Raw genomic sequence first — 115,343 nt, 5'->3', positions numbered from 1 at the left:
GCATTACTGCTCTTTCGTTAGGTACAACGAGTGCAACATTAGCACACCCTCTGTGGATGCTCATGCGAAAATTGCTATTCCGGCTCGTTTTCGGCATAATTGGGAAGGCTACAGTTATGAGTCAAAGTACATGTTAAAGGTACACAAATATTATGCTAATTTTGATCAAGAACATGCTGGTAAAAATGTTTGGAAACGTGTTTGCTATAAGCCCTCTTCTAAAAATACCTACAAAGAATGGATCAAGAATGGTCAACCATTTAGTATAACGTACACTAGCAGCCATAAGATGTACTTAACACCATACTGCCTGGGAAGAATGGCAGAGTTCATATGACACGGTTCTAGTAAAATAATTGTAACTAGGATTCTTATTTAACACTATAGAGTAACAGCCCTAACGCCTGCAATCTTGGGAGATATTTCAAATGAAATTACGAAATTATGTATTATTCAGCACCACCATTCTGTCACTTGGTATCGGAATGAAAGCTAGTGAAGTACAAGCGAGCGCAGCAGTCTACCGCGCACCAGTTTCATGGCGAGGAACATACTATCAAAGCAATGGAACAAAGATAAAAATTACACGATATTCATTTATTCAAGATAATGAAACACTTTATAAAACTTCATGGGGCGGTTGGCATCAGCTCTCTTTCAAAAAAATAGATCCTGGTGATTCGATGAATCATAAACACGCTTATTATACCTTTAATTCAAAGGCCAAGTATGGATACCAAATGAGCGGTCAATGGCGTAAAAGCTATAATGGCGGTGAAAAGAAACTATATGAATATCAAAATATGGGCGCCGTTTTTGTTTGGCACACTGCTTATAAAGCATTTCATGGCTACAAAGTTGAAACTGTCAGCGCGGAAGACAAATATAATACCTTTTATGACAAAAAGTCACACTGCATACTTTCAGATTATCGGCCAACACAAAAATCAAAAGTTATTTTTGAAGCACATTCAGCCGTTCTGCCAACCCACCTTGAATGGGATAAATTTTTTGATAACAATCGGTATTACACACCTTATAAATACAAACACGGAGCATGGCACAAATATGCAACCGTTGATACTGACGCATAAACTAAACAGCCCTAGCAACTGCAATTTAAGGAGAAATTTCAAATGAAGTTAAAGAAATATGTATTAGGTGGTATTGCAATATTATCACTTGGAGTTAGCTTCCAATTTAATCAAACAAACGCTCAAGCCTCTTCATGGCACAGCTCATCTATCCCAGCACATTTAAGGGGCTACTGGCGCGCTAAGCAGAATCAGTCAACTGGGGTACACATTTATCGACACACAATTCACTATCTGGGTTCTGGCACTCTGAGACATGTTCAATGGAAATATGCGGGCAATCACTACTATAAATTTAGAGATGCTTATGATACTTCTGAAGATTTTAGTTATACCCTGCACTACTACGATCACCATCGCATGACGATGAATTCATTCTGGCACTATTACATTAGATAATTACAAAAAAATAAGTCCAGATACTGATGACTATAAAAGCTGAATGACGCAATGGGAGAAAACTCAATTGAAGTTAAAAAAGTGTACCTTATTAGGCATTACTGCTTTATCCTTGGTTGCTGGCCTATCAACCGCTCAAACTAATGCAGATGCACATGTTACTTATCAGTCAGTTCCACGTACTATTCGCGGTTACTATATCTCACGCCCTGGCAATAGTGCACTAACAATTACCAAACACCAAATAGTGACATCTATACCACAGGCTGACTGGTACAATTGGCATGTCAGATTTGTTACCTATAGTAATCATTATTACCATGTTCATACTTACCAAGACATGGGTCAACGCTATTATTCTACATTTAAACTTCACCGTTACGCCAAAAACAAATTCACAACTCGTGGCTTTGCTTACCATAAAGTTAGTGCTTCCACCATCAGCTATTTTGTGAATCATTCTAACCCATTCAGTGTCGTTGATAATTAATAGATTTACTTCAACAAATTAGCAATCAATCTAAATTTAAATCATAAAATATTATCATGCCAAATCAAATGTTAGCCCTGTGACGTGTACCCCCAAAGTTGTTCTCAACTTTGGGGGTACACGTCACTATTAGGATTAAACCAAATAAAAAAGCCCATAACAGCAACCGTTTAGGTAGCTATCATGAGCTAAGCGAATTTATTTAAGGAGAGTACAGGATTTGAACCTGCGCGCCGGCTATAAACCGGTTCGCCGGATTTCGAGTCCGGTGCATTACCACTCTGCCAACTCTCCATAACAACACACTAAATAATTATAAACAAAACTAGCCAAACTTGCAACCATTCTCAGTCAATATTTAGTATGCTGATCATTTTTTTAGAATTCCATCAAACTAAAGATGTCATAACCATTGATCTTATCGCGGCCATGAAGATCTTTGAGTTCAATGATAAATGCAGTACCAACAACGATACCGCCTAAATCTTCGACTAGTTTGATTGTTGCACCAATCGTACCGCCAGTCGCCAATAAATCATCAGTTACAAGTACCCGTTGGCCCGGCTTAACGGCGTCCTTATGCATATAGAGCGCAGACTTCCCGTATTCCAAATCATAGGTTGCCTTAACCGTTTCTCGTGGCAGCTTACCTTCCTTACGGGCGGGTGCGAAGCCAATGCCTAATTCATAGGCAACTGGACAGCCCACAATAAAGCCCCGGGCTTCAGGACCCACGATCATGTCCACATTCTTACTACGTGCGTAATCAACTAGCTGATCCGTGGCATAACGGTAAGCTTTACCATCCGACATCAAAGGTGAGATATCACGAAACATCACACCAGGCTCGGGATAATCCGGTACCGTAGCAACGTACTTCTTTAAATCCATCGTCATTTTAATGAGCAACTCCTTTAATCTTGTGTAATTAGCGAGGTCAACAAAGACTGCAAGTCAGCCGTTTCGCTATACAATAGTTGTTTTTCAGTTTCAATCTGCTGCTGTCGTTTTTGGTAACTTGGTGCGTCAGTGATCTGACGATGAGCCGGCTTTTTCACTTCATTTAACTTGCCATTGGTAATGGTCACAAATTCCAACTCACGAAAGATCTGTAGCATCAGAACTAATTGAGTGGGGACGATCTGTAAATATTTGGCCAGCTCATTCAGTCGATGAGCGACATCCACATCATGATGCGTTTGAACGAACCTAAACAGTTTAGCATATTGTGCGCGATCTGGCATCCCCAAAAGGTAATGAGATTCCTTTAAATAAAAATAACTTACGATTTGATCGGCTTTAACCGCTTTTAATGCCGTCTTTAAATCACCGATTTGAGCCGGACAGTCCACTAAATACATCGTGGGTGTCTGAACCTCGCCTAACCGCTTAGCATCCGCCAGCAGCCAAGAATTAGCGGTTGCTGGAATCTGTGACTGCAACTTCTCATAGAGTCGCTGGTTAAAGAAGACGTAAGTGGCATCAGCATCCTGAAACATTTCCGCCCGCAGTTTTTGGGTTCGCTGATCACTGATCACCAGTCCATCAACAGCTAAATCTTTCACCATCACTTGCATGGAAGTGCGTCCCTGCCAGACATTAACGTTGATCTGCCCGACGACCTTAACCTGTTGCGGTGCACTTTGAAGTACTGGTGCCAGCTCACCGGCGCCAAAATCGATCGCATTAAGCTGCTGATTTTGATCAGCCAACTGAAACTTCAAATGTTTCCCGTCAGCGCCAATGGCTTTCACATTTTGAACCGCTGAAGGCTTAAACAGAAACATCGGTACTGGATTATCAGTCCCAAATGGCGCTAACTTACGTAACTGCTGATAAAGATCTTCATTAACGTCACTCACTGACATCTCAGAAGCAACCGTTAATTGTGATTTCGGCTGATCTGCTAGCTTCTGGTCAGCCGCTGCTTGGTCAAAACCAGTCTGTAACTGCGTAAGCTGATCTGCTTTCGCTGTCATTCCCACGGCAGCCGCATGCCCACCAAAGTTAACTAACAGGTCACGCTGACCGTCAAAGGCTTCAAACAGGTTAAAGCCTTCAACACTACGGCCAGACCCTTTAGCGGTGCCGTTTTCCGTATTAACGTTGAGCACAACTGCTGGTTTACCAGTCGCCTCAACGACCTTGCTGGCGACGATACCCAGGACGCCTTCGTGCCAGCCCTTACCCGTAATCAGCATAGTGGGATGGTCGCGGTGATCGGCATCTTGGGCTTGCGCCAAGGCAACTTCACTGATATCAGCCACTAGTTTTTGCCGATACTTATTTTGCTTCTCCGTTAGATCAGCCAGTTTTTCAGCCCGGTCTTCGTCCAGAGTAGTCAGTAATTCAACGGCTGGTGCCGCATCGTCTAACCGCCCTAACGCGTTTAGCCGGGGCGCGATACCAAACCCAATCGACTGTTCATCGAGTCGTTCTGGTGCAATGCCCGCTTCTTTGATCAACGCCACTAATCCCAAACGGTCAGTTTGAGACAGCAACTGCAAGCCAGCGGTCACTAACACGCGGTTTTCATCAACTAGCGGTACCAGGTCAGCCACCGTCCCGATCGCTGCCAGATCCAGCATTTCTTGCGGGACTTCATCCAGCAATGCTGTCGCCACTTTAAAGGCCACACCCGCACCGGACAGGCCGCCAAAGGGATACTGACCCTCAGGATGACGGGGATGAATAATGGCGTAAGCATCCGGCAGCTTATCAGGCAGTTCGTGATGATCGGTCACCACCACGTCACAGCCCAATTCATTGGCACGGGCAATGGCATCGTTACCTGCCACCCCATTGTCCACCGTCACGATCAGCTGCGTACCACCTTCAATCAAACGCTCAAAAGCAGCCACGTTGGGACCATATCCATCGACAAAGCGGTTGGGGATAAAGTAGTCTACGTTAGCCCCGATTTGATCCAAGGTTTCATAAAGAATCGAGGTGCTGGTGACACCATCAGCATCATAGTCCCCATAAATCGTGATGTGGTCACCATTCGCAACGGCATCTTGAATCCGCTCAACACCCTTCTGCATATCGTGCATACTCATTGGATCGTGCAGCTGCGATAAATCAGGCTGCAAAAATTGCTCCGCCTTTTCCTTGGTATCGTACCCGCGGTTGAGCAAGATCTGAGCCACCATTGGTTGAACAGACAATGCATCTGCTAGCTTAGTGGCTTCGTCACTTGGTTGATCGACGTTTTTTACTTGCCAATCATAATGTGGTTCAATCACGCTTATCACCCTTTACTTCTGGTTGACTTGTTTTTGGTTTACCAGTTTTTACTGCATTCGTTTTTGCATTGGTATCAGCAGACCGCGTTTCATCCAAGCGGGTCTCCAAAGCTTGAATGCGACTGGTCTGCTGTTTGATGGTTTTTTTATTCTGTAAATTAGCCACCGTTGCAAAGAGGAACATTAAAATCGCACCTAGAAAAATGGCAACTAACAATACTAGAACTAATGGCCACGAAACGGTCGCGAAACCGAAATGAATCGGTATTGATTCAGTATTCATCACTGAAAAAATGGCAATCAGGATCACGATCAAAATCGCGATGATGACTTTTCCTTGACGTTTCATTAAATAGCCCCCTATTTCCGTTCTTTATCAAACGGCACATCAACGATATCAAAATCCTTGACGACCTTCGTGTTACTAAAGACTTTTTGCGCTTGCTTTTCGAGATCATGCGCCAGTTTCCCGTTATAACGAGCGGAAATATGGTTCAGCAATAGCTTACCCACGTGGGCGGTCTTGGCAATGTTAGCTGCCTGCACGTTAGTTGAATGGTAATAACTGTGCGCCATGGCTGCTTCATCCTTCGCAAAGGTGCTTTCATGAACTAATACATCGGCGTTTTCCGCCAGTTTGTAACTATTGGCCGTCTTGCGCGTATCGCCTAAAATAGCCACGATCCGCCCCTTTTGGGCATGACCGATATAATCCTGACCGTTAATCACTCTGCCATCGGGTAAAGTCACTGTTTTGCCGGCCTTAAGCTGCCCGTAAATCGGTCCAGACGGGACTTGATCAGCCTGCAGTTTATCCACCATCAGTTCACCGGGGTGGTCGTGCTCAACTACCCGGTAACCAAAGGCCTCGATCTTGTGATCCAAATGCGCGGCGTACACCGTGAATTTATCATCTTCAAAGATCTTACCGCCATCAGTTAATTCCACAAATTCAATGAAGTAGGATAATTTCGTTTCAGAAACCTTTAAACTGGTCAGCACAAAATTGCGGATCCCCTTCGGTCCATAAATCGTTAACTTATCATTACCGCCCTGAAATGAACGGCTGCTAAGTAAGCCTGGCAGCCCAAAAATATGGTCGCCATGCAAGTGGGTAATAAAGATTTTATCAATTTTACGGGGCTTGATCGTGGTTCTTAAAATCTGGTGCTGGGTGCCTTCACCGGCATCAAACAGCCAGATGGAATTGCGTTCTTCCAGTAACCGTAATGCCAGGCTGCTAACATTACGAAACTTTCCTGGGGAACCGGCACCGGTACCTAAAAATTCAATTTGCATATCTGTCTTCCTTTTCTATCTATCTTGCACCGAACATTTGACCGGTGTCATCTGGTCCTTTTTAAAGTGGATCTCAACCCTACAATTGTATCAGATTCAACGTCGGATTGTTTGATTATTTAGCTGAAACGGTGACGATTATCACTGAAAAACTAAAATCACCCGGCCCGCTTATTGTGACCCAGATAATGTATAATGGCTCTTAGAGGGAGTGAAAAAATGCGCCTAGGAGAACTCATCACACTAGTCCATCTATTGGATCCCAGCTTAAAATTGGGGCTTGATACCAGTCCAATAAAGCCAATTAGCGGTATGTCAGCTGCTGACCAGCAGCTCTTACTGCACACCGTTACCCAGACGCCCTTAACTGTCGCTGGTTTACGGCAGCATGCAGCCCACTTTGATCAGGACTTAACCGTATTTCGATCTAATGATGAACGCCTATACGGTTTTCGCCAATCCGGGCACTGGCTGTTATTTAAATAATGGAGGGATTTAATATGTCAGATAAACATTTCATGTTAACTGTCATTTTGACAGCTAGCCTTATCTTAACTGGCTGCGGGAGCCAGGCTAAAACCAACAAACAAGCACAATCAAGTTCGGTGTCTTCGTCGAGCCAATCAGCTAAAACGCCTGAGCGGTCCGCGTCTGATCAGGCGACCATGAAACCCTATCAGGTACCCAGTTCGGAAAAGAACGACCAGAACTATCAAAAATCAGGACTGCTTTCCGTTCCGGGTCAGTTTGCCTATGACCAGGCTGGCACCAAACTCACTTTAGCTCAAAACAAACCCCAAAACCAGCAAACGGCTAATCGCGGCATCACGTATCACATTACTGATACGAAGCGGTTTAACAATAACGCCAAGACCAAACGGGCCGTTCAAATGGCACAGCAGGCCTTCAATGTTGGCCAGCTGCCTAACCCGTATCAAACCTTACAGGTTAAATTCACCGTTAACAACAGCTCAGAAAACAGCGTTAAAATTGACGGGATTCAAAAAGTGAGTTTGAATGGCTCAAAACCATTTTCTTCAACCGGCATCAGTGATCCTAGCGCTGGACAGGTCATTCATAAAAATCAGACCCGCACATTTTCGGCCATGATCTTGGCTGGCCCCACCAGCTTTAAGATCAACCAGTTGCGCATTCAATTCTCAGGCAGCTTCAATCAATCCGGCCAGCCGGTCTCAAAAACACCTGCTGCCATTCAGATTGATCTTTAACTTTATAACCACTAAAACACCGTGTACTGACGTTAAACGTTCGCACACGGTGTTTTTTTATTTTTCTAGTGGTGAATTAGAAGCCGTCAGCCGCTGAATTAATAAGCGGGTAAAGTTACGGTTCCCAGTTGGGTTAGGATGGACATTATCAGAGTAGAACCAGTTTTGATGGTCCTTACTCAAATCATGCCAGTCAACCATTTCAACGTTAGGGTACCGTTTAGCCGCTTTAGCAATCGTGGCGTTCACGGAAGCTTCCCAGTTACGGGTCGGCACGTGGGTGTTGACCCAGAAGATATGCCGTTTAGGGCCGATCATCCGGATCACCTTGTCAATTTGGCTATCAGTCATGGGGCTGTTAGTCCCTAAATTGACCACCACATTATCAGCCAGGGCACCCTGTGACTTCAGTGATTCAATCTCCTTAGGTGCCTGCCAGATCTGTCGGCCAACACCCGCGGAAACGTAGGTATTCGGGATCACCTGACGAATATCCTTAGAGACATCCACCATGACGGAATCCCCAATGGCCGTTACCGAGAGATCCTTCACCTGAACGTATTGACGCTTGGAAAGATCATACGTCTTCATCAGCTCTTTTTGATGGGCTGACAATTTGACTTTCTTCCAAGCTTCTTCACGCTTCTTTTCCGCAGCCGCCTTTTTATTCGCTTCACGCTGCTTCTTTAAAGCCGCGCGATTAGAAGACGCATCCTGCTTTTGATTATGCTTAATGTTGGTTTGAAGCGCCGAATTATTGGCTTCCGAATGGGTCGGACTAGTAGCTGCACCAAACAGTGCCACACCAGTGACTAAGGCTGCCGGAATAATGACGTACTTACGCCAGCCAAACTTTTTCGGACTCTGGAAGAACTGCTTGATCAAACTTGGCAGTTGACTATAAGTGTAATGCCGCGTTGGATTTTCCAAATAACGGTAGGATAAATCACTCACGATCAAGATTAAAACGGCTTCTACTAGCGCGTTCAGCACTGGGTGAGCAGCGATGTTAGTCACCTTGGCTTCGTAGAAAATCATGATTGGGAACTGATACAGATAAATCCCGTAGCTGCGTTTACCGACCCAGTCGAAGACCCGGTTAGTAAACAGCTGATTCATAAATCCAGCTGGGTGCGCTACAGTTGCGACCAAAATAGCTGATAGCAGCGTAAACAGGAACATCCCGCCATGGTAAGTCAGGCTTGATTGACCGGACATGGTAAAGAACATCACTACCAAGATCAAAAAACTAACGATCCCAGCACCGTTCAATAACCACTTCGCTCGACTATTCAGCTCTGACTTTAACTTCGTCGCAGGCCAAACAAAGGCTAATGCGACACCTAGTAAAATCGCAAACATTCGGGTATCGGTCCCGTAATAGACCCGGTTGGTCATCGCGGTTCCCGTATAAAGATAGCCCATCCAGATCGCCGACAAAACTGACAATCCTAAAATCAGGTAAAAGATGGATTTACGTTCCTTAAAAATAAACAGTAACACCACTAAAACCAGTGGCCAAATCAAGTAAAACTGCCCTTCAATCGATAGTGACCAAAGGTGTGTAAACGGCGACTCTCCGTTGAACCGGTCAAAGTAAGATTGACCATGACCGATTTCCCACCAGTTATACACGTAAAGTAAATTAGTGCTAATGATAGCCTTTAAACTGACAAACAGTGAGCGCTGAAATAAAGTAATGTACGCTGCCGTCGTCAATACCATCGTCACTAATGCTGGATACAGTCGCTTCATTCGTCGGATATAAAACCCGATAATGTCGATTCGCGAATTTTGTTCGTATTCCTGTAAGAGCAAGTCAGTGATTAAATATCCCGAAACCACAAAGAATATGGGAACGCCTAAATAGCCTCCCTGCAAACTATAGGGCAATAGGTGATAAACAATCACACCGATTACCGCAACAGTTCGGATTCCGTCAAATCCAGAAATATAACGGCTATGCTTAAGCCGTCTGCTCCCTGCGTGTTGCATCAATTCTCCCTCGTTTCCTCTTATACTCTTATTATGCCAATAATGCTATTCTACAAATTCAAAGGTAAAGTCGTCGATCTGAACTAGATCACCATTACGAGCACCCTTTTCTCGTAAGGCATCATCGACACCCATCCCCCGCATTTGCCGTGCAAAGCGCAGTGTGCTTTCTTCATGATCCATGTTCGTCATCTGGAACAACCGCTCTAATTTGGCACCAGTCAGGACCCACGTGCCATTCTCATCACGATTAATTGCAAAGTCAGCCGTTTGCGCTGCTTGATCCTCAGGGTTGAGCATCTGTTCAAGGTCATCGACACCCTTAACCGGAAAGGCTGGGGTCTGATCAAGAATTTCAACCGTCTTGCGAATCAGCGGTGTTAACCCATCATGGGTCACGCTTGAAATGGCCATCACAATTGGTGGCGTCTCAAGCGTGGTATCTTGGGCCAGCTTCTGTTTCAAAGTTGCCAAATTTTCAGCTGAGTCCGGCAGATCCATCTTAGTTGCCACGACGATTTGCGGTCGTTTCAGCAAATCTGAATCATACTTCTTTAATTCAGCGTTGATCTTCAGAAAATCATCGTAGGGATCACGTTCTTCAAACCCACTGACATCAATCAAATGCAACAGTACCCGGGTCCGTTCGATGTGCTTCAAAAATTCGATTCCGAGACCCACACCGCTGGCTGCACCCTCAATTAAACCGGGTAGATCAGCCACCGCAAAGTCACGGCCGTCACTTAACTTAACCATCCCGAGGTTAGGGGTGATCGTTGTAAAATGATATTCACCGATCTTCGGCTTAGCACTGGTAATCGCCGCCAGTAACGTCGATTTTCCAACCGATGGGAACCCGATCAGCCCAACGTCAGCTAACAGCTTCAATTCCAAGCGAACGCGGCGCTCTTCTCCAGGGGCGCCGTTTTCAGCTAATTCTGGTGCGGGGTTCTTCGGCGTGGCAAAGTGGACGTTACCACGACCGCCACGACCGCCTTGCGCGATCACGACTTGATCGTCAGTATGCACAAGGTCCGCAATGACCGTATTGGTCTCATCATCAATAATGGTGGTCCCTAAAGGCACCAAAATAATGCGGTCTTCAGCACCGCGGCCAGTCATCCCTTTAATGCCGCCATTTTGTCCGTGGTCAGCCTTAAATTTCTGATTAAACCGAAAGTCCATCAGTGTCCGCAGGCCCGAGTTAACTTTAAAGATAACACTGCCGCCACGGCCACCGTCGCCACCAGCTGGCCCACCATTTGGTTCATACTTCTCTCGCCGGAAGGCAACCATTCCGTTGCCACCATTTCCGGCCTTAACATTTATTGTTACGTGATCTACAAACATAGCATTTCTCCATTATTCCATTTCATTCGAACATTCCTAACCTTGCTATTATCTACTGAATACCGCTAAATTACCACCGTTTATTGAATTTTTTTTAAGTTTACTGTTAACTGGTCAAAGTCGTTTTCGCTAACGTGAGGTGAATTGTGTCGGCAACTGACTTCGAAATACCCAGTTCATGCAGTTCTTCCGGCGTTGCGGCCGCAATTTTCTTCATTGAGCCAAACTTCCGCAACAGTTTATTTCTGGTCTTTGGCCCCACCCCTTCGATATCATCCAAACGCGAACTCAACGAGTTTTTAGCGTGGACCTTGCGATGAAAGGTAATGGCAAACCGGTGAACTTCGTCTTGAATCCGCTGCAGGAGATAAAATCCCTGTGATTTAGGATCAAGGTGAAGCGGCGTATCCTGCACTTCAGACAGGAGATCGGCCGTTTTATGCTTATCGTTTTTGACCATGGCAGCTACCGGAATGTTCAGCCCCAGTTCGTTGATCAAAACGTCTTTGACGGCGTCCAGCTGAATCGTGCCGCCATCCATTAAGATCAGGTCCGGCATGGCAGCGTGTTCCTTCAGCAGACGCGTATAGCGCCGGCGAATGACTTCCCGGGTACTGGCCGCTTCATCCGCGTGATCTACGGTTCGCAGCTTATATTTCCGGTATAAATTCTTATTCGGCTGCCCGTCAACAAACACGACCATTGCTGAAACCAGATCAGCACCCTGGATGTGTGAGTGGTCAAACGCCTCGATCTTATGTCCCGGCGCGATCCCCAAAGCATCGGTGATCTCCTTCATGGCACCAGTGGTTTTCTTTTCGTCTAGTTCCAATAACCGGAACTTCTCTTCCAAGACTAACCGCGCATTTTTACCAGCCATCTCTAATAGCGCCCGTTTTTCACCCCGCTGCGGCGTTCTCACCGGCATTGGCAGCATCTCTTCTAGGATCTCTTTAGGCAAGCTTTCAGGCACCAAAATTTCCTTTGGAAAGACACTGTTTTTACGGTGATAGAACTGAATGATAAAGCTGGTCATTTCCTCGATCTCATCGTTGACGATCGGGAACAGCCGCTTTTCACGTTTCATCAGCCGCGCTTGACGGATAAAGAAGACCTGAACCGATAACCAGCCCTTATCCAGATAGAAGTTAAAGATATCTCGGGGCGTCTGATCGTTAGAAATGATCTTCTGCTTTTCCACCGTCACTTCAATGTAATGCATCTGATCGCGAATCTCGGCAGCCCGCTCAAATTCGAGGTTATCGGACGCCTTTTTCATCCGGGCATTTAAGTGCCGCTTCACCGTGGCAACGTTACCGTTCAAAAAGGATTTGATGCGTTCGATCTGCTGATCATACTCTTCCTTGGGAACTTCTTTAAAGCAGGCTCCCAGACATTGCCCCATGTGGTAATACAGACAAGGCCGGTTTTGGAACCCGTTGCAACGGCGTAAAGGGTACACTTTCTGCAAAAAATGCAGGGTCTCTTCAGCGGCGTAAACGTTGGGGTACGGGCCAAAGTAGTACGCGCCATCCTTTCGAATCGAACTGACGATCAGCATGGTGGGATCACGTTCATTCGTAATCTTAATGTACGGGTAGCCCGTCCCCTGCTTTAACTTAATATTGTAATGCGGCTGATGCTTTTGAATCATGGTGATTTCAAGCAAAAAGGCTTCCTTGTCAGTCGAAGTCACAATGGTTTCAAAATCAGCAATTTCAGAGACTAAACGGGCGGTCTTCCCCTCATGACTGCTTTTAAAGTAGGACCGCACCCGGTTTTTTAAGTTTTTGGCTTTACCAACGTAAATGATGTGCCCGTTGATGTTTTTCATCATATAAATTCCCGGCATATCGGGTAAAAGCGCTAATTTGTGTTCAAGATATTCGGTGGCCAAATCAAAGGCCTCCTTTCACTTCATGATCTCGGTTCAGTGGTTACGTCACACTGCCCCAGTTTCGACGTTTAATTATAACGCCGAATACATGTTTGGAGCAAGCTAGATGCCCAGCCAAGTCCACACAAAAACACCCTGATTCGACAATCGAACCAGGGTGTTTTTGACATCATTTAACGCTTTGATCAGTTACCAATAATCTTACTAATAAAGTCTTTAGTACGTGGGTTTTTCGGATGATCGAACATCTCGTTAGGCTCGTTCTTTTCTAGAATATAGCCGTCCGCCATGAACCAGACCTCGTTAGCAACTTCTTTGGCAAAGCCCATTTCGTGAGTGACAACGACCATTGTCATCCCTTCCTCGGCTAGTTCCTTCATAACGGCCAGTACTTCACCAACCATTTCGGGATCCAGCGCACTGGTAGGTTCGTCAAACAGCAGCATTTCCGGATCCATTGCTAAGGCTCTGGCAATGGCCACCCGTTGTGCCTGACCACCAGATAGGCTGTCTGGGTAAACGTTGGCTTTTTCTCCAAGGCCAACTCGTTTAAGCAGGGCCAAAGCCTTTTCTTCAGCGTCCTTGTCAGACATCTTTTTAACCCGAATCGGTGCTAACTTCAAGTTCTCAAGCACCGTCAAATTAGGGAACAGGTTAAAGCTTTGAAAAACCATGCCCATCCGTTCACGTAAAGTCGTTAATTCATTTTCTGAAAACTTCTGCGTATCTTTTCCTTCAAATAACACCTGACCTGACGTTGGTGTTTCCAACATGTTCAGGCAACGTAAGAACGTACTTTTACCAGAACCTGAAGGGCCAATCACACAGATCACTTGACCAGGCATAACCGTGCCGTCGATTTCTTTTAGGACTTCGGTATCGCCATAGTTCTTTTTAAGTTTTTTAACTTCAACTAATGGTTTATTTGGCATGCTTCATTCTCCCCTCAAAGTAGTTCAGAACTCTTGTTAAGATAAACGTCATCACGAAGTAAATGATCATGGCAACGAACACTGGCATAACCCCACGATACGTGTCGGCACGCACAATGTTTAACTGGTAGATCAGATCAGTGACACCGATGATGGAAACAATTGAACTTTCCTTGATCAGTGAGACAAATTCGTTACCAAGTGCTGGCCAGATATTCTTCAACGCTTGAGGCAAAACAACGAACCGCATGGTATCCGTTTTAGCTAACCCTAGACTAGCGGAAGCTTCCGTTTGACCTTTATCAACGGAATTAATCCCGCCACGAATAATTTCCTCAACGTAAGCACCACTGTTCAGTGAAACGGCAATGATACCTGATAATAACGCTGGCAGGTTGACCACGATTCCAATCCCAAAGTAAACGAACATCACTTGAACCATCAATGGTGTCCCACGAACGAATTCAACGTAGGCAATTGAAATAGCGTGAAGCAGCTTGCTCTTGCTAAACCGCATCAAAGCTAAGATCGTCCCTAGCAAAACCCCAAAGATAACTGAGATAGCTGAAATGATCAGCGTGTATTCGATCCCTTTGGCAAAGTAAGTCCAGTAATGCATCATTGACGTGTTATGTGTGTTAACTTTCATGTACTTACCAGCTTGTGCCAGATACTGGTTAGGTAAGCCTTTAGCTTTGATCTTAGTAATACTCTTGTTGATGGCAGCAACTAAGGTGCCAGAACCCTTTTTGAGCGCCATAGCTGAACCGGTATCGTTCTTGTTCAGATTGTAACCGGATTTGATCATCTTTAAATCAGGATCATTTTTCACGTAAGCTTCAGCAGATGGGGTTTCAATACCCAGTGCATCAATCTTATGAGTCTTAAGTGCTAACACAAGGTCGGTGTTCTTATCCATCCCCTTGACTTTAGCACCAGGAATCTTGGATTTAGCTAAATTATATTGTAAGGTCCCGGTTTGGGCACCAATGATCTTATGTGCCAACGATGCCTTGTTTGTATACTTACCGGCATCCGTCTTGTTGATCAAGAAGGATTGACCACCATTATAGTAGATCTTTGAGAAATCAACACTTTGACGCCGTTCAGGAGTTGGGTTGATCCCACTCATGGCAACGTCGGCTTTCCCAGTTTCAACGGCAACTAACACGTTACTAAAGGACATGCTCTTGACGACTAATTTCACGCCTAAGTCCTTAGCAACCTGCTTCATAATGTCAACATCCATCCCAACAACTTGAGATTTACCGTGTTTGCTGACTTGGAATTCATAAGGCGGGTAATCTGGCGAAGTCGCCATAATGATCTTACCGCGATCCTTAATCCTCTGCAGTGAATTATCCGCTGCATATGCAGTGGTAGTGGTAATGGAATGTGATGGCTGAATCGTAAATAAGAATAATAATGACAAACACAATGTCATAACGGTGAGTAATATGTTTCTCCCCTTGACTTTCATTCGCGCTAACTCCCTCTCTAAATTAAGTAACTTCTACACTACACCCAAATCATTCTTTATGCAATAAAAAACGGGAAAAAGTCTCATTTATACAAGATAAATTGATTTTTTGATTGATATACACTTTTATATACATTATTCAATTTAGGTATATACCAGTTATGCTAGTTAAAAGCGCTAATGCTTTCTATATAACCTAATCGGGCTCGGTCAGGCAGGGAGTTGCATGTAAGGGGACGATGAGGTCTGCCGCAAGCCCACCGGCACACACCCGTTCACTTCTCTATTGCCTAATCGGGCTCGGTCAGGCAGGGAGTTGCATGTAAGGGGCGATGAGGTCTGCCGCAAGCCCATCGGCACACCTCATCGCCCCTTACACTTCACTCCCTAAACGCCTGCCCTCGCACCTTGCTTGCTTCCCACCCCCACTCATGATAAACTAAGCGCAGTGAAGGAGTTGACTACATCATGGGATTAAAAGTAAAGCGTCAAGATAACCTCGACGCCATGTTTGGCAAGTTTGCCGAGATGGATCTAAAGGATGAAAAACGTGACAAGTTTTTAAAACACGATGAACAAAAAGACGCCACTAAAAAGGCCAAAGCTTTAATTAAAGAGCATCGCAACTATCATAAATAACCACAAAAACGACACCCACATGGGTGTCGTTTTTTTATGCCTTAATTTCTTTTTTCGCCTGTTCAATTTGTTTGCGGACCTGATCAAAACCAGTACCGCCCTCAGAATGACGGCGTTCAACCGCTACTTCTGATTTCAAATCGTGGTAAACATCCTCTTCAATTAACGGTGAAGCCTTTTTGAGATCACTCAAGGACATATCCTGTAAGTTTTGATGGGTCTGAATCCCCTTCAAAACTAACTGCCCCACAATGCCGTGCGCCTCTCTAAAGGGAACGCCCTTAGTTGCCAGATAATCAGCTAACTCAGTGGCGTTTGAAAAATCATTTTCCGTAGCTGCCTTCATGTTATCGGTCTTAACCGTTACCGTGGACAACATACCATTGAAAACCTTGAGGGCTGGCAATAACGTTTTAACGGTATCGAAGACACCCTCTTTGTCTTCTTGCAGGTCCTTGTTATACGCCAGCGGTAACGACTTCATAGTGGCTAATAAGCCCATCAAATGGCCATAGACCCGGCCGCTCTTACCCCGAATCAACTCTGCCATGTCGGGATTCTTCTTCTGTGGCATGATCGAACTACCAGTTGTATACGCATCTGATAATTCCAAGTACTGAAATTCATGGCTGACCCACATACTGAGTTCTTCACAGAATCGCGACAGGTGCATCATTAAAATCGAACTGTTACTGAGAAATTCCAGCGCGAAGTCACGGTCGGAAACCGCGTCCAGTGAATTCGCATAAACTTTGCTGAAGCCCAGCGTTTTCGCCGTCATTTGCCGATCGATTGGAAAGGTCGTTCCGGCCAAAGCCGCTGCGCCCAGCGGTGAGATATCGGTGTGCACTTCATTAAACGCAAACCGTTCCTTGTCACGCTTGAACATCTGGTAGTAGGCCATTAAATAATGACCGTAAGAAATGGGCTGAGCGTGCTGTAAATGGGTGTAGCCTGGCATGATGGTTTCAACGTTTTTTTCAGCCAAGCTCACCAAGGTCTTTTGAACCGTGGTAATTTCATCGATCACTTTAGGTAACCGTTTCTTTAAATACAGGTGAAAGTCCGTAGCCACTTGATCATTACGCGATCGCGCGGTGTGCAGCTTACCAGCCACGGGACCGATGCGATCCGTTAAAATCGCTTCAATATTCATATGAATATCTTCATTTTCAACGGTAAACTTGAGCTTTCCGGCTTCCAGATCGGTTTGGATTCCTTCCAATCCCGCAATGATCTGATCACAGTCGTCAGAAGGCACAATGCCGGTTTTTTGAAGCATTTTAACGTGGGCCAAAGAACCTTCAATATCTTCTTCGGCCATCAGTTGATCAAAGGAAATGGAAGCCCCAAATTCATCGACCCATTCAGCCGCCTGTTCTTGGAACCGGCCACCCCAGAGCTTTTTGGTTGCCATTACTTGGTTACCCCCTCCGTTTGATCCTGCTTTTCGTCTGACTTGACCGCAACTTTGACCTTCGACTTGTTGTTTTGAGTTACCGCGTTCACAAAGGCAGATTGCTGGTTCCTCATCTTAACCTGTGAATAAACGGTCGTTGGTAAGCCCCATAACTTGATGAAGCCCTTCGCAGCCTCTTGGTCGAATGAATCAGCAGAGGTATACGTTGCCAAGTTCTTATCGTACAGTGAACTAGTTGACTTCCGGCCTAATGTAATCACGTTGCCCTTAAAGAGTTCCAGCTTGATCACACCGGTAACGACTTCTTGCGTCTTCTTCAAGAAGGCGAGTAAAGCGTCCATCAATGGTGAGAACCATAGTGCGTTATAGATCATTTCCGTTAACTGCTTTTCAATCACTGGCTTGAAGTGGGCAAGATCCCGTTCAAAGGTAAGGTCTTCTAGCTGCTTGTGCGCCTTCATCAAGACGGTGGCAGCGGGTGCTTCGTAAACTTCACGTGACTTGATCCCGACTAACCGGTTTTCAATGTGGTCGATCCGGCCAACCCCGTTTTCACCAGCAATCTTGTTTAATTTTTGAATGAGATCAGCTAGCTGCATTGACTTACCGTTAATCTTGGTTGGTACCCCTTTAACGAAGGTAATCTCAAGGTCCGTTGGCGTATCCGGTGTTTTATCGATGGGATTCGTTAACGCAAAAGCATCTTCTGGTGCGCTGACCCAAGGATCTTCGAGAACCCCGGCTTCGTTGGCCCGGCCCCAAATGTTAGCATCGATGGAGTATGGTGAGTCAAGGTCAATTGGAATCGGAATGTTGTGCTTCTTAGCGTAATCAATTTCTTCTTCCCGTGACCAGTGCCAGTCCCGAACTGGGCTCAAAACTTCCAGCGCTGGGTTCAAGGCGTGGATGGCAACTTCAAACCGTACTTGGTCATTCCCCTTACCAGTACAGCCATGGGCAACGGCTTGCGCATTTTCTTGTTGCGCAACTTCAACTAACTTCTTGCTGATCAGTGGCCGTGACAATGCTGAAATCAATGGATATTCGCCTTCGTAATACGTGTGGCCTTGTAAAGCAACCATCGCGTAATCCTCTGCAAATTCTTCCAGAGCATCGATCACATAGACCTTAACAGCACCAACGTTCAGTGCCTTTTGCTTGATGAAATCCAAGTCTTTACCTTCACCAACGTTGATGCAGCAAGCAATCACGTCATAGCCCTTATCCTTTAACCAAGGAATCGCTACTGAAGTGTCAAGTCCACCGGAATATGCTAATACAACTTTTTTATTTTTTGTCATGTTTTTACGCCCTCTCAATTCAACTTTTTAACTTAATGGTACGAGATTAACACCTGTATTCAGTAAATGCAAGTGTTTTTTGCTATTTATACATAAAAAGTACCGTTATTACAGTTTATATACATATTTTTAAATAATTTACAGTTTCAAGGCCTCGCTCGTCATGCGATTAGACAACCAAAAAAGCTCGCCGATTAATCAACGAATTGACTAACCGGCGAGCTTTTTGATCTGAACATAAACTCATTAATGATTGTTTGGTAAATTGGGGTAACGCTTATTTAGGCGGTCAATATTGTCACTGGCCACATCTTCAAAGGGAATATCAGCCCATTCAGCAACCTGGGACAAGTACCACAGGACATCGCCCATTTCCTTGGACAGTTTTTGCTTGTCCAGTTTCTCCCCCTGAAACGTATACTGTTTGACTAGATCCACGACCTGGCCGGTTTCGCTAGAAAGGCCCAGGGCACAGTTAGTTAAAACCTGTTCACTGCCAAATAACGTTCGGTTGGCAGCTTTTTGATAGTCATTAAATTCCATTATGATTTGCCCCCAAATGCATGTTGTTCGATCCACTGCCAGACTTCTTTTTTGCCTGATTTAGTCTGCGCCGAAAATGGCAGCAGATCATCTTGCGGCTGGATCTGTAACGTTTTTTTCACCAGACTAAGCTGCTTATTCCACTTGGCACCAGCGATCTTATCCATTTTGGTCGCAACAACCAACGTTGGAATATCATAGTAGCTCAGCCAAGTATACATCGTCTGATCATCCGCCGTTGGTGCGTGACGGCCATCAACTAGCGAGATCACACCTTTCAGTGTCTGTCTGCCAGTCAAATAAGTTTCAATCATTTGACCCCACTTTTCACGTTCTGATTTAGATACTTTCGCATACCCGTAACCAGGTACATCCACAAAATAAAGGGCATCTTCCACGTGATAGAAATTCAAAGTTTGGGTCTTTCCTGGCTGACTCGACGTTCTGGCATAACTGTTGCGGTTGATCAACACGTTCGTCAAAGATGACTTACCGACGTTTGAACGACCTACTAGCGCAATTTCTGGCTGACCGGTTTTGGGATATTGTTTGGGATCAACCGCACTCATTACCAATTCAACATTGTGTACTTCCATTGTGACCTCCGTTTGCTTGACCAAATAAAAGCCGTATGCTCCATAACGCGGAACATACGGCTTGAAATGTCACTCGACATTAGTTGCGGACCACAAGCGCCTTATGACGCTTTTTGATCCTTTAAGATTAACTCCGGTTCTTGATGATCCTTTACAGTATCACCCGTAACAACGACTTTAGCAACGTCATCACGACTTGGTAATTCAAACATAATATCGCGCATTACATCTTCGATAATTGACCGCAGACCACGGGCACCGGTATTACGTTTCAAGGCCAACTTAGCCATTTCACGTAACGCACTATCGTTAAACTCAAGCTCAGCACCGTCAAGTGAGATCAGCCGCTGATACTGTTTAACTAAGGCATTCTTCGGCTCCGTTAAGATCCGTACCAGATCATCCTCAGACAACTTCTCTAAGGCAGTCAGAATTGGTAAACGCCCGATAAATTCAGGAATCAAGCCAAATTCCAGCATGTCTTCTGGTGCTACTCGCTGCATGAGACTTTCCGACGTATCGATTGGCTGATGGACTGAATCCGTGCCAAAGCCGATTGTTTTGTCACCAAGACGGTTTTTAACAATCGTTTCAATACCATCAAACGCACCACCCACAATAAAGAGAATATTCGTGGTATCGATCTGAATAAACTCCTGTTGCGGATGCTTACGGCCACCCTGCGGCGGAACGTTAGCAGTAGTGCCTTCCAAAATCTTTAACAGTGCTTGTTGGACACCTTCACCGGAAACATCACGGGTAATCGACACATTTTCAGCCTTTTTGGCAATTTTATCAATTTCATCAATGTAGATGATGCCCTTTTCAGCTTTCTCCACGTCATAGTCGGCGTTTTGCAGCAGCTTCAAAAGGATGTTTTCAACGTCTTCACCAACGTACCCGGCTTCAGTCAAGGTCGTTGCATCCGCAATTGCGAACGGCACGTTTAAAATTTTAGCCAGTGTCTGTGCCAGGTAAGTCTTACCTGAACCAGTCGGCCCGATCATCGTAATATTACTCTTTTGCAATTCAGGACCATCATTTTTGTTAGTGGCCATTTCGTTCACACGTTTGTAGTGGTTATAAACGGCAACTGAAAGCGTCTTTTTAGCTTCAGTTTGACCAATAACGTACTGATTCAAAGAATCAACGATTTGTTGTGGAGTTGGTACGTCAAAAACAGTTTCTGAGCTCTCTTCACTAAATTCTTCATCGATGATTTCTTTGCATAAATCGATACATTCATTGCAGATATAAACACCAGGACCAGCAACGATTTTTTTTACTTGATCCTGTGACTTACCACAAAAAGAACAATTTACGGGGCCAGTTGTATCAGTATTTTCAAACAATTAAGAGTCACCCCTCTTTAATTTTTACGGTTATATTTTTCTTTAACGCAACTGCTACTATACCATACAAAGCCGGGACTGGGAAAGGAAAAGCTCATGTGAAACAACCGTCAATTAACGGTTAGAATGCACCCTAACTCCTCCAGTGACTTTGCGCAAGAGGCCTGTAAACACAAACAAAGGCCCTAACAAGAATCAAATATCCTCGCTTTAGGGCCTTTGTTAGCAATGCTTGCGTTGAAAACTACTTTTCGTTCTTTTCGTTTTCTTCGTCTTTTTTAGACTTGTCTTGCTTAGCTGAGTCGGTAATCATATCAACTGCCTTCTTAACGGCAATATCATGCTTCAACATGTCATCTGAAAGGGCTGAGCGAACAGCGCTTTCTTCCATACCATATTGACCGGCAAGATCCTTAACTTCAGCGGTTAAATCATCTTCAGAAGGTTCGATCTTTTCGGCTTTAACAACGGCTTCTAGAACTAAGTTGGTCTTTACACGGCGTTCTGCATCTGCAGCAAATTGCTTGTGTAAATCATCTTCGCTAGTACCAGTTAACTTGAAGTAAGTCTTAGGGTCGATACCTTGTTGTTGCATGTTAGCTAGGTATTGATCCATCTGACGGTGAATATCCTCTTCCTTCATTGCTTCGGGAACTTCTTGGATTTCAGAGTTGTCGACAGCTTCGCCAATGGCTTCGTCTTCGATAGCGTTGTGGGCAGCTGTGACTTTCTTTTCCTTCAATTCATCCTTGATCTTAGCTTTCAATTCATCTAAGCTGTCAACTTCTTCGTCAACATCCTTAGCAAATTCATCGTCAAGGTCAGGTAATTGCTTTGCCTTAACTTCATGAATGGTCGTCTTGAAAGTGGCTTCCTTGCCTTGTAAGTTCTCAGCTTGGTAGTCGTCTGGGAAGGTGACCTTAACGTCAACATCTTCGCCAGCCTTGTGACCAACTAATTGGTCTTCAAAACCGGGGATGAATGAGTTAGAGCCTAATTCGAGTGAATAGTTATCAGCTTTACCGCCATCGAATGGCTTACCATCAACGGAACCATCAAAGTCGATTACAACTGTATCACCCTTAGCAGCTGGTTCGTCTTCTTTCAAAACTAATTCAGCTTGTGATTGACGACGAGATTCTAGTTCAGCATCAATGTCTTTTTGGTAGACACGGGTGTTTTGCTTCGTCACGCTCAAGTCTTTGTAGTCGCCAAGTTTAACTTCTGGCTTAACTGTAACGACCGCTTTTAAGACCCATGGCTTGCCCTTTTCCATTGAATCAACACTAACTTGTGGTTGATCAACTGGTTCGATACCTGCTTCTTTGATTGCTGCCTCGTATGCATCAGGCAAAACAATGTTCAAAGCATCTTGATAAAGTGCTTCTTCGCCATACATCTTGTTGAAGATCTGACGTGGAACCTTTCCTTTACGGAAGCCAGGAACAGCTAAGTTCTTCTTGGTCTTTGCGAAGGCTTGGTCTAAGCCCTTCTTAATTTGGTCGGCATCAATATCAAAGGTTAATTCGCCTTTGTTGGTGTCCTTTTTTTCCCATTTTGCAGCCATTATATTCCCTCCGAAATTAAATATATCTTCGAATACGATCATACTCAAATTGCGTACAGCTTTTAGTTTAACGTAAGGAAGCCTAAATGTAAACATTAGACTGCACTGCAACATATAGAAGCCGTCCTTTTTCGCATGAATCGATTCGGTTACACGACGCCTCTCAATATTCTCAAGTCGTCCTTCATTCAAATAATAAAACATTCAAATAAAAAAGTCCGAAAAGATAACCTTCTCGGACTTTTTATGTTCATTTAGGTAGGTATTAGTCCATGATATCTGAAACAACACCGGCACCAACAGTGTGGCCACCTTCACGAACAGTAAACTTAGTACCCTTTTCAATGGCAGCTGGAGCGATCAAGTCAACTTCGAAAGTGACGTTATCGCCAGGCATAACCATTTCTACGCCATCAGGCAATTCGATAACACCAGTGATATCAGTGGTGTGGAAGTAGAATTGTGGACGGTAGTTTGAGAAGAATGGCGTATGACGGCCACCTTCTTCTTTAGAAAGGATATAAACTTCACCCTTGAACTTACTGTGGGTTTGGATCGAACCTGGCTTTGCAAGAACTTGGCCACGAACAACTTGGTCCCGGTTAATCCCACGAAGCAAGACACCAACGTTATCGCCGGCTTCACCAAATGGGAGAGTCTTACGGAACATTTCCAAACCAGTAACAGTACTCTTAAGAACTTCTTCCTTAAGACCAACGATTTCAACTTCATCGCCGACCTTGATAGTACCACGATCGATACGACCAGAAGCAACAGTACCACGACCAGTAATGGTGAAGACATCTTCAACAGGCATTAAGAAAGGCTTGTCGTTATCACGAACTGGAGTTGGGATGTATTCATCAACAACGTCCATTAAGTGTAAGATAACCTTTTGTTGTTCTTCGTCGCCTTGAAGTGCTTTCAGAGCTGAACCACGGATAACAGGAATATCGTCACCAGGGTAATCGTATTCTGAAAGTAATTCACGGACTTCCATTTCAACTAAGTCGATCAATTCATCATCGTCAACTAAGTCGATCTTGTTTAAGAAGACCACGATGTATTCAACACCCACTTGGCGAGCCAAAAGGATATGTTCACGAGTTTGTGGCATTGGACCATCAGTTGCGGCAACAACTAAGATAGCACCATCCATTTGAGCGGCACCAGTGATCATGTTCTTGATGTAATCAGCATGTCCTGGGGCATCAATATGAGCATAGTGACGTTTCTCAGTTTCGTATTCAACATGGGCAGTGTTGATCGTGATACCACGTTCACGTTCCTCAGGTGCCTTGTCAATATCAGCATAATCTTCTTCTTTAGCTAAACCTTTTTGAGCTAATACCTTAGTAATAGCTGCAGTCAAGGTAGTCTTCCCATGGTCAATATGGCCAATAGTACCAATGTTTACATGGGGCTTAGTTCGTTCGTATGTTTCTTTTGCCATTAATGAAACCTCCTGTATTTTTCACAAAGATTGTGTCAGTAAACGAGTTGCTGACAACCCTTTGCAGTAAATTATACTACTTCTTCTCGAAAAGGTAAATCGAGAATCCCTCAAGAAGAATCCTTAAATATTATATAGATTAGGCTATCGTTTGTAAACAATAAACTCCAAATTCACTCGAACTTTTTTAAGCACCCGTCATTTCGGACATAATCTGAGACAGTTTTCGCTGCCACCATTCAACACTATACGGTGCCGGTAAAGCTGCTGATTGCACCTGATCACCTTGAATCAATCGTTCCACCCAGACTTGCGGGTCTGGAATAGCACGGTCAATAAACGGATATAGCAGGGTAACTTGTAAGCCCAGTTCATTTTGGAATAATTGTTGGGTAACCGGATCATGATCCCCAATCGCCTTTTGCAGTATACCTTCCAGTATACCAACTTTTTCAAACTCTGCCAGTGATTTTAACTCACTACCCATAATCTCGTAGTTTTTATTGTCCAGCCATCGAAATGTCATTCGGTCTGACAGCTTAAGTTTTTGGACCATTTCTAACAGACTGACGCGAATAATCGGCTTAACAAACGGATCGACCAGTAACGCTTTGGTTGCCGTTAACCACTCTTCTAAAGGGAGCTGCTTACCCGCTTCAAAGATCCGTCGCTGCTGCGTTAACGTTAAGGCACTCAGTTGATAGAAGGTCTGATAATCCTTCTTAAAATCCGGCTGCAGCCGGGCAGTTGCTTCAGCTTGCTGAATCAGCCCACCAACTTCTTGGGGCAGCTGCGTGACCGTAGCGGTTAAAATATGGGCCATCAGCAACTGCCGGTTAGCCAGCAGCACCTGCACCATTAAGATCACGTGTTCACTATCCATCAAATAACTGTTCAAATTATCCATCATGATCGAATAAGCCAATTTGTTTTGATGATCTTCAAACAGGCTTTTAACCAGCAAGTGATTGATCTTAGCACTGGGCGCTGTCTGGTACTCCTGTTCATAGTACTGGGCTGCCTGCCCCCACTGCTGCTGCTTAAACGCTTCGTTTGCCCGCTGTAAATTTCGATCCATTCTAGTAACCACCTCCAATAAATGAAAATCCCGTACGTTTTTGGGTCAACATACGAGATTTAAAACCTTTATTTTTCAGCTTGATCGTCAGTCTTGTTATCAGCCTGATGATTGTTTGGCGTTGGTTGGTTCTTGGCTGTTGGCTGTTTTTTTGGTGCTTCTTGGTTCTTTTGAGCAGCCTGTTTCTTGTGCTTACTCTTCGGCTTATGCCGGCGAGGGTCAACTTCCATGATGACTGGTAAGATCACTGGATGGCGACGGGTCTGATCAAACAGATAGTGATTGAGCTTTTCTCGTACATCCTGTTTCAGGTGCGTCCAGTCAAACTCCTTATTATCGAGGTTCGTCTGAACCGTCTTCTTAATGATCTCAGCACTTTCATGCATCAGGTTTTTATTCGCCTTGACGTACACGAAACCGCGCGAAGTAATCTTAGGTTCACCAATGATCTGCTTTTTCTTATGATCAATGGTAATGACCGCTACAAAGATACCGTCTTCAGAAAGCACCTTACGATCACGCAGCACAATGTTACCAATATCGCCGACACCGATACCGTCGATCATCGTATTGCCAACTTCAACACTGCCGCTTAGAACCATGTCCTTGCCATCGTAGACCACTTGATCACCCTTGGCGGTCATGAAGATCCGGTCTTTAGGCATACCCACCTCTTCAGCGGCGCGCTGATGAGCTGACATCAACCGGTATTCGCCTTGAATTGGCAATAGGTAGCGTGGGTGCAGGATGTTGATCATCAGTTGTAAGTCGTGCTTGCTAGCGTGACCTGACGAGTTAAGATCATCCGAGATCGCCTTAACTTCGCCACCGGCCCGATAAATCATGTCCCGGGTCTTAGCAACCGTGGTTTCCATGGCGTGGGAAGGTGTGGTGGTAATAAAGACGAGGTCGCCCTCTTCTATATTAAGGCCCTTTTCCTGTTTATTGGCCATCCGCTGCAAGGCTTTAATGGGCTCGCCCATTTTACCGGTCTGAATGATTACAACTTGCTCGGCTGGTAATTTGGCCAGCTGTTCTTCAGTAACCAGCAGATCATCTTGTGGCAGTACCAGCTTGTTTAAACGCATTGCCGTATCAACAATTTTTTCAATGTCGCGACCGGTCAGATAAACTTTCCGACCGGTTTTTGCAGCTGCGTCAAAGATTTGCTGAAGCCGTGAGATATTGGAACCAACACTGGCCACCACGATCCGACTCTTGGCGTAGTTGAACGTCTCGATCACGTTTTCCGCAATATCGCGTTCACTAGCCGTTTCATTAGGATTTTCGGCATTAGCTGAATCGCTTAATAACGCTAAGACACCATTGGTCCCAATTTGAGCTAAGCGGGCGTAATCGGTCTGGTAGCCAGGTGCAGCTGTCTGATCGAACTTGAAATCACCAGTATAAACCACGCTGCCGGCACTGGTGTTTAACACAATGCCCATTGATTCTGGAATTGAGTGCGTCGTTTTAAAGAAGGAAACCGTCACGTCACCAAAATCGATTTCAGTCTGAGCGTCCACCACGTGAAAATCATCAAAGCCCTTCACGTTAGGATCCGACTGACAGCTGATTTTTGCCAGTTCAATCGTCATTTCAGAACCGAATACCGGCACCTTGAATTCGTTTAAGAAATAAGGCAATGCACCAATTGCATCCGCATGCCCGTGAGTGAGAAAGACCCCCACGATGCGATCCTTATTCTCCCGCAAATAACTGAAATCGGGAATCACGATATCGATCCCCAACAATTCGTTTTCCGGGTACTTCAACCCGCAATCTAAAACGTAGATACTATCATTAACATCTACAATATACATGTTCTTGCCATTTTCGCGGACACCGCCCAACGGCATGATCTTTACTTTTGCTTTGTCCATAATTCACCTCAAAATATGCTGTTCTTGCCTCACAAATTACCAGCTGATAAGATTCAGCTGCCAATTATGAATCCTTACTTTTTTCCTAAACTCTAAAAATTTAGGCACGACTACAAACTGTTTACAGTTTATCACACTTAATTCAACTATGTAACAACCCAAACTGGGTCCGGTAAAAATTCTTTCTGGGGATAATAAAAAAGCCCTCCCGTAACGGAGAGCTTCCAAATTATCAAAATTAACGACGTAGGCCCAATGCCTTGATCAAATCACGGTAACGGGTAATGTCAGTGTTACGTAAGTAAGCTAACAAGTTACGACGGTGACCAATCTTCTTCATCAAACCACGTTGTGAATGATAGTCTTTTTTATGAGACTTCATGTGATCGTTCAATTCGTTGATGTCTGCTGTTAAAACAGCGATTTGAACTTCTGCTGAACCAGTGTCGCCATCGTGACGAGCATACTGCTTCATAATTTCGGTTTTCTTTGCTTGTGTAATTGCCATGGATAATTCCCACCTTTAATATTATTTGTCCTCCCGTTACTGAGTAGCCGTGAGTGAGATCGCAGTCCACTAAGTAAGGGAAATTTAAGAACCTTTGCCATTATATCTGTTATCGGACAGAATAACAAGGACTTTATATTTAACCGCTTATCAAGTACTTTTACTTTACAATTAGTGGAGAACTGTTGCAATCACTAATTTTATTCTGTATAATGGCATTCGTTGAATAATAACAGAGCCGTCTGGCTTATGAGTGTGGAGGTGAATTCATTGCCAATTATCAAATCTGCGATTGAACGTGCAAAAACGAACGTTAAAGCTAACGAACGTAATTCTGCACAGCTTAGCAGTATGCGAACAACCGTTAAGAAGTTTGAAAAAGCTGTTACCGATCATGACGACAACGCCGCTGAGTTATACAAAGCTGCATCTAGTGCCGTTGACCGTGCTGCTTCAAAAGGTTTAATCAAAACCAACAAAGCTTCCCGCGATAAGTCACGTATGGCTGCTCGTTTAGCTAAAGCAAACGCCTAACTTAAATTAACGATTAAAGGACCAGTTCGTTTTCGAACTGGTCCTTTTTTGTGTCTTTAAGCAACTTCATTTAAATATTTTAGCATAAACAGTTCAAACAGCAGTTCCGGATCTTGGCTGGTTGATTTTAATGACCGCTCAATGTTAATCAATCCCAAATAGGCTTGCCGCAGATGGGCCAGTTCCAGATGACGAACACTTTGCATCGCTAATTTTACCCGGTATGGGTGGACTTTCAAGGATGACGCAATACTGCCCTGACTATAACCGTTACGCATTAAAATTTTAGTTTGAATCAGCAGCCTAAACTGACTGACTAATACCGCGTTGATCCGCAGCGGCTCTTCCTTGGTTAAGATCAATTGGCGATACAGGTTCAAAGCCGCCTCAATGTGTTTACCCATCACGTCGTTGACCAGATCAAAAACGTTTTGGTCCAGTGACTTGGAAACCAGCTCAGCAACCACCGTTTTATTGATCTGTTTAGATTCCGCCGAAGCTAGTTTTAATTTTGGCAGCTCATTCATGATCAAAGACAGGTCCGTTCCCGTTCGCTGGAGCAGTAAATTCAGGGCTTCCGGGTCAATCTCAAACTGCGCTTGTTTTAAGTTTTGCTGAACCAGTGAGCGAATCTGACGCTCGCCCACCGCTTCTAAGCTAATCACCTCGGCCGCTTTTTTAATAGTCTTAACGACTTTTTTACGACTATCTAATTTACCAGTCGTAGCAAAGAAAACCACGATGGAAGTTGGCTCCGGGTGGTCTAAATACTTGATCAAACCGTCAATATCATGGTCAATTTTACTGCCACGATGATTTTCGGTGGTTAAAAAATACGCGCGGTCAATAAATACCAGTCGTTTTTCACCGAAGAACGGTGCTGACATGGCATCGTTTAAAGCCTGTGCAAGCGGTGTGGTTTCCATATCGTAGCTGGCATAGTTCATGGTTTGCTCAACCTCTGGAATCACGTTTAAAAACGCTGCCTTGAGCTGCTGAATCAAGTAGGGCTGATTGCCGGTAATCAAATAGACCGGCTTAGCATTACCCTTTTTTAGTTGCGTTAATGTTGCTTCATATGTCACGATAAATTCTCCTTTAAAAAGGTCTGCCAGCGCCCGCCACTGCTAGTATATCGGTAGCGAATCATCCCGTTTGTCTGGGTGTTAAACACCGGTATCTGATTTTCTGCCAGGGTTGCTAACGTCTCCTGATTAGGATGGCCATAGCGATTATTCCGGCCAGCAGAAATGATGCCGATCTTAGGCTGCAGCTGTTTGACCACTTCCGGATCAGTAGCCGTCTTGCTGCCGTGATGTCCTAATTTTAACACGTCTACTTGCAATGCCGGATAGCGACTTAAAATTTCCCGTTCGCCTGCGCGATCTAAATCACCCGTAAATAACCAGTGTAAACCAGCAACCTGCCCCGCTAACACCATTGAGTCTTCGTTAGTCCCGAGCCCTGGTTTAAACGGGTGAACTGCCGTTAAGGGCGTCTTGCTAATTCTTTGACCCGCTTGTACCGAAATCAGTTGGGTGTCTTTAATGTAGGGCCGAATCCGCTGCATGAACTGCGGATTTTGATTCATCCCCAGTGGAATGTATAGCCGTTTAACGTGCAATCCCTTCAACACGTCACCAACGTCGCCAACATGGTCGGCGTCTTGATGTGACAGGCAAAGGTTATCAATGTGGGCAATTCCCTGACTTTTTAAATAGTTGATACTAATGCGCTGTGCCCGCGAGCGCCCACTGATCTTTTGGCCGCCAAAGTTCACGCGCCCACCGGTGTCGATCATGGTAATCTGCCGATTATACGGTGAGCGGACTAAAAAGCTGTCCCCCTGGCCAATATCAAAAAACGTCATTTCGCCAGTCGCTGGTAAATGAATGGCTAAGAAGCTGACCAGATAGACAGTTCCTAGAATAATCGGCAGCCATTTTCTAAATTTCTGGGTCATAAGAACCAAGGTCAAGATCGTCATAATGCCCACTACCCACGCGGCTGGTTTGCCAAACACGATCATCCCCGGTAAGCTGTCCAACCAGTTTAAACCACCAGTAAAGCCCCTTAACAGCCATTCTGTAAGGTCAGTTAGCCAAGGTAGCCAGTGACCGCCAATTCCGGCCACTAAAACGAGGGGGAAGATACAGACACTAAAGAGCGGCAAAATCAGCAAATTAACAAACATCGTCAACACGTGCCACTGATAAACGTGGTAGAGGATCAGCGGCAGACTTAACAGATTTAACATCACCGTTGTTTTCAGCACACCAAACTGCTTAGTGAATAACAAGCCAAACGCTAACCCATAACTCAGTTGGCCACCTAAATGCATGAGTAGTGCTGGCTGAACAATCAATCCCAATAATAAGCTCAGCCCCCAGGTGGTTAAACCCGTTAAGCGCCAGTCGCATAAGTGGGCCACTAAACCTAAAACCACCACCGCAACGGCGCGCAGCAAGCCAACTTGCGCACCGGCTAAAATGTAATAGGTCGGCAGCAGTAGCAGTAACAGCACCGCAATGGGTGTCTGCGTGAACCCTAATCGGCGCAGACACCAGCTGACTGCCGCAACGATCCAAACAATGTGAAACCCGGAAATACTGAAGAGGTGGATCAGGCCAAGATCGGTCACCGCGGTCAATGACTCATAAAAGTCCGTTGCCCGCCACCCTAAAAACAGGCCTTGAACGTACAGTTGAAGCGTACTGGGTAACGTTTTAGTCGCTTGAACCAGCCGTGCCCGCAACGCATGACACGCATTGACCCACCAAGTAAACGGATTAGTTGCCCGCAACGTCGTAATTGGCGTCAGCCGGTCAATTTTAAGCGTGTTAAAAATACCTTGATGGCGTTGATACTGCCGAAAATCAAACTCATTATCATTGGTTGCTGGCTGTGGTTGGCTAATGTCGCCGTGAACCAGCATTTTAGTGGTCTGCTTCAGCTGTAAACTTTGCAGCAGCGCTTGATCATCAGAAAAGTATTGGCCCTGAACCGTTTGGCCAGCACTAGTTTTGCCGCTTAGCTGGAGGCGGCCGTTTTCCACCCGTAGTTCATCCGGCTGCACCGTTAATTGCAGAGTTGCCCCCGTCTGATCAGACATGGTCCGCGTTTTTGCCAGTTGCTGTGTACGCCAAAATAAGCCACTAAAAATGATCAGCACAAGTGCTGACCACATTAAGACTGTTCGGTCACGTAAACAGATCAGCCGCACTAGCCAAAGTACCGTTAAGATCACTGATAACCAGGTTAAGCCAAAAAAGCAGCCGCTTAAACAGCCCGCTAAAATGGCTAACCAAATGACGTTATGATTGATGATCTTGTAAATAAGCGTCCACTGACGCCCGTTCGATTGCTTCGGAATCAAGGGTCACTTGATGCAGATCGACCTTCTTTAGCTTAATCAATGACATCGCGTACGGATCATTGTGATAGTTATGCAGGTACGAAATTTTCCGGATACCGGCCTGCAGCAGCATCTTAGTGCACTGCAGACACGGAAAATCGGTCACGTAGATTTCGGCGCCATCCGTAGCTTCACCGAACTTCGCGCACTGTAAAATAGCGTTCATTTCCGCATGAATTGTTCGTAGACAGTGACCGTCAACGAGGTAACAGCCCTCATCGGTGCAGTGAACATCACCAGATACGGAACCGTTATAGCCACCCGCAATGATCCGGCGATCACGCACGATTGTGGCCCCCACTGAGAGTCGGTTACAAGTACTTCGGCTGGCCAGCAAGACCGATTGCATCATAAAATATTGATCCCAAGGAATTCTTTTATTCGCCAAAAACTCTGCCTCCATCATCTAATTGTCTGGTTTAGTATACCAAATTTCATTCGAACATGATAATTTTAGACCACGATTTGCGGTCGCAGTCGTTCTAACGTCTTGTCGCCAAAACCATTAACGTTTTTAAGGTCATCCGCTGATTTAAACCCACCGTGTTCTTGCCGATAAGCGAGAATCTTTTCGGCCTTCTTCTCACCCACACCGTCCAACTGCTGCAATTCAGTCGCATCCGCCGTATTCAGATTCACTTGGGGCGCCTGACTTTCAGTACCGGCACCACCACCCGCAGCTGGCGTTCCAGCCGCTGAAGTCGGCACCTTTTCACCATGTTTTGGAATATAAACCACCTGCGAATCAGTCAGTTTCTGAGCGAGATTGACCTGCTTTTCATCCGCGTTACTCGTAAATCCGCCGGCTAACTGAACCGCATCAATGACTCGCATGGTAGACTCCACCTTCTTCATACCGGGCTGCTTAACGGCGCCTTTGACATCCACGTACATCGTGGTCGTCACACTGGTCTGACTGGTCGTGCCAGCAGAGCTGGTTGAAGCCAACGACTCTGATCCAGAAATCAAAGCCGATGACGCTAATTCCGGCTGGGTACTGGCTGTCGGCCGATTACCTAGCAGTAAAATACCCACTGCAATAATGGTCGTTAAACTCAGCCCGATAATGATCCAAGTTTGACGGCTACTGTTTTCCAATAGTTCTCTTAACCTATCCACTTCTTCTGCTCCCCCTCTCTAACCCTAACTACGAGAGAACAGCAAAAACGTTTCGAGAAGTCAGACTAACTTCTCGAAACGTTTTTTTAATGGTGCGTATTCAAGTAATGCACGGCTTGGTTAAAGTTGGAAACTGGCACGACCTTCATGTGCGGTGCCACTTTTTTAGCCGTTCTTTTAGCTAATTGATAGTTCGTCACGTGACCGGGTTCCAGTTGCAAAACGGCCTTAGTCGGCTTTAGGTATGGCGCAAAGAAAATGGTTGCGCCAGCCTTTTTAGCCGCCACAATCTTTTTATCGATCCCGCCGATTTCACCCACTGTGCCATCCGGATTGATGGTCCCAGTACCGGCAATGTTTTGACCATGTCGGATATTCTTGCCGGTCAATTGACCGTAAATCTGCAGACTAAACATCAGCCCACCAGACGGCCCACCAATTTGACCGGGATTGACCTTGACGTTTGGCTGCGTTTTAATCTTCACGTTATCGGTCAAAAGAATGCCAATGCCAGTTCGGCCGCTGGACAGTTTGATCAGAGGTGCAGTGGTTGTTTTCAGCTTACCATTGTGCTGATACTGAACCCGCAGCCGCTCACCAACGGACTTCTTAGCAATAAACTTTTGAAAACCAAAGGCGTTTTCAAAGTGGTGACCGTCAACTTTAGTAATGGTATCGCCCACTTTAAGGTGTTTAAACCGGGAATTCTTCTGCACATCCATGACGTAGATGCCTAAGTAATTCTTCGTCACCTTTTTATGCGCCGCTTTAACCGCCACTGCTTTGGCTTCGTTAATGGCACTTTGCATGTAAAAATCCTGCATTTTCACGTATGTATCATTGTTTTGTCCGCCCGTAACACTCTGTTCACTTTCGATTGAGCTGTACGGTGAAACTTTGGCCAGCAAGTACGTTATTGGCCGAGCTTGCGCCAGCTTAACCGACGTAATCATGAATTTACCGGCACGCTTATCAGGATGATCCTTAATGCTGACAAATGATTTGAGATTATCGGCGGAACCTGGTGATTCAATGTATTGCGGCAGCGGCCAAAAGAACCCAATGAGGATCACAATCGCTAAAACAATGCTGATGCCATACTGAAGAACCTTTTTACGCGTTTGTTTTTTCATATTATTTTATTCGAACCTTTACTTTCGATTTAAAGCTTCGGCAACCGCCGGCGGAACTAATTTGGAGACGTCACCGTTAAAGTGTAAGACCTCTTTTAGAATCGAGGACGAGATAAACGCATATTTAGGATCGGTCATTAAAAAGACGGATTCAATCGAATGGTCCAAATAGCGATTGATGTTAGCAATATCCGATTCAAAGGCCAGATCCCTAGAATCGCGCAGGCCGCGAACAATCACCGTGGCACCGACTTCCTTAACAAATTGCACCGTTAAGCCGTCTTCCGCCTGCACCGTGACGTTGGGTAAATGCGCCACGCTTTTTTGAATCAGGGCAACCCGTTCTTCAGGCGTAAACAGCATGTTTTTGCTGATATTGATACCCACGGTCACAATGAGCTGGTCAAATAAATGGCTGGCCCGTTCAATAATGTTTAAATGACCGAGCGTCAGCGGGTCAAAACTGCCCGGATAGACTGCTTTTGTCATTAGTTCGTGCCTCCCTGATAGCGATAAATTGTTACCTTAGTAATCCCGTACGATTTTTCAACGATCCGTGTGCAGGCCCCAATTTCAGCTGGTAGAACGGCTTCTTGATTGGTCTCACACAGAATTCGACATTCTGGATTCAAAAACTGATTAGTTATCAATTCTTGAATTTCTTTGACGATCTTTTGTTCCCGATACGGCGGATCAAAGTAAATCAGATCAAAGCTTTCGTGCTGCGCCTGCAGCTGTTTGAGCGCCATTTCCGCGTCCCGTTTGATCACCGTGAACTTATCGGGTTCCTTGGTCACTGCAATATTTTGATTGATGGTTTTAATGGCCGCTCCTTGACGATCGATCAATACCGCGTGGTCAATGCCCCGCGATACCCCTTCGATGCTCAGACCACCCGAACCCGCAAATAGATCCAGACTTCTCCCACCATCGAAATACGGTCCCAGAATATTAAACATGGCTTCCTTCACCTTATCCGTTGTGGGCCGCGTCTTCATACCGGGAACCGCTCTTAAACGTCGGCCACCATATTCTCCTGCAACAACGCGCATTATTCTTCATCCTCTTCAAAGTTAATTTGATCTTCCTTGGCATCCGGCTTGCCGGATAACCCCAGCAGATCCATCAGTTCGTTTCGAGGAGACTCAATGATCCGTTTAACAAACCGCAATTGCTTTAACCGGTTGATCGTCTCTTTAGCATCTTCCTCATTGACATAGATAATGGCATAGCGCATCCGTTTTGAAACATATTCCAAATGACCATACCGCTTCAGCTGTCGCACTTGACGCAAACTAGCCACGTAAACGACCAGATTCGTCCGTGATTGAATATCCATTATGCTAACCCCCGCCTTCTGCGTTCATCCGCACTAATATTTAACACAATTCCTAAAGAAAGTGTCAGTGAAAACATACTTGACCCGCCATAACTGATAAAGGGAAAAGTCACCCCGGTAATTGGCAGCCAGCCGATCACGCCACCGACATTGATAAAAGCCTGAACGGCAAAGTAAGTCGCCACGCCATAGCAGACCAAGGTATTGAACGAATCAGCGGATCGAATGCCGATTCGGATGATCCGCCAAACAATGATTCCCAGTAGCAGCATAATGATGACCACCCCGATCAGCCCAAGCTCTTCACCGGTAATTGCCATGATAAAGTCGGTGTTGGGTTCCGGCAAATAACCGCGCTTTTGAATCGAATTGCCCAGCCCAACGCCAAACACCCCGCCGTTACTCAAGGCGTAGTATGAATTGACCAGTTGCTGACCAGAACCGTTGGCATGGCCAAAGGGATCAATAAAGGCCACTAACCGCGCTAATTTATAAGACTTAACCGTCCCTGATTCTGATAGCACTAAAGCAATCGGGAAAACGATCAGCGCGATAACTGCGGTAACACCGCCCAAGATCTTATAGCTGATTTTAAACGAATACCCACTGCTCAAACACATAATAAAGATGATGGTGGCGATAATTACAGCACTCCCCATATCCGGCTGAATCAGAACCAACCCGACCATGATCGCACACATAAGCACTGGGACTCGTACACCACGCCACCAGTGGCCACCAACGACATCGTCATTCCAACTTGGCACGCTCAAGGCTTTTGCCATTAACAAAATCAGTACCACTTTGACCAGTTCAGCAGGCTGAATACTAAAGGATCCCAGCCTAAACCAGCCAGCCGCACCATTAACCGTTTGACCAACAGCTAACAAACCAATTAGTGCAAAAAGTAAGAAAACATAAGCTACCATGGTAAGCTGACCGTCAGCCAAAACGTGACGCGGAATCATAAACACAACCAGCACAATACAGAAGCCTAGTATCACAAACAGCAGCTGCTTAAACAAATAGCTGATTGGTGTTGAACCCATTTGAACGGCAACGTTAGAGCTGGCTGAATAGACCATTACGACCCCGATCGCACATAAAATCAGGTACGGCACAATGAGCCAATAGTCTAGATCTTTTAATTTTCTGAAACTGAAATTTCTCTTGATTGCTGCCGTAAATCTTTGCCATCTTCGCATTTGAAAATCCCCAAACTACTCCGCTAATTTTCTTAAATAAACTTTCTTAATTATAGCATATCGCCCAGATTTGATGTAAATCCGTAGAAAACCTTTAGAATTTAGCCGGGTAACTTAGTTGAAATTTAGGTTACAAAAAGCGCACTCCAGAAATTGAAGTGCGCTTTTCACTAGCTAACTTTATAGCCGTTAGTCATTATCGTGTTTCTTACGTTTTGCTAAACCAAACAGACTCAAGATACTCATCATACCAAGTCCTAAGGCTGACCAAACGCTGGTGCTTTGCTCACTGGTCTGTGGCAGCTTGGTAGTTGTTTTACCAGTAGCGGTACCATCAGAAACAACCGTACCATTGCCAGTCTGCTGATCAGTTAATGATGCTGTTGCGTTAGTCTGGGTAGCTGAGGCTTGACCTGCACTGGTCTGAGCAGAAGTCATCTGGCTCATTTGACCAGTAGCGTCTGCCCGACCGTTTCCAACACCACCGGTTGCCATACCACCGCTTGACTGATTCGTAGTTTGGCTGCCATCCGTCTTTGGCTTCGTTTCTGGCTGATTTGGCGTCCGGTTCTTGTTCGTAGCCGTACCAGTTGAAGTTGTTGGCGTGGTGCCCTTATCTCCTGGTTGTGTTGGTGTTACTGGAGAACCGGGTACTGGATCGCCATCTTCTGGCTTGCTTGGTGTTATTGGAGAACTAGGTATCGGATTGCCATCGTTTGGGTGACTTGGGATAGGATTGCCACCACCTAGATGCGTTACTGGGTTAGCCGTGTAGTAAACTGTCTCCTCGGTGTTACCACCACTCTTACCAGTTACGGGTGCTGGATATTGACCGTCAACGGTATCCTTATCAAACGTATAGCCAGAAACGAGTGGTGAGTTCGCTTTGCCGTAGCCACCCTGAGGTGTTGCAACGCTAACGCCAGTGATCTTATCTGTTTCAATATTCCAAGTCAATGGCTGCACTACGGATGCATGCACTGGGGTTGTTGTTCCTTGGATAAAGTAGTTAATGGTCCGTGTCGTTATGGTTTGAGTATGACTGATCCCATGCGTGACGTACACATTATAATTCTGATCCGCTTTATCATTATTATCGTAGAACCCACTAGCTGCACCGGTATCCTGACCGACTTTCACATAATTCATTGGTGGAAGGATGCCATTAGTATAAACGCCGTCCGTGGTTCCATTCAACGTCTGCTCTGCCGATGTCACTTCAGTACCATCTGCTGCAGTCCAGCCCGATGTCTTATCCGTCCCGGTCACATCAATATAGTGAATCTGAACTGTTTGAGCGTCGGGATTGTAGGTCACCATCACTGGTGTTAATACTTCGTTAGTAGTTAGCTTCGTCAGATCAACGTTGCCGGCATCTACTGAAGAATGATCCGGTGTGTAGCCGGTCAGCGCTTTTGGCGTTGCTGTCCCAAGTCCTTCATCGGTCCCAGTTACTGCAGTCCAATTACTATAAGTCACATCTTGGGTGACCTCATCAACAGTCCCTGTCCGCGTATAGTCTTGATGCTGAGTAACAGCATCGAATGCTTGATCGCCCCTACGGTGATCAACGGTATTATCCCCGTAAACGTAATTAATGGTCCGCGTGACCGCCGCTTTCAACGCGGCATTATCCGGCGTAACTGCCGTCGTGGCATGTTTGACATAAACGTTATAATTCTGATCCATTTTTGCATCATTATCATAGGTTCCACTAGTCGCTCCGGCATCTTGACCAACTAACGTATAATTCTCTGGCACGGTAATAGTATTCGTATAACTACCGCCAGCGGCACCAGTTAGCGTTTGAGCAGAACCAGCAACTTCAGTACCGTCACTTGGCGTCCAGCCCGATGTTTTAGGTGATCCATCCGCATTATGTGAACCATTCACATCAATATAGTGAACTAATACTTTTTGATCAATGTTATAGGTCACCGTTACATTCTGTGCCTGATCAGTGGCTGTCAATTTCGCAACTCCAGGTACTGTTAGCTCATCCGGTGTGTAACCTGCAATAGTTGGTGAGGATATCGCATTGAAGCCTTCGCCCTTTCCAGACGTTGATGTCCAAGTACCATAACTGATGACGTTTTTAGTGACATCATCAATGACTGCCGTTCGTGTAAAGTCTTGTTTCTGGACAACCACTGGTGAAGCAGATGTTCCCGGCTTATCGGTATCATTTCCATAAACGTAATTGATGGTTCGGTTAATTGTTGCATTCAAATCACTGTTATCTCTATTAGGCGTCGTACGATCAATGGTACTGGTCTTATGACTCAGATGAATAGTGATTTTAGTCGAAGGATACGCTGCTAAAGTATATGAAACTGTGCTATCCTGTCCTTTTGATAATACGTATCCCTTAGGTGTTAAATCGGTCATATCAACGGTGTAGGTCCCTGTATCGCCCACATTTCCTGAAATATCAGGGGCCGTTTTAACCACTTTAGAGGCTGAACTAGGCGCATCATCATCCACGTAGGTCACTGGAGCTGATACCTGTTCAACGTTAGATAATTCATATTGAACAATATCACCATCAAAGTAATATTTAGAAACATCACCAAATTTAGCGGTGTCATTAGGTTCATTAGGACCATAATCACCGTGGTCTGAGTTAACAATCTTAAGTTGCAAGGTATTATCAGGATTTTTTAGCAGATGATAACCAGCAGGTACTAATGCAGCATCCGTAGCAGTCAACTTATCTTCAAGTGACGGAAAATCACCAACATTCAACGTATCCTTATTATCTGTTAATGTCTGGGTTAGATCGTTAAGCGGAATATATTTATCAGCACCCGTACTGTCCTTGTAATGCATCCGCGCGGTAACGGTTGAGGTACTTTTAATTGCAATAGAAGTTGCTTTATCAGCAACCGATGCCTTGGCACCGTTGGCGTACATCGTTGTTTGTAAATAACCGACCTTGCCAGCCTGATCCGCAAAGTTTTCAGTAGTACCAGTTAATTTAATTCGACCGGTCTCTGTATCAGTCGCTATGTTACCCACTTTAACAATCACCGATTGAACCTTTGACCAATCATCTTTGCTCCAGCCAGTAGTTGCAGATGCTGGCGTATAACCAGTGGTATCAACTGCCGTGGTGTCAGTCTTGGTATACCGATTCGTGCTGTACAAGACCGTTGATGTTAGTGGCGCACCAGCGCCGGCACCAGGAGCTGTGGTATAGGTCGTTGGAACCGTAACGGGACCAGTTAATTGAAAATTATAAGTTGATCCTTGATCATCACCAACTTTAGGCAGGTTAATCGCAACTGACGCGTTATTGACAGCTGTTGATGTATTAACAATGTCGGTATAGAAATTCAGCTGATCACCGTCTCGCACGTCAGACGTCCCATTATTAGTTGCCGTGCCATCCTGATTACCTTGGGCCATTGATTGTGCCACAGTTCCAGCAGCAACTTCAATCTTCCAACTATGATTATAATCATAACCAGTGGAAACTGCATCTGCATCACCATCAGTAAATGATGTATCAGCAACCTTAACCTTATTGGCATCACTAATAAGTGGAATAGTTGGTGATGTAATATACAGATAAGTTGGATAGTCACCAGGAAGTGCATCGGCATTATTTGCCAAGTCTATCTGATAATGGCCTGTAACGTGGGTATTAATTGAAACACCCGTTCCCGTATAATCAAACTTAACACCCGTCTGTCCGGTACTGGTTGTATAATACGAAATTTTAGCCGCTCTTGATAAATCTTTAATGTCTTTAACATGGGTTGCAGCTGGAAGCACAAAATATAGGATTGGTTCATAAAGGTTCTCCGTTGTCTCACCGTGACCAGTACCATTCCCACAAACGGAAACGTAGCCGCTATCTTCACCCGGTGTATGGGAACCTTGATAAAAGAAGTTTAGAACGTATCCCTGTGCATCAGAAACAGTTTCAGGCGTTGATGCAAGACGAGTATATTCATCTTCTGGCATTTGAATGTTGACCTTAAAGTTCAATGAATCATTAACATTTACAGGATCACCATTTGAATATTTAGACGCCAGTTTCCCTAGTAAATGAATGGCATTATTTTCACCTTGTGCGCCTACAGCGCCGGTTGTTGCACCTGGTGCTAAGTAGTTAGGCTTAAGAACAACTTTACTTATCGTTGAAGTGGTCGTCCCTTGCTTGACAATTGTTCCACCTGCTGCAATAGTTCCCACTTGGGTAGTACCATCAGCTAGTGTAATCGTGTATGCATACGAAGTTGTTCCTGGTAAATAACTATTTTGGTTGACAGTTTCAGTTGGAACCTGAATTCCAGTGGCATCAATCCCATCAGGAACCGTTAACGTAATTTGCGCGTCTTTAATCGGTGTTGCTGAATTAACTCCAAATGCATAACTACTTAAATATTTAGGATTATCAGCAGCACTACCACGTAGCAATAATTTACTAGGAGCCGTACCACTATTACCATAAATATCAACGTTACCAACAGCTGGGGTAACGCCATCACCTATGGCCATCATTTTTTCAGTCCAAGGCTGGCTTGTAGCCGTCAATGTTTGCCCATTAGGGATTTGTTGCGTAACTGTTGATTTTCCGTTAGTGGTTAAAGTCTGTACTGTATTCGTCAACTTGTTGGTATATTGACCAGCAAGGTAAAAGCCCTGTTGCCCTACGGTAGTATTAGCAGGTACTGTCACAATAACTTTACTGCCATCTGCACTTTGTGTAACTGACGTAGTTCCCACTGGAAATTCGTTGAGTGAATCGGTCAAGTCACCATTTAAAACAAAGCCAGTTGGCACTGGAATCGTAATGGTTGTTCCAGCAGTGTTAAGTCTAGAATCGACCCCATTTCCGGAATCATCTTTAATACCGATAGAATCAGTGACGTTAAATTGGTAGACATAGTCCGTATTTGGCATAACTTCGTCCGCTGATACGATTGGATTGCCATTTGCATCCACAACATTCTTACCATTGTCATCTGTAACATTCGTTGGTTTGGGCTTTACACGTGTTGGCGTTGAAATCGCCAATTTAGGCTGACTTTCCTGCGTTAACGTTATTGTAGCTGATGAATCTGGATTGCCGTTAATTGTTGCAGTAATATCGCCCTTAGCTTCTGTATTAACTTGATTAGCAGTTAATTTCGTTTTGCCAGCATTATTAACCAACTGTACCAAGGCTATTTTTTGTGTAAAGATTCCACCTTCAGCAAAAGTGTTGGTTATAGTGTACGTATTATCAGCATTTTTCGTATAAGCAGTTGTGCCATCACCCTTTGGTAAGTCGTCAACCGATTTTACCGAATCCCACTCCAAATCATCTAAATTTGTCGGTACAGTAATTGTAACTTTATCACCAGTATTAACCGTCATCTTAGCGGTAACTACCACATCATCAGTAGACTGGCCGTAACCAATCTTAGCGGTAGAAGTCGTCAGTACTACTGATGGTTGTTCGCCATCCGCGACCGCTGCAACGCTGCAATCTTCTGTGGCTGCCCAGTCAGTGCATACAGCTCTGAGCCAATCGTCTGGGCTTGAGTGATGTCAACCGCGGTTGGATCAACTAATAGTGTTTTCATTTGCGCTTTCAACTGGGCGACTTTGATCGTATCTACTTGAGTAGGTACTGTACCTATCGCTGCGGTCCTGCCTGGTGTATCTGCCTTAGCAGGTGCGGTCGTTTCAGAACTAGCTGGCGTATCGTTTTTACCTCCAGCAGTTGGTGCAGTCGTTGCTTCTTTATTCCCGGTACTCGTTGAATCAGTAACAACCTTACTATCAGTTTTAGGCACACTAACTTGTTCACCATGATTTGTCGCGTCATTTAACCCGTTATTTCCGGTTTTAGACTCAGACTGTGGTGCTGTTGGCGTTGCGTTATCCACATGAGTAGCTGCTGCCGGCTGTTGTTCACCAGGTTGATCACTAGGCTTAGTTGCAGAAACAGCTTGTTTAGTCTCAGCCACCTTCACCGCACTAGCATTCTTATCAGAAGTATGATCATTAACAGCGGTTACATTTGTCGTCGCTGGCTTAGTCGCAGTTACCGCGTCCTTCACTGCTGATTGTGCCGGTTCAGTTGATGCCGGCAACGTCACCGTCTTAGCTGTCGTGACACTAGCTACCGCAGCTGACGTTTGATTACTTTCAGTTTCAGGTGTCGTATCCGGATTCTCTGCTGCATAGCTGGTACTAGCACCTAAAAACAGTGCTGCCCCCATAGATAAGCTAGCAAGGCTGACAAATACCCATTGCCTACCGACTTTATACGATTTGTAATGCTGTTTTAAATTAGTCTGAATCGTCTTTGATTGATTATTTTTCCCTACCATGAATTTGTCTCCCTTTTAACACCGATTGATTAAAATAATAACTATGCCTTATTTCAATTATCTAGCTATCAAATAACCGGCTGATTGCAAGTTCAATTTTTTCCATAGGATCCCCACCCTTTTAATTTTAAGATCGTTATTGCAAGCGAGATCCCCCATAATGGACACGCTATTTTGCAAATAATCGAACTGATACACGGCGTTAACCAATTTAATGCCACACATCAGATAAAAAAAGTATAACGCACAACCTATGAATTGTATACCAGAATAAGATTTCATCTTAATTACAATGCCATGCTTTAACCATCTTTCTCTAACTATCTGAACAACTTCTATAAATCTTAATGTTCCATTGCTAATTTAGTTACTCTAAATGATACATTTATAAACAACTGTCAAATTAATATCATAATTGACGCTAAAATAAAAGGTCCTCCCACGATTGAGAGATGAATGAAATCTTCATCCCTCAACCATAGGAGGACCTTTATCATCGGCAAAAATTCACCGATCATTAAATTTTTAATTTAGGCTAGTTGTGACGAGCACGCTTAGCAGCCTTTTCACGTTCGTTAGTGCTCAGAATTTGCTTCCGCAGACGAACGTGGTCAGGGGTAACTTCGCAATATTCATCAGTGTTCAAGAATTCAAGTGATTCTTCAAGTGATAAATGAACAGGAGTCTTGATACGGGCCATGTCATCAGAACCGGCAGCACGGACGTTGGTCAAGTTCTTACCCTTGGTGATGTTAACGGTAATGTCATTTTCACGGCTGTTTTCACCGATAATCATACCTTCGTATACATCAGTACCTGGATCGATCAACAAGGTCCCACGGGATTCAACACCCATCATGGCATAAGTCGTTGCCTTACCAGCATTCATTGATACTAAAGTACCCTTTTTACGGCCAGGGTTCCAGTTCTTGATCACTGGGGCGTACTTCTTGAAGGTATGGTTCAAGATACCATAACCACGAGTCATTGACATGAATTCAGTTGAGTAACCGATCAAACCACGTGAAGGTGCTAAGAAGGTCAAACGTGTTTGGCCGTTATCAGTACTTTCCATGTTCTGCATCTCACCTTTACGTTGTGAAAGTGAGTCGATCACGCTACCAGTGTATTCGTCAGGGGTATCGATTTGAACCTCTTCAAATGGTTCTGACTTCTTGCCATCAATGTCTCGGTAAATAACTTCTGGACGTGATACTTGGAGTTCAAAGCCTTCACGACGAAGGGTTTCAATCAAGATTGACAAATGCAATTCACCACGGCCGGAAACAACCCAGGCACCTGGTTCGTCAGTATTGTCAACACGTAACGAAACATCGGTTTCCAATTCAGTCTTCAAACGTTCTTCCAACTGACGGCTGGTAACAAACTTACCGTCTTGACCAGCAAATGGTGAGTTGTTAGTCCGGAAAGTCATTTGCAGGGTTGGTTCATCGATCCGCAGAAGTGGTAATGCTTCTTTGGTATCAGAAGCCGTCACCGTTTCACCAACGTTAATATCTTCCATCCCAGAAACGGCAATCAAGTCACCGGCGTGGGCTTCGTTGATTTCCAAACGCTTCAAACCGAAGAAACCAAACAGCTTAGTGACCCGGAAGTCCTTAGTGGTGCCATCAAGCTTCATAACCGTAACGTGGTCCCCAACTTTAATGGTTCCACGGAAGATCCGGCCAATCCCAACACGGCCAACGAAATCGTTGTAATCCAGTAAGGCAACTTGGAATTGAAGTGGTTCGTCCGAGTTATCCAGTGGTGATGGAATGTGCTTGATGATGGTATCAAAAATTGGCTTCATGGTGTGTTCTTGCGTTGAAATGTCAGGATCGTAGCTTGAAGTCCCGTTCATAGCTGAAGCATAAACGACTGGGAAATCAAGTTGATCTTCGTCAGCACCTAATTCAATGAACAGGTCCAAAACTTCATCAACAACTTCTGAAGGACGGGCACCTGGGCGGTCAACTTTGTTGATCACAACGATTGGTGTCAAATGTTGTTCCAAGGCTTTCTTCAAAACGAAACGGGTTTGTGGCATGGTACCTTCAAAGGCATCAACAACCAGCAAAACACCATCAACCATTCGCATGATCCGCTCAACTTCACCACCGAAGTCAGCATGTCCTGGGGTATCCAGGATGTTGATCTGCTTGTCGCCGTAACGAACAGCAGTGTTCTTCGACAGGATCGTAATCCCACGTTCCTTTTCAATATCGTTGGAATCCAGCGCACGGTCGGCAATCTCCGTATGGCTATCTAATGTATCTGATTGCTTCATTAATTCATTAACCAAGGTTGTCTTACCGTGGTCAACGTGGGCAATAATTGCGATGTTACGAATGTCATCTCTGGTTTTCAAAATCTTGTTCTTCCTTTCATAAACACGTGTTTCTTCTTATCTAACGGTCAGATGTAGCGCAGTCTCCACACTCTACACCTTGACTTAACGCCATAAAAAAACTGTGACCAGCGTCACAGTCAGACGTTTGAACCGATGATTGGCAGAATGTCTTGTTGTGCTTTTACCGTTGCTACCATTACGAAATCTGATGATAGCATATCTAGAGGCTTGCCGTCAACCGTTGTTACCTTCAGACCAAGACTTTCTGCCAAAATTTTACCGGCACCAAAATCCCATGGTTTTAAATATGAGACGTAAGCGACGATCTCACCCTTTAATAAATGAATCATTTCAATCCCAGCTGAACCATAGATCCGCAGACCAGAACTGGCATCCGCTATTTTCTGAAAATTGCGGTAGTTGTGGACGACCATTGGCCCGCTGACGCTCACCAGACCATCGCGTAAATTAATATTTTCAGGTGCTGTTAGCGGGTCATCATTTTGAAACACGCCAATATCTGGTCCGCCAGAAAGCAGTTCATCTCCCATGACATCGTAGATATAACCCAAAACACCCTGACCATCAACGTAAAGGGCAATCATGATAGCAAAATGATCGCGCTGCTTCACAAAGTTCATGGTGCCGTCAATCGGGTCGACCACCCAGACCAGCCCCTTAGTCGACTTAATCTGGTCACCAAAACCCTCTTCACCTAAAATCTGGCTGTCAGGCGCAAACGTTCTGATCTTATTGATAATAAACTTTTCATTTTCCTTATCAACGTTGGTCACCAGATCTTTACGACTGGTTTTTGTCGCTACCTTTAAATTCTGCTGCATTTTGGTCAGGATAAACTCACGTGACATGTGAAGCCATTGCTTGACCGTACGATCGATTCGGCGAAGTTCCGTTTCATTCATCGACCTACCCTCCAATCGTCATTTTAACCGACTTTTTGGCAGTCTCACGGGCTGCCTTGAGCGTAAGGTATAAACTATAGCCGGTCAACTGTTCAAACTGCTTACCAAGCTGCTTTTCCTGAGACTTAGACGTGACGACTTGTTTGAAGGCTTTATACGCCGAAAGCAGTGCGCTAACCGTCACACCCTGCGACAGTTCGTAGGCATCTTCCACCTGCCGATAAAAGTCCGTCACACTAATAATTTCGTCCGTTGTCCAGTCATTTCCTAAGGGATAACTAAAGTTTTTCAAAATGGCACCCCATCCGTTATATTTTTTCTTCCTGCCCATTATACAGCAAAAAGGGCTAGGCACATAGCCTAGTCCTTTTCTGTTACGTTTCAAAACAAGTCAGTTTAGATGTGGGTTGGGTATCCAATCGCAACATCAGCAGCTTCTTGAATTGGTTCACTTAGTGTTGGATGTGGATGAATCGTCAAGGCAATATCCTCAGCATTCATACCACTATTAAGTGCCAGACTGAGTTCAGCAATCAGATCTGAAGCACCGGGCCCAACGACCTGGGCACCAAGCAGAATGTGATCGTCATCCTTAGTCGTAACCAGACGAACGAAGCCATCTGGTTGATCCAATGAAACGGCACGTGCGTTACCAGCAAATGGGAACTTTGCGGTAGAAATCTCAGTGCCCTTTTCCTTAGCTTCAGTTGGTGTCAAGCCGACTGTAGCTAATTCTGGGTCTGCAAAGCAGACGGCTGGAACACCCACGAAATCGTTAGCAGTGTTCTTACCGGAAATTGCACCAGCAGCAGTTTTACCTTCAAAGAAGGCTTTGTGAGCCAATGCTGGACCGGCAACGATATCGCCAATGGCGTAGATGTTTGGAACAGAGGTCCGGCCTTGCTGATCGACGTCGACCAAACCATGATCGCCGACCTTAACGTCAGTCATTTCCAGACCGACGTTATCAGTATTTGGCTTACGACCAACCGTAACCATGCAGTAGTCAGCCTTGACAGTTGATTCCTTGCCATCTACGGCGTAGGTAACCGTAACGCTCTTGTCGTCTTGGGTAGCCTTCTTGGCCATGGCACTGGTGATCACATCAACGCCCTTCTTCTTCAATTGCTTGAGAACGACTTTGACCATATCCTTGTCGAAGTTAGGCAAGATCGATGGGGTCCCTTCAAGGATCGTCACGTGGGCACCTAAATTAGCGTAAGCAGTTGCTAATTCAGTTCCAACGTAGCCACCACCAATGACAACGAATTCTTTAGGAATTTCAGGTAAGCCCAGACCGCCAGTTGAATCAACGACCCGGCCTTCAAACTTGAAGCCAGGAATTTCGACGGGACGGCTACCAGTAGCGATGATCAAGTTCTTAAACTCGATCGTCAGCCCATCGTCAGCACTCATAAACTGCTTTGGACCAGTTGAGACGACCCGTAACTTGGTGTTTGAGTCAAGTACGGCTTCGCCTTCGATGATGTCAACTTTGTGCTTTTTGAGCAACATTTTGACACCACTGGTCATCCGGTCAACAACCTTCTTTTGTTTCCACTCTTGTGTCTTAGTAAAGTCGATCGACGGCGCTTGAGTGGTAATCCCAAAGGTTGAAGCATCCTTAGCGTCTTGGAAACGGTGGCCGGCGTTAATTAAGGCCTTTGAAGGTACACAACCAACGTTTAAACATACACCACCGACTTTGTCTTTTTCAATTACCGTTACACTCTGGCCGAGTTCAGCAGCCCGAATTGCAGCTACATAGCCACCGGGACCTCCACCAATAATGACGGTGTCAAGTTTTTTAGCATCTGCCATATGCGAGTCATCCTTCCATTAATAACAATTCTGGTTCGTGGAGCAAATCATTTAACATGTTCAAAGCATGTTGTGCTAAGGCACCATCGATCAGACGGTGATCATAGCTCAATGATAATTTAAGCATGTTGCCAACTTCGATTTCACCATCGTCGTTGACATATGGTTCTTTAGCGATCTTACCAACACCTAAAATAGCAACTTCAGGTTGATTGATAACAGGGGTAAAGAAGCCACCACCAATTGAACCAACGTTACTAATGGTGATTGAACCGCCAGACATCTGGTCAGCACTCAACTTGTTGTCCTTAGCAGCTTGGGTGTTATCAGCAATTTCTTTAGCAATTTCAAACATACCCTTGGAGTCCGCGTTCTTAATGTTCGGAACGTACAGACCGTGGTCAGTACTCGTTGCAATACCAACGTTATAGTAATGCTTGTGGATAATTTCATCAGTTGTACCGTCAATTGAAGCATCGAAATCTGGGAACTTCTTCATAACAGCAACAATTGCTTTAACCATGTATGGCAAGAAGGTCAAATGAATGTCTTGATCAGCTGCCATTGCCTTGTACTTCTTCCGGTTAGCCATCAAAGCAGAAACTTCGACGTCTTGGAATGAAGTAACATGAGGCGCAATGTCCTTAGAACTCCGCATTGACTTAGCAATGACTTTACGCATCATTGACATTGGTTCACGGGTTTCAAGGTCAGGAATTGCTTCTTTATAAGGCTTAAGTGGTGAAGCGGCAGGTGCGGCAGCGGCTGCAGGTGCAGCAGCTCCAGCGGCAGCACCGTTGAAGTTATCAATATCAGCCTTTAAGATCTGACCATGGTTACCAGTTGGGGTAACAGCGGTAATGTCAACACCCTTGTCACGTGCGTATTGACGGACTGAAGGCATTGCCAAAACTTTCTTGTTTGGATCAGATGCAGCAGGCACACCGGTTGGTGCTGCTGGAGCGGCAGCGGCTGCGGGTGCAGCGGCTGGAGCTGGGGCAGCTTCTTCTTTAGGTGCTTCATCCTTGGCTGAATCATCAGCCTTTTTATCTGATGAATCATCGTCAGGAGTGTCAGGTGAACCGTCATCGATTTCAACTAAAGTGTCACCGATTTCAGCGGTTTCACCTTCCTGCTTCACAATTTTTTTAATAGTACCAGCCACTGGTGATGGCAATTCAGAAACGGACTTATCGTTTTGGATTTCGACTAAAACGTCGTCTTCCTTAACAGCGTCCCCTTCTTTAACAAGCCATGATGAAACTTCACCTTCGGCCATACCTTCACCAAGCTCTGGGAGTTTGAATGCATAAGCCATGGGAAAACTTCCTTTCTATTCACAAAATATAGTCGTTTGCATTAATAGTTCAAAATTTCGCGTGCTTTTGCTTCAATGTCGTCTGCGTTTGGAATCCAGTCGTTTTCAACTTGAGCCCAAGGGTAAACGCTATCTGGAGCAGCTACACGGCCAATTGGCGCATCCAAGTCCATAATGGCATGTTCAGCGATCTCAGCTGTAACCTGAGCACCAACACCGGCCATCTTTTGAGCTTCTTGAACGACAACTACCTTGTGAGTCTTTTCAACTGACTTGAAGATCGTATCAGTATCAATTGGTGATAATGAACGCAGATCGATCACTTCAGCTGAAATGTTTTCCTTGGCTAACTTGTCAGCAACTTTTAATGATTCATTAACTTCAGCACTGTAGGCAACAATGGTAATATCAGTACCTTCACGAGCCACTTTAGCAGTGTCTAGCGGAACGGTGTACTTGCCTTCTGGAATTTCGTCCTTCATTGAACGATATAACTTCAGGTTTTCCAAGAACAGTACTGGGTCGTTGTTTTCAACGGCTGAAATGATCATGCCTTTAGCATCGTAAGGGTTAGCAGGTGTAACAACCCGCAGACCTGGGGTACCAACGTAGTAGTTTTCAAGGTTATCGGCATGCATTTCAGCGGTATGAGTCCCACCACCAAATGGTGTCCGGACGGTGATTGGCATTGAACGCTTGCCACTAAAGCGGAAACGTTCACGTGACATTTGACCGCCTAATGAATCAACGGCTTCAAAAGTAAAGCCCATAAATTGAATTTCAGGAAGTGGACGCCAGCCAGTTGCAGCTAACCCGATTGCTAAGCCTAAAATCCCTGATTCAGCTAATGGTGTATCAAATACCCGGTCTTCACCATACTTGTCTTGCAAGCCTTGGGTCGTCCGGAACACACCACCGTTTTTACCAACATCTTCACCGAAGATCAACGTTTTAGGATCTTCGCCTAAGCATACGTCCAAACCATCGGTGATCGCTTTGATATAAGTTAATTTAGCCATGATTACTTCGACTCCTTTGCTTCGAATCTTGCAATATCAGCTTTGATTTGTGGAGTTGGTTCTTCGAACGTCGTCTTCAACATATCAACAACTGATTGCGTAGGTGTATTTTCAGCTTCTTTCATTGACTTCTTGAAGCTGTCCTTATACTCCTCAGTAAGTTTGTCTTCTTGATCTTGTGACCATAATCCTTTGTCGCCTAATACTTTACGCATTCGAATCAAAGGATCAGCATCGAACCAAGGCTTTTCTTCTTCTTTTGTCCGGTAACGGCTAGGATCATCACCAGCACTTGAGTGGGCACCATAACGATAAGTTAAGGTTTCAACTAATACTGGACCATTACCAGCAGCTGCGAAGTCACGTGCTTCTTTAGTAGCGATGTATGTTGCTAAAACATCCATCCCATCTACTTGAATAGAAGGAACACCTGATGCAACCGCTTTTTGAGCTAAGGTTTCAGCAGCCGTTTGCTTCTTACGTGGTACTGAAATTGCCCAGCCGTTATTTTGAACCATGAATACTGCAGGTGCTTGGAATGAAGATGCAAAGTTAACACCTTCGTAGAAGTCACCTTGTGAAGTACCACCATCACCGGTATAGACGAACGATACGGCATCTTTCTCGCCGTTCTTCTTGATACCTAAAGCAGCACCGGCAGCTTCAACGTATTGGGCCCCAATAATAATTTGTGGGAACCAGTTACGTTGATCGCCGTAGTCATCACCAACGGCGTTACCCTTTGACCATAAGAAGCCTTGGGTAACGGAAGCGCCGTGTTGAATTAATTCTGGCAAGTCACGATAGGCTGGGAACAGGAAGTCTTGATCTTTAAATGCTGAGACTGACCCCATTTCACTTGCTTCCTCACCATATGTCGGTGCGTAGAATCCTAACCGGCCTTGACGAGAGAAGTTCATTGTTTGTTCATGCAATGCACGTTCCCAGACCATCTTTTTCATAAAATCAACTAACTGATCATCTGAAAAAGTATCGAAAAGTTCTTGATTCACGATCTTGGCATCCTTATCAACAATCTGGAATGTCTTTTTGTATGGATCGCTCATCGTGGCTTTAATTGACGCGAAATCAATTGCTTGCCCAGTTTTCTTCGCCATAACTAACACTTTCCTTTCCGTTTGTATGCAATCAGTTTCAAAACCTCTTTCATAATTTTGAAACCGCTTGCTTTTCTCAACTACACCCTTAAATTAACACGCTTTCAGAATTCATGCAAGCCCTTTCATTACTTTTAAATCGCAAAATGGACGTAGTTGCCCACGGGTGTAAGAACCATTCTTTCTGAAAGAATGCTTGCACTTTTATTCACATTTTTTTAATTTCATTTTTGTTGCGCGATATGCTAAAATTGTTATTAAAGTACAAGTTTTTTCAATTTCGGAGGTAATTTTCGTGATTTTAATGAAAGACATCGTCAGAGACGGCGATCCTGTTCTCCGACAAGAAGCTGCTAAGGTCAGTTTTCCCCTGTCAGAGGAAGATCAAAAGTTAGCTGATGATATGATGGAATACTTAAAAGTTAGCCAAGATCCAGATTTATGCAAAAAATACGGTTTGCGTGCTGGCGTTGGGTTAGCCGCACCGCAAGTGGGCGCCTCCAAAATGATGGCGGCGGTCTTAGTCCCATCTGAAGAAGGCACTAAGTCCCCCTTTACCGACGTGATCATTAACCCCGTCATCATTAGTCATTCGGTGCAAAGCGGCGCCTTAACTGAGGGTGAGGGCTGTTTATCAGTGGACAAAGAAGTTCCAGGTTTTGTCCCCCGTCACGATAGAATTACGTTACGCTACCAAGACACCACGGGTGAAACCCATAAGGTTCGTTTGAAAAATTACCCCGCAATCGTTTGTCAGCATGAAATCGATCATCTGCACGGCATCTTATTTTACGATCATATCAACCATGACAATCCCTATGAAGTTGATGAAGGGACGATTATGTTTGAATAGTTTTCAAGCAATTGAAGACTTTTAAAAAGCAGCTTGCTGATCAGTCAAGAGACTGAACAGCAAGCTGCTTTTTTATCAGTAATTGATTTACTTTGACTTAGAAGTACTGGTCTTCGGATCCAATCGGTGCAGATCTTGGATGTATTCAATGGTGGCTTCATTAACTAGGTAAGCCACCCCCAGATGGATCCGCTTAGTGTGCCGCCAAACATCCGTCACTAAGAAAGCCGATTCGCCTGGCTGGACTGCTGAAGAAATTTGATGGTCCTGACAAAATTCCGCCAGAATGTGATTCAAGCGCTGCCTTAAAATCGGCAGCTGATCATCCGTCACCTGATCGATCAAGAGCAGATACTCAAAGGCCATGACGCCCCGGCCCCAACCGTCCGGAATGGCGCTGGCATCCAAAACGGTGGCTGGGCTGACAATAAAGTGTTCATCTGCTAACCGCTGAAGGGCTGCCTTAACGGCAACATTGGTCTGTTCTAGTGCCGTTCTCTGCGCCTTTTTAGTGTTTCGCCGCACGATCACGTGATGGATCAGCAGATATAAACCAACCGCAATGACGACAGCAATGACAATCGTTAATGTTCGGTCCATGGCAACCCCTCCTTTTCAACTTATCTTACCACAATTCATTTTTTTACTCCCATAATATACGGAAAGTTTGATGAAAGCAGGCCAGACTACGGGACTCTCCCATGAGGATACTATACAATTTTAGCCAGATATGATAATATATTAGCAACTGTTGTTCATTAACAACGAGACGTTCGGAACAAATAAAAGATCGTTTATCGATCAATGCGGTAAGTTACTGTATTTATAGAAAGGAAGTAGACAGTTTCATTATGATTTTTAAAGTTTACTATCAAGAAGACCAAATTCGTAATCCTAAACGTGAGGATACGAAGTCGCTTTACGTCGATGCTGAAACAGAAGTTGAAGCCCGTGCTTTAGTTTCTGATAACACTAAGCACAACATCGAATTCATCGAACCACTTGAGGGCAAGTTCCTTGAATATGAGCAAGAAAACCCGGACTATAAGTTGACGGAGTTCAATAAATGAAAAAGCTAAACGTCAAAAACAACGAAACAGCGATTTTTGGCGTTGGTGGTTTAGGCGAGATTGGGAAGAATACATACGGTATTCAATTTCAGGATGAGATCATTTTGATCGATGCCGGAATCAAGTTCCCTGAAGATGAGCTGCTTGGAATCGATTACGTGATCCCAGACTACCATTATCTGATTGCCAACCAGCAAAAGATCAAAGCACTGGTCATCACCCATGGTCACGAAGACCATATCGGTGGTGTGCCTTACCTATTAAAGGATTTAAATGTGCCAGTCTATGCTGGGCCACTAGCGCTTGCGTTAATCAAGAACAAATTGGACGAACACGGCTTACTTAAAACAGCTGAACTTCACGAAATTAGTGATGACACCGTTTTGAAGTTCCGAAAAACGAGTGTGGAATTTTTCCGAACAACCCACTCAATTCCCGATACTTTAGGAGTCGCTGTTCATACTCCCTCTGGCGTAATTGTCCAGACTGGGGACTATAAGTTCGATCTGACACCCGTTACGAACCAGCCGCCGGATCTTCAAAAGATGGCCCGGCTGGGAGCCGAAGGTGTGCTTTGCTTAATGTCAGACAGCACCAACGCCGAAAAACCAATTTGGACCAAGTCTGAAAAATGGGTCGGTAAATCAATTCGCCGGATCTTTGATCAGGTTGATGGCCGCATTATTTTTGCAACCTTCGCCTCCAACATTTCCCGAATGGAAACCGCCTGTGAAACGGCACTGTCCCATGGCCGTAAAATTGCAGTTTTTGGCCGAAGCATGGAAGCTGCCATCGTTAACGGTCGCGAACTGGGCTATTTGAATATTCCAGACGATGCGCTCATCGATGCCAATGAATTACATTCCATCCCCGCTAATAAGGTCATGATCCTATGTACCGGTTCTCAAGGTGAACCAATGGCTGCCCTTTCGCGGATTGCTAACGGTACCCACCGTCAGATCTCCATTCAGCCCGGCGATACCGTGATCTTTTCAAGTAACCCGATTCCTGGTAACACCATCAGTGTTAACCACGTGATCAACGAACTTGAAGAAGCCGGTGCCAACGTTATTCATGGTAAGGTCAATAACATCCATACTTCTGGCCATGGTGGTCAAGAAGAACAGAAGTTAATGCTGCGCTTGATGAAGCCGAAGTACTTCATGCCAATTCACGGTGAATACCGGATGCTTAAGATCCACACCGAATTAGCTGAACAATGCGGCGTGCCGAAAGACCATAGTTTCATTATGGAAAACGGTGATGTGTTAGCCCTAACAAAAGATTCCGCCAGAATTGCTGGTCACTTCACTGCTGGTGATGTTTACATCGACGGCAGCGGTATCGGTGATATTGGTAACGTGGTCTTACGTGACCGCCAATTACTTTCTGAAGAAGGTTTAGTGGTGGTTGTCGCAACCATCAATCTGAATGATAAGATCATTCAGGCTGGTCCGGATCTGCTGTCACGCGGCTTTGTTTACATGCGTGAATCCGGCGAACTGCTGAACGAAGGCCGTCGCCTAGTGTTCTCCACCATCCGTCGGGCAATGCGTTCCAAGAAGGCCAATGAAGCCTCCATTCGCAACGCCATCATTGATGACCTGCAGAACTTCTTATACGAGAAGACTGAACGTCACCCAATGATTTTACCAATGTTAATTATGGATTAAACCCGTAATACCAAACAGGTCAACTACTCTTTGAAGTAGCTGACCTGTTTTTGTTAGTCTTCACCATATTTTAACCAAATCTTAGCACTTCAATATAGCTCCCACATACAAATTCGGCTATAATAAGAAAGTATGATTTTTGTAAGCTTAAGCTATTGGAGGATGAGCTAGGTGTCTGTTAGTTACTACATCATTTTAAATGAGTTTGCCGGTGGCGGCAGCGTGAAAAAGCTCTGGCCAGAAATCAAGGCGGTCTTAGATGAACGTCACGTGGATTATGAAGTCGCGCAATCGACTTACTCCGGTCATGCTCAGCTTTTATCAAATCAATTTGCTAAAGCCCATGCCGATGATACACCTACCAAACAGCCCCGCTTTGTGGTTTTAACAATTGGCGGTGATGGGACGCTCCATCAGGCTCTCACTGGCCTCGTTGAAGCTAACTTAGAGCACCCAATTCCAGTGGCTTCTCTGCCGGTTGGCTCAGGCAATGATTTTGCCAGGGGCATCAAAATGGCTAAGAACTGGCACGCGGCCCTTGACCAGATTTTAAACTGTACCGCCGAAAATTGGCTCACAATCGGGTCTTACTTTGATACTAATAAACAGGCCCAGGGGGTCTTCACAAACAACGTTGGCATTGGTTTTGACGCTGCTGTGGTCACCTCTGCTAATAGTGCCCCGTCCAAGGGAATTTTGAATCGCCTGCACGCCGGCACGCTCAGTTATCTGGCTGCCATCATTGGTGTCTTTTATAACCAAGAAGCCTTTCCGCTGACGGTCCATATTGGCCAGCACCGGGATATTTATCCCCATGCCTACCTCGTAACCGTTACGAACCACCCCTACTTCGGTGGCGGTGTCAAGATTGCTCCGTCTGCCTCTGTCAGTGATCCCAACCTCGATTTAATCGTGATTGAGAAGGCCAATATTTTTAAGTTGCTCTTTATATCATTAATGTTATCAATGGGTAAGCATTTAAAACTCAAATCCGTTCATCACTATCATGAAAATAAACTGCATTTGATCGTCCCTTCTATAGAGTATGGTCAAATTGATGGTGAAGACATGGGTGGCCGATACTGGGATACCTACTTTGAAACCAAGCAGTATCCATTCTGGATCGACCCGACGATTTAACTTGCAGCATTTAATTTTACCAAACAAAAACGACACTAACAGTCACTTAACTGTTAATGTCGTTTTTTAGTCCTCATTCAATTTTTTGACAGAATCACTCAAATTCAACTTAATCTTCTGAAGCAGCCATGGCTTCAAGAATCATGTTTAGATAGTCACACTTAGCTGAAAGCTTTTGCATCTGTCGGCCATATTTCGGCTCGATAGTAATCGTCTCGTGATGACACGGTTCAACCTGTCGAGCTTCCGTGGCCTTTAATTCATCTAATTGCTCATTTACTTGCCGATATTCGGTGAGGATCTCTGAACGATTACTCATCAGTTACACGCCTTCTTAGTTACAAAATAAGTTTAAGTATTTTTAAAACAAGAATGACTATAACACCAAATTTCAGGTTTGTGAACCATAATTTGCAAGAAAATTTTTAGTGGCTTACCAGATTAAAATTAGCTAAAAAACTAAAAATAAAACCAAAATAAAAAGACCCGAACGCTATCAGCAGACTTCGAGCCTCAAGAAATTCATTTTAATTAGCCGTTTACAGTACCCGCAAAACTTGGTTTGAAGTACGGGTTAATGGATTGAATCTGAACGTTTTCACCAGGTTCTGGCGCAGCGACATACTGGTTGTTGCCAATGTAAATCGCAACGTGGTAAGTAGCGCCTTTACGACCCCAAAATAGAAGATCGCCAGGAGTAGCTGAACCAACAGAATGTGCCGAAACGTGTGACTCTTGGGCAACTGTATTATGTGGTAAAGTCGTTCCCGTAGTATGTGCGTAAACGTAACTGGTAAAGCCGGAGCAATCCATTCCCCTAAGTGAGGATCCACCCCAAGAATACGGAATCTTTTCCGAAGCTAATTTGACCGCGTAGCTCGTCACCGAAGTTACTGGTGCACCAGCTGCATCAGCCTTAACGGTCTTCTTGGCCTTAGGAACTTTGTTGACAGCCGTCTTTTTAGTGGCTGTCTTAGGTGTCTTAATCGCCGTTGTTTTTTTAGTGACCGCGTTTACCGTTTGCTTTTTAACGGGTGTCTTCTTAACGGCGGTAACAGCAGCAGTCTTCTTAGTCTGTGCTGCAGTTCCCCTGATCGTTAATTTTTGACCAACGTAAAGCGCGTTAGTGCTCAAATGGTTGATGGCCCTTAACTGACTGGCCGTCATGCCATATTTGGCACTAACTTTGTTCAGCGTGTCCCCTGACTTCACTTTGTATGTAGAGGCTGAGGCTGTTGTCTTAGGTGCTGCTACGTGACGTGTAACACCGGCTTTAGTCGTAACTGGCGCTTTCTTAACGGTTGTCTGCTTAACGGTTGTCTGTTTTACATTTGACGTTTGCTGTGTCGTTGCTTGCTTCACAGGTGTTGTTTTAGTAACTGAAGACCCTAAAACAATTCTTTGACCTGCAAAAATCGTATCTTTCTGTAGATGATTAGTTTTTTCAATCGAACTAACTGATACACCATACTTGTTGGCGAGTTTCCAAACTGTGTCGCCAGACTGGACAGTTACCGTTTTAGCGCTGGCTTGAAGTGGCCCTGCCATGAATAATCCGGCAGCCCCAATAACGCCAGCGGTGATGATTTTGGTCGTTGTGTGTTGTTTTCCCAAATCAGATCACCCCTCCTAATTAATCTTCTTGTGAATGCGCTTTTACAGAAATTACATGTTCATAGTACCACACTTTCTAAAAATTCAGCAAAAAAGTTTAAGATTTTCTTGCGATGGGCAATTAGACAATTAATTGATAACGGTCATCCATACTGTAACAACGCGCTTTATAAGGCTTTGTAACATACAAAAAAACTAGTTGCTATTCTCATGAATATCAGCAACTAGTTAGTTTTTATTGATTATTGAATTACTTTTTGCTTAATAAACCGGCTTATTCCGGCTTAATTTAGAACAAATTACTAAAGAAATTGACGATTGCCTGCCAAATTCTGCTGAGGGTCCCCATAATGCCGCTGGTGTCCGCATTACTAGCAAAATCCCTTAACTGCGCCATTTTGTTACCTACCGAATTACTGATGTTACTAGCAACTTGTTTGGCATTATCCACGTAGCTTGAGGTTCCTGAAACGGGCGCTTTTTGAACGTTCCCCAACGCGATCACGATGTTATTGACTACGTTAGTTGGCGTTTGCGACTGAATGCCCTGTTTAGCTAAGGCATCATCCAGCATCTGTCTGATGTCTTCTTTAGTCGCGTACTGATTATCCCTTTGCCGCTGTTTAGCTAAGTCGGATGAAACGTTACCAACGGCTGCCATTAATTTCCCAGGATATTTTTTATCACCCTTATTTTGGTTAATTGCTGGTTGGGTGGCATCCATGATGCCATTAGCAGCCTGGGTGTTTTGCTGATTCAACGTTAAGCCATCCGCAGCCAAGGCCTTATAGACACCGGTTAAAGCCGATTCACCAGAAACGGTTTTATCAGCCGTCACCGTAATGATCACGTCTTTGACTCCAGCCATGGTAGCCACCATCGCATACTGCTGTGACGTCACTTGAGTGATATTATTTTGCCCGTTATACGGCGCAATGTTGACCTTAACGCCCGTCCCGGGGTCGGCTGGTGCTAATGACACGGAACTGATCATGCTGGCATCACTCGTTCCAGCCGAATTAATATAAGTGGCATAATCAGATCCCGTAACGGTCAAACTTTGATAGTTTGATTGCACAGCCAACGCCTTTGAAACGGCATCTTTATCCTCAGAAGCTAGACCTGAACCATAAACGACATAGGGTTTTGACAAGGCTTTAGTCTGCACCGCCTGTCCTGAGTCAGCGTTCGCGGAATCCGAACTTTCAGAACTCGCTGGCACGTCAGCGTTACTATCGGCCAGTGCCCGAACTGGCACGCCAGCCCCCAACAGAAGTAATAATGCAGCGCTGATCAAACTCAACCGAATTGCTTTTTTCATCATGAAATCCTCATTTCATATAGGTTAATCCTAGTGTAGCACGCCCAATAACGGGGCTGAATACTTAGTCCAACCTTTTAATGAATTCATAAGGCACGGTAGATCAACTGGCCAATCTCCGCCATCATTGAGATCACTGCTAGCCGATCTGTAAAGCCATCCGTTAAAACAGCAACGTCAATCGACTGACCATTTTTAGAAAACCGCGCGACATCGTGGTCAACGAACGGGCCCTCACCGGTCTTATTATAGATTTGAACGTCCGTGGCGGTTTCATCCATTGTTAATGGTAATTTACCACGAAACTGCTGGTTTAAAAACCAGTTTCGCGTCTGCGGAAAGGTCTTCAAGAGGTACCGAAAAAGCCGCAGTGCATCGGCCGCTGAAATCACATTTTCACGCCCATCTTTGACCGCTGCTGTATCCATTAATCGGCGTTGCAACTGCGTCTCCTGATAGTTATTTTGGGCTAACCACTGATTGATTGTCGCCATCGATAAATGGTCGATCATCACATTAGCAGCATAGTTGTCAGAAACGGTGATCATTAATTTTAATAGATCTTTGATCGTCCACTCGGGCTGATCCAGTAATTGCAGCACGCCTGCGCCACCAACTTGCGGTGTGTTTGAAACGTCGATCACCTGGTCAAGATCCTCCTGACGATTTAATTGGGTCGCCAAAATAGCTAGTTTGATCACTGAAGCTGCCGGCAGCTGTTCATGGTCAAGATGACTGTAAAATAGCTCGTTTGTATGATACATACAAATCGAAATAGGCTCTTTGTAAGCTGCAATTATCAAATCAAGTTCTGCTTTCAGGCTCATTGCCAATACCTTCTTGCAGCCACAAATTCTGGTGCGTAACGCATCTCAGTTAATTTCGCAATATCGACCTGTTTACCAGGTGTACGTGACTGAATCATCTGGCCGTTGCCAATATACATTCCGACGTGATGCACAAATCCCTTACCGTGTTCATAGGCAAAAAACAGGAGATCACCTGGCAGTAAATTTTCTGGTTTAACTGGCTGACCGCTGTTTCGCTGATCATCAGCATCTCTTGGAATCTGAATACCCAGCACACGATGCAAAGTATACATGAAGCCCGAGCAGTCAAACCCGTATGGGGAGATGCCTGCCCAGAGATAACGAAGGCCTAAAAATTGGTGCGCCATGGCAACCATTTTGTCACCAGCCGTTTCGCCGTCTGCGTGAACCAGCGTACTATCGGCAGCCACATAGCCGTCTCCAAACGGCGTGGCAACCCGTAGTAAATGACCTTCTTCTGCGACCTTGGTTAATGCCGTCCCCATCACAAGGTCAAGCTGGGGTTGGTGCTGGTCATCGTAAAGGGTCGTAAACGGGACGGTAATATGAACGATCGGCCCTTCAGCCGAATACGTTACGGGCGCGGTCGACAAAAGTTTTGTCGGCAACCAGCCAATGTAGCCTCGTTCATCCGCGTCGTCAGTCTGAGTGGTCAAATAAACTTTTGCCCACTCACCTGCAATACTATCAATCATCACTTCGTCATTAAAAACTGCTTGTGTCTCCAGTCGCTTAGCATCACATAAATCAATGGTCTGCGCCGTGGTCATCTGAGCTACCCACTGTTTGGTCTGACCATCGAGGGCTAACTGATCGATTTTTCGTGGTGCTTTAGGACTAGTCCACAACGTTGCTACAGGAACTATTACTCGTCTTGTTTCCATCCGCTCACCCCTAATTGCTGTTAATTACTTTGTCTGAAACTGAATTCCTAATCCACTTTCGCTAGGAATCGTGATCTCTGAACCCGCATGCGTAATGCCACCAGTTGTGGGCTGTTTAGTAAACATCATGGCCGCATCCAAATCATAATATTGAATGTTGCTTTTGGCAGCTGCCATCTCCGCAGCGGCAGTGACTGAAACTTGCGATTCGATCATACTGCCCACCATGCAGGGAACACCAAAGACTTCCGCAAGCGTATTGATCTTCAGGGCGTTATCAATCCCGCCCGCCTTCATAAGCTTGAGATTAATAATATCACAACCGTCCATTTTTAGTAATCGCAACGCATCCTTAACCGAAAAGATACTTTCATCCGCCATAATCGGGGTATCGGTATGCGCGGTCACGTAAGCCATGCCTTCAAAATCATCGGCTGGTACTGGCTGTTCTACTAACTCAATCGCCAGACCATCCGTAGCCATTTGATTGATCATTTTAGCGGCCTGCTTTTTACGCCAGCCCTGGTTGGCATCCAGCCGAATCTTAACGTCTGGACCCACCGCATCCCGAATAGCGCGAACTTGTTTGAGATCTTCAAAGGGTGATTGACTGCCAACCTTAACTTTTAAGGTGTTAAACCCTGCCGCCACTAATTGTTTGGCGTGACGCACCATTTCTGCTGCGGTACCAACGCTGACCGTATAATCGGTAGCTACCGTTTGGCGATAACCGCCCAGCCATTGTGATAAGGAAACCCCATAGTGCTGCGCCAGTAAATCATTCACTGCAATGTTGACCGCTGCTTTCGGACTGTGATTGCCAACTAAGGCCGTATCAATTAGCTGTTTGACCCGTTCAGGCTGGTTCAACGATGCGCCAATTAATTTCGGTGCGATCACCTGCTCGATGGCGTACCGAATACTGGCAGAGGTGTCTCCCGTGATTGGTGCTGTGGGTGCCGCTTCGCCTAAACCCACAACTCCATCCGAATCCGTCATTTTCACAATCAGACTCTCGGCCGTCGTCACGGTTCGTAAGGCCGTTTTAAACGGTGATTTTAACGGTACTGCAATTGGAAAGGTTTCAATTTTTTTAATTTTCAATGACATGACATTGCCCCTAATCTTTATAATCTTAAATCCATTTCCCCTGATCAAATGGTTAAATCATGGGGGTCAAAACGAAAACGCTTCTTATTATAGGTTAATTTACCGGCAACTTCTAATTTGGTCACCACTTGCCCAGCGGTCTCACGCGTGGTGCCGCTTAACCGGGCCAATTCGATCAGCGTGATCGGATAAGGAATCAAAACATCGCCCTCTGGTGTCTGCTCACCCATATCCGTGCCAAAAATACTCAGCGCCTGAATCACCCTGCTAGTCGCACTGGAAGTCACTAATTTCTGCAGCCGGTTTTCCATCTGGTCCAGCAAGCGGCTCATTTGACTGATCACTTGACGGGTCACCAGCGGGTTTAAGGCAACGATGGCTTCAAAGCTCGTCATGGACACTGACGCGATCGTAATTGCCGTTAACGCTGTCGCCGTGTAGGGATAGTCCGCATCCGTGTACAGACCGCGGTAAGGAAACCCTTTAATGGCTTTAACGTAATTAATGAATGAAAAATTACCGGTTTCATCCTGCCGTTCCAAGCGCACCACACCCTTGATCACGTAATAAAACCGTTGCCGCGAGTCCCCGTGGTCAAACAATACCTGGCCCTTCGGATAAGTTTTAACGTTGAGATCATGCGTCAGTTTGGTAAATTCAGCCTCAGTAAACTCACGAAATTCAGGTAACTGACGCAAATAATGACGGTAGGTATCCTCCGATTGCAGCATGACTCCGGCTCCTTTCTTAACTGGCTTATATTATACGCCAAATGGGGTTAAATTTAAGTTTCATCAGTTAATTACGGGTTAAAATTACATAAAAATAACCTCATGATCATTCAAATAACTGATCATGAGGCTATCGTATTCTCTTAAACGTTTGTCTCCACGTTCACGGCTGAAATAACGGTTCCAGAACCCGTTTCAATAAATTGCCCCAGGTTAGTCAGTGACGTGATCACCGCTTGTCCCTCTGGGCGATGGGTCACAAATTCAATGGCTGCTTCCACTTTTGGCAGCATACTGCCAGCGGCGAACTGGCCGTCAGTAATGTGCTGCTGCAATTCATCGACCGAAACTGCCGTCAGCTGCTGCTGTTTGGGGGTATTAAAGTTCACGTAAACGTGATCCACTGCCGTTAAAATGATCAACTGGTCAGCACCCACCCGTTCGGCTAACTTTTCTGAAGCGAAATCTTTATCGATCACCGCCTCGCAGCCGATTAGCTCATGACCATGCCGGATAACGGGGACGCCACCGCCACCAGCTGCAATGGGAATAATGCCCGCGTTGACCAGCTGATTGACGGCGCCGGCTTCCACCACACCGATGGGCCGCGGTGACGGCACTACCCGCCGATAGCCCCGGCCGGCATCTTCCACAAACTGAAATTCGGGATTGGCACTTTGAATATCAGCCACTTCTTTTGAGGTATAAAAGGGCCCAATTGGCTTCGTTGGCGTATCGAAGGCCGGATCATTTTCATCAACAACGACTTGGGTCACCACCGTTGCCACATCCATTTCAATCCCCAGATCAGCTAGTTCGGCAGCCATGGCATTTTGCAGCCAGTAGCCGATACTGCCCTGGGTCATGGCAACCGCGGTATCTAACGGCATGGCCGGATTATCCGGTGTGTTGCCAGCCACTTGCTGCAGTAATAGATTACCGACCTGAGGCCCATTACCGTGCGAAATAATCAGCGAATCACCCTGCTGAATAAATTTAACCAGGTATTTAGCGGTTTCTCTTAAAGCGCGCTGTTGCGCTTGGGCACTGGCATCACTTGCTAAAATCGCGTTGCCGCCGAGTGCCACCACAATTTTTCGTGCTGTCATGGGAAATCATCCTTTCTGTCAAGGTGTCTGCTGAAAAATAAAAAGGGCGCTGAGCAAAACAACTGAATGTTTCGCCTAAGCCCCCTAAAGTCGACTAATCAGCTTATACTTTTGGAATAAATAAGTCGCCTAACGTTGCTGCCATCATGGCTTTGATGGAATGCATCCGGTTTTCAGCTTCTTCAAACTGCCGGGCGTATTTGCTGCGGAATACTTCGTCCGTAATTTCCATTTCAGTCAAGCCGTACTTCTCTTGAATTTCTTTACCATAATCAGTGGTCGTATCATGGAAAGCTGGCAGACAGTGCATCACGATCAATTGATCATCTGGGGTGTCCGTCTTCTTCAAAGCTGCCATGTTGACTTGGTAAGGTTTCAGTAAATTGATCCGTTCTTGCCAGTTGTTTTCACCCATGGATACCCAAACGTCGGTGTAAACAATGTTGGACCCCTTCAGGCCTTCATCCAGATCATCCGTGATCAGCAATTTCGCGCCTGAGTCCTTCGCAAACCCGTTGGCCAGATCCTGAATCTCTTGGGCTGGGTGTAATTCGTTAGGCGCCACGATGTGGATGTTGACCCCCAGGATTGCACCGGTAACTAGCAGGGAATTGGCCATGTTGTTCCGGCCATCACCCATATAAGTCAACGTCAGTCCCTTGAGATGACCAAAGTTTTCCTTCACGGTCATGAAGTCGGCCAGCATTTGGGTTGGGTGCCATTCATCCGTTAACCCGTTCCAAACTGGTACCCCGGAGAATTCGGCTAACTGTTCCACGACTTTTTGACTAAAGCCCCGGAATTCGATGCCGTCAAACATGCTGCCAAGCACCTTAGCCGTATCTTCAACCGATTCTTTTTTACCTAACTGAATATCGTTAGCGCCTAAGAATTCTGGGTGCGCCCCAAGGTCAATTGCCGCGGTGGTAAATGCTGAACGTGTCCGGGTCGAGTTCTTTTCAAACAGTAACGCAATGTTCTTTCCTTCCAGGTAATGATGCGGCACGCCCGCTTTTTTAAGGGCCTTTAGATGCAGTCCAAAGTCAATCAAATAGTTCAATTCAGCGGCACTAAAATCTTTTTCGGCCAGCACTGACCGTCCTTGAAAAACGCTATTTTTAAATTCTTTCATGATAATAGCTCCTTTTTGTTAGATTATAGATCTTCCCGTACCAGCGGCATACTCATGCATCTTGGGCCGCCACGTCCCCTTGAAAGTTCGCTGGACAGAACTTCCAGAACTTTCAGTCCATGTTCACGGAGTACCTGATTTGATACGTAGTTTCTATTATAGGTTACCACAACTCCCGGAGCAATCGCCAATGTATTCGAACCATCATTCCATTGTTCCCGGTCAGCAATCAGGGGGTCACCGCCACCGGTCGGAATGAGGTCGATCTCAGCTAACCCCAGCACGTCTTTTAACACTTGTTTGAGGTCTGAATGGTGGTTAACGTGCAGGTCACCAGTTTGATCTTCGGTAATGGTCCACGTATCGATTTGACCGCCTTCACCCAAGATTCCCGGATGAACGGTAAATTGATCGTGGTTGATCATCGTAAACACCGTGTCTAAGTGCATCATGGCGTGATTATGCGGGATCCGAATGGCCAGTACCTTTTCAAACCCGCTCTTTCTTTCAAATAACCGGCGCGCGATATCTTCAATGGCACCAGCTGAAGTCCGTTCTGACACTCCAATGGCGATCACGGTGTCGCTGAGCACTAATTCATCGCCACCTTCGATTCGTCCTGGCTGATCACGGTCCCGCCAAACGTGCAGGCCCTGATCAGCAAACCGTGGGTGATAGTTAATGATCGTTTCCATAAAGAAGGATTCACGCTGCCTTGCTGGGAAGGTCATGTGATTGATACTGAGGCCGTCGCCTAACGAAGCTGCCGGGTCACGGGTGAAGTACAGGTTAGGCATTGGATCTAAGTAGAACGGATAATCCTGTTCCTCAGCCGCACTCACCAGGTCGCGCGGTACGAAGTCCAATTCGTTTTTCCGTACGCCAGCCATGAGTTTGATCACCATTTCAGTTGTTGTCATACTTAATAGGTAGTCTTCGAGTTCACGATGAATAATACCAGCTGCATAACCGGATTCAGTTAACATCTTGTCCAAAAAGGCGGTTTTGACTGCTGGACCGCCAGCATCTAACGCTTCCACCACTAAGTTTTCTAAATATAACACTTCAGCGCCGTTCGCTCTTAGTGTGTCAGCAAAATTATCGTGTTCTTTTTGCGCAATGGGTAGGTAAGGAATGTCATCAAATAAGAGCCTTGGCATCATCTCAGGGGTAAAGTTTTCCACCTCTGCACCAGGGCGTTTCAGCATCACAACGTCAAGTTTGCCGATTTCTGATGTTACATGAATTGGTTTGGTCATGGTAGTTACCTCCTATCTCTTTTAGACATCTTAATCATACGGTTAACTGGCACCGGTTTCATCGAATGCTTCACAGTTAAAATGCCAAGGATTTCACATTTTTAAGTCTGTCTGATTATTGCCAAAAAAATATGCAAAAAAACGTTCTATTTGAGCCTTATCAGCTTAAATATACACGTTCTTTTGCATATTATTAGAATATTAAAATTAGATTAAATATCGTTTAGTCCTTATATATAAGGATATTCGCACTTTAATCACTATTAATTCATATTTGTTTCACATTTTTACTGTATATCATCAGCAATTAATTTGACACTGTCCCGGGCCACTAATTCCAGCGGTAACTGCTTATCCTGATGGGCCAATCTGGGATTATGCAGCCGCTCGATCAACAGTTTAGTGGCGACCTGCCCCATTTCAAATGCCGGCTGGTGAATCGACGTCAGCTTAGGCGTGACAAAATTCGCCAGATCAATGTCATCGTAGCCCATCACGGACAGATCATCGGGCACCTTCAGCCCCCGTTCAGAAAGCCCGCGATAAAGACCGATCGCCATCTCATCGTTAATGCAAAAGACCGCGGTGGGCTTTTTCGCTAGTAACTCCGCCGTGGCTTGATAGCCGCCTAACTTCGTCATTGACGTCTGAACCACCATCTCATCAGGCAGTGTTGCTCGATACTTAGCCATACCGGCCCGAAAACCGCTGATTCGCTGCTGAATATTATGGGTAATGGTTTCGCCGGCCAGTAAGGCAATTTTACGGTGGCCCTGCGACAGCAAATAGTTCGCCGCCATTTGACCGCCCTTATAATCATCGACCCAGACCCGGTCTCCAATCTGCGCATCATTTTGATCAAACAGTAGATAAGGAATCCCGTTACGGGTCAGGATGCGATCAATATCGTTGGCATCCAACGTAGCACTGGCAATAATCAGACCATTTGCTGCCCGTTTGATCAATTCTTCAAGGTACATACTTTGCAGTCTCTGGTTCTGGTTGGCATCGAAGATAATGGGCACAAAGTGGTTCGACTGAGCGACCTGCTGAATGCCCTTAATAAACATACTAAAAAACGGGTTGGCTAAGTTGGGGATCAGCACCCCAATAGTTTGAGTGGACCCCATAATTAAATTACGGGCGTTAAAATCTGGCACGTACCCCAACTGTTTTTGTAATTTAAGGACCCGCGCACGGGTATCGCTGCTAAACCGATCGCCCTTACCATTAAGAATTTGTGAAACCGTGGTTACCGATACCCCGGCAGCTTCCGCTAGATCCCGAATTGTCACTTTTTGTGCCACAACGTCCTCCTTACCGCAACTCGCCTGTATGAAAACGGTCGCCCATGATTTAAATCGTTAACATTAAACTATGTAATAAATCCCCCATTTCGATAACACGAAAATGGGGGGGTAATTCGCTTTAATTAGCCTTTAATAATAGAATTGATCTTGGTTAATTCATCAGCAGAGAAACGAATGTTTTGAACGGCTTTCAGGTTATCTTCCAAATGGGACACCTTTGAAGCCCCCGTAACGACACTAACAACGACGGGATCCTTTAATAACCAGGCTAAAGACATTTGAGCTAGCGTCTGATCACGATTCTTTGCCATTTCGTTTAACTGGTTTAACTTGGCAGTCACTTTAGCACGGCCTTGATCCATGACCTCAGTACTGCTCCAGTGAATCTGAAAATCTTCTGGAATACCGCCTAAATATTGATTCGTCAGCAATCCTTCAGCTAAGGGACCATAGGCAACCATCCCGAGGTTATTGGCTTTCAGTGTATCCAGTACACCGTTGTCTTCAACTTCGCGGTTTAACATATTGTAGGATAACTGATTGACCACGAATGGTGTGTGCAGTTCCTTGAAAGTCTTCATAATGGCCTTAGTTTGAGCATCATTATAGTTAGAGATTCCAACGTATAAGGCTTTACCTGCCCGAACTAGACTGTCCAAAGCTTCCGCCGTTTCAGCTGGATCAGTGTTTGGATCTGGACGATGACTGTAATAGATATCAACATAGTCCAGCCCCATCCGTTTCAAGCTGCTATCAAGCGCGTTGATCAGCGTCTTACGGGAACTCATTTCACCATAAGGCCCTGGCCACATGTGATAGCCGGCTTTAGTGGTGATCACCAGTTCATCACGGTACGGCTTCAAATTAGCCTGATAAACTTGGCCGAAGAGCCGTTCAGCTGCACCTGATCCGGGACCATAATTATAAGCTAAATCAAAACTAAAAATACCACTATCAAATGCTTTTAAAATAACCTTTTCACTGTCAGAATAGTTGGCGTCATCCCCGAAACTGTGCCACATTCCAAAGGACACTGCAGGTAACTGCAGGCCCTTGTTGCCGGCACGACGAACGGGCATCCGACCATCGTAACGATTTTCATCCGCTGCATACATATGAGTGATTCTCCTTCTCTTATAAATTGGTACATATCAATTTTAAAAGGAGAACGACACCCGGTCAAGGGGAAAACCATGTGAATCTGAAGCTAGCTGTTTATTAGGATTGCAAGCTGAGCTTCACCGCATCGCTGACGTGGCCGCCAGCTTGTTTCAATAACGCTTTAGCTTCAGCAATCGTTCCCTTAGTTTCAATCAATAGAATTGCCAACGGCACGTTATTATCCGCGCGATCCAACGCTCTTTCGGCAGCCAGCGTTGACGTCTGTGTAGCGGCCGCGATGATCCGCTTTGCCCGCCGTTTAGTTTTTTCGTTAGTGGGTACCACGTTGATCATCAGATTTTGATAGACTTTACCAGAACGGATCATAATGCCACTAGAGATCATGTTTAAAATCATTTTTTGCGAAGTCCCGGCCTTCATGAGCGTGGCCCCGGTGATCACTTCCGGTCCCACGATCGGGCAAATTGCCACATCGGCGTTGTGTTCCAAAGGACTGTCAGTTACACAGGCAACGGCAATGGCCAACGCACCGACCTGCTTGGCATAGTGCAAAGCTGCCACGGTATAAGGCGTCGCACCACTGGCGGCGATACCGATCACAATGTCTTTTTTATTGAGCGTGACTTTTTTCAAATCATTTTCCGCTGCTTCGGTTGAATCTTCTACCCCTTCCAGGGTGTGAAACATGGCGTCTGGGCCACCAGCGATGATGCCAAAGGTCTGAGACTCTTCCAGCCCATAAGTCGGCCGTAATTCCGTTGCATCAAGAACCCCTAACCGACCAGAAGTTCCGGCACCGATGTAGATCAACCGGCCGCCATTGTCGAAACGGGTCGTTGCCAAATTAATGGCTTCCGAGATCTGTGGTAACTGCTTTTGAACCGACCGACCAACCCGCTGGTCCTCACGGTTAATAATTTCGACCATATCTTCCGTATCAACTTGATCAATATGGGTGGAATGCCGATTACGCTGCTCAGTTAATAAATCTTCAAAGTTCATGTCAAAACCTCAACTTTCATCGCCTAACCCTGATTGGAAAAGGTTATTTAAAATTGTTATCGCTTTCAATTCCTATAACTCAGGTATACCATGTTTCATTAAAAATTTCAAACAATTCTTTTCAATTGCCATTTTTTCACGTATTTTTGAAAATAATTAACTTAACAAGTAAGCTAATTTGTAAGCGATAATTTTTAGTTGCAATTTGAAACGTTGCTGAAATCGCATAACTGCACAAAAAAGCTTAACTATCAGTCCAAACGACCGTTAGTTAAGCTTTTTAACGCTTTTCTGTGAAACTTACTTCGTTAAATAAATATCCTTATAACCGCGGCTCATCCCAGCCGGATTCCAGACGTAACCATGGACGTTTGGCCGCCATAGTTCAGTCGTAGATGGCTGATACAATGGAATGACGCCTTGATCCTTCATCAGGATCTTCTCGGCAGAAACGAGGTCTTCGTAACGTTTCTGCTGGTCATTGGCATCCGTCGTCTGAGAAGCGTTCGTCAGTTTGTCGAATTCCGCGTTAGACCATTTACCGTTGTTCGTCGGGTTCTTGGTTTCCTGCAAGCTCAAGAAGTTAATTGGATCAGCAAAGTCGGCACCCCACTGTGAAACTACCAGGTCAAAGTTCCCGTTAGATGACCGTGCTAAACGGTTCTTGTAAGGCACGTTATCAATGTTAACTGACAGACCTGGTAGCTTGGTGAACTGGTCTTGCAGATACTGTGTCGTGGTCTTCGCCTGATCCGTATCATCACTCAGCAAGGTCAACGTCAGCTTCTTTTGGCCGACTTCCTTCATGCCTTGTGCCCAAAGCTTCTTGGCGTTACTTGGATCATAGGTTACCCCAGACTTCACGTAAGCGTCAGTTGCAAAATCCGCCTTGGTCTTCGGGTTTCTGCTGAGGTTGGTTGAAACAAAGCCCTTTGGCGCCGTGGAACCGTCACGTAACACCTTAGTAGCTAAGGCCTGTTTATTCACGATCTGGGACAGTGCCTGCCGAATCTTAACGTTTCTCAATGCCTTATCCCGCTTTTCATTCAGCTGCAGATACATCATTGAGCCGCCTTCAAATTTGGTGAAGGCTTTATTGTTCTTGTAGTTAGCAACTTGGGTCCCGGTTAAAGGCGTCACATCAAGTTTATTTTGGTTATATAAGTTCAAACCGGTGCTGGGGCTCTTCACCACTTGGAAGTTGATGGCACTTAAGTGAACGTGTTTTTTATCCCAGTAATTCGGGTTCTTCTTTAACTGCCAAGTATTGTTCGTCCCGTTCCAGCCAGCCACTTTAAACGGCCCGTTGTTTGAGACGTCCTGACTATTGTGGCCGTACTGCTTACCGTACTTTTCAACCGCTGACTGCTGTTCCGGGAAGAAGGTCGGAAAGGCCAGTAACAGCTTAAAGTACGGTACTGGCCGGTCTAATGTAACCACCAGCTTATCCTTACTTGGGGCTGAAACGCCTAAGGTATTCGGACTCATCCGCCCCTTTTGAATCGCACTAAAGTTCTTGATCCCGGCAAAGAGATAAGCGTAGTTAGCCGCCGTTTTCGGGTTGGCTGTCCGCCGCCAGGAATAAACGAAATCCTGGGCGGTAACGGGTTTACCATTACTCCAGTGATCGTTTTTACGTAGGTTAAACGTGTAAGTTAAGCCGTCATTTGAAACGTTGGTTTTAGTTGCCAGGGCGTTTTCCACTTTCGAATGCTTCCCCAGCCGGTATAACCCTTCATTAGTGGAATATAGGGCAGTTAAACTCACTGATTCAGAAGCTGCCGAATTATCCAATGTTGAAATGGTATCAGTCGTACTTAGATTAAGGTCCTGCTTATCAGCCATCTGCTGAGTACTGCTCGACTTGGACTGACCGCAAGCTGCAAGCGTTAAGGCTAACGCAAGACTACCGATACCAACCAAGATCTTTTTAAATGTCATGATGCCGATTCTCCATCTCTAATTTTTAGTCTTTAACAATTATACTAATCTGTTCTTTTACTCGGTAAAAAGCTGACCAACACTTTGTTCAGAATAAATACGGCGGATCGCCTGACCCATCAAATTACCAACGGAAATAATTTCCAGTTTATCAAATTGTTTTGATTCCGGCATTTGAATGGAGTCGGTCACGATCACCTTTTTCAGTGGTGAATTCACCATTTGACTAACGGCGTTCTTACTAAAGACCGGGTGGGTTGCCACGGCATAGATGTCGTTGGCGCCAGCGTTCTTCAGCGTTTGAGCTGAAATTGAGATCCGTACCGCCGTATCAATGATGTCATCCACTAAGATCGCGTTTTTACCCTTAACGGAGCCGATCACCGCTTCCGCAGAAGTCGTTGATTTATTTGGATCCCGATTATCAATAATGGCTAATGGTGCGTGCAGGAGGTCCGCCATTCGACGGGCTTTTGAGACCCCCGCGTGATCGGGTGAAACGATGACCAAATTATCGGTCAAGTGGTGGTCTTCAAAGTAGCCCGCCAGTAATGGGGCGGCTTCCAAATGATCCATTGGAATATCAAAGAACCCTTGCAGTTGAGCGGCGTGCAAGTCAAGCGTGACGACCCGGTTAACACCGTCATCTTCTAGTAGCGATGCGATCAATTTAGCCGTAATGGGTTCGCGGGAACGGGCTTTACGGTCCGCCCGGGAATAACCGTAATACGGGATCACGACCGTAATGGAATGGGCGCTGGCACGGCGGACGGCATCCACCATGATCAGCAACTCCATTAGCATCGTGTTGACTGGATCTGAAACTGACTGAATCAAGAAGATGTCATCGCCACGGATACTTTCATCCACCGTGATCGAAATCTCACCATCACTAAAATGCTTAATGGTAGCCTTACCCAGTTCGACACCCGCTGCCGCAGCAATCTTATCTGCCAGTGGCCGGTTTGAATTTAACGCAAACATCTTTAATGGATGTTCAGCTTCACTTTGATTTGGCATATTTTTCCTCCAGAATTTGTATTGTCAATTTACCTACATAAACAAATAGTACACTATCGCTAATTTTTAGTAAACGATTTTGGCGTGATCTTTCCCATTCCGATCATCGGATCGATCTGACCGCTGCTGATCAACGACATAGTTAAAATGCCATCGTTTAGAATCGTCGGCCCGTTGTCTTCGGCTACCGTTTCTGGTTGAGCCTCTGGTTGCGGCTGTGAGGCCACTTTAGCGGGTTGCTCAACCGGCTTGCTGGCAGCTGGTTTTTCAGCCGCCTGCTGGCTAATTGATTCCTGAACGTCACTGATCGTCGCCGTAATGCGGTCTACTAGCGCCGTTTGACGGTTAACTGACTGCCGTCTGACACTGGTTTCAAAAGCCGCTTGTTCACCCAATAAAATCAACGTTGACTTGGCCCGAGTAATCGCGGTATATAACAGATTGCGTTGCAGCATCCGCGAATACTGCATCACCATGGGCAAAATCACCATTTTAAACTGGCTCCCCTGCGCCTTATGGATCGTTGTACAGTAGGCCAAGGTCAATTTATCCCATTCATTGCGCGGATAGGTGACTTCAGTCGCGTCAAAGGCAACGGTGAGTTTATCGACTTTATCGGTATTCCCCTTCGCTTTAGCTAAGGTGATGCCCACGATTGAGCCAATATCGCCGTTAAACACGTTATTTTCGGGACTGTTGACCAGGTGCAAGACCTTGTCGCCAATGCGGAATTTTTCACCGCGAAATTCAACTTCTTTTTTGCGGGTATCACTCAGGGGATTCATAATATCTTGAATCAGCGTATTCAAGCGCGTCACCCCGGCTGGGCCCCGGTACATCGGTGCTAACACCTGAAAGTCGTCCGCGGAAAAGCCCCGTTGCTTGGCCTTGCCGACGATTTGTTCGATCACGGAAGGCATCTGATAGGCGTTGCAAGCAATAAATGACCGGTCAGACTTATTTTGCGTGAAATCAGCCGGTAATTTGCCGATCTTGATGTCATGAGCCAACGGAATAATCGAGGAATCATCGTCCTGGCGATAAATCGTGTTAAGCTCCATTTCCTTCAGCCGATGACTGCTTAAGAGGTCAAAGAAGACCTGGCCCGGTCCAACTGAGGGTAACTGATCCTTATCACCGACCAGTACCACTTGCATGGAATCCGGAATGGCCCGCAGCAACGTGCGAAACAGGTAAATATCGACCATCGACATTTCGTCAACGATCAATAGTGAACCTTCCAGATCTTTGGCCGTTACGTCATCGTTGTTTTCCCGTCCCGTCAGCCCTAACAGCCGGTGAATCGTACTAGCAGGCAAGCCGGTAGTTTCACTCATCCGTTTTGCTGCCCGGCCCGTTGGTGCGGCCAGCAGGATGGGAAACGGCTGGTCCTTATACTGATTAACGTCTAAAGATAGCTCGTGCAATTTGGCATACAGGTTCACGATGCCGTTAATAATGGTCGTTTTACCGGTTCCCGGACCACCCGTCAACAGGAAAACGTGGGATTGAATTGCCGCTAAGATTGCTGACTCCTGCGACTCATCATAGGTAATTCCCAGATTGCGCTCAACTAAGCGCATCTGTTTTTCAATCACCTTATCCTTAAAGCTGGGAAGATCCTCAGCCTGACAGATTCGGTTGAGATGTTCCGCCGCCTGCCATTCCGCGTCATAGAGACCCTTCAAGAAGATCCGGTTATCTTCGCCAACCACCTTTTGCGCTTTTCCCAATTCGATCAGCTGATCCGCAATCAATTGCGGATTAACTGCTTCATTACGGCTGTCCTGCAAGAGTTGCACGGTGCCGTTTAGTAACGGCTCAGCGGTGGTAAAGGTGTTGCCATCCGCCATAGCCAGTTCACTTAACGTCTGCAGCAACCCGGCCTGAATCCGTTGCGGTGACTGGGTGCCAATCCCGAGCTGCTCCGCAATCTGGTCAGCCCGTTTAAAACTCACCCCGTTAATGTCTTCAACTAACTGATAGGGATTCTCCTGAATCACCTGCAGCGTTTTTTCCTTATACCGTTCAAAAATCACACTGGCGAGCCGACTACCAAAGCCGTAACCGTTTAGACCAATAATAATCTGTTCGACGCCGTTATTGCTGGTCAAATTGTCAATCAGCGTCTGTTTGACTTCAGTTTTTAAGTTCAGCGGATCCAGTACTGATGGATCCTGATTGATTTGATCAATGGCCGTCAAGCCCAGTAAAGCGACGATCTTTTCGGCCGTTTTTTTACCTAGTCCTGGAAAATCATCGCCTGATAGATATTGGACAATGCCTTCCTTAGTCGTTGGTGCCTCATTTTGATAATTCTCAGCCTGAAATTGCTGACCGTACTTGGGGTGCTCCACTAATTTACCAAAGAAGCGGTAAGGCATCTCCTCGGTCACATCGGCAAAGTTGCCGGTCACCACGATCTCGTCACCCCGCCAGTCAAGGTTAGTTTGCGAGACCTTCACCAGTAAGACCTTATAAAAACTATCCGGGCTTTCAAAAAAAGTCGCTGATACCGTACCAACGATGTAGGACTGCTGTGGCTTTTGATCCGCATCAAATAGATTTATATTTTCACTGGCCATTTTGCACATCCCACTTTCAGATTAAGCGTTCGTCTGATCATCTTTGGAATTTTGATCAGTTTTCTTTTTAGTCAAAGCCCCCTGAATATCGGCTAACCGTGACTGCCCTTTTTGATAGTATTTCGGGTCTAATTGTTTCGCTTGGTTAAAGTACTCAGTGGCATCTTCACCCATGACAACAGCGGCAATGCCACGGTCAAACTGGGCGTGGCCGTTCTTCGGATCACTGGCCAGCGTTTTATCGTAGTACTGAGCTGCCTCTTTAAAACTGCCGACTGCTAATAGATTATCCGCGATCAATTGATTGACCTGCGGATCCTGCCGGTGATTCTCCGCGGCGGTCAACGCGAATGCCAGCGCCGTTTTATGGTCGTTATTCCCCATATAACTTTGCGCTAACATCATGTAGGCATCACTTTTTAACTTAGAATCTTTAACTTTATTAAACTGCGCAATGGCTTTTTGAAATTCCCCAGCAGCATAGTACACGTTACCCAGGCCGTACGTTAACGTATCCTTGGCAGCCCGGCTCTTATCCGCAAATAGCCCCAGCGCCTTCATCATTAATTCTTCTGCTTGAGAATAACTCTTTAGATTAACTAACAGGGCCCCTAAATCATAGTAGGTATGATAGTTATCTGGATCATCATCAATTTCTTGAATCAGCCGGTGCATGAGTTGTTCTGATTCTTTTTGTTTCGCATCCCGCTCAGTTTTTTGAGCATCCTGCTGTTGATTTGTCTCAGTCATGTCGTCGCCCCTCTAAATAGTGTCTGTTGGATCAAGTTTTCGTTTCAAATAATCGGTTTTGTTCCAGGCCACTAGTTCATAGTGTGCGCCCGCATCATGGGTCTCTAAAATGGTCGTGGAGGTGTTACTTAACCCGCCACGATCCCGTAAATGGGCTAAAGGCGTCCCCAATAACGCGTTGATTTCAGCGTTTAAAGCCGCCCCATGGCTGACGATCAAAACGTTTTGATCGTCGTTTGGGTAATTGTGCACAATTGTCTGAATCGCCGGTGTCATCCGGTCGATCACTTCCTGAAAACTTTCACCGCCAATTTCTACTGGCCGATAATCAGCCGGTGCGTTGCGAAAAGCGTCGAATTCTTCAGGGAAGCGGGTTTGAGCCTCTTTGAAGCGCATCCCCTCCATTTTCCCCAGATGAAACTCTTCCAGCCGGCTCAGCAAGCTGAGGGCTGGTTTACCAGGTAAATACTGCCGGACGGTACTGGCCGTGTTCCGGGCTCGCTTAATCGGGCTGGCGTAAATATGGGCAAATTTGATCTGTCTTAAATACGCTCCTGCTTGCTTGATTTCGTCGTAACTTTCAGGTAAGAGCGGTGAATCGCCACCAGCGCCCTGATAACGAGACTCAAGGTTCCACTCGGTTTTACCATGTCGTAAGAAAAATAATTTCAATGTCTTTCCCTCTCAACCAACGTTAATTTTAAAAATTAATCAATCCTATTATGACAGGTTGACCCCAAAAAACCAACCCAAGTTCTACGCAGAACCTGGGTTGGTTTTGATTATCTATTTAAACGTATTGGAGCTGACGATCCTTACTGTAAGCAGCGTCAATAATGGCACTCCCTAGACATTCCTGACCATCGTAGAAAACGACAGCTTGCCCAGGCGTAATTGCCCGGACCGGATCATCAAATTCAACGGTGACCTTTTGACCATCGTCAGACAGATGAACAGTCACACCGGTATCGACTTGACGGTAACGGAATTTCGCGGTTGCCCGGAAGTCTTGACCGCGGTCAATGGTGTTGACCCAGTGAATGTCAGAGGCTTCGAGATGAGTCGCGTAAAGATGCTCATTGTGATACCCCTTGCCGACATACAGAATGTTCTTCTTCAGGTCCTTACCGATCACGAACCACGGCTCATTATCCTCACCATCGCCACCGATACCAAGGCCCCGACGCTGACCAATGGTATAGTACATCAGACCAGCGTGCTCGCCCTTAACGTCACCATCAAGGGTCATCATCTTACCGGGCTTGGCTGGTAGATAGTGGCCTAAGAAGCCCTTAAAGTTCTTCTCACCAATAAAGCAGATCCCAACGGAATCCTTCTTGTGAGCCGTTGCCAAGCCAGCCTGCTCAGCGATCCGCCGAACTTCTGGCTTAGTGATGTCACCAATGGGAAACATCACGCGGTCCAGCTGTTCCGTGGAAAGCTGACTGAGAAAGTAGGTCTGGTCCTTGTTTTGGTCGACCGAACGCATTAAGTGCATATGACCGTCAGCATCGCGGTTTAACTGGGCGTAGTGGCCAGTTGCGATGTAGTCGGCACCGAGATCCAAAGCGTAGTCTAAGAACGCCTTAAACTTGATTTCCTTATTACAGATCACATCCGGATTAGGGGTCCGGCCCTTCTTGTACTCATCTAAGAAATAAGTAAAGACCCGGTCCCAGTACTCCTTTTCGAAGTTGACTGAGTAGTAAGGAATCCCAATTTTGGCAGCGACTTTAGCCACGTCTTTATAATCTTCGGTAGCAGTACAGACGCCGTTTTCATCAGTGTCGTCCCAGTTTTTCATGAACACACCGACCACGTCATAGCCCTGCTGCTTTAAGCGCAGTGCGACAACGGACGAGTCAACCCCGCCACTCATGCCGACCACCACACGCGTTTGGCTGTTGTCTTGCATAAAATCACCATCACTTCATAACAGATTCTGGAGAATCCACGAGTTGAAGGTCGCAAAAATCCAGTATAAATGATAATACACGCCAATAGCCCCTATTGCAAGCGATTAGTGCGTTACTGGCACGATGATCTCGCGTTCTTCCAGGTTATCCATAATGTAATGGAACTGTTCCAGAAAGGCATCTTTGCGTTCCATTTTGAAAATGTTCACTTCACGCATGCCATTACCCGCAACCGCGGCCATTTTAAAGCCGCTCAAATCTGAATTGACCATGACTTTTAATTCTACCGTTGCATTATAGGGTGACGATGGGTCTAATGAACGTTTTAACGTGAAGTTGCCGTTCTTGCTTTCATTAAAACCAACGTCTCTCAGTGAAAATTTCTTGATGCCATCACTAATTGTATACGACTGCTCGTCACCCTGTAACTTACTCGTTTTATCAAATGCCATCTTACTTCACCCCACTGCGTGTCTTTACCCGAGACACAATTTTAGAAATATTTGTTACCAGTGCTGAAATATCGGCCTCAGTCGTGTAGCGGCCAAAACTGATCCGAATGGACTCTGAGATTCGAGGACTGTCCGAACCAAACATGGCGGTCAGCACGTGCGATGGTTCAATTGACCCCGCCGTGCAAGCTGAACCACCGGAAACGGCGATCCCAGCTAGATCAAGGTTAGTTTGCATGACGTAGGTCGAGACCCCTTTGATCCACAGGTTCAACACGTGCTGTAAATTATTCCGGTCCAGTGACCCATTCACTTCAAAGTCCACGCCAGCATCCGTCAAGCCCTTAACGATCTGCTGCTTGAACTGGAAGTATTTCTCTTGACGATGGGCCTTTTCTTCAGAAGTGATCGTCTTAACAGCGGCTGCCATACCCGCGATTCCCGGAATATTTTCCGTCCCGGCGCGACGCTTTTCTTCCTGGTCGCCACCCTTAATAAAGCTTGGAAAGTTGATCCCCGTTTTACGGTACAGAAAACCGACCATTTTCGGTCCGTTGATCTTGTGCGCCGAAGTGGACAGCATGTCGATGTGGTCGCGCTTAACGTCAATATCCAGCAAGCCGTAAGCCTGCACCGCATCCGTATGGAACCAAGCTTGGTGATCCTTCAGCAGTTCACCGATCTCGTGAATCGGCATGTGGCTGCCCACTTCGTTATTCCCAGTCATAATGGTGACCAGGATCGTATCATCGCGTAAGGCGTTTTTGAAATCATCTAAGCTGATCAGACCATTTTCGTCCACTGGCAGATAGGTCACTTCAAACCCCTGTTCCTCTAAAAAATGCAGCGGCTTGAGAATTGCTTCGTGTTCAATGGCCGTGGTAATGATGTGTTTACCTAATGACTGGCGCGCATAGGCCGTTTGCATAATGGCCGTATTATCAGATTCAGTCCCGCCACTGGTAAAAATAATGTCGTCTTCATCGGCGTTAATGCTCTGGGCAATGATCTGCCGGCTATTTTCCAGAACGGTGTGCGCCTGACGCCCCAGTCCATAAAGGGTTGACGCGTTACCGTAAACGTTTTGCAGCTTATCCGTCATTTCGGCGAGGACCTCATCAGAAATGGGGGTGGTGGCTGCGTTATCTAAGTAAATTTCTTTCACTGTAAAAACTCCTTTAACTCGCTAAGCTGCAAACAGGGCCAACAACATTTGTGCTGACCGTTTACCAGCTTCAATAATAAAGTCATCAAAGCTGACCCCGGCGTTTTCGTCACCAACATCAGACATTGCCCGAACCACGACGTAAGGGGTGTTAAATTGGTGGGCCACTTGGCCAACCGCCGCGCCTTCCATTTCACTGGATAAGGCGTCTGGAAAATGCTTTAAGATCTTGTCGACAGCTTCGTGACTGGCAATAAATTGATCCCCAGAAACGATCAGCCCGGTTTTAACGTTCAGTCCGGTCGATTTGGCAGCCTGTTCCAGCTTTGCGACCCAGGTCTTGTCAGCATCAAAACGGGCAGGTTGGCCAGGTAATTGACCGTAGACGTAATCAAACGCCCGCGCGTCGACATCGTGATAGGCCGTCTGCGTTGACAGCACCACGTCGCCCACGTGCAGACCCTTACCGATACCACCGGCAGAGCCAGAGTTAATGACCACGTCAACGTGAAACTGCGTGATCAATAAGGCGGTCGTTAGTCCAGCCTGCACTTTACCGATCCCGGAGCGGACCAAAACCACGTCCTGGTCGCTGATCGTGCCTTCGTAAAACGACACGCCGGAAACATCCACGACGTTTTCGTTGACTAAGGCCTTTTTTAACGTTTCAATTTCTTCATCCATGGCGCATAAAATACCGTATTTCATTATCTTGCCCTCACTTTATAAGCGTTAGAATTCCACAAAAAATAGGATTAAAAAGACTGCGACGATACCCACGATCAGCCAGCCAATCGTCCAGTTTAATCGACGCTTCAGCCGGCCGATCTTATCAGCCGTGACCGCGTCCTGCTGTTTTTGGTCGTATTCCGGGTCACTGTGCTGTTTAGCATACCGCTTTTCGGCCTTCAGCCGTTCATGGTCGCGGCGGTCAAAGTCTTCCTGCTTTTTTCGCTGTGCTTCACGATACGCGCTGCGGCTCAATGGCTGTTCGCCATCGTCTGCTCGCTGATCATCATCTTGATATGCGATAAGGCTCACCTACTTTTTTGCTGCATCATTTCAAAGCGCCAAACCGCCATCACCGTTTTAGCATCTTCAATGTCACCGTTTTTAACCATCGTTTTCAGTTCGGCTAAGGAATAGGCCCTGATATTCAAGTTTTCACCCTTATCCCGAGGTAATTCGGATTGCACTGGCCGCAGATCAGTCGCTAAATATAACGTCATGTATTCGTCTGAAAAACCCACTGACGAATAAAAACCGGCTAACCGTTCGAGGTGGTCAGGGTGCAGCCGAATTTCCTCGTTTAATTCCCGAATGGCAGCGTGCTGAGGGTCATCACCATCACGCGAATCCAGCTTGCCCGCCGGAATCTCTAACGTGGGGCGTGCAATTGGTGAGCGCCATTGACGTACCAGAATCATTTTTTGTTCCGGTGTAATGGCCATGACCGCTACGGCACCTGAATGATGCACGATTTCACGATAGGCTTTTTCACCATTGGGTAATTCAACCGTTTGGCGTTCGACGTTGATAATGGCACCGTCATAGATTGGCTCGTGCGCGACAACTTTTTCTTCTAAATCCATTTAATCATCCCTTGTTGATCAGAAATTATGCTTCAGAATCCGTCTGCGTTGATTCTTGAATTGGCCGGACCCGTGCTGCTTGAGGCCCCTTTTGGCCTTCAACCACCACAAATTCAACTTCTTGTCCGGGCGTTAATTTTTTAAAACCACCCATTTCAATTCCGGTATAGTGAACAAATAGCGATTCACCAGCTTCAGATTTAATGAAGCCAAACCCGTTTTGTTCGTTGTAACGTTCTACTTTTCCTTTAATCATACTGCCACTCCATTCAAGTTAAGTTACCTATCTGATCCGTTCTAAACATTATCTGACTTGGAAATTAAGCAGTGTCATGGTCGTTAATTGAAAATAACTCGCTTTTTATTCTAAACTACCAAGCCTATCTAAATCAAGCCAGTGGTACCCAAAAAACGGGTGCCAGACAAAACCATTCGTCTGACACCCGTTTTGTTTTAATCTTTAATTACTTTTCATCAAACGCAACACCCACGGTTTCTGGGAACTCTGCGCGAACGATCTTGGCACAGCGGTCACAGAAGTGCGGATAATCAGGATCGGCCCCCACCGTTTCGCGGGTCATCCGGCAACGTTCGCAAACGTCACCATCGGCTTCGGCTACCACGATGGCAACACCATCGTTGAATTGTTCAGCGTCAGTTGGTGCATCCGCCATTTTAGCAACGGTCAAGCCAGATACCAACAATACCTGACGAACATCAGTGTCTAAGTCGTTCAATAACTTAGTCTGCTTGTCATCAAGGTACAAGGTCAATTTAGCTTCAGAAGCCTTACCGATCAGTTTTTGATCACGGGCTTCTTCCAAGGCCTTCAAGACATCTGAACGCAATTCCATGAAGGCATCCCAGTTTTCAACTAACTGATCTTCACCGTTAAAGTGTTGAACAGTTGGCATTTCAGCTAATTGGGCGTAGTCTTCTGGTTCCTTCAGGAATGGCCAGATCTGTTCTGCGGTATGTGGCAGAATTGGTGTCAGCAACTTAGTTAAACCAGCTGCAATATCATACAAGACCGTCTGCATTGAACGGCGTGAATGGCTGTCCTTGGCATCGATATACAAGATATCCTTAGCAAAGTCCAGATAGAAGGCTGACAGATCAGAGATCACGAAGTTCATTACTTCCTTGTAAATATCCAAGAAGTCATAACGATCGTAGTGCCCCTTGACGCTTTCAATTAACTTGTTGAACTGGGCCAGCATGTACTTATCAGCTGAAGCTAAGTCTTCAACTGAAACTGCATCGGTCTTTGGATCAAAGTCAGAGGTGTTGGCTAACATGTAACGCATGGTGTTTCTGATCTTCTTGTAAGCATCAGAAATCTTAGTGAAGGCGTCCATTGAGACCCGCACGTCGGCGCTACTGTCAACGGAAGCAACCCAGAGACGGACGATTTCAGCCCCCATCTTCTTGATGACTTCTGCTGGGGCAATCGTGTTCCCCAATGACTTGCTCATCTTGTGACCTTGACCATCAAGGGTAAATCCTTGTGATAATACCGCCTTGTATGGGGCGTGACCAGAAACGGCCACACTGGTGATCAAACTGGAGTTGAACCAGCCACGGTACTGATCAGAACCTTCAAGGTAAAGGTCAGCCGGGTATTCGAGTTCTGGTCGTTCAACCAGCACGCCTTGGTGAGTAGAACCGGAGTCAAACCAAACATCCATGATGTCAGTTTCCTTAGTAAACTTACCGTTTGGAGAATGCGGTGAAGTAAAGCCATCTGGTAACAGGTCCTTAGCTTCACGAGCAAACCAAACATCAGAACCATACTTACCGAATAACTGAGCCACGTGTTCAATGGTTTCTGGGGTAATAATGGCTTCGCCGTCTTCACCGTAGAAAATTGGTAGCGGCACGCCCCAGACCCGTTGCCGTGAAATGACCCAGTCGCCACGGTCACGAATCATATTGTGCAACCGCTTCTTACCCCAGTCTGGGAAGAATTGAACATCGTCAAGGGAAGCTAAGATTTCATCTTTCATCTTATCAACTGAAGCAAACCATTGCGGTGTTGCCCGGTAGATAACTGGCTTCTTAGTCCGCCAGTCAAATGGATAACTATGCTTGATTGGCATGAAGTGTAACATCAAGTTTGATGCTTTTAGTTTATCCAGTGAAATCTTGTTGGCATCATCGTAGAAAACACCTTCAAAATCAGGACCGGCTTCGCTCGTCATATAGCCCTTGTCATCGACTGGAACTGAAATCGGTAAACCATATTTAACACCAACGTTGAAATCATCTTCACCAAAACCAGGAGCACTGTGGACCAGACCAGTACCAGCGTCCAAGGTAACAAAGTCACCCAGCATGGTAACTAATTTACGTTCTGGATAAAATGGATGGCGGGTCAAAACGTTCTCAAGGTCTTTACCTTTAACCGTTTTAAGCGTCTTAACATCTTCCCAGCCAAACTTTTCGGCACATCCGTCAACCAATTCAGTGGCAATAACAAACTTACGATCTTCACCCTTAGGCTGGACAACGGAATAATCAAAGCCGGCATCAATGGTGATTCCTTCAGATGCAGGAATTGTCCATGGTGTGGTTGTCCACACACACATGTATGTATTGTCGTTTTCCAACACACCTTTACCATCTACAACTTGTTCACAGAAAAACACTGATGGTGACGTTACATCATGATATTCAATTTCGGCTTCAGCCAGTGCTGATTCAGATGACCATGACCAGTAAACCGGTCGCTTACCCTTGAAAATCAAACCGCGTTTAGCAAAGGCACCAAAGACCCGTACTTCTTGGGCTTCGAATTCTGGCTTCAAGGTCAGGTATGGGTTGTCCCAGTCACCGGTAACTCCTAAGCGTTTGAACTCTTCACGTTGACGGTCAACTTGTTCCAAAGCATACTTGCGGCATAACTGCCGGAATGCAACCGTGGACATCTTCTTACGGTCGTAACCTTGTTGAGTCAATTTTTGTTCAATTGGTAGCCCATGAGTATCCCATCCGGGAACGTAGGGTGCCCGGAAGCCGTTCATTGACTTGTAACGGACGATGAAGTCCTTTGACACCTTGTTCAAAGCATGGCCCATGTGAATGTCACCATTCGCGTATGGCGGGCCATCGTGTAAGATAAACGTTGGTTTACCTTCGTTTAATTTTTGTCTTAATTGATATACTTTATTATCAGCCCAAGCTTTTTGTAGATCAGCTTCTTTGACTGGTAAATTACCGCGCATTTTGAACTTGGTTTTACCTAAGTTCAGTGTGTCTTTTACCCGCATTAGGGTCCCTCCTCAAATTATTGAATGGCACAAAAAAAGACCTCACCCAAGGGACGAAGTCTTCGTGGTACCACCCAATTTTAGAATCAATAATTCTCTTATCTTAGCCGTTAACGGAGCCGACCCGTCCTGACTTACGTTTCAGTCAGACAGCTAGAAGATGATCTGCGCCCCAGCAGTGGTTACCGGCTTTCCACCATGACACCGGCTCTCTGAAACTTGCTGGGATGCTTTCTATTCTTCATACCGCTTTAAAATTTAGCCGCAGATTACTTTTTAGCGTCATCATCTGGAAAAATTACAACCGTTTCAGTTGACTGATCGTTATCTGGATCAACCGGCTGATCAGCGTCATAGATCTCACCCGATGAATCGGATTGTTCATCTGCTTGTGAAGTCGAGTTTACGCCATCTTCATTCTCATTGTCAAGTTTGTTTTGCTTAATGACGTTTTGAATTTCTTCATAGGTCGATGAACCGTCATCCTTGAGCAGATTATCCCAACTGTCACTCTTGATTTCTTCCAGCTGGCTTTCAAGCATGACTTGCAGCCGTTGCCGAAATACCCGGGTACTCTTCTTAAGGTCGTCAGTTTCCACGGCTAATTTTTGCGCTCGTTTGGAGGCTTCCGAAATTAACTGGTTGCCCTTTTGAGTTGCTTCATTTACCGTATCATCCGCTTGTTTCTGCGCTTCTTGATTGATGATCTCGGCTTCTTTTTGCGAGTTTGACTTCACCTTGTCTGCGGCTTCCTGCGCCACAATGATTGACTGGTTCAAAGAATCTTTCAAATCGTTGAAGTACTTCAGCTTTTCATCTGCAGAAGCCAATTGATCCGTTAATTTTTTATTCTGATCCAGAGTAATCTGATAATCTTTAATGATCTGTTCCAGAAAATCATTCACTTCGTCAACGTTATAACCACGTAACTTTGTTGAAAACTCCTTATTATGAATGTCTAATGGGCTAAGTACCATCGTCTGTTCCTCCCCAATTGCAATTATTTATGCAGCACTGCTAGTGTGACTTTCAACTTATCCTTTTTGGTCACGCCGTTAACACTCGTTAACCGTACCCGGCCGAAACCGCGAACCGAAATAATATCTTGATGTTCCAGTTGGTAATCTGGCCGTTCAAAATCATTCCAATTCAATTGAATGCGGCCGGCTTCAATCAATTCTTTAGCGCGGTGCCGTGAGAGATGAAAACCGGTTGCCACCACGTTATCAAGTCGTGTGGAAGACAATGTCGTGCTCTCTTCTTCCCAGGCATCAAGCGGCACGATATGATCTGCCAGCTCCATTTGGTTCAACCGCACCTTGATCTTACCCATGCGGTCAACCTGTGCACTCACGTAGCGGCTCATATCCGCCGTGATGAAGAACTGCCACCGCTCACCGTCAGTAATAATATCACCTAAAACATCCCGATCAATTCCGGCACCTAAGATGGAGCCTAAGATCTGACCGTGCTGAAGTTGGGTGAACTTTCTGGGATAATCGATCTCAAACAAGTTGATTTCAAAGTCCAGATCTGCGGGGGCAACGTAGTTCGGATAAATCATCGCCCGTTGCATTTCTGCGCCGGGATAGCCGCCTTGAAAGGTCAGCTTCAGCTCGGCGTCACTATTGACTAGTGTTGATAAAATGTATTGCTGTCTGGGATTCAAAAAATGGGTCAAAATTGGCCGATATTCATCACTGGCCTGTTGAATGAAACCCGTCGCGCTTTCAATAAACGGTGCTTCTTCTGCTCGAAAATGCTGTGCAATGTGATCAGCCAACGTCAACTCCTCCTAATTACATGCCCATAAGTCGAAAAACAATTTGTTCGAGAAATACTAGACCGCTGCGGACAATTCCTAAAACGAAGATCGCCACTACCGGCCCAAAACCGATCATGCCGATCGACGCCCAGTTAAACCAGCGCTGAAACGGTTCAACAATGGCGCCTAGTAATTGTCCCAGCTTAGTCTGATACGCTCCTGGGAACCAGCTCAACAGCGCATAGACCACAATGGCCATGATGTACAAGTCGATTGCCCGGCTCAATAACCAAAACACAAACGTCACAAAAGCGACCAAAAACTCACTCCTTACTTCAGTTTCTCGCCTAAAGTGGCTGAGAGATCTCCGGTAATTTCAAAATTCTTGGGTGTACATAAGAAGATTGCGTCACCGATTCGTTCAATATCACCGTCAATAGCGAATACCGTTCCCGTCAAAAAATCAATGATCCGGCGGGCGTTAGCATCATCGATCCGACTAAAATTAACAATCACAGCCTGCTGCTTAAGCAATTGACTGGCAATGTCTTGAACGTCCGAATACAGTCGCGGCTCAACTAAAGCAATTTTGCTGGCTTTACTGTTCGTTGCTGCACGAGGTGCGTTCAAAGAGACCACTTTATTGTCATCACGCCGCGGATGAAGGTTGTGTACCAGTGATTGATCAGCCACTGGCTGCTGGGTGTCTGGGGATACTTCAGCATCATCTTCGTAATTATCATCCATGCCGAAAAAACGACTCATACTAAATTTTCCCATGATAAACGCTCCTTTCGCTATTTATCCATGTGTTGCAGTGGCACTAGTCGTTTTTGCGACGGTGCTTAAAGAATGGCGGTGTATCAAGACTAGTATCATTATCTGTGTCATTATTTGAAGTGTCATCGTTGTTAAAGACGCTGAAGTCGGGTTTAGAGACGCCGTCGAATTCGCTGGCATCTGGTCGACGCGGTTCGGTTGATGATGATGGTTTTTGACCACTTTGACTGGCGTTAAAGCTGTCCATTTGATTATCATGGTCAACCCGGTGTGAATTATTAACGGGGGTGGCGCCATCAGCTAACCGACGTGCCGTCCGAGTAGCGGTCTCGTGTTTCTTCTTGTCGATACCAGTGGCAATGACGGTCACCCGGACTTCATCACCTAGATTTTCATCGATCGAGGTCCCGAAGATAATGTTAACGTCGCTAGTAGCTGATTTAGAAACAATCTCTGAGGCAGACTGTGCTTCAAATAAGGACAGGTCTGGGCCACCAGTAATGTTTAGCAGCACTGTTTCAGCACCATCAATGGAAACTTCCAGCAATGGTGATGAAATGGCCTTCTTAGTGGCATCTTCCGTCCGGTTTTCACCGTTAGCAGAACCGACACCCATTAAAGCGGCACCTTGATCCTGCATGACGGTTTTCACATCAGCAAAATCCAAGTTGACATAACCGGGACTGGTAATTAAGTCAGAAATCCCTTGAACACCTTGACGAAGCACGTTATCGGCTTCTTGGAAGGCTTCCATCATTGGGGTCTTCTTATCGACGATTTCCAGTAACCGGTTATTGGCGATGACGATCAAGGTATCCACGTTTTCCTTCATTGCTGCAACACCTTCAGCAGCAAAACGGGAGCGTTTAGGCCCTTCAAACGTAAATGGCCGGGTAACAACACCCACGGTCAGTGCACCCTGTTCCTTGGCTAATTTTGCCACGACAGGCGCAGCACCGTTACCAGTACCACCGCCCATACCAGCAGTGACGAAAACCATATCAGCACCAGTCAGGGCTTCTGAGATCTGATCTTCACTCTCTTGAGCTGCTTTAGAACCGATCTCAGGATTAGATCCAGCACCTAGTCCACGTGTCAGCTTCGGTCCTAATTGAATTTTAGTTTCAGCCTTCGAAGCTTCCAGTGCTTGAACATCAGTGTTGGCAACAATAAACTCGACACCCTTAACGTCTTCTGTGATCATCCGGTTAACGGCGTTGCCACCACCGCCACCAACGCCAATGACTTTAATATTGGCTCCTCGGTTTTGTGTTGAATCTAACGAAAATTCCATTTTTAAATCCCTCCAGTAATCGGGTTAATCAAAGAATTCAGTGAAGAACTTTTTGATCCCCTGTCCACGTTGTTTTTTCGGTTTATCCGTACGACTTTGAGCAGGCTTAGTATGACGTGAATCGCTCACTTCAACGGACTGCTGCGGTTCTGGCTGTGAGTCAATTTGCGAAACTAACTGGTCGTTGCCGGCTAAGGCCGACTGAACCAGCAGTGCGACTTCGCTCATTTGACCACGGTAATTGACCAGTGATAACGCCTGAGTAAATGAAGGGTGCCGCAGTCCCATTTGATCAGGTATTGAAACTCTGACCGGAACGTCGAAGACCTCCTGAGCGAGATCAGTAATGCCTGGAAGAGCAGCAACGCCACCCGTCAAGACAATACCACCAGGCAAGGATAGCGCGTTGGTGGCAGTTAATTGCGTCTTAAGTTTCTCCAGGATCTGCATTAAGCGCGCTTCAATGATCTCAGCTAAATACTTTTCTGAAATATCGCTTGGCCTGCTTTGACCCACAACGTCAACGGGGAACTGGTTATCCTCTGAGGCCCGTGATGAATCAGCATACCCATAATTACGCTTTAATTTTTCGGCATTCTCAATGGACGTGTTCAGCACGACGGAGATGTCTTTGGTGATGTAATCGCCGCCTTCAGGATCGACTTCGGCAAACTTCAGCCGGTGATCATGAATCACCGCCGCGGTGCTTTGGCCGCCCCCTAAGTCCAGCAGAATGGTCCCAAAATCCTGTTCCCCGTCACTCAAAATACTTAAACCTTGAGCGATTGGACTGACAACTGCCAGTTGTGCGTTCAACCCAGCCTGTTCAACCGCTTTTCTAGTGTTATGTACGATTGTTTTAGGTCCAGTAAAGAGCATGCCATTCATTTCCAGACGAACACCCACCATTGATCTGGGGTCTTTGATCCCGTCAAAACCGTCAACGATAAATTCGTCTGGTACCAGATTAATAATTTCGCGTTCTGGCGGTAAATTTTGAATGATGGCCGCCGCCGCGACGTCTCTAACGTCTTGATCGGTAATTTCACGTGCCTGATCGCCAATGGCAATCATGCCCGTTACCGGTTCAATTTTTAACATATTTGCCGAAATACCCACAATCACATCGTGAATCTGAATGCTAGCTTTCTCTTCGGCAGCTTTCACTGCCCGTTTGATGGCTTCACTCGCTTTATCAATATCCACGATCACGCCGCGGCTCAGACCGGCTGCGCGTTCGTTACCAACGCCCAGTACGTTCAGTTGTCCCTCTAAATATTCTGCCACGATGACTTTAATTGAGGTAGTTCCGATATCAAGTCCTACATACATGCCTGAAGTATCCATAGTAGCAGGAACCTCCTCTGATTTCGATTTGATGAATTCTCATAAAAAAAGTCTTATTTTACTCTCCAGTTTACCACAAACACTACTCGTTAAAAAAGGCATTATTACCCTTAGATTGCGCAATGAAACGGCGATTTCTAAAACGCTTTCACCAACACTGGATTTATTTGGCTGCCCCTTTCACCCTAAAATGAATACGAGTATGCGCCAACCTCCAAATTGACAATGCCTTTATGCGACATCTTCGCCGCAATGCTTGGGTAATAAGCCATTTTACTGGCAAACGTCGAAATCGTGGCATACACTTCATTGCCATCATTCATGTATAAATGAATGCGCTCAGGATCCGCTTTGGTTGGTGAAAACTGAATTTCCGAAATCCCAGTTTGAATCTTTTTGGATAGTTTAGCATACTGCTGAATCATTTGGGAGAGCTGCTTGTGGGATTTAAACTTATCATAAACCGGGTAACTCCCCGTTGGCTGCTTTTGCCGTTCATGAGAGATCACCCCGCTGCCTAGCGCAACTCGGTAGTACCCGTTAGCAGGCACGAAGCCGGCCGTGGGGTATTCAACTACCCGAATCGTCAGCTGATTGAAATGGGCAATCGAAAAGGTGATGTGCTTTACTCGCGGTGTCTGCTGCTTCACCCGTTTACTCAACCGCTGTTCTTTCCCCACGACCCGGTAGATCGAATCACCACGGTCAATGCCGCTGAGTTTGATCACCCGCTGCTTGGACAGTGCCTGATTGCCATGCACACTGATCCGGCCGATGTGGCTTAACGGTGACACGTAGTAGCCCGATATGACCAAAATGATCCCAAAGATCGCGATCAAAATGCCCATTCGCTGTGCAAGACGGCGATTTTTTTGATGCTTCAACCGTGGTAATTTAGCACCGATTCGCTGAACCCGGTTAGGCTTCTTAGCCGTCCGTTTACGCTCCTCAGACTGGTATTTTTCCCATGGTGTCATCGCTACGTGGCGGTTGGATTTGTCACGGTTGATTTTAAAACTCATCTTGCACTCACTTCCTAAATTACGACTGGCTGACCTCTTTTAACAATGCCAGCATTTCGGTAGCTGCCTTGGGTTTGCCAAGCTTCTTAGCCGCAGCAGCCATAGCAGCCCGCTTGCTGTCATCAGTCATCAGTTCATCCATGGCTGAAACCAGCGTTTGGGTGGTCAAATCAGCTTCCTTGATCATCAAAGCCGCGTTGGCGTTGACTAAGCTCAGCGCGTTTTTGGTCTGGTGGTTCGCCGTCACGTACGGACTTGGAATCAGGATCGAAGGGACGCCTAAAGCCGTTAATTCCGCTAAGGTCGTCGCACCGGAACGGCCGACTACCCCCGCAAGCTTTGGCAGCACTTCCGGCATGTTATTAATGTATGACTGAATCGAGATGTTATCAGCAGCACCGATCTTAGTGACTTGTTTCATCACGTCGTCATAGCGTTTAGGGCCGGTCACAAAAACGACCTGATAAGGCTTCTTAGCCAACGTTTTCAATGATTCAACCATGACTTGGTTCAGCTTTAGCGCCCCTTGAGAACCACCAACGACCATAATCGTTGGTACGTCATCCTTTAACTTAAACGTTGATAGACTAAAGTGACTTTCAATGTTAGCAACTTCCTGTGCTCTGGGATTACCCGTCATGACCACTTTGTCAGCCGGAAATTGAGCTCTGGCATCCTCAAAGTTAATGGCGATCTTGTTTACGTAACGGCTCAGAAACTTGTTAGTCATCCCAACCACGCTGTTTTGTTCGTGAATCACCGTTGGCACGTGCAGTTTAGCCGCCGCATACAAGACGGCGCCAGAAACGTAGCCGCCGGTGCCCAAAACAACGTCCGGTTTAAACGACCGGACCAGTTTTTTAGACTGGTGAACGCTCTTTAAAAACAGGTAGACCGTCTTCAAATTTTCCAGTGATAAGGACCGTTTAAATCCTTGGATGGTCATCGCTTCAAAGGGAATGCCTAGATCTGGCACGATCGTACTTTCAATTCCTCGGTGAGAACCCACGTAGAGTACCTCGGCATCCGGATCCTGTCGCTTAAGTTCATTGATGACAGCTAGTGCCGGGTAGATATGACCACCCGTACCGCCGCCAGAAACCATCAACCGCATTAGTCCTCCTCCTTTTTGCCAGTCAAGTCTTCAACCGCTTTGATAAACCGGTCACCGCGCACTTCAAAGTTCGGGTATTGATCCCAGCTCGCATTGGCTGGTGACAGTAAAATAATATCGCCGGGCTGACTGTACTGGTAAGCGACCGGCACACCTGCTTCAGCGTTTTCAACAAATTTAATTTGCTTAATACCGGCTTTTTTGGCGGCATCCGCCAAGAGGTTCTTCGTCTCACCAAATAAAACGATGGCCTTAACGTGTTCCTTGAAGAATGGTGCTAATCGCTCAAAGGTATAGCCACGGTCCAAGCCCCCTGCCAACAGCACAACGGGCGCTTTAAAGCCCTTCAGAGCCATTTCAGTGGCTTCGATGTCAGTGGCTTTAGAATCGTTATAGAACTGACGGCCTTCGCTGGTCAGCACGTATTGGGTCCGGTGACGAACGCCGCTGAAAGTCGTCAAAACGTGTTTGATGGCTTCGCTGGAACGGCCCTCGATCTTAGCTACGGCAATGGCTGCCAAGGCGTTTTCAATATTATGGTCGCCGGGGACTTTAACGTCTTCCGCAGCCATAATGGGTTCCTCCTTGTAATACAGCGTGCCGTCTAATTCATAAGCACCGTCTTTAGTCTTGGCTAACCGTGAAAATGGGACCACTTTGGCGTGAGACTGCTTGCTCAAACCAACCAGTTCTTCCGAATCAAAGTTGACCACAAAATAGTCGTCAGCCGTTTGGTTTTGGGTAATGCGCATCTTTGCTCTGACGTAGTTTTCACGGGTCTTATGATAATCCAAGTGATTGGCAAAAATATTCGTTAACACGGCAATGTGCGGGTGAAATTGGGTGGTTCCCAACAGCATAAAGCTGGAAACTTCCATCACCATCGTATCTTGATCGGTCAGTTTTTGGGCCACTTGGGAAGCAGGTACCCCAATGTTGCCGGCATAAGCACTCTTGCCGGCAGAACGTTCCTGATTCATCATCTTGGTGATCATGGTCGTCGTCGTGGTTTTACCGTTACTGCCAGTAACAGCGATCAATTCAGCATCAGCGATCTCACTGGCTAATTCAATTTCAGTGATGATTGGCAGCTTTTGATCAACGGCTGCCTTGATCAACGGCACGTCGTAAGGTATCCCAGGATTTTTCACCATCAGATCAAAACCGGCGTCAAGCTGAGAGGGGGTCTGTTCACCCGTTAAGATGGTGTACCCGCCTTCAGTCTGCAATTCCTGTGCTTCTGAATTCTTCTCTAAGGGCTGCTGATCACTGACCGTGACTTCAGCACCTAATTTTTTAAGCAGCCGTGCTGCATTTAAACCACTCTTAGCTAACCCAACAACCATAACTCGTTTTCCTTCATACGCCTTGATACGCTTCATACCTTTTTCCGCCACCTATTAGTATTTTATTACTGCATGAAAAAGAACTACCACATGACCCAAATTCCCGTAATAGCCGTTACTGCACTGATGCACCAGAACGTAATGTCGATTCGCCATTCGCTCCAGCCCTTCATTTCAAAATGATGATGAATCGGCGACATCAAAAAGATCCGTTTACCGGTCGTCTTAAATGAGATCACCTGTAAGATCACACTGGCAGTTTCGATCACGTAGATCAAACCGATCCACAGCAGTGAAACTTCATGGTGAACTAAGATCGAAACGGCAGCCAACGCACCGCCTAATGCCAATGAACCCATATCACCCATAAAAATTTTAGCGGGCTTGTGATTATAAATCAAGAAGGCCAACAGACCACCGACCACGGCGAGACAAAACATGGCCACATCATATTGGTGCTGATGAAGTGCAATAATGCCGTACGTGATAAATGAAATCGACCCCACTCCGGCAACCAGTCCATCTAGACCATCCGTTAAATTAACGGCGTTAGAAAAACCAACCAACCAGAATAAAATGAAGATGAAATAGCCGACTAAGCCTAAATGAACGGCCCCTAAGCCGGGAATCTTAAGCAGTAAGGGTAAGCCTTCATGCAGATAAACCGCAAAGAAAACGGCACCGCCAATCAGCTGCCCCAGTAATTTTTGCCAGGCCTTTAGCCCTTCATTTTGACGCCGGAACAGCTTGATCGAATCGTCCCACATGCCTAATAACCCGTAAAGGATCAGGATGAACAATAAGATCAACGCCACCGGATCAAGCTGGCCAAACACCAAGCCAGCAATCAGCGTTGCGATAATGATGGCCAGAATAAACATTAAACCGCCCATCGTTGGCGTCCCCGATTTTTTTTCGTGCCATGACGGTCCCTCTTCACGGATCATTTGGCCCTCATGCTTAGCGCGAAAATAACGGATCAATGCGGGCATAAACGCCGCAGTAAAGATAAAACTAATTAGAAACGATACAACCGAACTCATAACTTTCTCCTCTTATACCCACGAAGTGAGTTACTTTAAATGAACCGTTAGCTTGTCAGACTCGCTAACTTGTTTACCGACAGCAATACTTTGTTTTGTAACGAACCCGTTACCAACCGTCTTAACGTTCAAGCCCAGCATCTGACCTAACCGTAAAACATCACTGGATGACCAGCCAGTTAACGCCGGCATCTTCGGTGTCCCACTAGTGATGAGAATCACCCGTTGATGTGACATAACGACCTGTCCAGAAAGCGGTGATTGCTTTAAAACGTGGTTGCCATTACCAATCACCGTGACCTTATACCCTTTTGAAGTCAGGTCATTTTTGGCACCAGACGTTGACCGGTTAACGTATGACAGCATTTTATCCGCTGCTTGATTGTTCGTCGTTGACGTGTCCTCTTGCAGGGCCCGCTTCATGACGGGCTTAAACACGTCCGCCATTAACTGAGTTGGGGTTTCGGTTCCCGGTAGATCTGGCTGTTTCATGGTGATGTACATAATATACTTGGGATTTTTAGCTGGCGCCATACCGGCGACTGAATAGAGATAGCTGTCATCCCCGTTTAAGTAGCCCGATTTCCCGTTGCTGACTTGCGCAGTACCCGTCTTAGCTGCAATTCTAATGCCCTTGATTTTGTAGTCAGAACCGATCCCGTATTTCTTATATACAACGTCTTGCATGTGCCCACGAACTGCCTTAGCAGTCGCTGCAGAAATTGGCTGTCCCACTTCTTTCTTACCATATGATTTAACAACTTTACCAGTATTCGGATCCACAACTTTACGAACTAAGTAAGGCTTTAACATTTTACCATTATTCCCGATAGCAGATAACCCCTGCATCATTTGAATTGCGGTTACCTGAATTCCTTGGCCAAACGCTGTGTCGGCTTGGCTGATCGTCTGATCAAAGGCAATGCTGCCACTCTGCTCACCAGGTAGACCAAAGTGAGTTGACTGTAAAAATTTAAATCGTTTGATATATTTTTTCCAGGTCTTGGCACCCATCTGCTGTTCCAAGTGGGCCATGGCAACGTTACTTGAAAGGGCAAACCCTTTGTTATAGGTGATCGTCCCCCAGCCACCTGGATTCCAGTCAGGCACTGTCCGGCCGCCAACTTCATAGCGACCAGATTGATAAGTGGCATTTCCATTGTAGTTGCCGCTGTCAATCGAAGCTGCTATCGTGAAGACTTTCATGGTTGAACCAGGCTCATAGGAGTCTTGAATCAACGTATTGCGCCAAACTGAATTTAGTCCCTTACCCGTTTGCGGATCAAAGGTTGGCCGCTGAGTAGCTGCCACAATGGCACCGGTTTTAGCATTCATCAGTACCGCGTTTAGGGTCTTCGAATGCGTCTTGTCCTGTAAAGCAGACATTTGGGTCTCTAGCAAGGTCTGCAGCCGACTATCGAGGGTGGTATACACATTATCACCATTGCGTGGTTTGCGGGCCTTTTGGTTAGAACCCGGAATCTGATAACCATTATTATCCTGACTGACCTTCTTAAAGCCATCGACACCCCTTAATAAATCATTATCGGCACCTTCAATACCCATCGTGCCGACTAATTGCCCCTTAGCTGTGGCGGTGACGTTACCGATCAAGTGAGAAGCAAACACCCCGTTAGGATACAGCCGTGCTTGCCGTTGCACAAACGTTAACCCGTGAATGTGCGCCTGATCAATTTTCTTCTTCGTCGTTAATGAAATATTTTGCCCCGCAGCACCAAATTCAACCTGAAAGGTCTTCTTGTTACTGGGCGTTAGGTAAGCCAACGCTTTTTTATCACTGATCGGTAAATACTTTGAAAGTACCCGGGCAGCCTTAGTTTTATTGGTCACATACATCGGTTTACCCGCGATGGTCCGCTGATTTTTATCTAAAACCGCATAGAGTGAATAAGTGCTAGTATCTTCAGCAATTGGCTGACTGGAAGCATCGTAGATCGTCCCTCTTTGCGCTTTTAGTGTATGATTAGCGGTATATAATTTCTTTGCCTGAGTACTTAAATTGACGTGTTCGACATTTTTACCAATGGCGATATAAGAAAAACGACCAATGAATAGCACCAGTGCGAGGGTAAAGATCACCAGCAGGGTTCGTCCAAAAACCCGCTGATTGCGTCGCACTTGTTTGCTAGTCACCGTTCGTTTAGGTGATTGTTTCATTTATTCACATTCCTTACTTTACTATTCGAAAGTGTCATACCGTTTGCTTTAGCAACTTTCTCCAATCTGGAGCGGTTCAGCAATTCATTGATGGTTTGCCGATCATTCGTATTTTTGTTTTCGAAACTCGCAATCTGCGTATTCACATCCTGCAAATGCTGCTGCGATGTTGAAACCCCAATTTGAGTGCTCACCAGCCACAGCATCATACCAACTATCAGTACGCCCCCTACTGTGAGCAAACACTTTTCAAATCTGGAAACCGGCAACTCTTTAGGAACACTGACAGCCTGTTTTGAAGGTCTATGTAATGGAACTTGAGGCTGTTTAGGAAGTGTTTGCGGTTGATATTGAGTTGCTAAGTTATTTTGAGCCATACTTAATCATCATCCTATCCCTTAAAATATTAACTTATAATTGCGTCATTTTTGTTCGATTACGCGTAATTTAGCACTGTGCGCACGATGATTTTCGACTAACTCTTCTTCGTTAGGTACAATTGGCTTACGCGTGACCAGTTTAAAATCTGGCTGCAGATTATCCGGAATCACTGGTAATCCAGCCGGTAAGTCGGGTAAACTGCTCTTTTCCTTAAACATGGTTTTGACTAACCGATCCTCCAAAGACTGGAACGTAATGACGCAAATCCGACCCCCAGGATTCAGTAGCGTCAAGGCTTGTTCCAGAGATGTTTCAAGTGCTGAAAGCTCATCGTTGACCGCGATTCGGATGGCCTGAAAAACCTTCTTCGCCGGGTGGCCGCCATGGCGCCTAGCCGCTGCTGGAATCGCTTCTTTGATCAGTTCCACCAGTTCACCAGTGGTTTCAATGGGCTTCCTTTCACGGGCGGCTTCGATCCGTCTGGCAATTGACTTGGCAAACTTTTCTTCGCCGTACCGGTAAAAGATGCGGACCAGTTCTTGGTAGGACCATTGGTTGACCACAATTTGTGCCGTCAGTGGCGCACTTTGATCCATGCGCATGTCTAGCGGTGCGTCATACCGGTAACTGAAGCCCCGGTCGGCATCGTCAAATTGCGGGGATGAAACGCCTAGATCATACAAGATACCATCGACGTGATCGACTTGCTGATCTGCCAGTGACTGTTTTAAATCCCTAAAGTTCGCGTGAATCAAAGTCAATCGCTTAGCCTCGATATCAGCCGCTAACTGTTCTTGATTATAGTCGATCGCGGTTTCGTCTTGATCAAATGAATACAAGTGACCGGTTTTTAGTTCCGTCAGGATCTTGTGCGTATGACCGCCGCCACCAAGCGTACAGTCAACATATGTACCATCTGGATGAACGTTGAGTTCACGGACAGCCTCATTTAATAATACTGTGCGATGATGAAACTCTGCCATAGTTTTGCTCCTTATCTAATGCTCAAATTACATATCAAAATCAATTAAGTTCTCTGCGATATCGTCAAAGTTCTCCTCTGCTTTTTCAGCAAAGGCCTGCCAGCGTTTCTGACTCCAAATTTCAAAGCGGTCTGAAACCCCGACAATAACGCATTGTTTTGCCAGCTCAGCATGTTTGATCAACGCCTGGGGCAGGTTTACCCGCCCCTGCTTATCAAGTGAACACGTCGTCGCTGCCGAGTAAAAGAACCGCACAAAAGCCCGCGCATCACGTTTGTTCAATGGCAATGCACTTAAGCGCTTTTGCATAATCGCCCATTGAGCCATTGGATAGCCAAACAGGCAGCCGTCCATACCCCGGGTAATCACAAATTCTTCACCTAACTGATCACGAAATTTGGCTGGAATAATTAGCCGTCCCTTAGTGTCAATCGAATGCTCAAATTCACCCATGAACATCCGGTTCACCCCCTAATACAGCTATTTTAACTAAAGTTTACCACAGCTCCCCACTTTCTACCACAACTCCCCAAACATTAATGACACAAATTAAAAAAAAATAAAAAAAAACCGTTCAAACCATGTTTGAACGGGGAAAGTTTGGGGTAACGTGTAATATTTCACATGAGTCATTACCTAATCAGGACACGAACAATTGTCGCCAGGTAAGCTAAAAGCAACAAAAGATCGGTTATTCGCCAGTAAAAAAGCAGAAATTTATTCCAAAGCAGCTCTCCCTTGGATAATCCCCACCACAACGTCAGGACAATCGAAATCAGCATCCAGATAAACACGATCGCAGCAAACCAGGGATCAGCCCAAGTATGGGATAATTGCCAGATGAACCAAAGGCTGAGCAGCGGCAAACAGTCGACTGGATGTAATTTGGGGCGTCGTGCTTTGGGCGTGAAGCTTCTAAATAACCGTAAAATAAACAGGACCGCTATCAGGATAATAATTTGTATGATCATTTGTCTCATCGTAGTCCGCCCCTTCGCATATTCGCCATGGTTGCCATCGTTAACGCACAAGGGAAATTTTACCGCAATCTTCCCTTTAAAATCAAGAAAATTTCCATTCTCATTGCAATTCTTTATTGACCACGTTAAACTATTTGAAGTAAACAGATGAAAAGTGGTGCGAATATGCAGAAAAAACAAAAATCAACCTTTCAAAAAATCACGATGGTCCTGGTTTGGATCATGATTATTGCAACTTTAGGCTCATTAGTTGCCAGTGCACTCCAAGCAATTGGCGTGTTCGGCTAAATTAATCGTGGGAGCTCGCTCCCTAATTTAAAAAACAAAAGCTTCTGAAGTACGGCATTGACGGATATCTGTCAACGCCGCCTTTCAGGAGCTTTTTTAATTACTTTTAACACGCTATTAAGCATCTGAGTCTTTTTGCTTATATACCTTGCGTGGCTTACTGCCGTCTTGTGGGCCAATAAAACCACCCTGTTCCAGGTCATCGATTAACCTAGCCGCGCGGTTATACCCGATTCGGAAATGGCGTTGCAGCAAAGAGGTGCTGGCCTTTTGCTGGTCAACCACAAATTGCAGGGCGTCGTCAAATAGATCATCATCAGAATGCGCCCCATCCTCAGAGATCTCTTCGTCACTCACCATCATCGCCTCATCATACTCGGCGGTCTGCTGATTACGAATGAAATCCGTGACGTGCTGGACATCCTGATCCGGAATATAGGCCCCCTGAATCCGTGTCGGTGAGTTTTGGTCAACTGGCATGTAAAGCATATCGCCACGGCCTAACAGTTTCTCAGCCCCGTTTGAATCCAGGATAGTTCGGGAATCAACCCCGCTGGAAACAGCAAAGGCCATCCTAGAAGGCACGTTCGCTTTAATTAAACCGGTAATGACGTCTACCGAAGGCCGTTGAGTGGCCAGAATCATGTGGATACCAGCCGCCCGTCCCATTTGAGCCAGCCGAATAATGGCGTCCTCGACTTCGTTGGAAACGGTCATCATCAAATCGGCCAATTCATCAACGATCACCACGATGTACGGTAACGTTGGTAACGGCTTATCTGCCGTTTGGTTTTGGGTCTTAATAAACTGGTTGTACCCCGCGATCTTTCGTTGGCCAGCCTTAGCAAATAAATCATAACGCTGTTCCATTTCATGGACCACTTTATGCAGGGCCTTAGCCGCTTTCTTCGGATCGGAGACCACTGGTGTCAGTAAGTGGGGAATGCCATTGTAGACGCTTAATTCAACCTTTTTCGGATCGATCAGCATCAGCTTGACCTGACTGGGCCGAGCGTTCATCAGGATGCTCGTAATGATGCCGTTGATTGCCACCGATTTCCCACTACCAGTCGACCCGGCAATGAGCAGATGCGGCATTTTAGTCAGGTCCATATTAATGACTTTACCAGTCACATCCCGGCCCAGCGGTACTTCTAGTAAATGAGCAGGACCGTGGGTGACCGCCTCACTGACATCGCGAAACGAGACCGTGGAAATTTCTTTATTCGGGACTTCGATTCCAATTAATGATTTCCCCGGAATCGGTGCTTCAATTCTGATTTCCTTAGCGGCCAAAGCAAGGGCTAGATCATCCGCCAAATTAACAATGCGTGACACTTTCACGCCAATGGCCGGATGCAGCTCGTACTCCGTCACGGAAGGTCCCAAGTTAACGTGCTTAATTTCGGCATCGACCCCAAAGCTATCCAAGGTTTTTTTCAGGATCTTAGTGTTTTTTTCAATCGTTTTGTAGTCGTCTTGCTGATCTTTTTGCGGAATCGGTGTTAACAGGTCCGTTCCGGGAAGCTGATAATTGGGATCATCCCCCACGGCGGCAATCATCGTGGCTGCCGGATCTTCAGTCTGCGTTTCAGAACCCGTTGCCAATGGTTGACCCGGTTCATTTTTACGGGTCGCCACACTGATTGGGATGGCCGGCTTTTCTGCCGGTGGCTCAACACTGGTTTTTCGCTCAGCTACCGGGGTCGGCAAGTCTTTTTCAACGGGTGTTGCTTTCTTAACCGGTTTTGACTGCGTTGGCCGTTTTGCCGGTTTCAATTGGACCCGTTTAAGTTTCGCCACTGCACTCGCCAACGAGCGGCCAATCAAAGTTAAGCCATGACCGAGCCAGTGACTAGCGGCCTGAATCCAGGTTAGAAGCTGAGCGCCAGAAACGTTAAACGCAATCATCACCCCAGCCAGTATCAGCAAAACGGAAATGACCTTAGCCCCGCCAAACGCCACGAGAAAATGCGTGACCGTCAGCAGCACCGCGCCGATGGTTCCCCCACCGACTGCCGTGTTCACACTGCTATTGGCCAAATCACTCCCCAGTAATTGCCAAGTATAGCTGATAAAGCCAGTATGCTGGTCTTCAGATAAGAATAAGTCCACCTGCAGCCACAGCAAAACGCCGAGGTACATCAACCCCAGGCTCCAAAGCCAGCGGCCGGCAATCTTGGGCAGCCGTCCCGTGACTAATAACGCCAGTCCGACTGCTACCCCAACTAAACTGATCAGCGGATAGGTATCCCCTACTGCAAAGCGAATTAAATTGGCCACTAATTCCCCAATAAAACCCGCCTTAAAAAACGCTAAAAGGCACAAAGTTAACAGGATGAGGCCCACTGCATTAGCGGTATAAGAAACGTTTTTTTGACGTCCCTTTTTACGCCGGTTAGTCGATTTAGTCGTTCGACGGCGCGTGGTCTTTCGTTTTTGTGCCAAAATGTTCACCCCTATTAATTAATCAACTTACTTTAGTTTATCATTTTCATAGTGGTGTTCGAGCTCTAATTTAGGAAAGTTTTGCTGACGCAGAATTTCGTAGATCACAATAGCGGCCGAATTAGAGAGGTTCAGCGCGCGAATATGCGTATCATCTTGGGGAATTCGGATGGCCTGTTCACTGTGCTTGCGCATAAAGGGTTCTGGCAGCCCAGTAGTTTCCTTACCAAACATGAAGTAGTAATCGCCATTTTCAACGTCCGTATAGTCGTGCTGCGTGTACGCAAATTCCGCAAACTTAGAGACTAAGAACAGCCGCTTAACGTCTGGGACCGTACTCATAAATTCCTGTAAGTTTTTGTGATAACGAATGTCAACCTTATCCCAATAATCTAAGCCAGCCCGCTTAAGATGGGCGTCGTCAACGGAAAAGCCTAGGGGTTCGATGAGATCTAGAATCGTATCCGTCCCGGCGCAGGTTCTGGCAATATTACCAGTATTAGCTGGCATTAAAGGTTCAAATAAGACAATATGATTGGACATAGTTACACTCCTTTTGTAAAAAGTTATAAAAGTCACCGCATAAAAAAACGCAACCCCTCGGTGTCAGCACGGCGAGGAACTGCGTTAATGAAGTGCAAATTCGACAACAGCTGACGATTTCTCGACATCCGCTTCCGAACGATTTCTCAACAGTAAATATAACGCGAATTTATAAAGAATGCAAGGGGTTTCCTAGAATGCCCCGTTAGTCTGAAAAAGTCCGTCATAGTAAGCGTTTACACTATTATCTTTAACTTATAATTGCCTCATTATCTTCAGCCCCACTCACTGCTTAAAAGAATTTATTATAAATGTCGTCTTAGCCGGTCACATTCAACTCAAAAAATTGCTATAATGACTCTTAGATTAGAAACAGAGTAAAATTAAAAGGAGACCTACCTTGAAATTCATAGAACCGCTTGTTAATAACTACCGCCAATTGACCAAAGCCATCAACGACCAGACAACCCGTGTCACGGTTGCAGCCGATGGCACTACGCCCAGCAAAGGCACGATAGCTGAAGCCACCCTTTACGCCCACGAACACGAGCTGTCACTCGCCATTTTAATTCGGCCTCGCATGGGTGATGCCAGCTATAGCGACCCTGAATTAAAGATCATGGAAGCCGATATTTTAGCAGCCCAGCAACTGGGGGCCGATGCCATCATCGTGGCTGCCCTCACCCCTGACCATCAACTAGATACTGAAGCCATGGCCAACTTGATTGCAGCCGCTGGCGGGATGTCGATCACCTTTGGCACAGCCGTTGATGATCTGGCAGATAGTAACCAGGCCGATGCTCTGAAGTGGCTGGCCGATAACGGTGTTGAACGGGTCTTGACGCACTTAACCGGCAAGGCCAACACTGCCCGGTTATCAAGACTGAATAACATCGCCCAGGCTGCTAACTTGCAGTTAGTCGTCTTAAGTGATGATGACGCACAATCCAGCCAGTTAAATGAACAGCTGAATTTAAGCTACTTTCTTCAGGAAAAATAAATGCCCCAATTGACTAAAGGCCCCTGCTACTCAGTGAACGACTGAATGGCAGGGACCCTTTTTAATTGTCTTCTTAAAGCTGACTTTCGTGTTTGATCAGCGTTGCTAAATCTGCTGGCATCGGTGCGTAACAGGTGATCTGTTTTTGCACAAACGGATTATAGAAGCTGACTGACGCGCAGTGTAACGCCTGCCGATGAATCCAGGGATTGGTCTGCTGACCATATAAAAAGTCACCAACTAATGGGTGGCCAATACTAGCCATATGCACTCTGATCTGGTGGGTTCGACCCGTATGCAGGCGAATCCGTAACAGCGTTGTTGCCGGCATGCGTTTAGCAACCCAGTACTCAGTCTGAGCGGTGCGGCCATCAGCTCTCACCATCCGTTTAATAAACGAACCGGGTTCCCGGCCGATTGGCGCATCGATCACAGCATGCTTGACCTTGAGCACCCCAGAAACAACGCAGAAATAGGTCTTTTTTAGACTGTGCTGCTTTAGCTGGGTGTCTAATACCGTGTGAGCAAAGTGGTGTTTCGCAAAAATCACGATGCCGCTGGTTTCACGATCTAAACGCGTCACGATATGGGTCACCTGACTGGCCGCGTGCGTGCGTATCAGATACCCCTTCACCCGGTTGACCAGGGAATCATCGGCATAAATATGCGAGGGTACTGAAGCCACTTCAGCGGGCTTATTGACCACCAAAAAATGGGCATCTTCATAGAGAATCTCTAGTGGGGTATTAGAGACCTGGATATGATCACTAGGAATTTCCGGCGGCAAAGTCACTTCTAACCGCTGACCCGAATGCATCTTATAGGTCACTCGAACGCGTTGCCCATCAACGCAAATGCGACCGCCCGAAAACTTAATTTGTTTTAACAGGTTTCGGCTGATGCCTTGCTGGCGCATAAAAGTCCGCACGAAAATCGGTGAATCCCCAGTGTACTGCCAATCAAATTTAATCAACCGGCTTCACCCCAATGAAGGATTCTGAAACCCGTTTCCAAAACTGCGTGTGCCGGTACTGGGCAAACGCGATCCGTTGTTTAGAGATGCGGTAAGTTACCGATTTAATTTGCCGGTTTTCAACCACTTTTTGATCACAAGTCATCAAATTTTCGTTTAACTCGACTGGCTCGATACGCACCCATTCCTGGGGCGAAATAATAATCGGTGAGCCTAAAGTTCGAAAGACCCGGTTATTGATCGAGGCAATCTCTGACACTTGAACGACATCCAGTTCGGAACTGACCACGGCACCGCCCGCTGATTTATTATAGGCTGTAGAACCGGTTGGCGTTGAGACACAAAGGCCGTCTCCGCGGAACAGTTCAAACAGCTGGTCTTTAATGTAAACGTTGGCCAGCATCGTCCCGGTCAATTTTTTGAGCGTTGATTCATTTAGTGCCAGCATACTTTGCTTTTTACCATCACTATATTCAATCAAGATATCCAGCAGCGGATAGCTGACACTTTGCCCGTTATCATGTGCGAGGCTGTCGATCAGCTCATCGACTTCGTAATCCCGCCAGTCCGTATAAAAACCTAAATGACCGGTGTGAATACCGACAAAGCGAATCTTAGCTAGCTGTTTTTCATAGTGGTGAAACGCTGACAGCAAGGTACCATCACCGCCAACCGTAATTAAAATATCAGGATCGTCATTATCTAAGACTAGGTGTTCAGCCTTGATCTTGGACTTCAACGCATTTGAGACCCGTGTTGAGGCTGAACCTGGATTGCTAAAAATTCCGATTTTCATCACTGATCATCCCTCTTATTAGGCGGTTGCGGCTCTGAGCCCTTACCGTATGAAAATAAATGCTGTGCTTCTTGAATCTCTTCTCTAATTTCCGACATTTCGGTATCCAGTTTAAACGCTGCTTCCCCTGCGCGCTGCAATCTGGCACTCAGCTCCTCGGGAAATTCGCCCTGGTATTTATAGTTCAACGAGTGTTCAATGGTTGCCCAAAAGTTCATGGCCAGCGTACGGACTTGAACCTCAGCTAAAATTTTCTTTTCGCCAGTCACCATCTGAACCGGATATTCGATCACAATGTGATAGGAGCGATAACCACTGGGCTTTTCATTGTGAATATAATCACGCTCTTCAAGGATCGTCATATCAGACCGCTTTCTCAGCAGATCAACAACTTGATAAATATCCTCAACGAACTGACACATGATCCGCAATCCGGCAATATCTTGCATGTCTTGCTCCAGCCGTTCTTCGGAAACGTGACGCCGGTTCATCTTTTCTTTAATACTGTCTACTGGCTTCACCCTGCCGGTCACAAATTCAATGGGTGAACGCTGATTTTTGTTTTGAAATTGCTTCCGCATTCCCCGTAATTTAACTTTTAATTCATCTACTGCCTGATTATAAGGCAGCAAAAAATGATTCCAATTTTCAATCAAGCTGTTCACCTCGATATGGTTTCAATTGATTGTAGTTTGTTTTACAAACAGACTTTATTTTAGCATATTTTCGCTTAAGTTGGGTCGTCTAGCCCCAGAAGAATTGGTCAGCTTAACTGACCGTTCATCCTGAGCCAATAATTATTTGTATAACAACGGAAAACAGTATTACCCATGACAACGGCCTTTGAAACCGGTTTTCCCCTCCCTAGTCGCATTTACATAACCTAAATCCTTGCATTTCGCTCAAAATGCTTTATGATTATTTTTGACTAAAGGTCGTTTACTAAGTAACGGCTAATTAATGGAGGAAATTACTTTGCTGGAAGTATATCTATTTATCAACCCATTAGGCAGTCGCTGTATGAAGTCGGAAAAGAGTATTTTACGTCTCGCTGATCAAATTTTTGGCGATATTTCTTATCAATTTATTCCGTTACTGAATCCGCACATGATTGATCAGCACCTCAAAGTGACCAATCAAGACTGTCATAACTTAAATCTACGCAATGAACAATTTAATCTGCATTACCGCATCATCTTAGACTATAAGGCTGCCCTTTTTCAGGGCAAGAAAAAGGGCCGACTCTTTTTATTGACGCTGCAAAATCAATTGGTTGAGCAGGGGCAGCCCTACTCTGAAAAATTAGTTTTGGAAGTCGCTAAGCACGTCCATCTCGACCTTTCGATGTTTACTGAGGACCGTAACTCCGAACTAGCACGCCGGGCCTTTCAAGCCGATCAGCGGCTGGCTTCCGAAATGAAGGTTGCTGATCCTTCCACCGCAGTTTTATACAACGCGAACGTTTCCGATTGCGGTCTCAAGTTGCCGGACGTGACCTATCAGGGGTTATACGAAATTTGTGAGAACAATGGTTTACTGGCAAAACAAGCGCTGGAACATCAAAAACCAACGCCTAACCTACACGTCCTTTGAAATCGAATACGCAACCAAAAAAGCGATCTGCATTTTTTGCAGGTCGCTTTTTCAATGTTCTAACTTACATCGTCTTAGCTAGTTTTTCAAATTGATTCAAGCGTTTCTCAAACTCAGCAAAGGCCTGATCCAGATAGTCGGTCTGGGTCATATCGACCCCCGCCTTGCGCATCACGTTGATCGGATAATCCGAACTGCCGGATTTCAAGTAGTTCAGGTAAGCCGCCCGCTTGCTGTCATCCCCACTGGTGATCCGCTGGGCCAACGTATTGGCAGCCGCGAACCCCGTTGCATATTGATAAACGTAATAGTTGTAGTAGAAGTGCGGAATGCGGGCCCACTCATCCGCAATTTCTGGGTCTGAGATCACCGCATCACCGTAATACTTTTGATTCAGTTCCAAATAATGCTGACTGAGGTATTCCGCGGTTAACGGCTGACCGGCCGCGTCCTGTTCATGAATAAAGTGCTCAAATTCAGCAAACTGCGTCTGACGGAAGACGGTTCCCTTGAACCCATCCAGATAATGGTTCAGCACAAAGGCTTGCACCTGCTTATCGGAATAAGTCTTCAGCAGATAATCGGTCAGTAACGTTTCGTTGGTCGTGGAAGCAATCTCCGCCACAAAAATGGAGTAATCCCCGTACTGATAAGGTTGATTATGGGTCGTATAGTAGCTGTGCATGCTGTGGCCCATTTCATGAACCAGCGTAAACAAGCTCTCCAGGTTATCCTGCCAGTTCAATAGAATGTACGGTGCGGTATCGTACATCCCAGAAGAATAAGCCCCTGAGCGCTTGCCCTTGTTTTCAACCACGTCGATCCAGCGGGAATCAAAAGCGGTTTTAACGTGACTGATATAATCCGGCCCTAATACCGCCAACGCTTTAAGGGCCTCCGCCTTGGCTTCATCAAAGGTATAGGATAGTTGAGGCTCACCAGTGATCGGTGTGTAGAGGTCATACATATGCAGTTCTGGTAACTTTAAAATTTGTTTCCGCAGGGCAACGTACCGGTGCAGTAACGGTAAATGGTCGTTAACGCTGGTCACAAGTGCATCAAACACACTGGTTGGAATGTGGTTACCACTCATGGCTGCTTGCCGCGCATCATCATAATGGTGAACGGAAGCTTCAAAATTATGCGTTTTAACGTTTCCTGAAAGGGTGGCTGCCAGCGTATGCCGAAATTGGTGATAAACGGCGTACAGCTGCTTAAAGGCCATTTGGCGAACTTCTGGTTTCGTGGATTGGATCAGCTGATCATAAACGCCTTGCGACAGCTGAACGGTCCCGCCGTCATTATCCTCCACCACTGGAAATTCCAGATCGGCATCGTTTAAGACGTCAAAGGTGTTACTAGAAGCACTCAACGCGTCGCCTGCCTGTGCTAATAATTTTTCAGCAGCCGGCGTTAATACGTGCGCTCGTTCATCCGTAATGGTCCGCAGATAATGTTCGTAAGGCTTCAGATCGGCATCCGTCTTGATCCAGTCATCAAGTGTAGCGGGATCGACGGCTAATAGTTCGGGCTCAAACCAGGCAATGTTGCTTTCGAGCTTGGTCAGCATACTTTGCGTCTTGCCGCTTAGGTTCTGATTAGCCGCGTTCGTCGTATCCTGATCATGTTTCAAAGAAGCGTAAACGTAGAGCTTTTCTGCCGGCCGAATGGTGGCCATGATCGTTTGGATCACGGTCAAAAGCGCCTTTGAACTATGCGCTAGTTGCCCCTCTAATTTTGATAGCCCATCAATTTGGGTCATAACGGTATCAAAGGCCTGACTAAACGCCTGGTCATCTTGATAAATGGGGGTCAGGTCCCAGGTTAACTTCGGGTCGACCTGATCTCGGGTTGGTAATTGCTTAACATCTGCCAACGACAGCACTTCCTTTTCATCGAAATTTGTTACTGTCCATAGAATACCACAGGACTAGCGTGGTAAGGCAACCAATTGCCACGTCTTTTCGTCAAGCATCTTTAAAATACCTTGGTGTTCCAGTAAGGTAACGTAGTGCTGCAACTGCCGTTTCCAACTCACGACGACCTGCTGTACCGTGCATTGAATGAGCTGAGTCTCATCAAAATACGGTCTGATCTGCATCGCCCACTTTTCGAGGTCAGCTTGTTCGATCAGCGACCCCATTGGCCGTTCCCGTAGCAAAATCGTCATTAACGCGGCCCAAATAACGGGTGAATCGCAGATCACGGGTTCAGTATCCGTGAACTGATAGCAGATTGCCGAAATAGCCTGCAGCAGCCCGTGATGTTCATAGCAAAACTGCTGCAGTTTTAGCCATTTTGGCAGTTTATAGTGCAGCCCCATCTGAACTTGACGCTGCAGCTTTTGGACAACTGCACGGCTCGTTATCCGGGTATTTTTCGCATACTGCTGACCGTTACTGACTTTCGCCCACCCTTGCAGTTGGCCAGTCCCATCCATAGTGAGGTGGTGCCAGATAATTAAGCCCTGCTGGCGGGTCTCCCAAAAGATCAGATACCAGCCTAATTTATCAGAATATCGCAGCCATTTTTCAGCCTGCCGAACCGTCTTGATTTTCTGTAAATAATCTGCCCCTAAGATCCACAGCACTTCCAGCCCAAACTCACTGTAGCCCAGATTTCGCTGCTGTAATCTACTGACTGGGATCACTGAACACTGGTATTCGATTGCCAGGTTCCGGCCTGCTCGCTTCAGTAGCAGATCCGGCCGTTGTGCCAGCGCCTGAAGGTACGGTTCCAGTTCAACGTAATCGGTACCAAAATAGTCGGCGAGCTGCCACTTACCCGTCAAATGTGCCTGTGATTCCGATTCGCTAAAGGGGCGGCAAACAGAATGTGGGCGATGTGCGAAATGCGCCACCATGCGCGTCCCCCGTTTTAAGGTTACCTGTTCTTGACAGCTGGGACAAAAATAAGCCCGCTTGCGTTGAGCATCACCGGCTTGAACCTGAACATCTTGCTTCGTACGTGCGATTAGCATCTGATCACCTGCTCTCCTTTGGCGGTTTACAGTTAACTACGGGAAACGGCCAGTCGCAATTTTCCAACCAAAAATTAACCCCAATACAAAAAGACGTCAAGCTCATCATCAGGTAAGCTTAACGTCTTTTTATATTTAACTATCGACTACTTTGCAGTAAAGTAACGGCGGGTTAGTTGCAGCGCACTTTGCGCCATGATCTTTTTCCCGTGTTCATCAAGAACATCGGCGGTAATCTTCGTTTTCTCTGCATACTCATAGGCAACAGCTAATTCATCTTTAATACTTTCTGGTGAAGTTTCGTTGACCCGAAAGATCAGTTCCAAATAGTAATCATTCTTGTAGTGATACAAATTAGAAGTTGCGTCGGATAATTTTAATGCCTCAGAAATCGCAATCATGTCATCAAAATCATGGAGACGTAACACCGTTGTATGAAGTGGTGATGCTTTGGTAACGGGTGATGGCTTCTTGTCTGACTTGGATTCTGGTTTAGCTTGGGTAGAATCGTTATCGGTCTGCATCAGCTGCCGTTTTAAGAAATCAGGCACTTCGTCTTCATTTACCATTTCAATGTCAGGCGAGTCACTGCCATCTTGGTCATCGGTTGAATCATCATCTGCGCCGCCCTTGCTGATAAACAGCTCAAGCCCGTTACGGTTGGGTAACACTTGAAAGGTAACGGCATCAGTTTCCTGGAATTGATGATCAACGTCAACTTCTTCCAAAATACTGTAGAAGAAGCTTTCAATTTGCTTGTGGTTACCAAGCAGATCAAGGACGGTAATACCCCGTTGGGTTAAATCATCGTTGCCAATTAAAACGCGAATCGTATTCTCATTAATTCTTTCCATTTCCATGACCCAACACCTCTTTCTGCCCGCACCAAGAATTACCTATCTCCATACTAAAGAATTTTCGCCGTTTGTAAAGTATCTGGCTTAATTTTTTTCAAATATCTGTGACCCTAACCGCACCAAAAAAGCAGCAAACCCGCTTTTTTGGCCAAACACTCTTCGTGACGGTTTTAGCTATCCGGCATCCGCAGATTTAATCGCTTTTGCTAACTCGAGGACGCGGATATGACGCGGTAAAAACCGCCGAATCTCATCTTCATTAAAACCAACCTGTAACCGTTTGTCATCAAAAATAATCGGTCGTCTTAATAATCCAGGATGCTCAGTAATGAGGCTGATCAATTCACTGACCGGCAGATTATCGATCTCAACGGTCAAGCGCTTATAATCTTTTGACCGCTTAGAAATAATATCTTCCGTTCCATTCTCAGTCAGCTGCAAGATCAGTTTAAGCTGCTTAGCGCTGGGCGCCTGCACGAAAATATTTTGCTCAACAAAATCGACTTCGTGTGCCTTTAGCCACTTTTTGGCCTTGCGGCACGAGGTGCAACTGGGTGAAGTAAATAGCGTGACAGTCATAGGAATTGCCTCCAAACTTATGAGAACTAGGTTATTTACTACCGGATCATTGGCTCAATTCTTTTCCTAACTTAACTATAACAAACTCCTTGGTCACTGAGAATGAAATTCACTAAAACATCACGAACATATCGGGTTATCGTCACATTTTAACGGCAAACGTCTGCCGGAGTGCAGCTAATTCAACTGGCACCTTACCAGCTGCTTGCTGGGCTTCCTGTTTTAAGCTGGCTAACTCACCAACTTGCGGCAGATGAGTCAGCATTAACTGACCGACCTGAGCGTCTTTAGCCAGCTGACCGGATTCACCAGCCGTCATGTGCCACTTGGTCCCCTGCTTGTCATCGAAAAAGTTGGTATCCGTCATCAGCAGGTCTGCATGGCGAGCGAACGGAACTAATTCTGGAATATAGGCCGTATCGGCAGTAAAGACCAAGGTTTCGCCGGTCTTAGCCTCCACGATCCGCATGCCGAATGCGGGTACGGGATGTTTCATGGGCAAAAAGGAGATCGTCAACGGTCCCAAGTGTAAAACATCTGCCGGCGCGTAACCCATGCCCTGTGACGCGTGGGGCCAGGTCAAACTGCCAAAGTTCAGTGGATCAGCGGTTGGTCCATAAATCGGCAAGGTGGTCTGATTTGGCCGTTCTTCATGTAACTGCCAGTAATATTGCAGTACCCCCACATCAGCCACGTGGTCGTGATGATAATGTGAGAGGATCACGGCATCCAACTTTAAGGGATCCAATACTTTTTCTAGGCTCAGCAGCGCCCCGCTGCCGCAATCCATTAATAAATGGTACCCGTTAGATTCAATCAAATAACTGCTGGTACCAATACCGTTGGCTGGATAGCCGCCATAGTACCCTAAAACTGTTACTTTCATCTTTTTGCTTCCCTTCACCTTTAATTGATACGCGTTAAACCGCATATCACAGACGCATTAATACCATTTTAGTCTAGCAAATTGTATAATAATGGTGATCAGTCAGGAGGAATGAATATGATTACTCGAATAAGTATTACCTATGGGACCAAGCAAGTTTTATCAAAGCTTCAGACTCGCTTCCCAGATCGACCACTATTGTTACTGGATTCTTCTACCTCTGGTGAGCAACTGGCCTTGCTAGACGTGTCCGGTCAAGAATCCGTGTTTAGCTCCCCCATTCATTATGACATCAAACTTCACCGCGGGACAACCGATTGGCAAGGATTTGTCAACTTTATCTACGTGGATAATCTATCCGCGGATGATCAAAAAGTCATGAACTCAAAGGCCAACCATTTTGTCACCACTGACCCCATGCCAGATGGTATGCGTTCCATTTACTTTATGAAGGACGAAAAGAATCGGTCCAACAATATTATCCTGTCAACCTGGGATAACGCGGATGACTTCTCACTTTGGAAAAAGGAAGCTTCCTTTAAACCCTTTAGTTACTTTCTCACGACGCAATATAACTACCATGAAGCCAGTTACCACTTCTTTAAACCAGAAGTTAAGTAACCGCTTCATTCTATGATGATCTGTACGGTGAATAGCCGTATGGATTATTTTATTTTGATCTATCAGAGGAGACTTGTTTTGCAAAACCAAGCAGTTAAAAAATTATCACCCTTTCAGCAGCCGACTGAAGAGCAAGCCCAGCTGATTACTGAAGCTAAGCAGTTCATTAAGACCCATATCCACGACTCTAAGCCAGCCATTTTGGTGATCACGGGCGATGCCGGCACGGGTAAAAGCGTGGTTTTAAGCCAGCTGTTCTATGACCTCCAGCAAGCCGCCCATGACGCAACGAGTCCCTTAGCGAAAACCCAAAACTACTTTTTAGTCAATCACCCGGAACTCTTAAAAATGTATCGCAACATCGCAGGCGAGCTGCCAGGATTACTAAAGAAAAACTTTCAGCGGCCGACTTCTTTAATCAATCAGCTGAATAAAAAACAGGCTAGGTTCGACGTTGGTGTGGTCGATGAGTCACATTTATTATTGTCTCAGCCGGACCACTACAACAACTACTACGGCCACAATCAGCTGCTCTCATTATTAAAATTGTGTCACGTCCTGGTCATCGTTTTTGATGACCATCAAGTCCTGCGACTTAAAACGTACTGGACGCGGACCCGTCTTAAGCACCTATTAGTTCCTTATACTCAAAAATGGGTGCATTTGGATCACCAATTTCGGATGCAGGCTGACGACAGTTTAATCAACTGGATCAACCACTTCACAGGTGACCGGCAGCTATTACCATTACAGCCGAGTTTTCGAAGCCATTATGACTTTCGGATCTTTTCGGACGCCGAGAAAATGCGTCAGGCCATTGTGAACCAGAATAGTCAAGTCGGCCTGTCACGAATTGTCTCGACAACCGGTTATCCCTCCACATTAGACGGTGGCCGTCATTTTATTACTGAGGGCCAGTTTCATTTACCTTGGGATCAATATAATTACACTGCAACGCCCTGGGCTGAGCTGCCCGAAACCATCAATGAAGTGGGATCGATATACACCTGTCAGGGCTTTGATTTAAACTACGTTGGCCTGATTCTTGGCCCCCCAGTTAAGCTATCAGCTGATGGCCAAAGAATTGAGATCGATACCGCCAAGATCACTGATGGTGAATCATTTAAGCACCGAGACGATCTGAATGATCCCCAAGAACTCTTAAACGCTAAGGTTCAGCTGAACCTCAATGCCATTAACGTGCTCATGAAGCGCGGCGTTAAGGGGCTATACCTTTTCGCACATGATCCGGCGTTACGTCAGCGACTCAATCAAGAATACCAAGCAATCATCAATTAGGATAATCACAAAAAAGACATTCACAGGACTCCCTTTAGCAGGATCTTATGAATGCCTTTTCTGATTAAAAATCAGTTGGAATTAAAAAAACCGCCCTAACGGCGATTTACGTAAAAGGACGGTTCGTACGAGACTCGAACTCGTGATCTCCTGCGTGACAGGCAGGCGTCCTAACCAGCTAGACCAACGAACCATTCGAATTGCGGGGGCTGGATTTGAACCAACGACCTTCGGGTTATGAGCCCGACGAGCTACCAGACTGCTCCACCCCGCGATAATATAAAAGTTATGAAAATGACCCGTACGGGATTCGAACCCATGTTACTGCCGTGAAAGGGCGGTGTCTTAACCACTTGACCAACGGGTCATAGCTTTAAAATGCAACAAATGCAACGGAGAAAGAGAGATTCGAACTCTCGCGCCGCTTACGCGACCTACACCCTTAGCAGGGGCGCCTCTTCAGCCACTTGAGTATTTCTCCAATGGGCCTAAATGGACTCGAACCATCGACCTCACGCTTATCAGGCGTGCGCTCTAAACCAGCTGAGCTATAGGCCCAAAAAGCGGGTAACGAGAATCGAACTCGCGACAACAGCTTGGAAGGCTGTGGTTTTACCACTAAACTATACCCGCATGGTTCCTTGAGCTATGGCGCGGGACGGAATCGAACCGCCGACACACGGAGCTTCAATCCGTTGCTCTACCGACTGAGCTACCGAGCCATAAAAAACGGTTCGTACGAGACTCGAACTCGTGATCTCCTGCGTGACAGGCAGGCGTCCTAACTAGCTAGACCAACGAACCATACAATTGCGGGGGCTGGATTTGAACCAACGACCTTCGGGTTATGAGCCCGACGAGCTACCAGACTGCTCCACCCCGCGATAATAAGGAGGATGAGAGATTCGAACTCTCGCGTGGTTTGACCCACCTGACGGTTTTCAAGACCGTTCCCTTCAGCCAGACTTGGGTAATCCTCCATAATGAAAATGACACTAAAATAATGATCGGCAACTAAGGACCAATTGGACCTTGTAGGACTCGAACCTACGACCGGACGGTTATGAGCCGTCTGCTCTAACCAACTGAGCTAAAGGTCCGAGTCAAAGATCAAATCGCGGCGGGGGGGATCGAACCCTCGACCTCCCGGGTATGAACCGGACGCTCTAGCCAGCTGAGCTACACCGCGATGGTGTTTAAATAAAACTGTTAGAAACTTTTATTTAAATCGGGAAGACAGGATTCGAACCTGCGACCCCCTGGTCCCAAACCAGGTGCTCTACCAAGCTGAGCTACTTCCCGTTCAAATGCACCCAGTAGGAGTCGAACCTACAACCTTCTGATTCGTAGTCAGACACTCTATCCAATTGCGCTATGGGTGCAAAATATTAAACTTATTAAAATGCCGAGGACCGGGATCGAACCGGTACGGTCATCACTGACCGCAGGATTTTAAGTCCTGTGCGTCTGCCAATTCCGCCACCCCGGCGTTATATTGGCATAAGCGGAAGACGGGATTCGAACCCGCGACCCCCACCATGGCAAGGTGATGTTCTACCACTGAACTACTTCCGCATATTAAATTGAAATGCCGACTAGAAGATTCGAACTTCCGACCCCCTGTTTACAAGACAGGTGCTCTACCAACTGAGCTAAGTCGGCAACACAATAGATATAGTATCAAATCTGACTTTCATTGTCAACATGATAATCAACGTCAACTTGGTAATTGACGAATGAGCCGTGACAGTCTCGAACTGTCGACCCTCTGATTAAAAGTCAGATGCTCTACCAACTGAGCTAACGGCTCAATGGAGGATACAGGGCTCGAACCTGTGACCCTCTGCTTGTAAGGCAGACGCTCTCCCAACTGAGCTAATCCTCCATAAAATATAGCGTGGCAACGTCCTACCCTTGCAGGGGGCGATCCCCCAACTACTCTTGGCGTGCTGAAGCTTAACTACTGTGTTCGGCATGGGAACAGGTGTATCCTTCAGGCTATCGCCACCACACTATTGAGA

At 45.9% G+C, this 115,343-nt stretch carries 106 protein-coding genes, 20 tRNA genes and 1 rRNA gene; 17 read left to right on the top strand and 110 right to left on the bottom strand.

Annotation, left to right across the window (positions count from 1 at the left end; translation table 11 throughout):
* The first annotated feature begins 428 nt into the window (after positions 1–428).
* From CES79_RS09825 to CES79_RS09815, 3 genes are all read left to right on the top strand, one after another.
* Positions 429–1,094, top strand: coding sequence for a hypothetical protein (locus CES79_RS09825; protein ID WP_089137063.1), 666 nt, complete (start codon positions 429–431; stop codon positions 1,092–1,094).
* Positions 1,095–1,136: 42 nt separating this feature from the next.
* On the top strand, positions 1,137–1,493 hold the full coding sequence (locus CES79_RS09820) for a hypothetical protein (RefSeq protein WP_054654624.1): 357 nt from the start codon (positions 1,137–1,139) through the stop codon (positions 1,491–1,493).
* Between the two features lie 67 nt (positions 1,494–1,560).
* Positions 1,561–1,983, top strand: coding sequence for a hypothetical protein (locus CES79_RS09815; RefSeq protein WP_089137062.1), 423 nt, complete (start codon positions 1,561–1,563; stop codon positions 1,981–1,983).
* A 205-nt stretch (positions 1,984–2,188) separates the two neighbouring features.
* Here CES79_RS09815 and CES79_RS09810 read toward each other — a convergent pair.
* The 5 genes from CES79_RS09810 to rnz all read right to left on the bottom strand — a co-directional run bounded on the left by CES79_RS09810 (position 2,189) and on the right by rnz (position 6,527).
* Positions 2,189–2,277 (bottom strand) — tRNA-Ser (locus CES79_RS09810).
* A gap of 84 nt (positions 2,278–2,361) precedes the next feature.
* The gene (locus tag CES79_RS09805) at positions 2,362–2,880 is read right to left on the bottom strand and encodes an adenine phosphoribosyltransferase (RefSeq protein WP_089137061.1); all 519 of its coding nucleotides are present in this window, start codon (positions 2,878–2,880) and stop codon (positions 2,362–2,364) included.
* A 17-nt stretch (positions 2,881–2,897) separates the two neighbouring features.
* Complete coding sequence (recJ, locus tag CES79_RS09800) at positions 2,898–5,228, bottom strand: single-stranded-DNA-specific exonuclease RecJ (protein WP_089137060.1); 2,331 nt, start codon at positions 5,226–5,228, stop codon at positions 2,898–2,900.
* Positions 5,221–5,577, bottom strand: coding sequence for a LapA family protein (locus tag CES79_RS09795; RefSeq protein WP_054654626.1), 357 nt, complete (start codon positions 5,575–5,577; stop codon positions 5,221–5,223). The genes recJ and CES79_RS09795 overlap by 8 nt, the downstream gene beginning before the upstream one ends.
* Before the next feature lie 11 nt (positions 5,578–5,588).
* Positions 5,589–6,527 (bottom strand): ribonuclease Z, encoded by a 939-nt coding sequence (gene rnz / locus CES79_RS09790; RefSeq protein ID WP_054654628.1) that lies wholly within the window; start codon positions 6,525–6,527, stop codon positions 5,589–5,591.
* A gap of 219 nt (positions 6,528–6,746) precedes the next feature.
* On the opposite strand from rnz, the gene CES79_RS09785 reads away from it, so the two are divergent.
* Both CES79_RS09785 and CES79_RS09780 read left to right on the top strand, forming a co-directional pair.
* Positions 6,747–7,013 (top strand): hypothetical protein, encoded by a 267-nt coding sequence (locus tag CES79_RS09785; RefSeq protein WP_089137059.1) that lies wholly within the window; start codon positions 6,747–6,749, stop codon positions 7,011–7,013.
* Positions 7,014–7,027: 14 nt separating this feature from the next.
* Positions 7,028–7,756, top strand: a complete 729-nt coding sequence (locus CES79_RS09780) for a hypothetical protein (RefSeq protein WP_054654630.1) — start codon at positions 7,028–7,030, stop codon at positions 7,754–7,756.
* Between the two features lie 57 nt (positions 7,757–7,813).
* Here the strand turns inward: CES79_RS09780 and CES79_RS09775 are convergent, their stop codons facing one another.
* The 5 genes from CES79_RS09775 to CES79_RS09755 form a co-directional block, all read right to left on the bottom strand.
* Positions 7,814–9,751 (bottom strand): acyltransferase family protein, encoded by a 1,938-nt coding sequence (locus CES79_RS09775; protein WP_089137058.1) that lies wholly within the window; start codon positions 9,749–9,751, stop codon positions 7,814–7,816.
* Between the two features lie 45 nt (positions 9,752–9,796).
* On the bottom strand, positions 9,797–11,101 hold the full coding sequence (gene obgE / locus CES79_RS09770) for a GTPase ObgE (protein ID WP_089137057.1): 1,305 nt from the start codon (positions 11,099–11,101) through the stop codon (positions 9,797–9,799).
* A 106-nt stretch (positions 11,102–11,207) separates the two neighbouring features.
* Positions 11,208–12,998: an excinuclease ABC subunit UvrC gene (gene uvrC / locus CES79_RS09765; protein WP_089137056.1), complete on the bottom strand. Its 1,791-nt coding sequence runs from the start codon at positions 12,996–12,998 to the stop codon at positions 11,208–11,210.
* 185 nt (positions 12,999–13,183) lie between these two features.
* On the bottom strand, positions 13,184–13,930 hold the full coding sequence (locus tag CES79_RS09760; RefSeq protein WP_054654632.1) for an amino acid ABC transporter ATP-binding protein: 747 nt from the start codon (positions 13,928–13,930) through the stop codon (positions 13,184–13,186).
* Positions 13,920–15,374 carry an ABC transporter substrate-binding protein/permease gene (locus CES79_RS09755; protein WP_408005822.1) on the bottom strand — a complete coding sequence of 485 codons (1,455 nt, stop codon included), beginning with the start codon at positions 15,372–15,374 and terminating at the stop codon, positions 13,920–13,922. The genes CES79_RS09760 and CES79_RS09755 overlap by 11 nt, the downstream gene beginning before the upstream one ends.
* Positions 15,375–15,878: 504 nt before the next feature.
* On the opposite strand from CES79_RS09755, the gene CES79_RS13030 reads away from it, so the two are divergent.
* Positions 15,879–16,049 carry an SPJ_0845 family protein gene (locus CES79_RS13030; RefSeq protein WP_170173524.1) on the top strand — a complete coding sequence of 57 codons (171 nt, stop codon included), beginning with the start codon at positions 15,879–15,881 and terminating at the stop codon, positions 16,047–16,049.
* 34 nt (positions 16,050–16,083) lie between these two features.
* On the opposite strand, the gene argH is transcribed toward CES79_RS13030, so the two are convergent.
* From argH to rpsO, 10 genes are all read right to left on the bottom strand, one after another.
* Positions 16,084–17,466, bottom strand: a complete 1,383-nt coding sequence (gene argH, locus CES79_RS09750; RefSeq protein WP_089137054.1) for an argininosuccinate lyase — start codon at positions 17,464–17,466, stop codon at positions 16,084–16,086.
* Complete coding sequence (locus CES79_RS09745) at positions 17,466–18,770, bottom strand: argininosuccinate synthase (protein ID WP_089137053.1); 1,305 nt, start codon at positions 18,768–18,770, stop codon at positions 17,466–17,468. Before CES79_RS09745 ends, argH begins: the two co-directional genes overlap by 1 nt.
* 246 nt (positions 18,771–19,016) lie before the next feature.
* Positions 19,017–19,313, bottom strand: coding sequence for a nucleoside triphosphate pyrophosphohydrolase family protein (locus CES79_RS09740; protein WP_054654634.1), 297 nt, complete (start codon positions 19,311–19,313; stop codon positions 19,017–19,019).
* Complete coding sequence (gene yihA, locus CES79_RS09735) at positions 19,313–19,909, bottom strand: ribosome biogenesis GTP-binding protein YihA/YsxC (protein ID WP_089137052.1); 597 nt, start codon at positions 19,907–19,909, stop codon at positions 19,313–19,315. The genes CES79_RS09740 and yihA overlap by 1 nt, the downstream gene beginning before the upstream one ends.
* Positions 19,910–20,010: 101 nt before the next feature.
* Entirely contained in the window at positions 20,011–21,261 is a 1,251-nt protein-coding gene (gene clpX / locus CES79_RS09730) for an ATP-dependent Clp protease ATP-binding subunit ClpX (RefSeq protein ID WP_054654636.1), read from the bottom strand.
* A 244-nt stretch (positions 21,262–21,505) separates the two neighbouring features.
* Entirely contained in the window at positions 21,506–22,828 is a 1,323-nt protein-coding gene (gene tig / locus CES79_RS09725; RefSeq protein WP_089137051.1) for a trigger factor, read from the bottom strand.
* A gap of 265 nt (positions 22,829–23,093) precedes the next feature.
* A complete protein-coding gene (gene tuf / locus CES79_RS09720) occupies positions 23,094–24,281 on the bottom strand; it encodes an elongation factor Tu (protein WP_089137050.1) in 1,188 nt (395 codons plus the stop codon).
* A 187-nt stretch (positions 24,282–24,468) separates the two neighbouring features.
* Positions 24,469–25,359: a hypothetical protein gene (locus CES79_RS09715; protein ID WP_089137049.1), complete on the bottom strand. Its 891-nt coding sequence runs from the start codon at positions 25,357–25,359 to the stop codon at positions 24,469–24,471.
* Between the two features lie 68 nt (positions 25,360–25,427).
* A complete protein-coding gene (locus CES79_RS09710; RefSeq protein ID WP_089137048.1) occupies positions 25,428–27,242 on the bottom strand; it encodes a ribonuclease J in 1,815 nt (604 codons plus the stop codon).
* 238 nt (positions 27,243–27,480) lie between these two features.
* Positions 27,481–27,750, bottom strand: a complete 270-nt coding sequence (gene rpsO / locus CES79_RS09705) for a 30S ribosomal protein S15 (RefSeq protein WP_054654642.1) — start codon at positions 27,748–27,750, stop codon at positions 27,481–27,483.
* Between the two features lie 270 nt (positions 27,751–28,020).
* Between rpsO and rpsT the strand changes: the two genes are divergently transcribed.
* A complete protein-coding gene (gene rpsT, locus CES79_RS09700) occupies positions 28,021–28,284 on the top strand; it encodes a 30S ribosomal protein S20 (RefSeq protein ID WP_054654644.1) in 264 nt (87 codons plus the stop codon).
* A 56-nt stretch (positions 28,285–28,340) separates the two neighbouring features.
* Here rpsT and holA read toward each other — a convergent pair whose 3' ends face one another.
* Both holA and CES79_RS09690 read right to left on the bottom strand, forming a co-directional pair.
* Positions 28,341–29,369, bottom strand: a complete 1,029-nt coding sequence (gene holA / locus CES79_RS09695; RefSeq protein ID WP_408005821.1) for a DNA polymerase III subunit delta — start codon at positions 29,367–29,369, stop codon at positions 28,341–28,343.
* Positions 29,366–31,507 (bottom strand): DNA internalization-related competence protein ComEC/Rec2, encoded by a 2,142-nt coding sequence (locus tag CES79_RS09690; RefSeq protein ID WP_225362392.1) that lies wholly within the window; start codon positions 31,505–31,507, stop codon positions 29,366–29,368. Before CES79_RS09690 ends, holA begins: the two co-directional genes overlap by 4 nt.
* Here CES79_RS09690 and CES79_RS12860 point away from each other — a divergent pair.
* Entirely contained in the window at positions 31,446–31,604 is a 159-nt protein-coding gene (locus CES79_RS12860; RefSeq protein WP_159459487.1) for a hypothetical protein, read from the top strand. The genes CES79_RS09690 and CES79_RS12860 overlap by 62 nt on opposite strands.
* On the opposite strand, the gene CES79_RS09685 is transcribed toward CES79_RS12860, so the two are convergent.
* The 16 genes from CES79_RS09685 to pdhA all read right to left on the bottom strand — a co-directional run bounded on the left by CES79_RS09685 (position 31,599) and on the right by pdhA (position 51,376).
* Positions 31,599–32,087 (bottom strand): ComE operon protein 2, encoded by a 489-nt coding sequence (locus CES79_RS09685; protein ID WP_089137045.1) that lies wholly within the window; start codon positions 32,085–32,087, stop codon positions 31,599–31,601. The two genes, CES79_RS12860 and CES79_RS09685, sit on opposite strands and share 6 nt — an antisense overlap.
* A 65-nt stretch (positions 32,088–32,152) precedes the next feature.
* Positions 32,153–32,818 (bottom strand): helix-hairpin-helix domain-containing protein, encoded by a 666-nt coding sequence (locus CES79_RS09680; RefSeq protein WP_089137044.1) that lies wholly within the window; start codon positions 32,816–32,818, stop codon positions 32,153–32,155.
* Positions 32,819–32,904: 86 nt separating this feature from the next.
* Complete coding sequence (locus tag CES79_RS09675) at positions 32,905–33,951, bottom strand: SepM family pheromone-processing serine protease (RefSeq protein ID WP_089137043.1); 1,047 nt, start codon at positions 33,949–33,951, stop codon at positions 32,905–32,907.
* A gap of 18 nt (positions 33,952–33,969) precedes the next feature.
* Positions 33,970–34,440, bottom strand: a complete 471-nt coding sequence (coaD, locus tag CES79_RS09670) for a pantetheine-phosphate adenylyltransferase (RefSeq protein ID WP_089137042.1) — start codon at positions 34,438–34,440, stop codon at positions 33,970–33,972.
* Positions 34,440–35,003, bottom strand: a complete 564-nt coding sequence (gene rsmD, locus CES79_RS09665; RefSeq protein WP_054654656.1) for a 16S rRNA (guanine(966)-N(2))-methyltransferase RsmD — start codon at positions 35,001–35,003, stop codon at positions 34,440–34,442. Before rsmD ends, coaD begins: the two co-directional genes overlap by 1 nt.
* Positions 35,003–35,290 (bottom strand): YlbG family protein, encoded by a 288-nt coding sequence (locus tag CES79_RS09660; protein ID WP_054654658.1) that lies wholly within the window; start codon positions 35,288–35,290, stop codon positions 35,003–35,005. The genes rsmD and CES79_RS09660 overlap by 1 nt, the downstream gene beginning before the upstream one ends.
* The gene (locus CES79_RS09655; RefSeq protein WP_054654660.1) at positions 35,290–36,495 is read right to left on the bottom strand and encodes an FtsW/RodA/SpoVE family cell cycle protein; all 1,206 of its coding nucleotides are present in this window, start codon (positions 36,493–36,495) and stop codon (positions 35,290–35,292) included. Before CES79_RS09655 ends, CES79_RS09660 begins: the two co-directional genes overlap by 1 nt.
* Before the next feature lie 189 nt (positions 36,496–36,684).
* Positions 36,685–41,862, bottom strand: a complete 5,178-nt coding sequence (locus CES79_RS09650; protein ID WP_089137041.1) for a mucin-binding protein — start codon at positions 41,860–41,862, stop codon at positions 36,685–36,687.
* A gap of 68 nt (positions 41,863–41,930) precedes the next feature.
* The gene (locus CES79_RS09645) at positions 41,931–42,824 is read right to left on the bottom strand and encodes a KxYKxGKxW signal peptide domain-containing protein (protein ID WP_054654670.1); all 894 of its coding nucleotides are present in this window, start codon (positions 42,822–42,824) and stop codon (positions 41,931–41,933) included.
* A 535-nt stretch (positions 42,825–43,359) separates the two neighbouring features.
* Positions 43,360–45,195: a translational GTPase TypA gene (typA, locus tag CES79_RS09640; protein WP_054654672.1), complete on the bottom strand. Its 1,836-nt coding sequence runs from the start codon at positions 45,193–45,195 to the stop codon at positions 43,360–43,362.
* 119 nt (positions 45,196–45,314) lie between these two features.
* Entirely contained in the window at positions 45,315–46,100 is a 786-nt protein-coding gene (locus CES79_RS09635; RefSeq protein ID WP_089137040.1) for an inositol monophosphatase family protein, read from the bottom strand.
* 4 nt (positions 46,101–46,104) lie between these two features.
* Entirely contained in the window at positions 46,105–46,395 is a 291-nt protein-coding gene (locus tag CES79_RS09630; RefSeq protein WP_225362391.1) for a UPF0223 family protein, read from the bottom strand.
* A 101-nt stretch (positions 46,396–46,496) separates the two neighbouring features.
* A complete protein-coding gene (gene lpdA / locus CES79_RS09625; protein WP_089137038.1) occupies positions 46,497–47,921 on the bottom strand; it encodes a dihydrolipoyl dehydrogenase in 1,425 nt (474 codons plus the stop codon).
* A gap of 7 nt (positions 47,922–47,928) precedes the next feature.
* Positions 47,929–49,239 carry a dihydrolipoamide acetyltransferase family protein gene (locus CES79_RS09620; RefSeq protein WP_089137037.1) on the bottom strand — a complete coding sequence of 437 codons (1,311 nt, stop codon included), beginning with the start codon at positions 49,237–49,239 and terminating at the stop codon, positions 47,929–47,931.
* 41 nt (positions 49,240–49,280) lie between these two features.
* On the bottom strand, positions 49,281–50,258 hold the full coding sequence (locus tag CES79_RS09615; RefSeq protein ID WP_054654676.1) for an alpha-ketoacid dehydrogenase subunit beta: 978 nt from the start codon (positions 50,256–50,258) through the stop codon (positions 49,281–49,283).
* A gap of 2 nt (positions 50,259–50,260) precedes the next feature.
* Positions 50,261–51,376, bottom strand: coding sequence for a pyruvate dehydrogenase (acetyl-transferring) E1 component subunit alpha (gene pdhA, locus CES79_RS09610; protein WP_054654759.1), 1,116 nt, complete (start codon positions 51,374–51,376; stop codon positions 50,261–50,263).
* Positions 51,377–51,671: 295 nt separating this feature from the next.
* Between pdhA and def the strand changes: the two genes are divergently transcribed.
* Entirely contained in the window at positions 51,672–52,229 is a 558-nt protein-coding gene (gene def, locus CES79_RS09605; RefSeq protein ID WP_089137036.1) for a peptide deformylase, read from the top strand.
* 87 nt (positions 52,230–52,316) lie between these two features.
* On the opposite strand, the gene CES79_RS09600 is transcribed toward def, so the two are convergent.
* Positions 52,317–52,829 (bottom strand): hypothetical protein, encoded by a 513-nt coding sequence (locus CES79_RS09600; protein ID WP_054654678.1) that lies wholly within the window; start codon positions 52,827–52,829, stop codon positions 52,317–52,319.
* Positions 52,830–53,080: 251 nt separating this feature from the next.
* On the opposite strand from CES79_RS09600, the gene CES79_RS09595 reads away from it, so the two are divergent.
* The 3 genes from CES79_RS09595 to CES79_RS09585 all read left to right on the top strand — a co-directional run bounded on the left by CES79_RS09595 (position 53,081) and on the right by CES79_RS09585 (position 56,112).
* The gene (locus CES79_RS09595) at positions 53,081–53,299 is read left to right on the top strand and encodes a DNA-directed RNA polymerase subunit epsilon (protein WP_054654679.1); all 219 of its coding nucleotides are present in this window, start codon (positions 53,081–53,083) and stop codon (positions 53,297–53,299) included.
* Positions 53,296–54,972 carry a ribonuclease J1 gene (rnjA, locus tag CES79_RS09590; RefSeq protein ID WP_054654681.1) on the top strand — a complete coding sequence of 559 codons (1,677 nt, stop codon included), beginning with the start codon at positions 53,296–53,298 and terminating at the stop codon, positions 54,970–54,972. The genes CES79_RS09595 and rnjA overlap by 4 nt, the downstream gene beginning before the upstream one ends.
* Positions 54,973–55,143: 171 nt before the next feature.
* The gene (locus tag CES79_RS09585) at positions 55,144–56,112 is read left to right on the top strand and encodes a diacylglycerol/lipid kinase family protein (RefSeq protein WP_054654682.1); all 969 of its coding nucleotides are present in this window, start codon (positions 55,144–55,146) and stop codon (positions 56,110–56,112) included.
* 109 nt (positions 56,113–56,221) lie between these two features.
* On the opposite strand, the gene CES79_RS09580 is transcribed toward CES79_RS09585, so the two are convergent.
* The 41 genes from CES79_RS09580 to CES79_RS09380 form a co-directional block, all read right to left on the bottom strand.
* Positions 56,222–56,431, bottom strand: a complete 210-nt coding sequence (locus CES79_RS09580; protein ID WP_054654684.1) for a hypothetical protein — start codon at positions 56,429–56,431, stop codon at positions 56,222–56,224.
* Positions 56,432–56,643: 212 nt separating this feature from the next.
* Entirely contained in the window at positions 56,644–57,726 is a 1,083-nt protein-coding gene (locus CES79_RS09575) for a C40 family peptidase (RefSeq protein ID WP_089137035.1), read from the bottom strand.
* Between the two features lie 289 nt (positions 57,727–58,015).
* A complete protein-coding gene (locus CES79_RS09570; RefSeq protein WP_225362385.1) occupies positions 58,016–59,047 on the bottom strand; it encodes a DUF1002 domain-containing protein in 1,032 nt (343 codons plus the stop codon).
* 86 nt (positions 59,048–59,133) lie between these two features.
* On the bottom strand, positions 59,134–59,874 hold the full coding sequence (locus tag CES79_RS09565) for a serine hydrolase (protein WP_054654696.1): 741 nt from the start codon (positions 59,872–59,874) through the stop codon (positions 59,134–59,136).
* Positions 59,871–60,761: a C40 family peptidase gene (locus CES79_RS09560; protein ID WP_089137033.1), complete on the bottom strand. Its 891-nt coding sequence runs from the start codon at positions 60,759–60,761 to the stop codon at positions 59,871–59,873. Before CES79_RS09560 ends, CES79_RS09565 begins: the two co-directional genes overlap by 4 nt.
* A 24-nt stretch (positions 60,762–60,785) precedes the next feature.
* The gene (locus CES79_RS09555; protein ID WP_089137032.1) at positions 60,786–61,871 is read right to left on the bottom strand and encodes a mandelate racemase/muconate lactonizing enzyme family protein; all 1,086 of its coding nucleotides are present in this window, start codon (positions 61,869–61,871) and stop codon (positions 60,786–60,788) included.
* Between the two features lie 44 nt (positions 61,872–61,915).
* A complete protein-coding gene (locus tag CES79_RS09550; RefSeq protein WP_054654700.1) occupies positions 61,916–62,602 on the bottom strand; it encodes a Crp/Fnr family transcriptional regulator in 687 nt (228 codons plus the stop codon).
* A gap of 143 nt (positions 62,603–62,745) precedes the next feature.
* Positions 62,746–63,711: a carbamate kinase gene (arcC, locus tag CES79_RS09545; RefSeq protein ID WP_054654702.1), complete on the bottom strand. Its 966-nt coding sequence runs from the start codon at positions 63,709–63,711 to the stop codon at positions 62,746–62,748.
* 103 nt (positions 63,712–63,814) lie between these two features.
* Positions 63,815–64,843 (bottom strand): ornithine carbamoyltransferase, encoded by a 1,029-nt coding sequence (gene argF, locus CES79_RS09540; protein WP_089137031.1) that lies wholly within the window; start codon positions 64,841–64,843, stop codon positions 63,815–63,817.
* Positions 64,844–64,866: 23 nt separating this feature from the next.
* Positions 64,867–66,102, bottom strand: coding sequence for an arginine deiminase (arcA, locus tag CES79_RS09535; protein WP_089137030.1), 1,236 nt, complete (start codon positions 66,100–66,102; stop codon positions 64,867–64,869).
* A gap of 287 nt (positions 66,103–66,389) precedes the next feature.
* Positions 66,390–67,409: a ribose utilization transcriptional repressor RbsR gene (rbsR, locus tag CES79_RS09530; RefSeq protein WP_054654706.1), complete on the bottom strand. Its 1,020-nt coding sequence runs from the start codon at positions 67,407–67,409 to the stop codon at positions 66,390–66,392.
* A 125-nt stretch (positions 67,410–67,534) separates the two neighbouring features.
* Positions 67,535–68,527 (bottom strand): aldo/keto reductase, encoded by a 993-nt coding sequence (locus CES79_RS09525; RefSeq protein WP_054654708.1) that lies wholly within the window; start codon positions 68,525–68,527, stop codon positions 67,535–67,537.
* Positions 68,528–68,630: 103 nt separating this feature from the next.
* Entirely contained in the window at positions 68,631–69,536 is a 906-nt protein-coding gene (gene murQ, locus CES79_RS09520; protein ID WP_089137029.1) for an N-acetylmuramic acid 6-phosphate etherase, read from the bottom strand.
* Positions 69,537–69,836: 300 nt separating this feature from the next.
* Positions 69,837–71,477, bottom strand: coding sequence for a peptide ABC transporter substrate-binding protein (locus CES79_RS09515; RefSeq protein WP_089137028.1), 1,641 nt, complete (start codon positions 71,475–71,477; stop codon positions 69,837–69,839).
* 57 nt (positions 71,478–71,534) lie between these two features.
* Positions 71,535–72,497: a ribose-phosphate diphosphokinase gene (locus CES79_RS09510; RefSeq protein WP_054654711.1), complete on the bottom strand. Its 963-nt coding sequence runs from the start codon at positions 72,495–72,497 to the stop codon at positions 71,535–71,537.
* A gap of 59 nt (positions 72,498–72,556) precedes the next feature.
* A complete protein-coding gene (gene recD2, locus CES79_RS09505; protein ID WP_089137027.1) occupies positions 72,557–75,082 on the bottom strand; it encodes an SF1B family DNA helicase RecD2 in 2,526 nt (841 codons plus the stop codon).
* Positions 75,083–75,103: 21 nt separating this feature from the next.
* Positions 75,104–75,832 (bottom strand): tetratricopeptide repeat protein, encoded by a 729-nt coding sequence (locus CES79_RS09500; RefSeq protein WP_089137026.1) that lies wholly within the window; start codon positions 75,830–75,832, stop codon positions 75,104–75,106.
* A gap of 12 nt (positions 75,833–75,844) precedes the next feature.
* Complete coding sequence (locus tag CES79_RS09495; protein WP_054654715.1) at positions 75,845–76,504, bottom strand: histidine phosphatase family protein; 660 nt, start codon at positions 76,502–76,504, stop codon at positions 75,845–75,847.
* 118 nt (positions 76,505–76,622) lie between these two features.
* On the bottom strand, positions 76,623–77,747 hold the full coding sequence (gene mnmA / locus CES79_RS09490) for a tRNA 2-thiouridine(34) synthase MnmA (protein WP_054654717.1): 1,125 nt from the start codon (positions 77,745–77,747) through the stop codon (positions 76,623–76,625).
* Positions 77,748–77,852: 105 nt separating this feature from the next.
* The gene (locus CES79_RS09485) at positions 77,853–78,200 is read right to left on the bottom strand and encodes a DUF1831 domain-containing protein (RefSeq protein WP_054654719.1); all 348 of its coding nucleotides are present in this window, start codon (positions 78,198–78,200) and stop codon (positions 77,853–77,855) included.
* Position 78,201: 1 nt separating this feature from the next.
* Complete coding sequence (locus tag CES79_RS09480) at positions 78,202–79,365, bottom strand: cysteine desulfurase family protein (RefSeq protein ID WP_054654721.1); 1,164 nt, start codon at positions 79,363–79,365, stop codon at positions 78,202–78,204.
* A gap of 21 nt (positions 79,366–79,386) precedes the next feature.
* On the bottom strand, positions 79,387–80,073 hold the full coding sequence (locus CES79_RS09475) for a 5'-methylthioadenosine/adenosylhomocysteine nucleosidase (RefSeq protein WP_054654723.1): 687 nt from the start codon (positions 80,071–80,073) through the stop codon (positions 79,387–79,389).
* 24 nt (positions 80,074–80,097) lie between these two features.
* Positions 80,098–80,406, bottom strand: a complete 309-nt coding sequence (locus CES79_RS09470) for a hypothetical protein (RefSeq protein WP_089137025.1) — start codon at positions 80,404–80,406, stop codon at positions 80,098–80,100.
* On the bottom strand, positions 80,403–80,957 hold the full coding sequence (locus CES79_RS09465) for an NUDIX hydrolase (RefSeq protein WP_089137024.1): 555 nt from the start codon (positions 80,955–80,957) through the stop codon (positions 80,403–80,405). Before CES79_RS09465 ends, CES79_RS09470 begins: the two co-directional genes overlap by 4 nt.
* A 25-nt stretch (positions 80,958–80,982) precedes the next feature.
* Positions 80,983–81,213 carry a cold-shock protein gene (locus tag CES79_RS09460; RefSeq protein ID WP_089137023.1) on the bottom strand — a complete coding sequence of 77 codons (231 nt, stop codon included), beginning with the start codon at positions 81,211–81,213 and terminating at the stop codon, positions 80,983–80,985.
* Positions 81,214–81,421: 208 nt separating this feature from the next.
* Positions 81,422–84,226 carry an isoleucine--tRNA ligase gene (gene ileS / locus CES79_RS09455; RefSeq protein ID WP_089137022.1) on the bottom strand — a complete coding sequence of 935 codons (2,805 nt, stop codon included), beginning with the start codon at positions 84,224–84,226 and terminating at the stop codon, positions 81,422–81,424.
* Positions 84,227–84,495: 269 nt separating this feature from the next.
* Positions 84,496–85,203 carry a DivIVA domain-containing protein gene (locus tag CES79_RS09450; protein WP_089137021.1) on the bottom strand — a complete coding sequence of 236 codons (708 nt, stop codon included), beginning with the start codon at positions 85,201–85,203 and terminating at the stop codon, positions 84,496–84,498.
* A 23-nt stretch (positions 85,204–85,226) separates the two neighbouring features.
* A complete protein-coding gene (locus tag CES79_RS09445) occupies positions 85,227–86,009 on the bottom strand; it encodes a YlmH family RNA-binding protein (protein ID WP_089137020.1) in 783 nt (260 codons plus the stop codon).
* A 16-nt stretch (positions 86,010–86,025) separates the two neighbouring features.
* On the bottom strand, positions 86,026–86,310 hold the full coding sequence (locus CES79_RS09440) for a YggT family protein (RefSeq protein ID WP_191983077.1): 285 nt from the start codon (positions 86,308–86,310) through the stop codon (positions 86,026–86,028).
* 11 nt (positions 86,311–86,321) lie between these two features.
* On the bottom strand, positions 86,322–86,774 hold the full coding sequence (locus CES79_RS09435; RefSeq protein WP_191983079.1) for a cell division protein SepF: 453 nt from the start codon (positions 86,772–86,774) through the stop codon (positions 86,322–86,324).
* A 40-nt stretch (positions 86,775–86,814) separates the two neighbouring features.
* Positions 86,815–88,065 carry a cell division protein FtsZ gene (gene ftsZ, locus CES79_RS09430; RefSeq protein WP_054654729.1) on the bottom strand — a complete coding sequence of 417 codons (1,251 nt, stop codon included), beginning with the start codon at positions 88,063–88,065 and terminating at the stop codon, positions 86,815–86,817.
* Positions 88,066–88,089: 24 nt separating this feature from the next.
* The gene (gene ftsA, locus CES79_RS09425; RefSeq protein ID WP_089137018.1) at positions 88,090–89,412 is read right to left on the bottom strand and encodes a cell division protein FtsA; all 1,323 of its coding nucleotides are present in this window, start codon (positions 89,410–89,412) and stop codon (positions 88,090–88,092) included.
* 185 nt (positions 89,413–89,597) lie between these two features.
* Positions 89,598–90,434 carry a cell division protein FtsQ/DivIB gene (locus tag CES79_RS09420; protein WP_089137017.1) on the bottom strand — a complete coding sequence of 279 codons (837 nt, stop codon included), beginning with the start codon at positions 90,432–90,434 and terminating at the stop codon, positions 89,598–89,600.
* Positions 90,435–90,453: 19 nt separating this feature from the next.
* Complete coding sequence (gene murG / locus CES79_RS09415; RefSeq protein ID WP_089137016.1) at positions 90,454–91,548, bottom strand: undecaprenyldiphospho-muramoylpentapeptide beta-N-acetylglucosaminyltransferase; 1,095 nt, start codon at positions 91,546–91,548, stop codon at positions 90,454–90,456.
* Positions 91,548–92,930 (bottom strand): UDP-N-acetylmuramoyl-L-alanine--D-glutamate ligase, encoded by a 1,383-nt coding sequence (gene murD / locus CES79_RS09410; protein WP_089137015.1) that lies wholly within the window; start codon positions 92,928–92,930, stop codon positions 91,548–91,550. Before murD ends, murG begins: the two co-directional genes overlap by 1 nt.
* Before the next feature lie 47 nt (positions 92,931–92,977).
* Positions 92,978–93,937 carry a phospho-N-acetylmuramoyl-pentapeptide-transferase gene (gene mraY / locus CES79_RS09405; protein ID WP_089137014.1) on the bottom strand — a complete coding sequence of 320 codons (960 nt, stop codon included), beginning with the start codon at positions 93,935–93,937 and terminating at the stop codon, positions 92,978–92,980.
* A gap of 30 nt (positions 93,938–93,967) precedes the next feature.
* Entirely contained in the window at positions 93,968–96,115 is a 2,148-nt protein-coding gene (locus CES79_RS09400; protein WP_089137013.1) for a penicillin-binding transpeptidase domain-containing protein, read from the bottom strand.
* Positions 96,112–96,492: a cell division protein FtsL gene (gene ftsL, locus CES79_RS09395; RefSeq protein ID WP_054654733.1), complete on the bottom strand. Its 381-nt coding sequence runs from the start codon at positions 96,490–96,492 to the stop codon at positions 96,112–96,114. The genes CES79_RS09400 and ftsL overlap by 4 nt, the downstream gene beginning before the upstream one ends.
* 45 nt (positions 96,493–96,537) lie before the next feature.
* The gene (gene rsmH / locus CES79_RS09390; protein ID WP_089137012.1) at positions 96,538–97,479 is read right to left on the bottom strand and encodes a 16S rRNA (cytosine(1402)-N(4))-methyltransferase RsmH; all 942 of its coding nucleotides are present in this window, start codon (positions 97,477–97,479) and stop codon (positions 96,538–96,540) included.
* A gap of 27 nt (positions 97,480–97,506) precedes the next feature.
* On the bottom strand, positions 97,507–97,938 hold the full coding sequence (gene mraZ / locus CES79_RS09385) for a division/cell wall cluster transcriptional repressor MraZ (protein WP_054654735.1): 432 nt from the start codon (positions 97,936–97,938) through the stop codon (positions 97,507–97,509).
* Between the two features lie 173 nt (positions 97,939–98,111).
* Positions 98,112–98,459 (bottom strand): DUF3397 family protein, encoded by a 348-nt coding sequence (locus CES79_RS09380; protein WP_133286378.1) that lies wholly within the window; start codon positions 98,457–98,459, stop codon positions 98,112–98,114.
* Positions 98,460–98,624: 165 nt separating this feature from the next.
* Between CES79_RS09380 and CES79_RS09375 the strand changes: the two genes are divergently transcribed.
* Entirely contained in the window at positions 98,625–98,747 is a 123-nt protein-coding gene (locus CES79_RS09375; protein ID WP_089137010.1) for a DUF4044 domain-containing protein, read from the top strand.
* A 117-nt stretch (positions 98,748–98,864) separates the two neighbouring features.
* On the opposite strand, the gene CES79_RS09370 is transcribed toward CES79_RS09375, so the two are convergent.
* Positions 98,865–101,195, bottom strand: coding sequence for a DNA translocase FtsK (locus CES79_RS09370; RefSeq protein ID WP_089137009.1), 2,331 nt, complete (start codon positions 101,193–101,195; stop codon positions 98,865–98,867).
* A 27-nt stretch (positions 101,196–101,222) separates the two neighbouring features.
* Positions 101,223–101,738 (bottom strand): tRNA (cytidine(34)-2'-O)-methyltransferase, encoded by a 516-nt coding sequence (locus CES79_RS09365; RefSeq protein ID WP_054654739.1) that lies wholly within the window; start codon positions 101,736–101,738, stop codon positions 101,223–101,225.
* A 400-nt stretch (positions 101,739–102,138) separates the two neighbouring features.
* Between CES79_RS09365 and CES79_RS09360 the strand changes: the two genes are divergently transcribed.
* Positions 102,139–102,738 carry a copper homeostasis protein CutC gene (locus CES79_RS09360; RefSeq protein ID WP_159459486.1) on the top strand — a complete coding sequence of 200 codons (600 nt, stop codon included), beginning with the start codon at positions 102,139–102,141 and terminating at the stop codon, positions 102,736–102,738.
* Positions 102,739–102,811: 73 nt separating this feature from the next.
* Here the strand turns inward: CES79_RS09360 and CES79_RS09355 are convergent, their stop codons facing one another.
* From CES79_RS09355 to yjbM, 3 genes are read right to left on the bottom strand one after another with little or no spacing between them, the layout of a single operon-like run.
* The gene (locus CES79_RS09355) at positions 102,812–103,711 is read right to left on the bottom strand and encodes an RluA family pseudouridine synthase (protein ID WP_089137007.1); all 900 of its coding nucleotides are present in this window, start codon (positions 103,709–103,711) and stop codon (positions 102,812–102,814) included.
* A complete protein-coding gene (locus tag CES79_RS09350) occupies positions 103,704–104,507 on the bottom strand; it encodes an NAD kinase (protein WP_089137006.1) in 804 nt (267 codons plus the stop codon). The genes CES79_RS09355 and CES79_RS09350 overlap by 8 nt, the downstream gene beginning before the upstream one ends.
* Positions 104,507–105,163, bottom strand: a complete 657-nt coding sequence (gene yjbM, locus CES79_RS09345) for a GTP diphosphokinase (protein ID WP_170173526.1) — start codon at positions 105,161–105,163, stop codon at positions 104,507–104,509. The genes CES79_RS09350 and yjbM overlap by 1 nt, the downstream gene beginning before the upstream one ends.
* Before the next feature lie 319 nt (positions 105,164–105,482).
* On the opposite strand from yjbM, the gene CES79_RS09340 reads away from it, so the two are divergent.
* Complete coding sequence (locus CES79_RS09340; protein ID WP_159459485.1) at positions 105,483–106,100, top strand: DsbA family protein; 618 nt, start codon at positions 105,483–105,485, stop codon at positions 106,098–106,100.
* A 64-nt stretch (positions 106,101–106,164) separates the two neighbouring features.
* Here CES79_RS09340 and pepF read toward each other — a convergent pair whose 3' ends face one another.
* The 5 genes from pepF to CES79_RS09315 all read right to left on the bottom strand — a co-directional run bounded on the left by pepF (position 106,165) and on the right by CES79_RS09315 (position 111,402).
* On the bottom strand, positions 106,165–107,976 hold the full coding sequence (pepF, locus tag CES79_RS09335) for an oligoendopeptidase F (protein ID WP_054654747.1): 1,812 nt from the start codon (positions 107,974–107,976) through the stop codon (positions 106,165–106,167).
* Between the two features lie 54 nt (positions 107,977–108,030).
* Positions 108,031–109,080 (bottom strand): competence protein CoiA, encoded by a 1,050-nt coding sequence (locus tag CES79_RS09330; RefSeq protein WP_089137004.1) that lies wholly within the window; start codon positions 109,078–109,080, stop codon positions 108,031–108,033.
* 146 nt (positions 109,081–109,226) lie between these two features.
* Positions 109,227–109,940 (bottom strand): adaptor protein MecA, encoded by a 714-nt coding sequence (locus CES79_RS09325; protein WP_054654751.1) that lies wholly within the window; start codon positions 109,938–109,940, stop codon positions 109,227–109,229.
* A gap of 171 nt (positions 109,941–110,111) precedes the next feature.
* Positions 110,112–110,516 (bottom strand): transcriptional regulator Spx, encoded by a 405-nt coding sequence (gene spx, locus CES79_RS09320; RefSeq protein ID WP_054654753.1) that lies wholly within the window; start codon positions 110,514–110,516, stop codon positions 110,112–110,114.
* 142 nt (positions 110,517–110,658) lie between these two features.
* Entirely contained in the window at positions 110,659–111,402 is a 744-nt protein-coding gene (locus tag CES79_RS09315) for an MBL fold metallo-hydrolase (RefSeq protein ID WP_054654764.1), read from the bottom strand.
* Positions 111,403–111,519: 117 nt separating this feature from the next.
* On the opposite strand from CES79_RS09315, the gene CES79_RS09310 reads away from it, so the two are divergent.
* Together CES79_RS09310 and CES79_RS09305 are read left to right on the top strand one after the other, a co-directional pair.
* The gene (locus CES79_RS09310; RefSeq protein WP_054654755.1) at positions 111,520–112,023 is read left to right on the top strand and encodes a hypothetical protein; all 504 of its coding nucleotides are present in this window, start codon (positions 111,520–111,522) and stop codon (positions 112,021–112,023) included.
* Positions 112,024–112,101: 78 nt separating this feature from the next.
* The gene (locus CES79_RS09305) at positions 112,102–113,322 is read left to right on the top strand and encodes a DUF2075 domain-containing protein (RefSeq protein ID WP_089137003.1); all 1,221 of its coding nucleotides are present in this window, start codon (positions 112,102–112,104) and stop codon (positions 113,320–113,322) included.
* Positions 113,323–113,441: 119 nt separating this feature from the next.
* On the opposite strand, the gene CES79_RS09300 is transcribed toward CES79_RS09305, so the two are convergent.
* The 20 genes from CES79_RS09300 to rrf all read right to left on the bottom strand — a co-directional run bounded on the left by CES79_RS09300 (position 113,442) and on the right by rrf (position 115,334).
* A tRNA-Asp gene (locus tag CES79_RS09300) sits at positions 113,442–113,515 on the bottom strand.
* Positions 113,516–113,522: 7 nt separating this feature from the next.
* Positions 113,523–113,596, bottom strand: a tRNA-Met gene (locus tag CES79_RS09295).
* Between the two features lie 21 nt (positions 113,597–113,617).
* Positions 113,618–113,689: transfer RNA gene (locus tag CES79_RS09290), tRNA-Glu, on the bottom strand.
* Positions 113,690–113,715: 26 nt separating this feature from the next.
* A tRNA-Ser gene (locus CES79_RS09285) sits at positions 113,716–113,803 on the bottom strand.
* Between the two features lie 2 nt (positions 113,804–113,805).
* Positions 113,806–113,880 (bottom strand) — tRNA-Ile (locus tag CES79_RS09280).
* A 4-nt stretch (positions 113,881–113,884) separates the two neighbouring features.
* A tRNA-Gly gene (locus CES79_RS09275) sits at positions 113,885–113,955 on the bottom strand.
* Between the two features lie 16 nt (positions 113,956–113,971).
* Positions 113,972–114,044, bottom strand: a tRNA-Phe gene (locus tag CES79_RS09270).
* 8 nt (positions 114,045–114,052) lie between these two features.
* Positions 114,053–114,126 (bottom strand) — tRNA-Asp (locus CES79_RS09265).
* Between the two features lie 6 nt (positions 114,127–114,132).
* A tRNA-Met gene (locus CES79_RS09260) sits at positions 114,133–114,206 on the bottom strand.
* Positions 114,207–114,212: 6 nt separating this feature from the next.
* Positions 114,213–114,302: transfer RNA gene (locus CES79_RS09255), tRNA-Ser, on the bottom strand.
* Between the two features lie 46 nt (positions 114,303–114,348).
* A tRNA-Ile gene (locus CES79_RS09250) sits at positions 114,349–114,422 on the bottom strand.
* 15 nt (positions 114,423–114,437) lie between these two features.
* Positions 114,438–114,511 (bottom strand) — tRNA-Met (locus tag CES79_RS09245).
* Positions 114,512–114,550: 39 nt separating this feature from the next.
* Positions 114,551–114,624: transfer RNA gene (locus tag CES79_RS09240), tRNA-Pro, on the bottom strand.
* 6 nt (positions 114,625–114,630) lie between these two features.
* Positions 114,631–114,704, bottom strand: a tRNA-Arg gene (locus CES79_RS09235).
* 21 nt (positions 114,705–114,725) lie between these two features.
* Positions 114,726–114,811, bottom strand: a tRNA-Leu gene (locus CES79_RS09230).
* Positions 114,812–114,825: 14 nt separating this feature from the next.
* A tRNA-Gly gene (locus tag CES79_RS09225) sits at positions 114,826–114,897 on the bottom strand.
* A 14-nt stretch (positions 114,898–114,911) separates the two neighbouring features.
* A tRNA-Thr gene (locus tag CES79_RS09220) sits at positions 114,912–114,984 on the bottom strand.
* Positions 114,985–115,059: 75 nt separating this feature from the next.
* Positions 115,060–115,132 (bottom strand) — tRNA-Lys (locus CES79_RS09215).
* Positions 115,133–115,134: 2 nt separating this feature from the next.
* Positions 115,135–115,207 (bottom strand) — tRNA-Val (locus CES79_RS09210).
* A gap of 10 nt (positions 115,208–115,217) precedes the next feature.
* Positions 115,218–115,334, bottom strand: a 5S ribosomal RNA gene (gene rrf, locus CES79_RS09205).
* Positions 115,335–115,343 lie beyond the last annotated feature (9 nt).

This window comes from Secundilactobacillus silagei JCM 19001, assembly GCF_002217945.1.
Taxonomy (GTDB): Bacteria; Bacillota; Bacilli; order Lactobacillales; family Lactobacillaceae; genus Secundilactobacillus; species Secundilactobacillus silagei.
This window is presented reverse-complemented; position numbering and strand designations above follow the sequence as displayed.

Coding starts and splice junctions, on each gene's coding strand:
- coaD (WP_089137042.1), bottom strand. CDS start 34,440: ATGACAAAAGCAGTCTATCCGGGCAGTTTTGACCCGCTGACGCTCGGT.
- arcA (WP_089137030.1), bottom strand. CDS start 66,102: ATGACCAAACCAATTCATGTAACATCAGAAATCGGCAAACTTGACGTT.
- CES79_RS09660 (WP_054654658.1), bottom strand. CDS start 35,290: ATGGATATTCAATCACGGACGAATCTGGTCGTTTACGTGGCTAGTTTG.
- CES79_RS09805 (WP_089137061.1), bottom strand. CDS start 2,880: ATGACGATGGATTTAAAGAAGTACGTTGCTACGGTACCGGATTATCCC.
- CES79_RS09450 (WP_089137021.1), bottom strand. CDS start 85,203: ATGGTACTTAGCCCATTAGACATTCATAATAAGGAGTTTTCAACAAAG.
- arcC (WP_054654702.1), bottom strand. CDS start 63,711: ATGACAGCACGAAAAATTGTGGTGGCACTCGGCGGCAACGCGATTTTA.
- CES79_RS09380 (WP_133286378.1), bottom strand. CDS start 98,459: ATGAGACAAATGATCATACAAATTATTATCCTGATAGCGGTCCTGTTT.
- pdhA (WP_054654759.1), bottom strand. CDS start 51,376: ATGGCGAAGAAAACTGGGCAAGCAATTGATTTCGCGTCAATTAAAGCC.
- CES79_RS09525 (WP_054654708.1), bottom strand. CDS start 68,527: ATGTATGCAGCGGATGAAAATCGTTACGATGGTCGGATGCCCGTTCGT.
- CES79_RS09330 (WP_089137004.1), bottom strand. CDS start 109,080: ATGCTAATCGCACGTACGAAGCAAGATGTTCAGGTTCAAGCCGGTGAT.
- CES79_RS09820 (WP_054654624.1), top strand. CDS start 1,137: ATGAAGTTAAAGAAATATGTATTAGGTGGTATTGCAATATTATCACTT.
- CES79_RS09595 (WP_054654679.1), top strand. CDS start 53,081: ATGATTTTTAAAGTTTACTATCAAGAAGACCAAATTCGTAATCCTAAA.
- CES79_RS09795 (WP_054654626.1), bottom strand. CDS start 5,577: ATGAAACGTCAAGGAAAAGTCATCATCGCGATTTTGATCGTGATCCTG.
- ftsL (WP_054654733.1), bottom strand. CDS start 96,492: ATGGCTCAAAATAACTTAGCAACTCAATATCAACCGCAAACACTTCCT.
- CES79_RS09655 (WP_054654660.1), bottom strand. CDS start 36,495: ATGCGAAGATGGCAAAGATTTACGGCAGCAATCAAGAGAAATTTCAGT.
- CES79_RS09755 (WP_408005822.1), bottom strand. CDS start 15,374: ATGACATTGTGTTTGTCATTATTATTCTTATTTACGATTCAGCCATCA.
- mraY (WP_089137014.1), bottom strand. CDS start 93,937: ATGAGTTCGGTTGTATCGTTTCTAATTAGTTTTATCTTTACTGCGGCG.
- CES79_RS09350 (WP_089137006.1), bottom strand. CDS start 104,507: ATGAAAATCGGAATTTTTAGCAATCCAGGTTCAGCCTCAACACGGGTC.
- CES79_RS09760 (WP_054654632.1), bottom strand. CDS start 13,930: ATGCCAAATAAACCATTAGTTGAAGTTAAAAAACTTAAAAAGAACTAT.
- CES79_RS09715 (WP_089137049.1), bottom strand. CDS start 25,359: ATGGATCGAAATTTACAGCGGGCAAACGAAGCGTTTAAGCAGCAGCAG.
- CES79_RS09600 (WP_054654678.1), bottom strand. CDS start 52,829: ATGGACCGAACATTAACGATTGTCATTGCTGTCGTCATTGCGGTTGGT.
- mraZ (WP_054654735.1), bottom strand. CDS start 97,938: ATGTTCATGGGTGAATTTGAGCATTCGATTGACACTAAGGGACGGCTA.
- murQ (WP_089137029.1), bottom strand. CDS start 69,536: ATGAACTTTGAAGATTTATTAACTGAGCAGCGTAATCGGCATTCCACC.
- tuf (WP_089137050.1), bottom strand. CDS start 24,281: ATGGCAAAAGAAACATACGAACGAACTAAGCCCCATGTAAACATTGGT.
- ileS (WP_089137022.1), bottom strand. CDS start 84,226: ATGCGGGTAAAAGACACACTGAACTTAGGTAAAACCAAGTTCAAAATG.
- CES79_RS09785 (WP_089137059.1), top strand. CDS start 6,747: ATGCGCCTAGGAGAACTCATCACACTAGTCCATCTATTGGATCCCAGC.
- CES79_RS09560 (WP_089137033.1), bottom strand. CDS start 60,761: ATGGAAACAAGACGAGTAATAGTTCCTGTAGCAACGTTGTGGACTAGT.
- CES79_RS09555 (WP_089137032.1), bottom strand. CDS start 61,871: ATGTCATTGAAAATTAAAAAAATTGAAACCTTTCCAATTGCAGTACCG.
- CES79_RS09460 (WP_089137023.1), bottom strand. CDS start 81,213: ATGATTAAAGGAAAAGTAGAACGTTACAACGAACAAAACGGGTTTGGC.
- CES79_RS09510 (WP_054654711.1), bottom strand. CDS start 72,497: ATGCCAAATCAAAGTGAAGCTGAACATCCATTAAAGATGTTTGCGTTA.
- rnjA (WP_054654681.1), top strand. CDS start 53,296: ATGAAAAAGCTAAACGTCAAAAACAACGAAACAGCGATTTTTGGCGTT.
- rnz (WP_054654628.1), bottom strand. CDS start 6,527: ATGCAAATTGAATTTTTAGGTACCGGTGCCGGTTCCCCAGGAAAGTTT.
- CES79_RS13030 (WP_170173524.1), top strand. CDS start 15,879: ATGGGATTAAAAGTAAAGCGTCAAGATAACCTCGACGCCATGTTTGGC.
- CES79_RS09565 (WP_054654696.1), bottom strand. CDS start 59,874: ATGAGCCTGAAAGCAGAACTTGATTTGATAATTGCAGCTTACAAAGAG.
- CES79_RS09780 (WP_054654630.1), top strand. CDS start 7,028: ATGTCAGATAAACATTTCATGTTAACTGTCATTTTGACAGCTAGCCTT.
- murG (WP_089137016.1), bottom strand. CDS start 91,548: ATGCGGTTGATGGTTTCTGGCGGCGGTACGGGTGGTCATATCTACCCG.
- CES79_RS09650 (WP_089137041.1), bottom strand. CDS start 41,862: ATGACGGTTAATACTGGTGATAAAGTTACAATTACTGTACCGACAAAT.
- CES79_RS09420 (WP_089137017.1), bottom strand. CDS start 90,434: ATGAGTTTTAAAATCAACCGTGACAAATCCAACCGCCACGTAGCGATG.
- ftsA (WP_089137018.1), bottom strand. CDS start 89,412: ATGGATACTTCAGGCATGTATGTAGGACTTGATATCGGAACTACCTCA.
- CES79_RS09310 (WP_054654755.1), top strand. CDS start 111,520: ATGATTACTCGAATAAGTATTACCTATGGGACCAAGCAAGTTTTATCA.
- rsmH (WP_089137012.1), bottom strand. CDS start 97,479: ATGGCAGAGTTTCATCATCGCACAGTATTATTAAATGAGGCTGTCCGT.
- CES79_RS09500 (WP_089137026.1), bottom strand. CDS start 75,832: ATGACTGAGACAAATCAACAGCAGGATGCTCAAAAAACTGAGCGGGAT.
- CES79_RS09515 (WP_089137028.1), bottom strand. CDS start 71,477: ATGACATTTAAAAAGATCTTGGTTGGTATCGGTAGTCTTGCGTTAGCC.
- murD (WP_089137015.1), bottom strand. CDS start 92,930: ATGAAGCGTATCAAGGCGTATGAAGGAAAACGAGTTATGGTTGTTGGG.
- CES79_RS09745 (WP_089137053.1), bottom strand. CDS start 18,770: ATGACAAAAAATAAAAAAGTTGTATTAGCATATTCCGGTGGACTTGAC.
- CES79_RS09620 (WP_089137037.1), bottom strand. CDS start 49,239: ATGGCTTATGCATTCAAACTCCCAGAGCTTGGTGAAGGTATGGCCGAA.
- argF (WP_089137031.1), bottom strand. CDS start 64,843: ATGAAAGAATTTAAAAATAGCGTTTTTCAAGGACGGTCAGTGCTGGCC.
- ftsZ (WP_054654729.1), bottom strand. CDS start 88,065: ATGGAATTTTCGTTAGATTCAACACAAAACCGAGGAGCCAATATTAAA.
- lpdA (WP_089137038.1), bottom strand. CDS start 47,921: ATGGCAGATGCTAAAAAACTTGACACCGTCATTATTGGTGGAGGTCCC.
- CES79_RS09325 (WP_054654751.1), bottom strand. CDS start 109,940: ATGGAAATGGAAAGAATTAATGAGAATACGATTCGCGTTTTAATTGGC.
- tig (WP_089137051.1), bottom strand. CDS start 22,828: ATGGCTGCAAAATGGGAAAAAAAGGACACCAACAAAGGCGAATTAACC.
- CES79_RS12860 (WP_159459487.1), top strand. CDS start 31,446: ATGATCAGCACAAGTGCTGACCACATTAAGACTGTTCGGTCACGTAAA.
- CES79_RS09635 (WP_089137040.1), bottom strand. CDS start 46,100: ATGAATGAAACGGAACTTCGCCGAATCGATCGTACGGTCAAGCAATGG.
- recD2 (WP_089137027.1), bottom strand. CDS start 75,082: ATGGCCAGTGAAAATATAAATCTATTTGATGCGGATCAAAAGCCACAG.
- CES79_RS09485 (WP_054654719.1), bottom strand. CDS start 78,200: ATGGCATTTGATAAAACGAGTAAGTTACAGGGTGACGAGCAGTCGTAT.
- CES79_RS09825 (WP_089137063.1), top strand. CDS start 429: ATGAAATTACGAAATTATGTATTATTCAGCACCACCATTCTGTCACTT.
- CES79_RS09400 (WP_089137013.1), bottom strand. CDS start 96,115: ATGAAACAATCACCTAAACGAACGGTGACTAGCAAACAAGTGCGACGC.
- argH (WP_089137054.1), bottom strand. CDS start 17,466: ATGGCAACCAAAAAGCTCTGGGGTGGCCGGTTCCAAGAACAGGCGGCT.
- yihA (WP_089137052.1), bottom strand. CDS start 19,909: ATGGAAGTACACAATGTTGAATTGGTAATGAGTGCGGTTGATCCCAAA.
- CES79_RS09465 (WP_089137024.1), bottom strand. CDS start 80,957: ATGGATTTAGAAGAAAAAGTTGTCGCGCACGAGCCAATCTATGACGGT.
- CES79_RS09740 (WP_054654634.1), bottom strand. CDS start 19,313: ATGGAATTTAATGACTATCAAAAAGCTGCCAACCGAACGTTATTTGGC.
- obgE (WP_089137057.1), bottom strand. CDS start 11,101: ATGTTTGTAGATCACGTAACAATAAATGTTAAGGCCGGAAATGGTGGC.
- CES79_RS09475 (WP_054654723.1), bottom strand. CDS start 80,073: ATGAAATACGGTATTTTATGCGCCATGGATGAAGAAATTGAAACGTTA.
- CES79_RS09580 (WP_054654684.1), bottom strand. CDS start 56,431: ATGAGTAATCGTTCAGAGATCCTCACCGAATATCGGCAAGTAAATGAG.
- CES79_RS09550 (WP_054654700.1), bottom strand. CDS start 62,602: ATGCTGCAATCGGAGGATACCTACCGTCATTATTTGCGTCAGTTACCT.
- CES79_RS09315 (WP_054654764.1), bottom strand. CDS start 111,402: ATGAAAGTAACAGTTTTAGGGTACTATGGCGGCTATCCAGCCAACGGT.
- rpsO (WP_054654642.1), bottom strand. CDS start 27,750: ATGGCAATTACACAAGCAAAGAAAACCGAAATTATGAAGCAGTATGCT.
- CES79_RS09615 (WP_054654676.1), bottom strand. CDS start 50,258: ATGGCTAAATTAACTTATATCAAAGCGATCACCGATGGTTTGGACGTA.
- CES79_RS09710 (WP_089137048.1), bottom strand. CDS start 27,242: ATGGACAAAGCAAAAGTAAAGATCATGCCGTTGGGCGGTGTCCGCGAA.
- CES79_RS09645 (WP_054654670.1), bottom strand. CDS start 42,824: ATGGTAGGGAAAAATAATCAATCAAAGACGATTCAGACTAATTTAAAA.
- CES79_RS09570 (WP_225362385.1), bottom strand. CDS start 59,047: ATGAAAAAAGCAATTCGGTTGAGTTTGATCAGCGCTGCATTATTACTT.
- CES79_RS09675 (WP_089137043.1), bottom strand. CDS start 33,951: ATGAAAAAACAAACGCGTAAAAAGGTTCTTCAGTATGGCATCAGCATT.
- CES79_RS09775 (WP_089137058.1), bottom strand. CDS start 9,751: ATGCAACACGCAGGGAGCAGACGGCTTAAGCATAGCCGTTATATTTCT.
- CES79_RS09375 (WP_089137010.1), top strand. CDS start 98,625: ATGCAGAAAAAACAAAAATCAACCTTTCAAAAAATCACGATGGTCCTG.
- CES79_RS09365 (WP_054654739.1), bottom strand. CDS start 101,738: ATGTCCAATCATATTGTCTTATTTGAACCTTTAATGCCAGCTAATACT.
- rsmD (WP_054654656.1), bottom strand. CDS start 35,003: ATGCGCGTTGTTGCAGGAGAATATGGTGGCCGACGTTTAAGAGCGGTT.
- spx (WP_054654753.1), bottom strand. CDS start 110,516: ATGACTGTCACGCTATTTACTTCACCCAGTTGCACCTCGTGCCGCAAG.
- mnmA (WP_054654717.1), bottom strand. CDS start 77,747: ATGCAAGACAACAGCCAAACGCGTGTGGTGGTCGGCATGAGTGGCGGG.